This window comes from Streptomyces sp. NPDC020490, from assembly GCF_044335305.1.
Taxonomy (GTDB): domain Bacteria; phylum Actinomycetota; class Actinomycetes; order Streptomycetales; family Streptomycetaceae; genus Streptomyces.
Genome location: NZ_JBIRUY010000001.1, coordinates 417,259 through 529,405, shown reverse-complemented (window position 1 = coordinate 529,405; position 112,147 = coordinate 417,259). Strand labels below are relative to the sequence as shown.

Sequence of the window (112,147 nt, the reverse complement as noted above, 5' to 3'; positions counted from 1 at the left end):
CGTCGTGCAGACCCCGGGTCTGAGTCACTTCTTCGGCTGCACGCCCCTCGGCCCCGTTGCCTGGACCACCATCGCCGCCAGCGCCACCACAGCCACCGTCACCGCCGCTACCGCCCCCCGTCTGCTCACCCCGACCACGCCCCCACGCGCCGCCACCGCGTACTCGCACGCGGCACCGGCCTCTCCGCCGTCAGCCAGCAGGCCGAGCGGCTGAGGAATGGGTGATTCCCGTCCGAGCGGACCACACTTCCGTTCACCCTCTGTTGGCGTGGATGAAGGTGCCAAGCCATTCACGCGCCTCGGAAGCGGACTGTCCTGAGGAAAACCGGCAAAACAAGCCACCTCCGCGGCTTGATCGGCCAAAGGACACTGCCGTGCCCCTGACCATCGTCATCAGACTGCCCCGGATCTCGCTGGTCCCGCAGGTGCAGTCGCTTGCCCGCACCCTGACCCCGCTCGCCGGGCCTCTCCTCGGTATGGCCGTCGACGCGAGCGGGCTGGGACTGCCCGCGCGTCTCCTGCTGCACGCCGCGCTGCACACCGCCCTGCAACAACGACCCGCACACAGCGAGACCGGTGAGGGCACACCACCTGCGGTCCCGGTGGCTCCTCTCACCAGCTCAGGCATGCCCACCTGAAGTACCAGGTCGAGATCGGCCCCGGCGGCCTGTCTCCGCCACCATGGCCGACCCCGAGGCTGATCGGGGAGACGGCCGTCCGCAAGGCCGTCGCCCCGCTCGACGGCGGGAAGGCGGACAAGACCGCCCGGAGCCCGCTCGCCCTCATCACCGAGGACGACATCGAGGAGGCTCCTCAGTACTGCGGCGATTGCCGCGGCGGCCCAGGTCATGTCCGAGGTGCTGGGGCGGCCGGTCCGCTACCGGCAGGCCACGCTGGGCGACTACCGGGAGGCGATGATCCGGCACGGCGCGTCCGAGGCGTCGGCCCAGGGCCTCGTGGACATGGCGGTGGCCCAGAACAACGGGGCCTACGACGAGGAGCACCGCACAGCACCGCCCGCTCCCACCTCGTTCCGCCGGTGGTGCGAGGAAGTGCTCAGGTCAGCCGTCCTGTCCTGAGCGTCCGTGGTCCCACAAGCCGTCGGCCGCCCGCGACGGGCCGGTGACACGTGTAGCCATCCGAGCCACGCTGATGAAACGTTTCACGACATCCTCACGCCCGCCGCTCCCGCCGTCAAGAGCCGGCAAGGCGGAAATGCATCTCCCCCCGCACCGGGCAGCACGAGGGCCCGAACATCTTGACGGCGTCCGCACCCTGCGGCTAGTTTCCCTGAAACGATTCAAACAGTTCAGGCTGTTCAGTCCGGCACCGGCGCCCCACCTCCACGGCAGCGTCGTGGCCTGCGATATTCAGAGGTGGTCATGCCAGACCTGTCCACGGTGAAGGCGGCCCTCGCGGCCCAGCGGATCGAGACGCCGTCGTGGGCCTACGGCAACTCCGGCACGCGTTTCAAGGTGTTCGCCCAGCCGGGCGTCCCCCGCGACCCCTGGGAGAAGCTGCAGGACGCGGCGAAGGTGCACGAGTTCACCGGCGTGGCTCCCACCGTCTCCCTGCACATCCCGTGGGACAAGGTCGACGACTACGCCAAGCTCGCCGCGTTCGCCCGTGACCACGGAGTCGTGCTCGGCGCGATCAACTCCAACACCTTCCAGGACGACGACTACAAGCTCGGCAGCATCTGCCACGCCGACCCCGCGATCCGCCGCAAGGCACTCGACCACCTCCTGGAATGCGTCGACATCATGGACGCCACCGGCTCCCGCGACCTCAAACTCTGGTTCGCCGACGGCACCAACTACCCCGGCCAGGACGACATCCGCACCCGCCAGGACCGCCTCGCCGAAGGACTCGCCCAGGTCTACGACCGCCTCGGCGAGGACCAGCGCATGCTGCTGGAGTACAAATTCTTCGAGCCCGCCTTCTACACCACCGACGTCCCCGACTGGGGCACCGCCTACGCCCACTGCCTCAAACTCGGCGACAAGGCCCAGGTCGTCGTCGACACCGGCCACCACGCCCCCGGCACCAACATCGAATTCATCGTCGCCACCCTGCTCAGGGAAGGAAAACTCGGCGGATTCGACTTCAACTCCCGCTTCTACGCCGACGACGACCTCATGGCCGGCGCCGCCGACCCCTTCCAACTGTTCCGCATCATGTACGAGGTCGTCCGCGGCGGCGGCTACACCCCCGACATCGCCTTCATGCTCGACCAGTGCCACAACATCGAGGCCAAGATCCCCGCGATCATCCGGTCCGTGATGAACGTCCAGGAAGCCACCGCCAAGGCCCTGCTCGTCGACCGGGAGGCGCTGGCCGCCGCGCAGCACGAGGGCGACGTCCTCGGCGCCAACGCCGTCCTCATGGACGCCTACAACACCGACGTACGCCCACTGCTCGCCGAACTCCGCGAAGAGGCGGGCCTCGACGCCGACCCGATCGCCGCCTACCGCCGGTCCGGCCGGCAGGAGCGCATCGCCGCCGAGCGGGTCGGCGGCTCCCAGGCCGGCTGGGGCGCCTGACCCCCGGCCCCCGGCCCCCGCCTCCCGCACACCCGCACCGCCCCGACGACGCAAGGAAGAGACCGACCATGGCACCCCACCCCGAAGCCGCCGCCCTGCTGGCGCGTTCCCACCGGCTCGGCGCGGATCCGCGCAACACCAACTACGCCGGGGGCAACGCCTCCGCGAAGGGCACCGAGACCGACCCCGTCACCGGCGGCGACGTCGAACTGATGTGGGTCAAGGGCTCGGGCGGTGACCTCGGCACGCTGACCGAGGCCGGCCTGGCCGTGCTGCGCCTGGACCGGCTGCGGGCGCTGCAGGACGTCTACCCGGGCGTCGAGCGCGAGGACGAGATGGTCGCCGCCTTCGACTACTGCCTGCACGGCAAGGGCGGCGCGGCCCCCTCCATCGACACCGCGATGCACGGTCTGGTGGACGCGGCGCACGTCGACCACCTGCACCCCGACTCCGGGATCGCGCTCGCCTGCGCCGCCGACGGCGAGAAGCTGACCGCCGAGTGTTTCGGCGACACGGTGGTGTGGGTGCCGTGGCGGCGGCCCGGTTTCCAGCTCGGTCTCGACATCGCGGCGGTGAAGGCGGCCAACCCGCAGGCGATCGGCTGCGTGCTGGGCGGTCACGGCATCACCGCCTGGGGCGACACCTCCGAGGAGTGCGAGCGCAACTCGCTGCACATCATCCGCACGGCGGAGGCGTTCCTCGCCGAGCGCGGGAAGCCGGAGCCGTTCGGCCTGGTGATCGAGGGCTACGGGGCGCTGCCCGAGGCCGAGCGCCGGGAGCGGGCGGCGGCCCTGGCGCCGTACGTGCGGGCCGTCGCCTCCCAGGACCGCCCGCAGGTCGGGCACTTCACCGACTCCGACGTCGTCCTCGACTTCGTCTCCCGCGCCGAGCACCCGCGGCTGGCCGCGCTGGGCACCTCCTGCCCGGACCACTTCCTGCGCACCAAGGTCAGGCCGCTCGTCCTCGACCTGCCGCCCACCGCTCCGCTCGACGAGGCGATCGCCCGTCTGAAGGAGCTGCACACGGAGTACCGCGAGGAGTACGCCGCCTACTACCGGCGGCACGCCCTGCCCGACTCCCCCGCGATGCGCGGCGCCGACCCGGCGATCGTGCTGGTGCCGGGCGTCGGCATGTTCTCCTTCGGCAAGGACAAGCAGACCGCGCGGGTGGCCGGCGAGTTCTACGTCAACGCGATCAACGTGATGCGCGGGGCGGAGGCGGTGTCGACGTACGCCCCGATCGAGGAGTCGGAGAAGTTCCGCATCGAGTACTGGGCCCTTGAGGAGGCCAAGCTCCAGCGGATGCCGAAGCCCAAGCCGCTGGCGACCCGGGTGGCGCTGGTGACGGGCGCGGGCAGCGGCATCGGCAAGGCGATCGCGGAGCGGCTGGCGGCCGAGGGCGCGTGCGTCGTCGTCGCCGACCTCAACGGGGACAACGCGGCCGAGGTGGCCGAGGGCCTGGGCGGCCCGGACAAGGCGGTCGCCGTGACCGTCGACGTGACGGACGAGGAGCAGATCGCCGCGGCGTTCAAGGCGGCGGTGCTGGCCTTCGGCGGTGTCGACCTGGTGGTCAACAACGCGGGCATCTCCATCTCCAAGCCGCTGCTGGAGACGTCGGCGAAGGACTGGGACCTGCAGCACGACATCATGGCCCGCGGGTCCTTCCTGGTCTCCCGCGAGGCGGCCCGGGTGATGATCCAGCAGGGTCTGGGCGGCGACATCGTCTACATCGCCTCCAAGAACGCCGTCTTCGCCGGCCCCAACAACATCGCCTATTCCGCCACCAAGGCCGACCAGGCCCACCAGGTGCGGCTGCTGGCGGCCGAGCTGGGCGAGCACGGCATCCGTGTCAACGGCGTCAACCCGGACGGGGTCGTGCGCGGCTCCGGCATCTTCGCGGGCGGCTGGGGCGCGCAGCGGGCGGCGGTGTACGGCGTACCGGAGGAGAAGCTCGGCGAGTTCTACGCCCAGCGCACCCTGCTGAAGCGGGAGGTGCTGCCCGAGCACGTCGCGAACGCCGTCTTCGCGCTGACCGGCGGCGACCTGACCCACACCACGGGACTGCACGTCCCGGTCGACGCCGGCGTCGCGGCCGCCTTCCTGCGGTGAGCGCGTCCGTGAAGTCGTACGCCGCGGTCGACCTCGGCGCGTCCAGCGGACGCGTCATGGTCGGCCGCGTCGGCCCCGAGAGTCTGGAACTGGCCGAGGCGCACCGCTTCCCCAACCGGCCCGTCCGCGTGCCCGAGGGGCTGCGCTGGGACGTCCTCGGCCTGTACGCGGGCGTGCTGCACGGGCTGCGTCTGGCGGGCCCGGTGGACTCCGTCGGCATCGACAGCTGGGCGGTGGACTACGGGCTGCTGGACGCGGACGGGGCGCTGCTCGGCAATCCCGTGCACTACCGGGACAGCCGCACGGAGGGCGTCGCGGAGAAGGTGTGGGCGACCCTGCCGGCCAACCGCCTGTACGCGGCGACCGGGCTGCAGTACGCGCCGTTCAACACCCTGTACCAGTTGGTCGCGGCCCGTGAGACGCACCAACTGGCGCAGGCTGAGCGGCTGTTGCTCATCCCGGACCTGCTGGCCTACTGGCTCACCGGCGAGCAGGGCACCGAGCTGACCAACGCCTCCACCACCCAGCTCATCGACCCGCGCACCCGCGACTGGTCGCACGACGTCGCCGGCCGGCTCGGCATCGACCTCGGTCTGTTCGCTCCGCTGCGGCAGCCGGGCGACCCGGCCGGCAGCTTGCGTCCCGAGGTGCTGGAGGAGACCGGGCTGACCGGCCCGGTGCGGGTGACGACGGTCGGTTCGCACGACACGGCCTCCGCCGTGGCGGCCGTTCCGGCCACCGGGGGCGAGCGGTTCGCCTACATCTGCACCGGCACCTGGTCGCTGGCCGGGCTGGAACTGGCCGCGCCCGTGCTCACCGAGGAGAGCCGGGCCGCCAACTTCACCAATGAGCTGGGGCTGGACGGCACGGTCCGCTACCTGCGCAACATCATGGGGCTGTGGCTGCTGCAGGAGTGCGTGCGGGCCTGGGGCGACCCGGACCTGGGCGAGCTGCTGCGGCAGGCGGCCGAGGTGCCGGCGCTGCGGTCGGTGGTGGACGCGGGCGACGCGGCGTTCCTCGCGCCGGGCCGGATGCCGGAGCGGATCGCCGGGGCGTGCCGTGCCTCGGGGCAGCCGGTGCCCGAGTCGCCCGCCGAGATCACGCGCTGCATCCTCGACTCCCTCGCGCTGGCCCACCGGCGGGCCGTCGAGGACGCGCAGCGCCTGGCCGGCCACCCGGTCGACGTGGTGCACGTCGTCGGCGGCGGCACCCGCAACTCCCTGCTGTGCCAGCTGACCGCCGACGCCTGCGGACTGCCGGTGGTGGCGGGCCCGACGGAGGCGGCCGCGCTCGGCAACGTGCTCGTCCAGGCCCGCGCCCACGGTCTGGTCGGCGATCTCGCCGGGATGCGGCACCTGCTCACCCGGACGCAGCCGCTCACCCGCTACGAACCCCGCGGCGACACCCGGCGGTGGCGGGAGGCGCAGGCCCGGCTGGCCGAGAAGTGACCCGGTGTCGCCGGGAGCGCTTTGCGCAGCTACCCTGCCCTCATCCGATGTTCGATCACGAGGAGCCGCGATGCGTGTCGCTCTGTTCCTGACCTGTGTCAACGACACGCTGTATCCGGACACCGGCCGCGCGGTGGTGAAACTGCTGACCAGGCTGGGTGTCGACGTCGATTTCCCGATGGCCCAGACCTGCTGCGGGCAGGCCCACTACAACACCGGCTACCGGCACGAGGCGGAGCCGATGGCCCGGCATTTCTCCGATGTCTTCGGGGAGTACGAGGCGATCGTCACACCGTCGGGCTCGTGCGGGGCGATGGTTCGGGAGCTGTATCCGCGCATGGGTGAGCGGGCGCGGGCCGAGGGGCGCGGGGACGGTCTCGCGGCCACGCTGGCGCCCGTGGTGCCCAAGACGTACGAGCTGACGGAGTTCCTGGTGGACGTGCTGGGGGTGACGGACGTCGGGGCGTACTACCCGCACAAGGTGACGTACCACCCGACCTGTCACGGGCTGCGCGGGCTGGGGCTCGGCGACCGGCCGCGCCGGCTGCTGGAGGCGGTCAGGGGCCTGGAGCTGGTGGAGCTGCCGGGCGCCGAGGAGTGCTGCGGCTTCGGCGGCACCTTCGCGCTGAAGAACTCGGACGTGTCGGCCGCGATGGGCCTGGACAAGGTCCGCAACGCCGAGTCGACCGGCGCGGAGGTGCTGTGCGCCGCCGACAACTCGTGCCTGATGCACATCGGCGGCACCATGGCACGGCTGAGCACCGGCATGCGGCCGGTGCACATCGCGGAGATCCTGGCCAGCACGGAAGAGGAGCCGGCGGCATGAGCGGAACGTTCGTGGGGATGCCGGCGTTTCCCCGGGCGGCCCACGAGGCCGTGCACAACCAGACCCTGCGCGGCAATCTGCGGCACGCCACGCACACCATCCGCGCCAAGCGGGCGAACGCCGTCGCCGAGGTGTCGGACTGGGCCGCGCTGCGGGAGGCCGGCAAGCGGATCAAGGACCACACGCTGCGTCACCTGGACCGCTACCTGGTGCAGTTGGAGGAGGCCGTCACGGCGGCGGGCGGCATCGTCCACTGGGCCGCGGACGCCGACGAGGCCAACCGCATCGTCGCCGGCCTGGTCAAGGAGACCGGGGAGACGGAGGTCGTCAAGGTCAAGTCGATGGCGACACAGGAGATCGGGCTCAACGAGGCCCTGGAGGCCGAGGGCATCCGCGCCTACGAGACCGATCTCGCCGAGCTGATCGTGCAGTTGGGCAAGGACCGGCCCTCGCACATCCTGGTGCCCGCCATCCACCGCAACCGCGGCGAGATCCGGGACATCTTCCGCTCGGAGATGAGCGAGTGGGGCCGCCCGGCGCCGGAGGGCCTGACCGACTCGCCCGCCGAACTCGCCGAGGCCGCCCGGCTGCACCTGCGGGAGAAGTTCCTGCGCGCCAAGGTCGGCATCTCCGGCGCCAACTTCATGGTGGCGGAGACCGGCACGCTGGTGGTCGTGGAGTCCGAGGGCAACGGGCGCATGTGCCTGACCCTGCCCGAGACGCTGATCTCGGTCGTGGGCATCGAGAAGATCGTGCCGACCTGGCGCGACCTGGAGGTGTTCCTGCAGACCCTGCCCCGGTCCTCCACCGCGGAGCGGATGAACCCGTACACGTCGACCTGGACGGGCACCACGGACTCCGAGACGGCCGACGGCCCGCGGGTGTTCCATCTGGTGCTGCTCGACAACGGCCGCACCGACACCCTCGCCGACGAGGTCGGCCGCCAGGCCCTGCGCTGCATCCGCTGCTCGGCCTGCCTGAACGTCTGCCCGGTCTACGAGCGGGCCGGCGGGCACGCGTACGGCTCGGTCTACCCGGGCCCGATCGGCGCCATCCTCAGCCCGCAACTGCGGGGCACCGCCAGCGAGATCGACGCCTCGCTGCCGTACGCGTCGTCGCTGTGCGGCGCCTGCTACGAGGTGTGCCCGGTCGCGATCGACATCCCGGAGGTGCTGGTGCACCTGCGGGAGCGGGTCGTGGAGGGCGGGCCGGTGACGCGTGAGGGCAACAAGGTGGTGCTGCGGCCGGCGAAGGGGCACGCGGCCGAGCGTGCGGCCATGCGCGCGGCCCGCTGGGCGTTCACGCGCCCCGGCGCGCTGCGCACCGGCCAGCGGCTGGCCTCGCGCACCCGCCGCCTGCATCCGCGGACGCTGCCCGGTCCGGGCCGGGCGTGGAGCGGCACCCGGGATCTGCCGCCGGTGCCGGCGGAACCGTTCCGCGACTGGTGGCAGCGTACGCACGGCGGAAAGGACGCGAAGTGAGCAGCAGGGAACGGGTCCTGGGGCGGGTGCGGCGCGCGCTCACCGCCGCGGGGCAGGACGAGACGCCGTACGAGCAGGCCGTCCCCCGGGACTACCTGCGCGAGCACGGCGACCGGAGCGTCGGGCAGACGGTGGAGCTGCTGGCCGAGAACCTGGCGGACTACCGGGCGGTCGTGCACCGCTGCGCGGCGGACGAACTGGCGGCGACGATCGGCCGGCTGCTCTCCGCGCACGGTTCCCGGACGGTGCTGGTGCCGCCGGGCCTGGATCCGCGGTGGCTCGCGGCGACGGAGGCCGAGCGGGTGCCGGACCGGGCGGAGAGCACCGCGCACGAGCTGGACCGCGTCGACAGCGTGGTCACGGGCTGCGCGGTGGCCGTCGCCGAGACCGGGACGATCGTGCTGGACGGCGGCCCGGAGCAGGGCCGCCGCCGGATCACGCTCGTCCCCGACCACCATGTCTGCGTCGTCCGCGTCCCCGACCAGGTCGTCGGCTCGGTGCCCCAGGCGCTCGACCGCCTCGACCCGGCGCGGCCGCTCACCTGGATCTCCGGCCCGTCGGCGACCAGCGACATCGAACTGGACCGCGTCGAGGGAGTGCACGGCCCACGCACCCTGGAAGTGGTGCTGGTCACCGGCCCGACGGACTGAGCACGGCCGCCGGAACAACCCCGGAGGGGCGGCCGCTCAGGCGGCTGCCCCGCTGCCCCGCCTCCGCCCCCACCCCGGCCACGACCGCCCGCCAAGTCGGGCCCCCGCGCCTCGGCCCGGGCCGCCACCGGCCCCACGTCGGCCACGACCCGCAGCACCGCCGTCACCGGCCCCCGGTGCGGCCTGCCGCGTCTCGGCCCGGCCCCACGCCCTGCCCCACGCCCGGCCCCGCATCGGCCACGACCGGCAGCACCGTCGCCGTCACCGGCCGCCGAGGCGACCCCGCCGTACCGTCACCGCGACCAGCAGCGCCACCGCCGTGACCGACCCCCTGGAGCGGCCTGCCGCGCCTCGCCACCAGGCCCGCGCCCGGCCCCGCATCGGCCGCCACCGGCAGCGCCGTCGCCGCGACCCGACATGACCCACCCGCCGCTGCGGTGGCCCGCTGTGTCTCGGCGCGGGCCCGTGACCGGCGCTCGCCCCGTCGGGGACGGCGCGGTGGCCTCGACCGCCGCGTCGGCAGGGCAGACGGCGCGTACCGTCGCGCCCGGGCACCGGCCCGCCGCAGGCGTTCCATCCGGCATTCCCTGGTGACACGCGCTATGAACAAGCGCTTAGATAGTCCCCGCGACACCAGCACCGACCGGGAGGCCCCGTTGTTCACATCCGTCGACGACGTCTCCGCACGTCTTGCCGAGACCGGCTACCTCGCCTCGCCCGCGGTCGCCACGACCGTCTTCCTGGCCGACCGGCTCGGCAAGCCGCTGCTCGTCGAAGGCCCCGCCGGGGTCGGCAAGACGGCACTCGCCAAGGCCGTCGCCCAGGTCGCCGGGGCACGCCTGGTCCGCCTGCAGTGCTACGAGGGCGTCGACGAGTCCCGGGCCCTGTACGAGTGGAACCACGCCAAGCAGCTGCTGCGCATCAGCGCCGGCCGCGACGAGACGTGGGACGAGGCGCGCACGGACATCTTCAGCGAGGAGTTCCTGCTCACCCGCCCCCTGCTGACCGCCATCCGCGGTGACGACCCCAAGGTGCTGCTGATCGACGAGACGGACAAGGCGGACGTCGAGATCGAGGGGCTGCTCCTGGAGGTCCTCAGCGACTTCCAGGTCACCGTCCCCGAGCTGGGCACGATCACCGCGGCCCGCCGCCCCTTCGTCGTCCTCACCTCCAACGCGAGCCGCGAACTGTCCGAGGCGCTGCGCCGCCGCTGCCTCTTCCTGCACATCGGGTTCCCCGACCCGGAGCTGGAGCGCCGGATCGTACGGCTGAAGGTGCCGGAGCTGGACGAGGCGCTGGCCGCGTCCGTCGTCCGGGTGGTCGGGGCGCTGCGCGCCATGGACCTGCGCAAGGTCCCGTCGGTCGCGGAGACCGTGGACTGGGCGCGCACCCTGCTCGCGCTCGGCGCCGGCACGCTCGACGAGAGCGTCGTACAGGCCACCCTGGGCGTGCTGCTCAAGCACCAGGACGACGTGCTCAAGGCGGCCGCCAAGCTCGACCTGGACGCCGGGTGACCGCCCCAGGCGTCGCCGAGCGGCTGACCTCCCTGGTCGACGCGCTGCGCGCGCACGGCATGCGCGTCGGCACCGGCGAGACGGTGGACGCGGCCCGGGCGGTCGCGGCGCTGGGGCTGGACGACCGTGAGCTGCTGCGGGAGGGGCTGGCGGCGACGCTGCTGCACGACCCGGCCGGCCGGAAGGTGTTCGACCCGGTCTTCGACCTGTATTTCCCGCGCGGTGTCGGCGGACCGCTGGACGAGCCGGCCGACCGGGACGACCTGCGCGACCGGCTGGCGGCCGCGCTCGCCGCGGACGACCGGGCGCTGATGGAGCGGCTGGCGGCGGAGGCGGTGGAGGGTTTCGGCGCATACGGCTCCTCGTCGGCGTCGGACGGCTGGTCGGCGCACCAGACGCTGGACCGGCTGCGCCCGCAGACGCTGCTGGCGCGCGTCCGGGACGGGGTCCGCGCGCAGGGCTCCGGGTCCGGCTTCACCGACCGGTTGCTGGAGGACGAGATCCGGTGGCGCATCGAGACGTTCCGCGCCATGGTGGCGGCGGAGGCGCGGCGCCGGGTCGCGGAGCGGCGGGACCGGGACGAGATCGCCCGGCGCGCGGTGGCGACGACCCCCGACCGGGTCGACTTCCTCTACGCGGGCCGGCTCCAGCTGGCCGAGCTGCGCAGGACGGTGCAGCCGCTGGCCCGCAAGCTCGCCACCCGGCTGGCGGCCCGCCGGCGCCGGGCCTCCCGGGGCAGCATCGACCTGCGGCGCACCCTGCGCGGATCGCTGTCGACCGGCGGGGTGCCGATGAAGCCGGTGCTGCGCAGGCGCCGTCCCGCGCGGCCCGAACTGGTGCTGCTGTGCGACGTCTCGGGGTCGGTGTCCGGCTTCTCGGACTTCACGATGCTGCTGGTGCAGGCGCTGCACGAGCAGTTCAGCAAGGTGCGGGTGTTCGCCTTCGTCAACCGGATCGACGAGGTGACCGGGCTGCTGGTGCGCGGCACGGCCGATCCGGAGGGGCTCGGTGCCCGCATCTGCTCGGAGGCGACGCTCACCGGCTGGCACGGCAGCAGCGACTACGGCGTCGCACTGGGCGAGTTCGCGCAGCGGTACGGCGACGCGGTCGGCCCGCGCACTACGGTGTTCGTGCTCGGCGACGCCCGGACGAACATGAGCGACCCGAACCTGGCGGCCGTCCGGCAGATCGCCGGACGGGCCCGCCGCCTCTACTGGCTGAACCCCGAGCCGCGCGCCCAGTGGGGCACGGGCGACTCCGCCGCGCCCGAATACGCGGGGCTGGTGGAGATGCACGAGTGCCGCAACGCCCGGCAACTCGGCACGATCGTCGCCCGCCTGCTGCCGGTCTGATCCGCTGCTGCCGGTCTGGCCCGGCGCGCCGGACGCCGGCCTTCGTGCCGCCGCGCGGCTTGGAGCAAGGACTCACGGAGCCGTGCCGCCGGGCGGCTTGGAGCCCGGACGCACTGAGCCGCGCTGCGGCGGGTCTCAGTCCCGCGCCTGCGCCTTCGCGTATTCCTTCGCCATGGTGCCGGCGAAGTCGTACAGGACGACCGGTTCGTCGCCGACCACCCAGGCGTCGTGGCCGGGCGGGAGGACGAACACGTCGCCCGGTCCGACCTCGCCCTCGGCGCCGTCGTCCATGCGCAGGCGCATCCGCCCCTGGACGACGTACCCGTTGTGGTGGACCGTGCAGCTCTCCGTCCCGGCGATGGGCGCCACGGACTCGGACCAGCGCCAGCCCGGTTCGAACGTGCCCACGGCGAAGTCGAGTCCGGTGAGATGGACCGCTTCGAGGTGTCCACGTGGGAAATCGCGCCGCTCGTCCGGGTTGTCGACAGTCTTGATCTCGAACATGACGGCTCCCTCCGTTGCGAGCCTGGAACCACACCATCGTCGACCGCGCAACCCGGCACCGCCATTCGGGGGACCCGCGCGGTGCCGTGACACACGGTGCCATGGAGGGGAGCCGTCCGGTCTCAGGCGCTGCCGCCGCCGCACAGCTGGGCGAAGCGGTCCGCGGCGATGTTGCCGCCGGAGAGGATCAGCCCGACCCGGCGCGGCAGGGGGTTGGTGCGACCGGTCAGCAGGGCGGCCAGCGGGGTGGCGCCGCTGGGTTCGAGGACGATCTTCAGTCGTTCGAACGCGAACCGCATCGCGTCCCGGATCTCGTCGTCGGACACCAGGACGACGGCGTCGACGAGGCGCCGGTTCACCGAGAACGTCAGCTCGCCGGGGGTGTCGAGGGCCTGCCCGTCGGCGATCGTGCGGGGCACCGGGATACGGACGCGCCGGCCCGCCTCCAGGGACCGCCTGGTGTCGTCCCCGGCCTCCGGTTCGACGCCGACGACACGGATGCCGGGATATCTGCCCTTGGCCGCCGTGGCACTCCCGGCGATCAGTCCCCCGCCGCCCACGGGCACGATCAGCTCGTCCAACTCCCCTGATTCGTCGAGGAGTTCCAGCGCCGCCGTGCCCTGTCCCGCCATCACGTGCGGGTGGTCGTAGGGCGGGACGAGGGCGAGGCCCCGCTCGGCGGCCAGCGCCTCGGCGACGGCGGCGCGGTCCTCGGTGTACCGGTCGTAGGTCACGATCTCCGCGCCGTAGCCCTCGGTGGCGTCCCGCTTCGAGCGCGGCGCGTCCTCGGGCATGACGATGACGGCGGTGGTGCCGAGTTCGCGGGCGGCCAGGGCGACGGCCTGGGCGTGGTTGCCCGAGGAGTACGCGGCGATGCCCCGGGCCAGTTGCTCGGGGGTGAGCCGGGAGGCGGCGTTGTAGGCACCGCGGAACTTGAAGGCGCCCACCCGCTGGAAGTTCTCGCACTTGAGGTGGACCTCGGCGCCGACGAGCGCGTCTAGGGTGCGCGAGCGCAGCACGGGGGTGCGGTGGGCGACGCCGCTGAGCCGGGCGGCGGCTTCGCGGACGTCGTCGAAGGTGACCGGCGGGGTGGTGGTCGTCACGCGTGTCCTCCATCGGTGGTCGGGGCGTGGGCGGCGCGCGCCTGGGAGAGGTAGCTGTAGGCGGACGCGCGGGAGATGCCGAGGCGGGTGGCGACCTGTTCGACCGAGTGGCGCACGGCGAAGACGCCGTGCTCGTCGAGGCTGTGGAAGAGGTCGAGGCGCCCGGCGCGGTCGAGGCCCGCCCAGGCGCCGCCGCCGACGGGGCGGTGGGCGTCGAGGACGGCGTCCACGACGGAGTCGATGTCGCCCGCGAAGGTGGTGACCGGTGTGTCCGGCGCGCCGCCGCCCGCACCGGCCAGCGCGCCGAGCAGTGCGTGGGCCTGCCGCACGGCGGTGATGTCGACGTTGAGGCACAGGGCGCCGAAGACGGCCCGGGTGGAGTCGCGCAGCAGGATCGTGGACGACTTGACCAGTGCTCCGGTCCGGGTGCGGGTGACGTAGTTCAGTTCGTCCCGCGCGTCGTCGCCGCGTGCGATCATGCGCAGCCCGATCTCGCTCATCGCGCCGCCCACCCGGCGTCCGGTCACCTCGCCGGCCAGCGCGACGACCGACCGCTCCGGCCGCCGGTAGTCGTGCAGGACCGCCTCGCACACCGGCCCGAACGTCGCCGCCAGCCCGGCGACGACCGGGCGCAGCGCGGCGAGGATCGCGTCACGCTCCGCTTCGAGTGCCTCGCCGGCCGCCATGAGCGCTCCCCCGTCCGTCGATGCTCCGGCCGGTTCCTCCACCGCCCTGACGCATCTTCAGACTACACGTCCAGCGATTGGACCAAAAGTCCAAGTTCCGCCTCGCCCATCCCCGCCCGTAGTGATCACGGGCGTCGCGGGTACGCCATGCCGGTCACGCCCCGCTTCCCCGACGACCCCGGGGACGACGCGCTCGATCTGCACTTCATCGGCAACGCGACCGTCCTGATGCGGTACGGCGGGCTCACCCTGCTCACCGACCCCGACTTCCTGCACCGCGGGCAGTGCGCCTACCTCGGTCACGGCCTGGTCAGCCACCGTCCGACGGAACCGGCCGTCGACGTCGGCGACCTGCCCCGCCTCGACGGGATCGTCCTGTCGCATCTGCACGGCGACCGCTGGGACCGCCGCGGGCGCAGGCACCTGGACCGCTCCGTGCCGGTGCCGACCACCCCGCACGCGGCACGCCGTCTCAGGGTCGTGCACCGTTTTCCCCGCACCGCGGGGCTGCGCACCTGGCAGGGGTTCACGCTCCGGCACGGCGACGTACAGGTCCGGGTGACGGCGCTGCCGGGCCGGCACGCCGGGCACCCCCTGCCGCGCGGGCCGCTGCCGCCGGTGATGGGCAGCATGCTGGAGTCCGGTCCGGTGCGGGGCCCGGCCAGGACCCGGCTGTACGTCTCGGGCGACACCCTGGTGTACGACGGTCTCGACGAGATCGCCCGGCGCTTTCCCGCCGCGGACCCGGCCGTGCTGCACCTCGGGGGTACCCGCCTGCCCGGCGGCTTCGTGGTGACCATGGACGGCGCGCGGGGAGCGGAACTGGCCCGGCGCCTGGCCCCCCGGGCGATCCTGCCGGTCCACTACGGCGCCCACCCGGTGATGCGCTCCCCGCTGGAGGCGTTCCTCGCCGAGATCGACGCCGCCGGTCTGAGCGACCGCCTGGTCCGCTGCCGGCACGGACAGCGTGCGCGGATCACCGCGAGCGCCGGGACGGCACCGTCGGTCCCCTGAGCCCACCCGGGCCCGCCCGGCGGGGCCGGGGCCGCCGCGGACGCGCCCGGCCGGGGACCTCCGGGTACCCGGCAGGGGCCCATGGACCCTGTGTGACGAGCGGCCCCAGGGGAAATTGAGATCCTTGAGGGGAGGGCCCGCCCGCGACCCGGCGAGACGGTGGTGAGCGTCGTGACAGCAAGCGACGGAACCCTGCACGAATCCGCCGCCCCGTGCGTCGATCCACTGGGAGATCCGTTTCTGCGGACACGGTTCGCCCTGCCCGCGCGGCCCGCGACGTTCCTGCGACGGGAGCGGCTGGTCAGGCACCTCGGGCAAGCACTGCTGACACCGCTGACGATGGTCAACGGTTCCGCCGGAGCCGGCAAGACGCTGTCGGTCGCGGACTGGGCCTCGGGCCTCGGGCAGCCGGTCGCCTGGCTGACCCTCGACCCGGCCGTCCAGAGCCCCGGGATGTTCTGGGCGCATCTGCTCCAGGCGCTGCGCACGGCCGGTGTGCCGGTGCCCGGTGAGATCGGCTTTCCCGCCGACGCGGGTCAGGTGAACCACACGCTGCTGACCCGGCTGGCCGCGGAACTCGGCGCCCGGGACCGGCCGGTGACCGTGGTGCTCGACGAGTTCGACCGGGTGACCGCGCCGGAGATCTCGCAGCAGCTGGAGTTCGTCCTGCGCCATGCCGGGCCGGGGCTGCGTCTGGTCCTCGTCACCCGGACCGAGCCGCTGCTGCCGCTGCACCGCTACCGGGCGGCCGGTGAGATGACCGAGATCCGGGACGCCGAGCTGGCCTTCACGCCCGAGGAGGCGGCCGCGTTGCTGGAGCTGCACGGTCTGCGTCTGTCCGTGCGGGCGGCACGCGATCTGGTGGAGCGCACGCGGGGGTGGGCGGCCGGTGTGCGGCTGTGTGCCCTGGCCGCGCAGCGGAGCCCGGACCCGGAGGCCTATCTCAAGGAGTTCGAGGCCGGCCACAGCACGGTCGCCGACTTCCTGCTGGCCGAGGTGCTCAAGCGGCAGCCGGCCCAGACCCAGGACCTCCTGCTGCGCGTCAGTGTCCTGGACCGCTTCCGCGCCGATCTGGCGAACGCCCTGACCGGGCGGGACGACGCCGAGCCGATTCTCGCCGGACTGCACCGCGAGAACGCGTTCGTCGAGGACCTCGGGCACGGGTGGTACCGGCTGCATCCGCTGTTTCGGGAGATCCTCGGGGCCCATCTCCGGGAGCGCTCGCCGGGACTGGAGCCGGAGCTGCACCGGCGGGCCGCGCACTGGCTGCGGCGGTCCGGTTCGCTTCCGGAGATGCTGTCCCACGGCGCCGCCGCCGGGGACTGGGAGTTCACCTCCCGTGCCCTGGTCGACGATCTGGCGATCGGGCAGTTGTTCACCGGCCTGCGCTCCGAGGACCTGGCCGCGCTGTTCGCCGGGCTGGAGCCCGGGACGACGAGCCTCGCGACGGACCTGGTCCGCGCGGCCCGTGACCTGTCCCGGTGCGACCTCGACCGGGGTCTGGTCCACCTCCGGCATGCCGAGCGGCAGCTGCCCGCCGGGGCGTCCGAGCCCGCGCCGGCCCGGCTGAGCTGCGCCCTGCTGGAGGCGCTGGCGGCGCGGCTGGCCGGTGCTCCGGACCGGGCCGAGCAGGCCGCCGACGCGGCCCGGGAGCTGCAGCGGGAGGTCCCCGCCGATCTGCTGGACAGACACCCGGAACTTCCCGCTCTGCTGCTGACCCACCTGGGCTCCACGCGGCTGTGGGCCGGACGTTTCGCCGAGGCACGGGCCGCCCTCACCACCGCGGCCCGCAGTCCGGGCGGCGCCGCCACGGCACTCGCGCGCAAGGAGTCGCTGGAGCACCTCGCGCTCATGGACTACCTCGACGGGTGGCCTAGCAGGGCGGAACGCAAGGTCTTCACGGCGATGACCGAGACGGAGCGGTTCGGCCTGCCCCAGCCGTCCGGCTGCGGCCTCGGACAGCTCGTGCTGGCCGCGGTGGCCGTCGACCGGAACGATCTGGGCCAGGCCGAGGCCCTCCTCGGGCAGGCGTCCGACGCGGCGACGCCGGACCCCGTCACGGCCGCGGGCCGGTCCATCGCGACGGCCCGCCTGCTGCTCGCCCGGGGCCGGGCGCGCGCCGCGCTGGCCGCCACGGACGCGGCCGTGCCCGCCGACGTGGACTCGCCCTGGGCGAGGAGCCAGGCCGCGCTGATCGCCTCGTCCGTCCAACTGGCCGAAGGACGACCGCAGGCGGCCGCCGAGACACTGGAACAGGTGGCCGCCGAGCAGCCGACGTGCGCCGTGGGCGCGGCGCGGGCCCGCCTCGCCGCGGGCGACCGGCGCGCGGCCCTCCGCCTTCTCGACGACGTCACCGCCCGCGGGAGCAGCGGACCGGCGGTGCTCGTCCGCGCCACGCTGGTGCGGGCTCAGGCCGCGAACGCGGCGGGCGACGTCGCCACCGCCCGCCGGCTTGTGGCCCGGGCGCTCACGGAAGCCCGGCGTGAGAAGCTGCGGCGTCCCTTCGTGGAGGCCGGAGCCTGGGCCAGGCCGTTCCTCGCCGGTCCTCCGCTGCAGTCCCTGGCCGCGGGCTGGCTCCTGCCGGCAGCCGCCGGGAGCGACCGGTCGCTCCCGGCGGAGACCGGAGCCGCTCCGGTGCTGGTGGAGCAGCTGAGCGCACGTGAGCGCGATGTCCTCCAGCGGCTCGCTCAGACGATGTCGGCCGAGGAGATCGCCGCCGACCTGTACGTCTCGGTGAACACGGTCAAGACGCACCTCAAGAGCGTCTACCGGAAGCTGTCGGTGAACCGGCGCGGCGACGCCGTACGGCGGGCGCGCGAGCTGCGGCTGCTGTGACCGTCCCCGGCCGGGACGCCGGCGGCCCGGGCGTTCGGCTCACCTCCGCAGGGTGAGGCCGCGGAGCGCCCCCGCGGCGGACCATCGGGACGTAGGCGGTTGGCCTGGCGGAAAGTCGCCCGCGGGAGAGCAGCCCATGCAGTACGAGATCCGCGTCGACGGGCATATGTCGGAGACGTTGACCAGCGCTTTTCCCGAGCTGGAGCACGTGGTGATCTCCGGCCAGACGGTGCTGTTCGGTCCGCTCGTGGACGAGGCGCACCTGTACGGTCTGCTGGCCCGTTTCCAGTCGCTGGGGCTGCATGTGGTGGAACTGCGGCGGCTGCCGGAGTGACCGCGGGTGCGGAGCGGGCCCGCACGGCGGAACGCCGGTGCCACGAGGTCTGCTCGTGGCACCGGCGCGGTGCTCGGCCGTCGGGACGGTCACGCCCCGGGCGACGGCCCCGCCGCGTGTCGGATCAGGAACCGCTCCGGCTCTGGGCCTCGGCTCGTGCGATGGTCTCGGCCTCGCCCTCGGCCAGCCCGATCGCGACACCGTACGCCCGGGCGATGTGGCCCGCGGCCGACATGACGCGCGCGGTCCCCACCACAGGCGCGATCGCGACGAGCAGGTCCTGCAGCTGCTCCACCGTGAAATCCGCCTTGTACGCGGGGTCGACGTGGGCCAGGTACGAGATGGCCGGCGCGTCCATGGCGACCAGGGCGGCGATGCGGGCGAGGACGACCGACCGCTCGTCCATGTTGCAGCGCTCCATGGAGTCGATGGTCATGGCGGCGAGCGTGTCGAGAACGGGGGCGTCGGATGCAGTGGCCATGGTGAACCGCCTCTCGGTGCTGTCGGGGAGGGCGAACCGCCACCCGACTGACGCGGGTCCCCACTGCCAGGCGATCCGGTCTCAGCCTAGGCGCACCCGTCGGACCGCGCGCGCGGAGCCGGCCGGCGCCGGCCCCGGACGCCGTTCACCCGCAGGGGGTGACCCGCCCCGGAACGGGGCGCGGGACGCTGGTCCGGTGTGGTCCTTGGCCCGGCGGGCCGGACTCCCCTGCGGACCCCGGCGGTTCCGGCCACCAGCGACCGAGGAGACTCCATGGGGACGACGAACTCTTCCGCATCCCCGGGCCCCGGCGGGGACGAAGGCGGCCGGTACGTCATGACCGGCGACGAACACGCCGAATACGAACGGCTCCGCCGTGCCGCCGGCGCACGCCACCGCGTGGCGCGCCGGGCCGGAGCCTCGGTCCTGCTCCTGCTGGCCCTGTTACTGGCCCCCGTGGCGGTCGTCGCGGCCTGGCTGCACGACGAGGTCACCGACACCGACCGGTATGTGCAGACCGTCGCACCACTGGCGTCCGATCCGGCCGTGCAGAAGGCGGTCACCGACCGGCTGACCGAACGTGTGGTCGCCAATGTGGACGTGGAGGCGGTGACCGCGTCGCTGAGCAACGCGCTGGCCGACGCCGGGGCCCCGCCGGCCGTGGTGGACCGTTCGAAGGCCCTGGCCGGGCCGCTGCGCGCCGCCGTCACCGACGTCGTGCACCGCACCGTCAGCCGCGTCGTCACCAGCGACGCCTTCCAGCAGGCGTGGGAGGGCGCCAACCGGCGCGCCCACGCGGCGGTGGTGAACATGCTCACCGGCGAAGGCGAGGGAGCCCTCCGCGCCCAGGGCGACACGGTCACGCTCGACCTCGGCACGGTGGTCGACCAGGTCAAACAGCGGCTCGTCGACGCGGGCTTCGAGAAGGCCACCGCCATCCCCGCGCCCGACCGGCAGATCGCCCTCTTCCGGACCGACAAACTGTCCGAGGCGCAGGACGCCATGCGGCTGCTGGACGTCGTCGGCTCCTGGCTGCCCGTGGTCACCGTCGTGCTCGCCGCCCTCGCCGTCTGGACCGCCCCCGGCCACCGGCTGATGCTGCTGGTGACCGCGACGGGTGTCGGCGTCATGATGGTCCTGCTGCTCGTCGCGCTGGCCGTCTTCCGCCGCGTCTACCTGGACGCCGTACCGCCTACGGCGCTTCCCCCCGACGCGGCGGCGACGATCTACGACACCTTCGTCCGCTTCCTGCGCGACAGCACCCGCACGCTGCTGGTCGTCGCCGTGATCACGGCGGTGGCCGCCTACCTGTACGGTCCGGGGCGCGCGGCCCGTGGTGTGCGCACCCTGGCGGGGCGCGGCACCACCGCCGTCGGCCGTGCGCTGCGACGCACCGGATTGCGGACCGGCCCGGCCGGGCGGTGGCTGGAGGCCCACCGGGCGTGGACCACCGGCGCGGTCATCGCGGCCGGAGTCCTGGCGCTGGTCCTGTGGAACCACCCCACCGTCGGGGCCGTGGTCCTGGTCCTCTGCCTGGTCCTGGTGGCCATGACCGTCCTGGCCGTGCTCGCCGCCATGGCGGAGACGGCTCCGGGCGCGCCGTCGCCGGCCGGTGGACCGGGCCGGGCCGGGCCGTGAGCCGGCACGTCCCGGCAGCACGCTCACCCGTCCCGGGTGAGGTCCCCCCGGGCTGGCGTGCGCACGCTGAAGGTGAAAAGGGAACGGCTTGGGGCATACGGGGCAACCGAGCCCGGGACGGAGCAGAGAAATGGGCACAACGACGTATCTCGCCTACGACTATCCGCTGCTGAGCGCGTTCTGGACCCTCCTGTGGTTCTTCCTGTGGATCATGTGGTTCGTCCTGCTCTTCCGGATCATCGTCGACATCTTCCGCGACGACACCCTCGGCGGCTGGGGCAAGGCCGGCTGGCTGGTGTTCGCCATCGTGCTGCCGTTCCTCGGCGTGCTGGTGTACGTCATCGCCCGCGGGAAGACCATGGGCCGCCGGGAGATCGAGCACGTCCAGAAGCAGCAGGAGGCCTTCAACGCCTACGTCCGTGAGACCGCGGCCGGCGGCCAGCCGAGCAAGGCCGACGAACTCGCCAAGCTCTCCGAGATACGGGCTCGCGGTGACATCTCCGACGAGGAGTTCCGCCGGGCCAAGGATCTCGTACTGACCGGGCACAGCTCCTGACGCCTTCCGGCACCGCTGCGTCCCGTCACCGAGCACAGTCAAGGAAACGAGGCAGTACGATGACCGCCACTCATGCGCCGCAGGCGCACAGCACGAAATACGCGTGGGCCGCGGGCCTGATGGTGTTCGCGGCCGTGATGCTCACGATCCTGGGCGTACTCGATGTCTTCCGCGGCATCATGGCGATCGCCCAGGACGAGGTCTTCCTCGCCACCCGCAACTACGTCTTCGAGTTCGACCTCACCGGCTGGGGCTGGATCCATCTGGTCCTGGGAGCGGTCGCCGTGATCGTCAGCATCGGGCTGTACCAGGCGGCGACCTGGGCGAGGGTGGCCGGCGTGGCCATCGCCGGGCTGGTCATCATCTCCAACTTCCTGTCCCTGCCGTACTACCCGGTGTGGTCGGTCATCATGATCGCGATGTCCGGGTTCATCATCTGGGCCCTGTGCGTGGCACGGAAGGAAGACCTCGCCTGATCCCTTCGACCGCGCGCCGCGCGGCGACAGGCGACACGGCGCCGGGGGCGGGTCCTCACCCGCCCCCGGCGCCGTGTCCGGCGACCGCGCCCGGAAAGCGTCCGGCGCGCGGCCCTGACGGCAGGGCGGAGGTCACGCCTGGCCTGTTCGGGTGAACGCCGGGCCCGTGCTCCCTGCCCGGCGTGCGGGTGGGCGGCAGACGCCTTTGACTGAGCGTACTTCCGGTTTTCGCGGACTCTCTGGAGGCGGCATGGCAGGGCGGCGCTGGGCACGCAACGCGGCGGGAGCGGCTCTGGCGGCGCTGACGCTGGCGACGACGGCGGCCTGCTCGGACGACTCCGGGACATCCTCGTCCACGCCGAGCGGCGCGGTCTCGGCCGCCTCCTCCCTCGCTTCCGAGGCGTCCGGCGTGCTCTCCTCGGCCACCGCGGAGGCGAAGCGGCAACTGAACGAGGTCAAGAACGGTGTCGACGCGCGGGACGACGTCAAGATCGGCCGCGCCACCACCGACAGCGAGGGGCGCGCGACGGCGACCGTGACCGCGCACAACACCGCCGACGCCACCAAGTCCTTCGCCGTACAGGTCAACTTCCGAGACTCCGGCGGCAACCTGCTCGACACGGTCGTGCTGACCATCGACGACGTGGCGGCCGGCAAGTCCGCCGAGGGCACCGCACGCAGCAACCGGAAACTCTCCGGTCAGCTCCGGGCCGAGATCGCGGTGGCACTCCGCTACTAGAGGCCGGACAGCACCCGGGTCAGCGCACCCTTCCGCGCGGCTTGAGCGGCGTCGCCGGCAGTTGCGGGGCCGGCAGCGGGTCGCCGTCGTAGCCCTTGACCACACCGAATCTCGAGCCTTCCATCCAGTCCCGGCGGGCCTGTGCGATCTCCTCCTGGGACCGTCCGATCCAGTTCCAGAACATGATCAGCTCCTCCTCGAACGGCTCTCCGCCCAGCAGCATCAGGCCGGCCTCCGACTCGGCGCGCAGCGGGAGTTCGGTGCGGCCGCAGCCGAGGTAGAGCATCGAGCCCGGCAGGACCGGCACGCCGTCGACGTGCGCCTCGCCGGACATGGACAGCACGGCGTACTCGAAGTCGGGCTCCAGCGGGAGGCGCACCTGTGCGCCGCGGGCGAGGGCCAGGTCCGCGCCGACGATCGGGGTGTACGTCGTGCCGGGCGAGGTCGCGCCGTCGAGGTCGCCGAGGATCAGCGTGGCCGTCAGGCCGGGCGCGGTCACGACCGGCAGGTCCGCGTGGTGTTCGAAGTGGGGGTCGGTGTGGCGGTGGCCGTCCGGCAGGGCGACCCACAACTGCGCGCCGTGCAGGAAGCGGGCGTGCGCCTTGGGGCTCTCCTCGGAGTGACTGATGGCCCGGCCGGAGGTCATCAGCCCCAGCTCGCGCGGGCGGATGGTCTGCAGGCTGCCGGTCGAGTCGCGGTGCAGCACCTCGCCCTCGTGCAGCCAGCTGACGGTCTGCAGGCCCATGTGCGGGTGCGGCGGCACCTGCATGCCGGGTTCGTCGGCGATGTCGTCGGGACCGTAGTGATCGACGAAGCACCAGGCGCCGACCATGCGACGGCCCAGGTTGGGCAGCAGGCGGCGGACCTCGGAGGACTCACCGAGCTTGACACGGCGAGGGCTGAGGAGTTCGCGCACCGGCTCCGCCACGACGAAACCCCGGCCACCGCACGGGGCGGGAACCGCCTCGCGATCAAGATTGCTCATGCGGCCAACCTAACCCCGCACGGAGGCGCGCGTCAGTCCCCCACCGGGGGTGATCCGCGCCGGACCGGCGAGGCGCGGCCGCCGGGCCGGATAGTGGAATATTCAACCACCGGGTGCCGTTGTCGGCGGCGTCGAAGGAGGTCTCGAGTGGAGACGACGTACTACGGCCACGGAACACCCGCGGAGCGCTGGGAGCGCGCCCGGATGTTCTTCGACGCCAGGGACTACGCCGCCGCGGCGCGCGTGCTGGCCGCACTGGTCGAGGAGGTGCCGGAGCAGACCGGGCCGCGGCTGCTGCTGGCGCGGGCCTATTACCACTCTGCCCAGCTCAGGCGCGCGGAGGCCGAGTTGCGCGTCATCGTCGAGCGCGACCCGGTGGAGCACTACGCCCGGCTGATGCTCGGCCGGACGCTGCAGCGGCAGGGGCGGCACGAGGAGGCGGCGTCGCACCTGCGCGTCGCCGCGGCGCTCGCGGGGGACTTCGCAGAGGTCTGAGCCGCGGACCGCGCAGGGCGGGGCGGGGGCCGGTTCCCGGGGAACCGGCCCCCGCCCGTGTCAGGCGGGCGCGCCGCGCCGCCGCGCCCTGCGGTGGGCCGTCTCGCCGAGCAGCACGTCGACGGCGAGGAAGGCGATCAACGGAAGCCCGAGCAGCGGTACGAACCAGCCGGGCACGGCCACGGCCGCCACCAGCGGGACGAGGAGCCGCGGCGGCACCCGCTGCCAGGCGCCGCGCGGGACCGGCCGTCCGAAGGCCGGTCCGCGGCCGCGCTGCCACCACATGCGGTAGCCCCAGACGATCAGCAGGACCAGCGCGAGCGCGAGCAGCATCAGGGCGATCTGGTTGGCCGGGCCGAAGAGGGTGCCGGTGTGCAGGTCGATGCCCCAGCGGGTCAGCTTCGCCAGCAGCGGGTAGTCGGCGAACCGCAGCACGTCGGTGACCTCGCCGGTGACCGGGTCGACCGCGACCGAGTCCTGCTTCTCGGGCCAGCTGCGCTGCACCTGCTTGACAACGTAGGCGGAGTCCGCGTCGGCAGGCGGCACGATCTCCACCGGGTCGGTCAGCCCCTTCGCCCGGGCCGCCGCGAGCACCTCGTCGAGGCCGGCGCCGCGCTCCGCTCCCCCGGCCGGGGCGGCGGCGCCGTGGCCCGCGTGCTCGCCGCCGGCCGTCGCCGAGACGGACGGGGTGGCCTGGCCGAGCGAGGTGCGCAGCTCGGCGATGTTCGCCCCGGCGTACGTAGACCAGGTCAGGCCGGTCGCGGAGAGGAAGAGGAAACCGGCCGCCACCCAGACGCCGACCGTGCCGTGCAGGCCCAGCGTGCGGCGCCGTCCGGTGGTGCCGCGCACCGTGCGCAGGGCGCGGCGCCGGGAGAACCACAGCACCAGTCCGCCGCCCGCGATCACCCACAGCCAGCTCGCCGCGAACTCGCTGTAGAGGCGGCCGGTCTCGCCCAGGTGCAGGTCGCGGTGGAGTTCGTCGATCCAGGTCCGCAGCGGCAGCGCGCCGGTCGAGCCGTACTGTTCCAGCGCGCCGCGCACCTCCCCGGTGTACGGGTCGACGAACACGGCGAGGGTGTGGCCGGCGGCGACGCCCTCGACGCCGGACAGCAGCACCCTGGTGGTGGCGTCGGCGGCCGGGGAGGGGCGCACGGCGGAGACCGTGCCCTCGGGGTGGGCCTTGCGCGCGGCGGCCACCTGCCGGGAGACGGGCAGCTTGGTCTCTCCCACGTCGGCGACGGTCAACTCGTGCGAGTACACGAGCTTTTCGGCCTGGAAGGCGCCGGCGTACAGGAAGCCGGTGACGGCGGCGACGAGCAGGAAGGGCGCCACGACGACGCCGGCGTAGAAGTGCAGACGCAGGATCAGCGGCCGTAACGGCGCGAGGGAGTCGGAGGACGGCGGCGCGGAGGCGGGGTGCCGCGGGGCCTCGTCGGTGGCGGTCGGGGAAGCGGTGGGCATCGGCGGGCTCTCCGGGGCGGGGGGCAGGGGCAGGAGGGCAAGTGCGGCGGTGGCCGCGGTGATTCAGGAGACGGGGGGTCGTGTTTCAGTCGTCGGGCGCGGACGGCGCCCGGTTCCCGGCGGGCGCGTGTGCCCTGCGTCACAGGGCGGAACGTCCGTACGCGGCCGCCGTGGCATGCTTGCCGGATGGCAACTCCCCGTGACCGAGCGCCCCTTGCCGAACTGGTCGAGGAACTCCTCGCCACGGACGGCCCGCTGCCGATCGTCGCGGCGGGCGATCCGGTGCTGCGGCGCGCCGCCGAGCCCTTCGACGGCCAGCTGGACTCCGCCCTGTTGGCCCGCTTCGTGGCCGCCCTGCGCGTCACCATGCGCACCGCGCCGGGCGTCGGCCTGGCCGCGCCGCAGGTCGGGGTGGCCCTGCGGATCGCGGTGATCGAGGACCCGGCGCCCGTGCCCCGGGAGGTGCGGCTGGCCCGCGGCCGGGTGCCGCAGCCGTTCCGGGTCCTGGTCAACCCGTCCTACGAGCCCGTCGGGCCGGCCCGTGCCGCGTTCTTCGAGGGCTGCCTGAGCGTGCCCGGCTGGCAGGCGGTGGTCGCCCGGGCGGCCGAGGTCCGGCTGCGCTGCCAGGACGAGGCCGGCCGCCCGGTGGACGAGGTGTTCACCGGCTGGCCGGCCCGGATCGTGCAGCACGAGACGGACCATCTCGACGGTGTGCTCTACCTCGACCGTGCCGAGCTGCGCTCGCTGTCGTCGAACCAGGCGATGGCGCGGCGCTGGACGCAGCCCACACCGGTCGAGGCGGCCCGGTCCCTCGGCTTCGACCTGCCGTGAGGGACCGGCCGGAACGGGCCCTGCCCGAGGGTCAGTTGTCGCGGTAGGCCTCCAGCAGCCGCAGCCACACCTCGCTGAGCGTCGGGTAGGACGGCACCGCGTGCCAGAGGCGGCCGACCGGGACCTGGCCGACGACGGCGACCGTCGCCGAGTGGATCAGTTCGCCGACGCCCGGCCCGACGAAGGTGACGCCGAGCAGGATCTCGCGTTCGAGGTCGACGACCATGCGGGCCCGGCCGCGGTAGCCGTCGGCGTACAGGCCGGCGCCGGCGACGGAGGAGAACTCGACGTCGACGGCGCGGACCCGGTGGCCGGCCCGTTCGGCGTCCGCCAGCGACAGGCCGACGGCCGCCGCCTCCGGGTCGGTGAAGACGACCTGGGGGACGGCGGCGTGGTCGGCGGTGGCCGCGTGGGCGCCCCACGGGTCGGACTCCGGGACCGGCGTCCCGGAGGCGCGGGCCGCGATGGCGGCGCCGGCGATGCGGGCCTGGTACTTGCCCTGATGCGTGAGCAGGGCGCGGTGGTTGACGTCGCCGACGGCGTAGAGCCAGTCGGTGCCGGTGACCCGCAGGCTGTCGTCGACGGTCAGCCAGGAGCCGGGTTCCAGGCCGACGGTGTCCAGGCCGATGTCGTCGGTGCGCGGGGCGCGGCCGGTGGCGAAGAGGATCTCGTCGGCCTCGATGCGTTCGCCGCCGTCGGTGACGACCACGACCGTGCCGTCCTGGCGGGACACAGCCCGCACCGAGGTGCCGGTGCGCACGTCGACGCCGGCCTCGGTGAGGGCGTCGGCGACCAGTTCGCCGGCGAACGGCTCCATGCGGCCCAGCAGGCCCTTGCCGCGTACCAGGAGCGTGACGCGGGAGCCGAGGGCCTGCCAGGCGGTGGCCATCTCGGTGGCGACGACCCCGCCGCCGACCACGACGAGCCGGCCGGGCGCCGCCTTGGCGCTGGTGGCCTCCCGGCTGGTCCAGGGCGCCACCTCGTCGAGGCCGGGCAGGTCGGGCAGGAGGGCCCGGCTGCCGGTGCAGACGGCGACGGCCTGACGGGCGGTGAGGACCTTGCCGCCGACGGTCACGGTGCGCGGGCCGGTCAGGCGGCCGTGGCCGCGGTAGAGGTCGGCTCCGATGCCGTCGAGCCACTGGAGCTGGCCGTCGTCCTTCCACTGGGAGGTGTACTCGTCCCGGCGGGCGAGCACCGCGGACGCGTCGAGGGGGCCCTGGACCGCCTGGCTCAGCCCCGGCAGGCGGCGGGCGTCGGCCCGCGCGATGACCGGGCGCAGCAACGCCTTGCTGGGCATGCACGCCCAGTACGAACACTCGCCGCCGACCAGTTCGCTCTCCACGACCGCGGTGGAGAGGCCTGCCGCACGGGTGCGGTCGGCGACGTTCTCCCCCACGGGCCCGGCTCCGAGCACCACGACGTCGTACACGAAGGTTTCCGTTTCCGTCATGGGGTCAGTCTGGTGGGTGGTGTGCCCCGTGGCCACACGGGTAGGGGCGCGGAATACGTGACCGGCCGGCCGTGTTGTGCGGACGGCCTCGACCCGACCCCAGGAAGCAGGGATTCACGTCATGAGCAGCACCGTGGAGCTCACCAAGGAGAACTTCGACCGGACGGTCACGGACAACGAGTTCGTCCTGATCGACTTCTGGGCGTCCTGGTGCGGGCCGTGCCGTCAGTTCGCCCCGGTGTACGAGAAGGCGGCCGAGGAGAACCCGGACCTGGTGTTCGGCAAGGTCGACACCGAGGCCCAGCCGGAGCTGGCGGCCGCCTTCGGCATCCAGTCGATCCCGACGCTGATGATCGTGCGTGACCAGGTCGCCGTGTTCGCACAGCCCGGCGCCCTGCCGGAGGCCGCCCTGACGGACGTCATCGGGCAGGCCCGCCGGCTGGACATGGACGAGGTCCGCAAGGCCGTCGCCGCGCAGCAGGCGCAGGCCGGGGAGAACGGGGAGTAGGACTTCCCGTTCCGGGGGCACCGTGTCATCCGGGGCACCGTGTCAGAAGGGACACGGCGCCCCGTTTTCGTGCACCGTCCACGGCCGACGGTCCTGACGGGCGGCGGCGCATCGGACTCTCGGCCTACTCCCGGCTCACGGCTCCGGGCTCCCGGACTCCGCGACGACGCGGTCGACGCCAACGCGATGCGCGGCCGGGCGTTCAACTGGAGTCGCGGTGCACCACCGCGGCTCCCAGCACCTTGTGCGTCTCGGGCGCGGCGCCGGGGTCGCGCACCGCGCGGTCGACCAGTTCGGCGAGGTCGCGGCCGGACGGCAGCTCGATGTGGACGGTGCTCAGGCGGGGCCGCAGCAGCCGGCCGAGCATCAGGTCGTCGGCGCCGATGACGGCCGTGTCCTCCGGGACGCGGACGCCCTCGTCCTGCAGGGCGCGCATCAGCAGCATCGCGTACTCGTCGTTGTACGCGAACACCGCGTCCAGGCCGAGGCCGCGCCAGCGGGCGGCGAGCCGGGCGGCGCTCTCCTCCGTGTGGGCGAGGGGCAGTTCGGTGACGGCGGCGCCGGTGCCGTGCAGGGCGCCGCGCACGCCGTTCAGGCGGGGCAGCGAGAAGGTCTCCAGTCCCTCCTCCTCGGGCACGACGACGCCGACGCGGCGCCGGCCGCGGTCGTACAGGTGGCGGGCCGCGCAGTGGCCGACGGCCTCGTGGTCCATGAGCAGGGCGTGGGCGCCCTCGACGGACTCCGGCCCGAGGGTGACGACGGCGCGGGCGCCGGAGCGCTTGAGCACGGCCACGCCCTGCGGCCCGATCCCGGCGCCGGGCACGAGGACGGCGACGGGGCGCAGTTCCGCCCAGGCGCGGGCGGCCTCGTCGCCGTGCAGGCCGACGGTGCCGTACTGCACGACCGTGTAGTCGAGGCGGCCGAGCTCCCACTGGAGCTCGTTGAGGAAGCGGCCGTACAGCGGGCCGACCGGGACGGCCGGGGCGGGCATCAGGACCATGCGGCTGTGTCCGGCGCGCAGGCTGCGGGCGGCCGCGTGCGGCACGTACCCCAGTTCCTTCGCGGCCTCGCGGACACGGCGGCGGGTGGGCTCGCTGATGCGCACGGCGCTGGTGTTGTTCAGGACGTAGGAGACGGTCGCGCGCGAGACGCCGGCCAGGCGGGCCACGTCGGCGCTCGTGGGCACGGAACGCGGCGTGGGTGACGGGGGCGCGGGCGTGTTCGGTATCTGCACCATGACGTACCGCATCTTGGCAGAAGCGCGGCCCGGCACTCCGAGGGGGTGAACGCGGAACCGGCCGGCCTCGGGAAACGATCGAAGCCGTATGGAGCGGCGCGAAGTCGTATGGAGCGGCGCGAAGCCGTATGGAGCCGTGCCGAGCACTGACGAACATGTTCGTGACGAACTTGTTCTTCACGAACATGTTCGTTACGGTGCTCGCATGACCAACCGCCCCGACACCCCCCGCAGCCGCCGTGAGCGCCCGGCCAAGCCCGCACTGAGCAGGGCGGGCATCGTGGCCACGGCCGTCGCCGTGCTGCGCGCCGAGGGTCTGCAGAAGGTGACCATGCGACGTCTGGCGCAGGAGCTCGACACCGGCCCGGCCTCGCTGTACGTCTACGTCCGCAACACCGCGGAGCTGCACGCGGCCGTCCTGGACGAACTCCTCGGGACGGTCGGCCCGGCGCCGGCGGGGGGTTCGTGGCGGGAGCGGCTGCGGGGTGTGCTCACCGCGTACACCGCGATGCTCCTCGAGCATCCGAGCCTCGCCCGGTCCGCGCTCACCGCCCGGCCCAGCGGGCCGAACTACCTGGACCTGATCGAGACGTTGCTGGCCCTGCTCGACGAGGGCGGCGTGCCGCCCGCGCAGGCCGCGTGGGGCGTGGACCTGCTGCTGCAGCTCGCCACCGCGACGGCCGCCGAGCACGCCGACGAGGCGTCCGAGGAGGACTGGGACGCCCTGCGCACCGCACTGCACAGCGCGTCCGAGCGGGACCGCCCGCACATCGCGGCCCTCGCCGGCCACCTGCTGTCCGGCGCCGGCCCCGAGGACCGCATGGCGTGGGGGTTCGAGGTGCTGATCGCCGGCATCGCGCGGACCGCCGTGCCCGTCTCACCGCAGCACCCGACCGACTCCGAGGAGTCTCAATGACGAAGTCAAGCCGCCTGCGTGACCGGCGGGGCGGAGGTGAAGGCTCGGTTGTCACGCAGCAGCGCCCACAGCACCCCGGCTCGTCGGCGGGCCAGTGCGATGACTGCCTGGACGTGCTTGCACCCCTCGCTGCGCTTCTTGAGGGAGAAGTCCCGGTTCGGGCCCTCGCGGATGATGCTGGTCTGCGCGGACATGTAGAACACCCACCCCGCTGTCATCTCCGTAATCAGCGACCGCACGAAGCGCGCACATCTCAATCAGCAGCCAGGGCGCCCCGGAGGACCGGGCGGCCACTCCTCGGAAGCCACTGAGGCAAGAACGCATGAGCCACACCCGGCCCTCCCGGGCCGCCTGACAACTTACGGAGAACTCATGACCGCCCACCACCCGATCGCGATCGTCGGCGCCGGACTCGGCGGCCTCACCCTCGCCCGCGTCCTGCACCTGCGCGGTGTCGAGGCCGCCGTGTTCGACCTGGAGGCCTCCCCCGACACGCGCACCCAGGGCGGCATGCTCGACATCCACGACGACTCCGGCCAGGAGGCGCTGCGGGCGGCGGGCCTGCACGAGGAGTTCCGCGCACTCGTCCACCGGGGCGGCGAGGCCATGCGGATCCTCGACAAGGACGCGGTGGTCCGCATGGACGAGCCGGACGACGGGGACGGCGAGCGCCCCGAGATCGACCGCGGCGACCTGCGCGATCTGCTGCTCGGCTCGCTGCCCGAGGGCACGGTGCGCTGGGGCGCGAAGGTCACCGGCGCGCGCCCGCTCGGGGACGGCCGGCACGAGGTGACGCTCGCCGACGGCGCCGCCTTCACCACGGACCTGCTGGTGGGCGCCGACGGGGCCTGGTCGCGGATCCGGACGCTGGTCTCCGACGCGGTGCCCGTCTACTCCGGCGTGTCCTTCGTGGAGGCCGACCTGCGGGAGGCGGACGTACGCCATCCGGTCAGCGCCGAGGTCGTCGGCGGCGGCCTGCTGTTCGCCCTCGGAGCCGGCAAGGGCTTCCTCGCGCACCGGGAGACCGACGGCAGCCTGCACGTGTACGCGGCGCTGCGGGTCGCCGAGGACTGGCTCGACTCGGTCGACTTCACCGACACCGCGGCCGCCAAGGCAGCCGTGCTGGAGCACTTCGCCGACTGGCACGAGAGCCTGCGGGCGCTGGTCGGCGACGCCGACGGCGCCCTGGTCCCGCGGCGGATCCACGCCCTGCCGGTCGGGCACCGCTGGGAGCGCGTCCCCGGCGTCACCCTGCTCGGCGACGCCGCGCACCTGATGTCCCCGTTCGCCGGGGAGGGCGCGAACCTGGCCATGCTCGACGGCGCGGAGCTGGGCCTGGCGCTCGCCGCGGCCCCCGGCGAGCCCGAGGCCGCGCTCGCGGCGTACGAGGAGAGGCTGTTCCCCCGCAGCGAGAAGTCGGCCGCCGAATCGGCCGCCAACGCCGTGCTGCTGTTCCGCGACGACGCGCCGCAGGGGCTGCTGGACGCGTTCGCCGTCTGGCGCTGAGCCGCCGCCGGGTCAGGCGGGCGGGCTGCCGGGTCGGACGGGCGGGCTGCCGGGTCGGACGGGCGGGCTGCCGGGTCGGACGGGCGGATCAGGCAGGCGACCGGGTCTGCGTCACCCGGGCCACCAGGTCGACCCAGCCCGCCTCGAGCCGTTCCATCGGCATCCCGCGCTCCCGGGTCAGATAGTGGATCAGACCGGGGTCGAGGTACCCCATCAGCACCTGGGCGAGCACTTCGCAGTCGGCGTCCGGCACGATCTGCCGCAGCAGGACGGTGACGTGCAGGGCGAGCGCCTGGACCGACGCGTGCGCGTACCGCCGGTTCGGCCCCGCCTGGGCGGCCAGCCGCAGATCCAGCTGCTCGGCCGAGCGGTACAGCACCGCCACGCCGAACGCCCGCAGCCGGTCCAGGGGCGGCGCGCCGGGGCCGAGCGGCGGCGGTCCGCCGAGGAAGTCGGCCTGCAGCTTCTTCGCCGAGTGGTCGAGCAGCGCCATCAGCAGTCCGGTGCGGTCGCCGAACCGGCGGAAGACGGTGCCCTTGCCCACGTCGGCCGCCACGGCCACCGCCTCCATCGTGACCCCGTCCACACCGTGCTCGGCGATCAGGCGGGCGGCCGCCTCCAGCAGCCGGGCACGGTTGCGCGCGGCGTCGGCCCGCAGACACGGCTCGTCCTCGAGGGAGCTGAGCTGAAGCAACTGGGGCTCACCGGACGGCTGGACCGACTCGGAGAAAGGCGGCAGGGCGCTCGACATGAGGACAGCGTAAAGCATGGGAACAAAACTGGACCGCGGTCCGCTTAGCGTGTACAACAGTTAAGCGGACCTCGGTCCGCATTGCACGACCATGACTCGCACCCCCCTTGGAGTTCCCATGTCTGTTCGCATCCTTGCCCTCGTCGGCAGCCTTCGCTCCGGTTCGCACAACCGCCAGCTCGCCGAGGCGGCCGCCAAGCTGGCCCCCGAGGGCGCCGACGTCGTACTGTTCGAGGGCCTCGGCGACATCCCCTTCTACAACCAGGACATCGACGTCGAGGGCAGCGTCCCGGCCGCCGCCGCGGAGCTGCGCGAGGCCGCCAAGGCCGCAGACGCCTTCCTGCTCTTCTCCCCCGAGTACAACGGCTCCATCCCGGCCGTCCTGAAGAACGCCATCGACTGGCTGTCGCGTCCGTACGGCGCCGGCGCCTTCGGCGGCAAGCCGGTCGCCGTGATCGGCACCGCCTTCGGCCAGTACGGCGGCGTGTGGGCGCAGGACGAGACCCGCAAGTCCGTGGGCATCGCCGGCGGCAAGGTGATCGAGGACATCAAGCTGTCCATCCCCAACTCCCTCACCCGCTTCGCCGAGACCCACCCGGCCGACGACGCCGAGGTCGCCGCCCAGGTCACCGAGGTCGTCGCCCGCCTGCGGGGCCACGCGGGCGAGGCCGTCGCCGCCTGATCCCAGCCTGGTCCCGGCCTGATCCCAGCCGGATCGCGGTAAGGCGCGGACACGGCGGGCCGCCCCCGAGGCCCGACCGGTACCGCGCACCCCGAGAGGCCGGAGCCACGCGCTCCGGCCCCTTCCGCGCAGCCCCTTCCGCGCAGCCCCTTCCGCGCAGCCCCTTCCGCACGGCCGCCGTCGCCGTCGGTGCCGGAACCGCGCAGGCCGGCTCTCGGCGTGCCGCCCGCAGCGGGCCCGCCGACGCTCAGTCCAGCTCGGCCAGGCGCTGGACCGCCGGGGCCGCGAAGCTCTCGATCCAACCGGCCGGCCGCCCTGTGCGCGGGGCGAGGATCACGGTGTCGAGGCCCAGCTTCGTGTAGCCCTCCATGTCCCTGAGGAAGGCGTCGAGGTCGCCCGTGGTGGCCGGTTCCCCCGTGTAGGTGACGGTCCTGCGGATCGCGTCGTGGTCGCGCCGCTCGGCGTCGCAGTGGCCGCGCAGCACGTCGAGCTTGTGCCGGACCTCCTCCGGCGAGGTCGCGAACAGATTGCAGGCGTCGGCGTACCGGGCGACCAGACGGAGCGTCTTCTTCTCCCCGCCACCGCCGATCATGATCTCGGGCCGGGGACTGCTGACCGGCGCCGGGACGCACAGGGTCTCGGCCAGCCGGTAGTGGCGCCCCTCGAACGGGCCGTTGTCGTCCGGATCCCACATCCGCAGGCAGATGCGCAGGGTTTCCTCCAGCCGCTCGAACCGCTCGGCGAGCGGCGGGAAGGGCACCCCGAGACCCTCGTGCTCACGGCCGTACCAGGCCGCCCCGATGCCGAGGGTGGCACGGCCGCCGGAGAGCACGTCCAGCGTGGTGGCGATCTTGGCGAGCAGTCCGGGACGCCGGTAGGTCACGCCGGTCACCAGCGCGCCGAGCCGGACCGTGGAGGTGTGCCCCGCCAGGTAGCCGAGTGTCGTGTACGCCTCCAGCATGGGGTCCTCGGCGCCGCCGTTGAACTCCATCTGGAAATAGTGGTCCATCACCGACAGCCAGCTCACCCCGGCGGCCTCGGCCGCGGCGCCCGCCGCCGCCAGTTCGGCGGCGAGGGCCGGTCCGCCGCCGGGGTGGTCGAACCGATTGATGTGCACGCCCACGCGCATGTCCGTCTCCGTCCTCACAGGCCTTCGCCGTCCCTGTCGACGCTAGGTCTTCGAGAGTTCTCGAAGTCAAGCGCCGCCGGCCCGGGGGGCCCGGTCGATGTACGCGGGTACGCGCACGGACGACGCCACGCCCCGGAAAGTTGCATGCGCGCCATACACGCAAACGCTGACATTTTCAACGGTGCACTATCCTTGAGAGCAGCCAGCCATCCCGGGACGGAGGACCCCAGGCCCATGACCGCGACGGATCCGGCGCTCACCGCCCTTGCCCAGGGCTGGTGCGCCCTCTCGCTGCTGCACGGCAGGATCGAGGCCCACATCGAGCGCGCCCTGCAGGCCGGGCACGACCTGAGCGTGCGCGAGTACTCCCTGCTGGACGTGCTGAGCCGGCAGCACGACGGCGAGGGCGGCCATCTGCAGATGAAGCAGGTCGCGGACGCGGTCGTGCTCAGCCAGAGCGCGACGACCCGGCTGGTCACGCGCCTGGAGGACCGCGGGCTGCTCACCCGCTACCTCTGCCCGACCGACCGGCGCGGCATCTACACGAACGTCACCGAGGCGGGCCTCGAACTGCTGGAGCGGGCCCGCCCCACCAACGAGGCGGCGCTGCGCGAAGCCCTGGACGAGGCCGCGCGGAACCCGGAACTCGCCCCGCTCGTCACGGCGGTCGAGACGCTCCACACGCCCGCCTGAGATCCGGCCCCGAACAGCCCCCGCCCCACACCGAAGCAGCGGGGGCTTTCGCCTGCCCACTTACTTGCAGACGACCACTACCCGCTCCAGCCACCACAGGCTGACGCTGATCGGCGCCCTGGGCTTCGCCACCGTGCCCCCGCTGCAGAAATGGGTGCTCGACCAGGCCGCGGCCGCTCCGACGCTGGCCTCCGCCGCCAACATCGGCGCCTTCAACCTCGGCAACGCGCTGGCCGCCTGGCTGGGCGGCGTCGTCATCGCGGCCGGCCTCGGCTACACCGCCCCCAACTGGGTCGGCGCCCTCCTGTCCGGCGCGGCGCTGCTGCTGTCCGTCCTCGCCGCCTTCCTCGACCGGCGAACCCGGTCCGCCGGGCGAATCGTGGCCGCGTCCCCGCAGGCCGACACCGTGCCGGCGGCCACGGCCCGGCCCTGACACCGGGTGACGATTCCTGGCCGGGCGACGGCTCTCCTTGGGGCGCGGGGGCCGGGGCGGGCGGGCGTGCGTGGACGGGCGGCGGTCGCGGCGCCATTGTTGCGTACAAAGTGCCGGCATTGCACGGGGTCCGCACGAGCGGGCGGCCCGGGCACGGCGAAGGGACGCTGGTCACAGCGGCGCAGGACCCGTTGACACGCCCGCGCATTTGGCCGTACAAATCTGTGCGTGCAGCAACTTCCCCTGTCGGGTATTACCGTGATCAGCCTGGAGCAGGCGGTGGCCGCCCCGTACGCCACCCGGCAGCTCGCCGACCTCGGCGCCCGGGTGATCAAGGTGGAACGGCCGGGCGAGGGCGACTTCGCCCGCCGCTACGACACGACCGTGCACGGCCACTCCAGTTACTTCGTGTGGCTCAACCGCTCCAAGGAATCCCTCACGCTGAACCTGAAGGACCCGCGCGGCCTGGACATCCTGCACCAACTCCTGGACGGCGCCGACGTGCTGGTGCAGAACCTCGCGCCGGGTGCCGCCGCCCGGCTGGGCCTCGGCGCCGACTCGCTCGCCGAGCGCCGGCCGCGGCTGATCCCGTGCACGATCTCCGGCTACGGCACGTCGGGACCGTGGGCCGACCGCAAGTCGTACGACCTGCTGGTGCAGTGCCAGACCGGCCTGGTGTCGCTGACCGGAACCGCCGAGGAGACGGCACGGGTCGGGATCTCCGTCGCGGACATCGCCGCCGGGATGTACGCCTACACCGGCATCCTCACCGCGCTGTACACGCGGGCCACCACCGGGCGGGCGCACCCCGTGGAGGTGTCCCTGTTCGAGGCGCTGGCCGAGTGGATGGGCCAGCCCGCCTACTACACGCGCTACGGCGGCGGCCAGCCCGCCCGCCTCGGCACCCAGCACCCCACCATCGCCCCGTACGGCGCGTTCACGGCCGCCGACGGCGGACAGGTGCTGTTCTCCATCCAGAACGAGCGCGAATGGGCGGCCCTGTGTTCGGAGTTCCTCGGGCGGCCCGCCCTGACGGACGACCCGCGCTTCGCCACCGGCTCCGACCGCGTGGCGCACCGCGACGAAATCAACGCGATCGTCGCCGAGCGCTTCGCCCGCTCGAGCGCCGAGGAGATCCTCGCGGTCCTGGAGGAGATCGGCATCGCCTGCGCCGGGGTCAACGACGTCGCCGCCTTCCTCGACCACCCGGTGCTGGCGGCCCGCGGCCGCTGGCAGGATGTCGCCGTGCCCGGCGCCACGGTACCGGCGTTGCTGCCGCCGGCCGACCTCGCCGGGCTGCCCGCGCGCATGGACCCCGTCCCGGACGTGGGCGAGCACACCGACGCGATCCTCGCCGAACTCGGCCGTACCCGCGACGACATCGAGGCGCTGCGCGCCGACGCTGTCATCTGACCGATGTGGACCGGGAGTTGTGTGCGATGAGCGTGCTGGACATCTGCGCCGACGGCGAGCGGCTCGTCGTGCGGACGGTGCGCGGCACGAACGAGATCCAGCGTGACGTGATCGCCTCGCAGCCGGTGGCCAGGGGTGGTCTGGATGGCTGAGCAGCCGCAGCGGGAGAGCACCTACTTCCGGCTGGCGCGCACCTTGCGGGCGGCGATCCTGCGCCACGACTACCCCGACGGCGTCCGGCTGCCCACCGAGGCCGAGCTGGCACGCACGCACGGGGTGAGCCGGCAGACCGTGCGCCGGGCGTTCCAGGACCTCGTGGCGGAGGGCCTGGTGTACCGGGTGCCCGGGCGCGGTACCTTCGCCACCCCGCGCGAGGAGCAGTACCTGCGTCAGTTCGGCTCGGTGGACGATCTGATGGGCCTGTCCATCGACACCCGCATGGACGTCGTCACGCCCCTGCACCGACGGGTGGACGTGGACGCGGCGGGCCGGCTCGGCCTGCGCACCGACCGGGTGCACAGCCTGGCCTTCCTCCGGCTGCACGACGACGTCGCCTTCTGCCACACCTCCGTGTGGCTGCCGCCTTCCGTCGGCCGGCTGCTGGAGTCGGTACCGGAGCTGACACTGCCGGGCACCCCGCACGCCGTCACCGTCATCGGCCTGCTCGACCAGCGGCTGCCCGAGCCGATCGCCGAGGCCGAGCAGAGCATCACCGTCGCCGAGGCCACCCCGGAGATCGCCGGGCACCTGGGCTGCGCACCGGGCCGCCCCCTGCTGCGCATCGACCGCGTCTACCACACGGTCGCCGGACAACTCGTCGAGCTGTCCATCAGTCACTTCCTGCCCGAGCACTACTCGTACCGCGTACGTCTGCGGCGCAGCGGCCAGTGAGGCCCTGCGGACATCCGAACGGAGAGATCGTCGTGAGCTTGAGGATCGTTGTCACTGTGAAGTACGTGCCCGACGCCACTGGCGACCGGCACTTCGCCGATGACCTGACCGTCGACCGGGACGACGTGGACGGTCTGCTCTCCGAGCTGGACGAGTACGCGGTCGAGCAGGCGCTGCAGATCAAGGAGAACGCGGACGACGACGTGGAGGTCACCGTCCTGACGGTGGGTCCGGAGGACGCGAAGGACGCGCTGCGCAAGGCGCTGTCGATGGGTGCGGACAAGGCGGTCCACGTCGAGGACGACGATCTGCACGGCACGGACGCGATCGGCACCTCGCTGGTGCTGGCGAAGGCGATCGAGAAGGCCGGCTACGACCTGGTGGTCTCCGGCATGGCCTCCACCGACGGCACCATGGGCGTCGTCCCGGCGCTGGTGGCGGAGCGGCTGGGCGTGCCGCAGGTCACCCTGCTGTCGGAGGTGTCGGTCGAGGACGGCGTGGTGAAGGGCCGCCGGGACGGTGACACGGCCTCGGAGCAGCTTCAGGCGTCGCTGCCGGCGGTGGTGTCGGTGACCGACCAGTCCGGCGAGGCGCGTTACCCGTCGTTCAAGGGCATCATGGCGGCCAAGAAGAAGCCGGTTCAGTCGTGGGACCTGTCCGACCTGGACATCGAGGCCGAGGAGGTCGGCCTGGAGGGCGCCTGGACCAAGGTCGAGTCGGCCGCGCAGCGTCCGGCCCGCAGCGCGGGCACGATCGTCAAGGACGAGGGCGAGGGCGGCAAGCAGCTGGCCGAGTTCCTTGCGGAGCGCAAGTTCATCTGATGCGGTCTCGCGGCCCAGAAGTTCATCTGAGCCCGGCTCGCTGACCACCCTCAATCCTTCGTTATCGCAGGAGAGCATTCCCATGGCTGAAGTTCTCGTCTACGTCGACCACGTGGACGGTGCCGTCCGCAAGCCCACGCTGGAGCTGTTGACGCTGGCCCGCCGGATCGGCGAGCCGGTCGCCGTCGCCCTCGGCAACGGTGCCGCCGGCACCGCCGCCGTGCTCGGCGAGCACGGCGCGACCCGCGTGCTGACGCACGAGGCGTCCGAGTACGCCGACTACCTCGTCGTGCCGAAGGTGGACGCCCTCCAGGCCGCCGTCGCCGCCGTCTCCCCGGCCGCCGTACTCGTGCCGTCCTCCGCGGAGGGCAAGGAGATCGCCGCGCGTCTGGCGCTGCGCACCGGCTCCGGCATCATCACCGACGCCGTGGACCTGGAGGCCGGCGAGGACGGCCCGGTGGCCACCCAGTCGGTGTTCGCCGCGTCGTTCACCACCACCTCCCGTGTCGCCAAGGGCATCCCGGTCATCACCGTCAAGCCCAACAGTGCCGCCGTCGAGGCCGCCCCGGCCGCCGGCAGCGTGGAGGCGCTGGAGGTGTCCTTCTCCGCACTGGCGACCGGTACGAAGGTGACCGGCCGCACGCCGCGGGAGTCGACCGGGCGTCCGGAGCTGACCGAGGCGGCGATCGTGGTCTCCGGCGGCCGCGGCGTGAACGGCGCGGAGAACTTCGCGCTCGTCGAGGCGCTCGCCGACTCCCTCGGCGCCGCCGTCGGCGCCTCCCGCGCCGCGGTCGACGCGGGCTGGTACCCGCACACCAACCAGGTCGGCCAGACCGGCAAGTCCGTCTCCCCGCAGCTGTACATCGCCAACGGCATCTCCGGCGCCATCCAGCACCGGGCCGGCATGCAGACCTCGAAGACCATCGTGGCCGTCAACAAGGACCCCGAGGCCCCGATCTTCGACCTGGTCGACTACGGCGTCGTCGGCGACCTCTTCGACGTCGTCCCCCAGCTCACCGAGGAGATCAACGCCCGCAAGGGCTGAGCCGGCCGGTTCGGGGGCGGCTCACCAGGGCAGCGTGCCCTCGGCGTCGAAGTAGCCCCCGGTCGGGCCGTCCGGTCCGATCCGCGCCATGCGGACGATGATCTCGGCGCCCTGCTCCACGGTCTGCGTGCCGGTGCGGCCGTTCAGGTCCGTGGCCGTGAAGCCGGGCTCCACGGCGTTGATCCGGATGTCGGGCAGCGCCTTCGCGAACTGCACGGTGACCATGTTGACGGCCGCCTTGGAGGACGGGTAGGCCACGCCCGGGTAGAAGTACGCCGGGGAGGCGGGGTCGGTGGCCTTGGCCGGCGAGGCCAGGCCGCTGCTGACGTTGACCACGACCGGCGCGGCCGAGTGGCGCAGCAGGGGCAGGAAGGCGTGGGTGACGCGGACCACGCCGAAGACGTTCGTCTCGAACACCCGGCGCATGTCGTCGGCGGTGACGTCCGCGGCCCCGGGCACGGAGTTGTCCGGGCCCCGGGACTCGATGCCGGCGTTGTTGACCAGCACGTCGAGCCCGCCGCCGGCCCCGACGGTCTCGGCCGCGGCGGCGACGGAGGCGTCGTCGGTGACGTCGAGGAGGACGAACCGCGCGCCGAGTTCGTCGGCGGCCCGGCGGCCGCGCTCGGCATCCCGGCTGCCGACGTAGACGGTGTGGCCCGCCGCACGGAGTCGGCGGGCGGTCTCGAAGCCGAGGCCCTTGTTGGCTCCGGTGATCAGTGTTGTCGTCATGCGGCCAGCCTCCGGCGCGGAGCCGCGGGCAGCCAGAAGACCCCTCTTCCTGGGACTACGGGTACCAGGCACCGGCGCCGTCGGCGGTGTTGACTGGGGGGCATGACGTCGACGGAGCTCGGGAAGGCGCTGCGGCGCTGGCGCGACCGGGTCGCCCCGCAGACCGCCGGGCTGGCGGCCGGCGGGCGCCGGCGCGCGGCCGGGCTGCGGCGCGAGGAGCTGGCGATGCTGGCCGGGATCTCGGTCGACTACGTCGTCCGCCTCGAACAGGGCCGGTCGGCCAACCCGTCCGGGCAGGTCGTCGAGGCGCTGGCCCGCGCGCTGCGGCTGTCGGGCGACGAGCGGGCTTACCTGTTCCGGCTGGCGGGGCTCGTGCCGCCGGGCCCGGAGACGGTGCCCGGGTACCTCACGCCCAGTGTCCAGCGGCTGCTGGACCGGCTCGTGGACACGCCCGTCGGCGTCACGGACGCGGCCGCGACGCTGCTGCTGGCCAATCCGATGTACGCGGCGCTGATGGGGGATCCGTCCGGCCTGCGGGGCTTCGAACGCAACGGCGTGTGGCGCAACTTCCTCGGCGCGCCGACCCGGGTCCGGCACACGCCGCAGGAGAAGCGGGCGTTGCTGGTCTCCATGGTCGCCGAACTGCGCGCGACCGCCGCACGGTATCCCGCCGACCGCCGACTGCGCCGTCTGATAGAGGAGTTGCGGGAGAAGAGCGAGCTGTTCGGCGAGCTGTGGGACGCGGGGGTGGTCGGCCGGCTCGAGTCCTCGCGCAAGACGATCGAGCACCCGCAGGTCGGTGTGCTGACGCTGGACTGCGATGTGCTGAGTGTGGCGGGCAGCGATCTGCGGCTGCTCGTGTACACGGCCGAGCCGGGCACCGAGGCGGCCGAGAAGCTGGCGCTGCTGGCGGTCCTCGGCACCCAGAGCATGGTCGACTAGGACGTCCGGGCAGCACATCGGGGGGAGCCGCCGACACCCCGGCATCGGGGGGCGGGGCGGACTCAGCGCAGTGCGGAGGCCCGCTGTTCGAGGCGGCGCAGGGCGGTGCGCGCCCACTCGACGTTGGCCCGTTCGAGGGCGAGGCCGCCCAGCAGGGTGAGGTAGGGGCCGATGCGTTCGGCGGTGGCGAAGTAGTCGTCCTCGTCGCGTCCGGCGAGGAGGCGTTCCCGCAGGCGCTCGTAGCGGGCGAGCTTGGCGGCGGACCGCTCCATGCGCTCGACGACGGCGGCCCGTACGGCCTCGATGTCACCGGTGTCGCCGATGTCGACGCACTGGACCTTGACCATCAGCTCGTCCCGGATGGCCGTCGGCCGGGCGGGGACGTCGGCCACGTAGTCGCGGAGCACCGCGAGACCGGCGTCGGTGAGCGAGTAGAGCCGCTTGTTGGGGCGCCGTTGCTGCTGCACGACCCGCGCGGAGACCAGTCCCTCGCTCTCCATGCGCTCCAGCTCGCGGTAGAGCTGCTGTGGGGTGGCCATCCAGAAGTTGGCGACCGAGGCCTCGAAGCCCTTCGCGAGGTCGTACCCGGATGCCTCGCCCTCCAGGAGCGCGGCCATCACAGCGTTGCGCAATGCCATTGCCCCAAATTAACACTGCGTTGATCAGCGCAGGGGTGGTCGTCGGGGGCCTGTGGGGCCCCGGCCGGTCCTCGGCGGACCGGGCAGGGCCCCGGCGGGTCAGCTGACGTTCAACGCGGTGTCGTCGATGACGAACGACGTCTGGAGGGTCGAGCCCTCGGTACCGGTGAACTTCAGGGTGACGGTCTGGCCGGCGTAGCTCGCCAGGCTGAAGCTGCGCTGCGTGTAACCGCCGGCGGCGTTGAGGTTGGAGTAGGTCGCCAGGGTGCCCAGGACCGTTCCGGAGCTGTTGAGGACCTGGACCTTGAGCGTGTCGTAGGCCGTGCTGGTGGTGGTCTCCGCCGTGTCGACGTGCAGGTAGAAGCTCAGGGTGGCGGTGGTGCAGCCGGACGGGATGGTCACCGACTGGGAGAGGGTGTCGGTGTTGGCGGAGCCGTAGCCGTTCAGCCATGCGTAGTAGGAGCCCGTACGGGCCGACTCGCCGGTGGAGTTGGTGATGACGCCGCTGGTGGCGCTCCACGTGGTGGCGCCCGACTCGAAGCCGTTGTTGCCGAGCAGCTGGGCGGCGGTGCAGGTGCCGGAGCCGCCGCCACCGCCGCTGCTGGTGCCCGCGCCGGCCAGCCACGCGGTGGCGTTCAGGGCGAGCGCGGCGTTGGTCGCGCCGGAGTCGTTCCAGCCGTCGTAGAGGGTGTTGCCGGACTGGCCGGTGCCGTCGTCGATGGGCGAGCTGTCGCCCCAGAAGGCGACCCGGCCGCTGCCGAAGGTGCTGGTGGCGAAGAACGCGCCGGTGTTGCCGGAGTAACCGGTGCGGTACAGCAACCCCTTGACGGAGGAGTTGTCCGACGGCTTCAGGGTGGCGGTGGTGCCGCTGGCGATCAGGCTCTTGGTGACGGTGCCGAACGAGCCGTGCAGCACGGGGTCGGTGCTGTCGCTGATGGCCGTCGGGTAGTCGGAGCTGATGCTGAGCGAGTCGACGGAGAAGCCGAACGGGTCGGTGGAGTCGACGCTGTTGTTGGTCATCAGGTCGTTGAAGATCTCGACCGCGTCGTAGCCGTCGTTGTTGCGGTCGGCGCCGGTGTGGTCGGAGATCATGAACAGCCCGCCGCCGTTCTTGACGAAGTTCATGATCGCCGTCTTCTCGGCGGTGGTGAAGAGGGTGTTGGGCTCCGGCAGGACCAGCGTGTCGAAGTTCGACAGGTCGGTGGTGGAGGAGCCGCCGTAGCTGAGGCTGGAACCCGACGGCAGGGTCTTCTGGCTGTAGCTGCCGGTCTTCTGCAGGGCGACGCCCCAGGAGGACAGCGCGCCGGTCCAGTCGGTCTCGGCGGACGGGGAGGAGTTCTGGCCGAGCGGGTCGGGCTGGCTGGTGGAGATGATCCAGTCGGCGTTGCCGGCCGTCTCGGCGTGGGCGTTGTCGAACAGGATGCGGTGGGTGGTGGCCGCGTGGGCGGGCGTGGCGGTGGCCGTGGCCTGCACGGCGGCGCCCGCGGTGAGGAGGCCGAGTGCGGCGAGGGCCGTGGTGAGTCTGTGGCGGAACCTGGTGTGTCCGAGCATCCGGCATACCTCCGTGGGGAGTCGGGGACGAAGCGGTGCGGGGGCCGGAACTACGCGCGTAGAAGCAGCGCATCCGCGCGCGTAGACATCCGGTCGCACGACACCCGTGCGACCGATCGGTTGAACCGTACATGGCAAGACGTTGGCTGAACAGGCGTCTTCGGAATGCTGCGCCCCAAGATTGACCCAGCGTTGGCCAGTGGTTGAACTCGAGCGGACTGTACGGGGTGCGAGGGGGCATGAGCACTGTGCGGGGACCTTGAAGAAATGGGGTGGAGAATGGAGATCTCCGGCATCATCAGCGCCATCGTGATCGGCATCGTCATCGGCGTTCTGGGCCGCCTCGTGCTGCCCGGCCGCCAGCGCATCGGCATCCTGCTGACGATCGTCGTCGGTATCGTCGCCGCGCTGATCGGGTCCGCGATCGCGAACGCGCTCGGCGTCGCCGACACGAAGGGCGTGGACTGGATCGAGTGGCTCATTCAGATCGCCCTGGCCGCGCTGGGCATCGCCGCGCTGGACCGGTCGCGGGTGCACCGCTGACGGCCTCGGGCACGCGGCAGACCGCTGCGGGCGTGCCGCGGACACGCCGGCGGACGGGCGGGCGGGCCCGATCGGACGGGCCGCCGCCCGGCCGCGGGCCGGGGGCCCGCCGACGGCCGGCCCCCGGCTGACCGCCGTCCGGCCGCCGACCAGCCGCCGTTCGGACCCCGTCGGCCGCTCAGCCGGCCTGGGCCAGGGCCGCCAGACCCTCGCGCGGAGACGGGTGGGCAGGGCTCCAGCCCAGTTCCCGCTCCGCCTTGGCCGTGCGGACCCGCAGGTTCGTCGACATCACGGCGTGCGCGTACGACATCGGGCGCATCAGCCACAGCGGCACCTTCATCGGCCTCGGCAGCCCGAACCGCTCCGCCACGCACAGGAGATGGGCGCGGAACCCGAGCGGGGTGCGGTCCGCGACGTGGTAGGCCTGACCGGGGCGGCCGCGTTCCACCGCCGCCACCACCGCGCGCGCCGCGTCGGTGAGCTCCACCCACGGCAGGACCCGGCCTTCGTCGTCGGGAACGGGCAGTTGCCGCCTGCGCAGCATCGGCAGGAGGGCGTCGGTGCCGCCGGGCCCGTAGAACAGGCCGAAGCGGAGGGCGACGCCCTCCAGACCGGCTGCCGAGAAGGTGAGTTGTTCCTTGACGCGCATGCCCTCCAGGTGCCGTTCCAGTTCCGGCGTGGTGCCGTGCGGTCCGAAGACGTCGTCCTCGGTGAGGGGACGGTCGCCGAAGTCCCCGTAACCGTGGCCGAAGACCATGGACTCGCTCACGAAACGGCGGGCGCCCGTGGCCTGCGCGGCCTCGACGAGATGGGCGGTGCCCTCGGTGCGCAGCGCGTCGGTGGCGTACATGTCGCGGTGCCGCACGGGCGCCTTGCGCAGGGCTGTCGCCGCGTGGATCACGGTGTCGAAGCGCCGTCCGGCGACCGCGCGCAGCAGGGCTTCGCGGTCCAGCAGGTCGGCGCGGACGTCGTTCGCGGGCCCCCGCCCGAGCCCGGTCACCTCGTGGCCCGCCTCGGTCAGGGCGCGGGTGATGTGCCGGCCGAGGACGCCGCTCGCGCCGGCGAGGAGGACGCGCTGGTTCTCGCTGTTCGTAGTCATGCCCCTGCGACGGACCGAACGGCCGCGGATGTGACATCGCCCCCCGCGGTGGGCGACCTGCGTCAGGCGGCAGGCGGTGTGTACGTGTACGGGGTGGTCGTGGTCAGTGACTGGAAGCCGAGGCGCTCCAGGATGGGGCGGCTCCGGGCGGAGGCGTCGACCTGGAGGTAGCGGTATCCGCGCTCGACGGCGGCCCGGGCCCGGTGGGCGACCAGGGCCCGGTAGACACCGCGGCCGCGCCACGCCTCGACGGTGCCGCCGCCCCACAGGCCGGCGAAGCCGGTGCCGGGCACCAACTCCATGCGGGCGGCGCTCACCGGCTCGTCACCGGCGAGCGCCACGACGGCGACGATCGTGTCGGGACCGGCCGTGAGCCGGGCGAGCAACTGGTCGCGCATCCGGGAGGCGTCGCCGCCGAAGGCCTTCTCGTGCACGTCCGCCGCGAGACCGACGCCCGCCGCGTCGGTGACGGGCAGCAGCCGGATCCCCGCGGGCGGCTCGGCGTCGAGGTCGAGGTCCGCCGCCTCGGCGATCATCAGCGTCTCCTCGGGCAGGGGCACGAACCCGGCGCCCCTCAGCCGCCGGCCGAGGTCCACCGGCAGGTCGTGCCCGTACAGCTTCCACTCGAACGCGCGTCCCAGACCGGTGAAGTACGCGATCTGCCCGGCGATCGCCGCGTCCGCGCCCGCGGTGTCCAGTCCGGACCAGAGGACGCCGTTCCAGCCCTGTGCCGTGGCGACCTGGCGGACGACGGCGCCGACCCGCTCCACGCGGGCGTCCGGGCCGTCCGGCCGGGCCCCTTCGCGCATGCGGCGGTCGTAGAGCGCGAGTACCGGGGAACGATCCATGCGGTCACTCCAGCATCGGGCGGTGTCCGGCGGCAACGGCTTTACGCGGGGGCCGCGGCGCCCTCGCCGTGGCCCCACCGGCCCGCGGCGAGACGAGCGCGCACCGCCGATCGCGGTCGCGGGCGCCGGTCGCGGGCGCCGGTCGCGGTCGCTGGCGCCGGTCGCGGGCGCCGGCGCCGGTCGCGGTCGCGGGCGCTGGCGCGGCAGTCGATGCGGGCCGGGATGCGGCCGATGCGGCTCTTCGGGAGGTCTGGGGCACCCCGGCCGGGGCCACCCGGTCACCCGGCGACGTGTGGCGCGCCGGGGCGGCGGGGAGGCTCCTCGGGGTGGCCGGAGCCGGGGCGCTCGTCCGGAGGCGGGGCCCGTGGCGTCCGCTTATCGTGAGCGAGGGGCGCCGTTCCACCGGTCCGCGACGGTTCCCTGGAGGCATGGATGGTGGCCAAGCTGTCGAGGCGGTCCGCCGTCCCGCGCTGCGCTCTCACCGGCGCCGTCGGCCTGGCCCTGCTCGGCGCGGGACTGCCCGCGGCGGCCTCCGAAGGCGCCGGCCCCGACCTGACCCGGTTCTACGCCCAGAAGGTCGCCTGGTCCAGGTGTGACGGGCCGGACATGCCCGCGGACCTGCAGTGCGGCAAGGTCACCGTGCCCCTCGACTACGCCAGGCCCGGGGCGGGGACGCTGGACCTGGCCCTCGCCCGCTACCGGGCGACGGGGAGGAAGCGGGGCTCGGTCGTGCTGAACTTCGGCGGCCCGGGCGGCGCGGGCGTCAATGAACTCGCTTCCGGAGCGCAGGAGTTCATGGGGCTGACGAACGGTTACGACGTGGTGTCCTTCGACCCGCGCGGCGTCGGCAGGTCCTCACCGGTCAGCTGCGGCGACGGCTCCGAGGAAGCCGCGGCCGCACTCGACGCGGACACGGACGTCAGCGATCCGAAAGCCGGGCTGGCGCTGCTGCGGAAGGCCGCCGCCGCATGCGCGCGCAACTCGGGGCCCGTGCTGCGCCACATCGGCACCGTGAACGCCTCGCGCGACCTGGACGTGATACGCCAGGCCGTCGGCGACGAGAAGCTCAACTACCTCGGTTTCTCCTACGGGACCCGGCTCGGCGCGGTGTACGCCGCGCAGTTCCCCGGCAAGGTGGGGCGGTTGGTGCTCGACGGAGTCGACACGCTGACCGAGCCGCTGGCCGAGCAGGGGCTGGCGGGCGCCGAGGGGCAGCAGAGGGCGCTGGAGGACTTCATCACCTGGTGCACGAAGGACGTCGCCTGCCCCTTCGGACAGGATCCGCGCGCCGCCCGTGAGCAGGTGGTGCGGCTCGTCCGGTCGCTGGACGAGAACCCGGTGCCGATGGGCCTCGGCGGCGGCTTCACCGGGCAGGATCTCGCGGGCGCCATCGGTCAGGCCCTCTACAGCAGGCGGTTGTGGCCCTCCCTGGAGCGCGCGCTCGCCGATCTGCTGGAGGACGGGGACACGCGCGTGGTCATGGGCTTCGCATCCGCCGGGACGGCCGTTCCCGCCCGGCGGGCTCACCACAGCGGGCTGGTCGACGAGGAGGACGTGCCGGTGGACAACCTCCCGGCGGCGCTGATGGCGGTCAACTGCGCGGACGACCCCGACCGTCCGACCGCCGGCCGCATCACCCGGGACCTCGGCCGGCTGCGCGCCCGGTACGAGGAGGCGTCGCCGGTGTTCGGCCGCTACCGGCTCACCGAGGTGCTGATGTGCTACGGCCGCCCCAGGGGCACCGACTTCATCCGCGACGAGGTGCACGACGTGCGGACCCCGAAGATGCTCCTGGTCGGCACGCGGGGCGACCCGGCGACGCCGTACCGGTGGACGGTGGAGACGGCGCAGCGGCTCGGCTCCTCGGCCGTCGTGCTGGACAACAGGGGCGAGGGGCACACCGGTTACGCCTCCGCCCAGTGCGTGCACCGCAAGGTCGACGCGTTCCTGCTGTACGGCTCCCTGCCGGCCGACGGCAGTTCCTGCGGATCGGAGCACGACGACTGAGGAACCGCGGTCACTCGCAGAGCGGGTGGGGGTCAGGGCTCCCAGTGCGCGAGGCGGTCCAGGGCGCCGGTGGTCTTGAGGAAACCGTCGTCACCGAGCAGGCCCCGCAGTTCGGCGTTGAAACGGTCGATCTCCGGTTGCGCGGCCCGCAGGGCGGCATGCCCACGGTCGCTCAACTCCAGTACCACCGCCCGGTGTTCGCGGGGATGCGCCCGCTTGTGCAGCAGGCCAGCCGTGGTGAGCCGCCCGACGAGTCCGGTGACGGCGGATTCGCGAAGGCCGAGGGTGCGGGCGAGTTCCTGCTGGGTGGTGCCGGGCCGGTCGTGGACCGCGAACAGCGCGCCGAGCTGGGCGGTGGTGACCCCGGCGGCCGCGAGGCAGCGCCGGTCCGCCGTGGTGCGCAGCCGGTGGGCCGCCCGCTGCAACAGGAAGAACAGGCGCTGGTCGGGCTCGGACATGGGCCGATCTTGACAGACCCGACCGGTCCGCGCCACCCTCACTTCACTGATGAAGTGAGGAGAGCCCGTGCCTGGAACCCTCGGTCTGGAGCCGGCCCGCGAGACGCTCGCGGCCCAGCCCTTCAGCACGCTGCTCGGCGCCCGCCTGACGGCGTTCGGCCAGGGCGAGGCGACGCTCGAACTGGACATCCGCGAGGAGCTGTTGCAGCAGTACGGCTTCGTCCACGGCGGAGTGCTCGCGTACGCGGCCGACAACGCGCTGACCTTCGCCGCGGGGTCGGTCGCCGGCAGCGGACTGATCACCGCCGGGTTCACCATCGACTACCTGCGGCCGGCCACGGGCGAGACGCTGCGCGCCCACGCCCGGGTGGTACGGGCCGGGCGGACCCGCGTCGTGTGCCGGTGCGACCTGGTCACGACCGACGCGGCGGGCGTCGAGACGCTGTGCGCCGTGGCCCAGGGGACCGTCTCGGTGACCGGCCCCGCGACCCCGGCCCGCGGCGGACCGGCTTGAGACGGACCGGCCCGCCAGGGACCGGTTTGAGACGGACCGGCGCTCCGCAGACCGGCCCGCCGCAGGCCGACCCGAGGAGGACCGGCCGGGAGCATCGTGGGGTGGAGCGACCGGCCGTCGAGCGACCCGCCGTCGAGCGACCCGCCGCGAGGCGGCCCGCCGCGAGGCGGCCCGCCGCGAGGCGGCCGGGTCGCCGGGGCGCCGGGGCGCCGGGACACCGGGGCGCCGGGAGCCGAACCCTTCGCCCGTTTAGCCCCTAACTCTCCCTGATGCCCGATTCGCGAAACGGACCTATCGTGCTGTCATGGAGCACGACCTGAGCCCCGCGTCCCTGTCCGAGCTGCGACGTCCCCGCCCCTATCCGGCCGTGTCGGTGCTGACGCCCACGCATCGCCGCCGCGGGCCGGTGGACGCGCAGGACCGGGTCCGGCTGCGCAACGCCGTGGCCGAGGCCAGGAGGCAGCTGGAATCCGATCCCGCGGTCACCCGGGAACGGCGCACCGACGTGACGCACCAGCTGGACCTGGCGCTGTCCGAGGTGGACCTGTCGCGCGCCGAGGACGGTCTGGCGATCTTCGCCGCCCCGGGCGAGCACCAGGTGTGGGCGCTCGCCCGCTCCGTGCCGGAGCGCGTGGTGCTGTCGGACACCTTCCTGACCCGCAACCTCGTCTCCGCGCACGCCGCGGCACGCCCGTTCTGGGTGCTGGCGGTCTCCGCCGACCGCGTCACGCTGTGGAGCGGCGGCGCGAACCGCGTCGTGGAGCACCGGGACGACGTCTTCCCCCTGACCAGGCGCCCGGAGAACTTCGACGCCGAGCGGCAGGAGCGGATCGGCGACATGCCGAGCACCTACCGCGACGAGGACACCCGCCACTTCCTGCGCGAGGCCGACGCCGCCATGGGCAGGCTGCTGCGCGAACAGCCGCGACCGCTGTACGTCACCGGCGAACCGGCCGCTCTGGCGGTCCTGGACGAGGCCGGCGGCGTGGTCAAGGAGGCCGTGCACGCCCCCCACGGGGGTCTCGCGCACGGCAGCCCGGACGCCGTGTGGCAGGCGGTGCAGCCGATCGTCGCGGACAACGAGCGCAGGAGCACCGACGCCCTGTCCCGGGAGCTGGTGACGGCGAAGGGCCGCAAGGCGTTCGCGGCCGGTGTCGACGAGGTCTGGCAGAACGCGCGTGAGGGCCGGGTACGCCTGCTCGTCGTCGAGGAGGACTACCGCGTGACCGTGCGCGACACCGACGGCGACCATCTGGTCCCCGCCGCGAGCGGCGACCTGGACGCCCGTGAGGACATCGTGGACGAGATCGTCGAGCAGTGCCTGGAGACCGGCGCGGAGGTCCGCTTCGTGCCGGACGGCACCCTGGGCGACGCCGCGGGGATCGCCGGGGTGCTGCGGTACTGAGGCCGCGCCCGGGCGCGGCCGGCCCGGCCTCAGACGTTGCCGAACAAGGCGCTCAGCCCCCGGTCGACGGCCTGGCCGACGTCCTCCTGGCCGGCCGCCACGACGGCGTACGTGCGCAGCAGGAACCGGCTCAGGGCGGGCGTGTCGAACTGCAGCAGGGCCAGACCGTACGGCGAGTGGAGCTCCAGCACCGTGCGGGCCCGGCCGCACGGCCACAGGTGCACGTCTCCGCCGCCCGCCGGCCCGTACAGCCCCTCCTCCAGGAGGCTGCGGGCGAAGGTCCAGGTCACCCCCGTGCCGTCGAGGGAGACCTCGGGCGGGAAGTCGACGTGGACCGCCAGCGGGTCCCCGGAGGTGTAGCGGAGGGTGGCCGGGACGGGGAGTTCCTGCTCGTCCGCGGTGATCAGGCGACCGCGGGCGGGCTGCTCGAGGGTGATGTCCATGGGTCGGTCTCCCCTGCGGGTCGGAGGTCGGCCGGATTGCCGTGTGGTGTTACGACCTCGCAGGTGCCGTTTGCATTACACCGGAGCACCCACCAATTGATGTGACCTCCGTCACTTCCGATTCGGCCGACCCGCCCGCGAAGACGGTGGCATATGCCAGAAGCACCACCGGATCGGGTGTTGCCAAATCCCTTACAGCGCGTCGCGGGCTGTGCAACAGTCGTAACGGTCCCTCCGTCCGTCCTGGCCGTACCGTCCCCGCATCGGAGTGCGTCATGCCGTCCCACCTCTCCGCGGACCGCCCCGCCGCCCAGCCGCCGGGACGCGGCTCGGTGGACGCGCTCATATCGCAGACGCGGCGGCTCAAGGGAGACGTGGACGCCGTACGGCGGGACACCCACGGCGACGGATCGGACCCGCAGGACCGCTGGCAGCGGGCGCTGTGCGACCTCGCGCTGCACCAACTGGACGATCTCGGCGTCCACTTGGCGCAACTGCGGGACGGCCACCCGGCCGCCTCGCCCGCGCCCGAGCCGCCGGCCGCCGCGCCACCCCCGCCCGACGGCGGCTCGCTGCTCAGCAGGGTGGGCAGCGCGGAGTGGAACCTGCTGACGGACGAGGCCAGTTGGTCCGCGGAGCTGTACCGGATCCTGGGCCGCGACCCCGCCGCTCCCCCGCTCACCCTCGACGAGCTGCCCTCCCTGGTACTCGACGAGGACCGGCCGAAGCTGACCGCGATGGTGACCGAGTGCCTCGTCGACGCCAAGCCGATCGACGGCGAGTTCCGCGTGGTGCGCCCGGACGGCGAGGTACGCACCGTGCACATGATGGGCGAGCCGGTGCTCGACACCGACGGCGGCACGGCCTCGATGTGGGCCGTCCTGCGCGACGTCAGTGAACTGCGCCGCCACCGGCGTGCGGTGAGCGAGACCCGTGACTCGCTCCGGCACCACCGGCAGCGCGAGCAGACCGAGCACCGGCTTGCGGTCGAGCTGCAGGAGGCCGTGCTGCCGCCGTGGCGCGGCTCCCTGCGGCTCCCGCACCGCGGTCCCGAGACCCTGGACCTGGCCGCCCGGTACCTGCCGTCCGCGGTCGGCGCCGCGATCGGCGGAGACTGGTACGACGCGCTGGAACTGCCCGGCGGAGAGACCCTGTTGAGCGTCGGCGAACTGACCGGGCACGGCGTCGCCGCGACCTCGGGCATGGCCACGCTGCTCGGCGCGGTACGCGGGATGGCCGTGGTCGGCACCGCGCCCGGCCGGCTGATGTCCTGCCTCAACCAGTTGCTCGACGCCACCGTCCAGCCCGCCCTGGGCAGCGCCGTCTGCTGCCGCTACCGGCCGGAGACCCGCACCCTGACCTGGGCGCAGGCAGGACACCCCGCCCCGCTGCTGTACCGCGGCGGGACGGGGCGCGGGCTGCCGGCACCGCACGGGGTCCCGCTCGGCGCGACCTCGGGTGCCGTCTACGGGCAGGCCGAGGAGACCCTCGACGCGGGCGACGTGCTCCTGCTGTACACCGGCGGCCTGGTGCCCGGGCACGGCGGGTCCCCCCGCGCGGGCGAAGCCGACAGCGGAGGAGCAACGGCGGCCCGGAACCCGCTGCTCGACCTGGCCCCCCGGTTCGCCGAGGCACGCACCGCACAGGACTGCGTGCGGCTGGTCGTGGAGGAGTTCGGCGAGAGCGAGCGCGAGGACGACGCCTGCGTGCTCGTGGCCAGGGTGATCGGGTGACCGGAGACGGCACCGGTCCCCCTACGCCTGGGCGCTGTCACCCCCCTTCGCCGGCTTCGGCAGCGCCAGCCGGATCTCCTCCCGCAGCTCGCTGATCTTCGGGTAGCCGGAGTACTCGGCGGTGAGCCGGTACATCTGACGCAGCCGGTCCCAGGTGCGGTGGGAGGAGTTGGACCCCATCGACATCAGGGCCAGGCGCGCGTACCGGTCCGCCTGTTCGGGGTCGTCCGCGATGAAGCAGGCGGAGGCCATCGACAGGAAGTCGAAGATCTTCGACCGCTGCCGCCCGTCCACCCGCAGGGCCAGGGCCTTCTCCGCGTAGTGCTGCGCGTGCACGGCCGCCGACGGCTCGAACTCCGCCAGCGTGCGGTAGGCCAGGGCCTGCATGCCGTACAGGTCCTCCTCCTTGAACATCTGCATCCAGCTCGGCGGCGGCACGTCGCCCTTGTCGGAGACGAAGAGGTCCTCCGCCTGCCCGAGGGTGCGGCGCATCGCCTGGCCCTTGCCCATCGAGGCCTGTGCCCAGGCCTCGATGGTGAAGAGCATCGCCTTGGTACGGGGCAGCACCTCGTCGCCGGAGCCGGACTTGGCGAGCTTCATCAGATCCAGTGCGTCGTCGGGCCGGCCCAGGTGCACCATCTGGCGGGCCGCCCGGGACAGCGCCTCCCCGGCGCGCGGCCGGTCACCGCCCTCCCTCGCCGCATGGGCGGCGATGACGAAGTACTTCTGGGCCGTGGGCTCCAGGCCGACGTCGTGCGACATCCAGCCCGCGAGGACGGCGAGGTTGGCGGCGACGCCCCACAGGCGCCGCTGGAGATGGTCGGGGTGACGGTAGGCGAGCATGCCGCCCACCTCGTTGAGCTGGCCCACGACCGCCTTGCGTTGCAGCCCGCCGCCGCGAGCCGCGTCCCAGGCCCGGAACACCTCGACCGAGCTTTCCAGTTCCTCGATCTCCTGCGACCCGATGGGGGCGGCCTCGTAGCGGTCGAACCCAGCGGGGTCGGCGTGCAGGGGATGGTCGGATCGGGGGGCGTCGGCCCTGAGGGCCGGATCGGTGCGGAGCCAGTCGTGCATGGCGTTGCTGAGCGATGATCCCGCGGCGAGCGCGGCACCCGCGCCCACCAAGCCGCGTCGGTTGAGCATGAGGTCCATTCCCGTGAATTCGGTGAGGACCTCGGCGGTCCGTTCGGGCGCCCACGGCATACCGTCGGGATGTTCCGCGCTCCCGCCGTGCTGCCGTTTCCCCGCACGCCCGTGCCGGACCAGACCGAGGTCCTCGATGGTCACGACACGGCCGAGACGCTCGGTGAACAGAGCCGCCAGCACCCGCGGCACCGGATCGCGCGGGATCTCTCCCGTGTCGATCCAACGCCGCACCCGGGAGGTGTCGGTCGCCAGCTGGGGGTGGCCCATGGCCGCCGCCTGCCGGTTGACCAGCCTCGCGAGTTCGCCCTTGGACCAGCCGGCCAGGCCGAACAGGTCCGCCAGACGGGTGTTGGGTTGTCCGCTCACGTCAAGCCCCCAGGTTCTCGGCTGAGTTGACAGTAGCCCCGGGAGACATGCCGGGCGACTATTCGCCAGGGTTCGCCAGGGTGCGCCAGATGGTGTGCCACTGCGCATCGGGTGTCAGGTAGGAACGCGCCATCCCGACCCGGCAGCCATCGGTCGTACGGACCCATTCCCCAGGTGTGTCCGGGCCGCCGGGCCGGGCGGCGCACAGAAGTCGCAGGCACACGAAGGGATCTGTCCAGCACATGTACGCAGCATCGTCCTCCGTGTCCGCCCCGCCCCGGCCGTTACTCCCCCGCCCGGGGACCGGCGGCCCCTACCTCGCCCCCGCCGCGCGCCAGCCGGCTCCCGCGCTCGGCGCGGGCCGGACGCGGCGCGCCCCGGGAATCGGCACCCAACCGCTCAGCGGGAGACTCGACTTGTCCGGCCCCCAGGGCGGCCAGCTGCGCTCGGCGATCGCGTCGGTGCACCGGATCTGCCCGGAGTTCGCCCCGGTCCAGGTACTGCGCCGCAGCGGGCGGTCCGTGCTCCTGGTCGGCACGACCGGACGCAGCACGGCGGTCGCCAAGTGCTTACTGGACCACTCCCCCGCCCGGGCGGAGCGGATCCGCCACGAAATAGCCGCATACCGCTCGTTCGTCCGGAACCGCCCGCCGGTGCGCGTACCGAGACTGATCGCGGCGGATCCGGAGAACTGCACCCTGGTGATCGAGCGGATGCCGGGGCGGGCGGCGGCGCTCCAGCGGCACCCGGCAGAGGCCCCCCCGCGCGCGGACATCAGGGCCGCACTCGGCGCGATCTGCCGGCTGAACGCCTGGAGGCCCCCGGCGGGCACCTTCGACGCCCCGCTCGACTACGCGGCCCGCATCGCCCGGTACCACGAGCTGGGCCTGCTGACCGACCGGGACATGGGCGACCTGCAGAAGCTGCTGCACGGCATCGCGCACGCGGCGGGCCGGCAGGGCATGGGCCAGTTCTGCCACGGGGACGCCCTGCTGTCGAACATCCTGCTCTCCCCGGCCGGCCCGGTGCTGGTGGACTGGGAGCACGCGGGCTGGTACCTGCCGGGCTACGACCTGGCGACGCTGTGGTCCGTCCTCGGCGACGCCCCGGTGGCCCGCCGCCAGATCAGCCAGCTCGCGCAGTCCGCGGGGCCCGCCTCCCGCGACGCGTTCCTGGTGAACCTGATGCTCGTGCTGACCCGCGAGATCCGGACCTACGAGACGGCCGTGCAGCGGTCGATGCACGACGCGGCACCGGCAGCGGCCCACCCCGGCGCCATGCCGTCCGGCGAGGAACAGCGGCTGGTCCTCCGGCGGCTGCACGACGACTGCCAGCTGGCCCGGCGGGCCGTACGCGCGGCGGTCGGCACCCGCTGAAACGGGGCGAAGGCCCGTGGCGCACCCCTGGAGACCGCCGAGGGGTGCGCCACGGGCCTTCGCGCGCACAGGGCTCCCCACACCGGCCACATTGGTCTACGCCACTGACGCCCCACAGGCCCGGGCGCCACCGCCGCGAAACCTTCCCATCCTCGTGTCGACACGCGAATTCTCCTGGCTCTGGGCATGATTGACGGATAGTCGGACAGCGGGTACCACTGACGGATCGCTGGGCCCGCACGCCCCGCCACGCTCGTCCTTCCCAGGAGGCCGCATTGCGAGGATCCGCCCCCGCCCCCACGCCCGCGCCCGGTCACAGACGCGGCCGCACCACCGCCGGCGCGCTCGCCTGCGCGGCGCTGCTGCTCCCGTTACTGGGCGCGGCCCCGTCCCAGGCGCAGCCCTCCGCGGACCGGCTGCAACAGGCGTTCGCGTCCGCGTCCGCCGAGTACCACGTCCCGCAGAGCGTGCTGCTGGCCGTCTCCTACCTGCAGTCGCGCTGGGACGCCCACGACGGGGCGCCGAGCGTGACCGGCGGCTACGGTCCCATGCACCTCACCGACGCCCGCACCGCCCTCGCCGCGACCCCGCACCACAGCGAGGGCACCGAGGACGCCCGCGGCGACAGCGCCCGCCCGGCCCTGCACCCCGGCACCGAGGTGCCCGCGGACTCCGAACTCCCGGCCCGCCTCAAGACGTTGCCCAGGGCGGCCGAGCTGACCGGCATCCCGGCGGAGAGGCTGCGCACCGACGAGGAGGCCAACGTGGCCGGCGGCGCCGCGCTGCTGGCCGCCGCGCAGCGGGATCTCGGCGAGCCGCTCAGCGACGACCCGGCCGACTGGTACGGGGCGGTGGCCCGCTTCTCGGGCGCGGACGACACGGCGACGGCGGCCGCCTACGCCGACGACGTCTACGACGTGCTGCGCACCGGCGAGGAACGCACCACCGACGCCGGGCAGCAGGTCGTGCTCGCCGCCCGGCCCGGCGTGGCCCCCGACACCGCGCAGCTCGGCGAGACGGGTCTGCGCACGGTGTCCGCCGCCGGCACCGAGTGCCCGAAGTCGGTGTCCTGCGAGTGGATCCCGGCGCCGTACGAGGAGTTCGGGGACGGCGACTACGGCAACCACGACCTGGGCGACCGGCCCGCCTCCCAGAGCATCAGGTACATCGTCATCCACGACACCGAGGGCGGCTGGGACGGCGTCCTGAACCTGGTGCAGGACCCGACGTACGTGTCGTGGAACTACACGCTGCGTTCCACGGACGGTCACATCGCCCAGCACGTGAAGGCGAAGGACGTGGCCTGGCACGCGGGCAACTGGTACGTCAACGCCAAGTCGATCGGCCTGGAGCACGAGGGCTTCCTCGCCTCGCCGGACGCCTGGTACACGGAGGCGATGTACCGGTCGTCGGCGCGGCTGGTGAGGTACCTCGCGGCGAAGTACGGCATCCCCCTGGACCGGCAGCACATCCTCGGCCACGACAACGTGCCCGGCCCGACCACCTCGACCGTCCCCGGCATGCACACCGACCCGGGCCCGTACTGGGACTGGCGGCACTACTTCGCACTGCTCGGGCACCCCTTCAGGCCCACCGCCGGCAAGGACGGCGGCCTGGTGACGATCCTGCCCGACTACACGGCCAACCAGCCCGTGTACACCGGCTGCGTCACCAAGGGCGCGCCCTGCGCGGCGCACGGCTCCAGCGAGGTGCGGCTGTACTCCGACCACGACGAGAACTCCGCGCTGATCAAGGACGTGGGGCTGCACAAGGGCGCCGACTCCACCATCGACGTCAACGACGTGGGCTCTCGGGTCTCCACCGGCCAGCAGTACGCGGTCGCGGACCGCTACGGCGACTGGACGGCGATCTGGTACCTCGGCCAGAAGGCCTGGTTCAAGAACCCGCGGCAGAACCCGACGGCGGTGCCGGCCTCGGGGCTGGTCGTCACGCCCAAGGACGGCGTGGACAGCGTCCCGGTGTACGGGCGTGCCTACCCGGAGGCGTCGGCGTACCCGGCGGGAGTGCCCGCACAGGCGGTCGCGCCGCTGCCGTACACCCTGCCGCAGGGGCAGCGGTACGTGGTCGGTGACAAGGTGCCGGGCGAGTACTACTACGCCGTCACCTACACCACCGACTCCCACCGGGTGGTGGTCGGCCAGGACCTGTACTACGAGATCCAGTTCGGTCACCGGGTGGCGTTCGTGCGCGCCGCCGACGTGCGGGTCGTGCCGGCCGGTTCGTAGCCCGTCTCAGCCCTGCTGGAAAAGCTCCGCCGGGAGCGGCTTCAGCAGGGCGTACAGGTCGTCGGTGATCGGGCGGTCCCAGGCGGCGATGGTCACCAGGACGTTGTCGCTGCGGTCGAACTGCACGCAGGAGATGCGGCTCTCGGAGAGCTTCAGGCGGCGCACGATCAGCAGGTTGTCGCCCTGCATGACGGGGACGTCCTCGACGCCGACGACGGTCACCTCCTCGTCGTTCTCCAGGGCGAGGAGCAGCTGGGCCACCTCGAAGGGGACCTCTCCCTCGGCCACCTCGCGGGCCGGGGAGCCCTCGGGCAGGTTGCCGATGATCATGGCGGGGCCGCGGCCGCCGAACAGGTCGTAGCGCAGGAAGACGCCCTGGCAGGTGCCGTCGGGGGCGGGCAGCAGCCCGGCGCCGAGATTGCCGGGCCAGTCGCCCGGGTCCATGGCCAGAACGTCGAAGTCGGGCCCGGCGGGAGTGGCGCTGCGGCGGCGGAGGAACGACATGCCGCCCATGGTACGGCCACGGAGCCGCTCGGTGACGCGTGGCCTGCGACGTCACCGGCGCACACCCCGCGGCGCCCCTGCCGGACCGTGCCGGACAAGTTCCACCGGCGGCGGACGGACCGGTGCTCCGGCCCCGGCGGAGGGGTCAGGAGGAAGACGGACGGGCGCTCACGGACCGCACGGACGAGCGTCCCGGCCCGGCCTGGGCGGCGCCGGGCCAGCTGGCCCGGCCGGCCATACGGTCGTAGGGGGCAGGCCGGGCGGACTTGCGGGCCGAGGGCCCGTGACAGACGGACGAGTCACAGCCGACGCACACCGACCGGCCGCGACCGGCCGACGGACAGGGTGGCCGTCGGGGACGGCAGGCCGGGCGGGCCTACGGGCCGAGGGCCTGTGACGGACGGACGGGACGCAGCAGACCGTCGCACATCGACCGGCCGTCACGGCCCGACGGACAGGTCGGCCGTCGCGGACGGCGGACCGGGCGAACCTACGGGCCGGAAAACCGTGGCGGACGGACGAGTCACAGCCGACCGACGCACACCGACCGACGCACACCGACCGGCCGACGGACAGGGCGGACCACCGGACGCTGCTGATCAGCCGGTCGTGGCGGACCGGCGGCCGGTCGTGGCCGGGGCGGGCCCTCGGTCAGGGGGTCGGGCGGACCGCCGGATGTCACGCCGGATGGTGTCGGAGCGTCGGTGTCAGGTCGGTTGGAGGGCTGCTGCCAGGCCCGTGCTTTCGGTGCCGATCTTCCGGTAGACCGCGGACAGCAGGCGGACCACCTCCGCCTCCGCGACGCCCAGTTCCCGCGCGATCTCCGGCTCGGTGCGGCCCCGGGCCGCGAGGTCGGCGGCGGCGCGTTCGCGGGCGGTGAGGGTGTAGACGGTGTCCGTACCGGTCGCGTGCGGCCCGCGCGGGCGCAGCCCGGCCGCGGCGAGTTCGGCGCGGGCCGCCTCGGCGAGACCGTCGGCGCCGCACTGCAGGGCGGTGTCGAGCCCGCGGCAGAGGTGCTCGGCGGCGTCCGCGGGGCGGCCGGCGCGGCGCAGTTCGGTGCCGAGGGCGACGAGCGCGCGGGCCAGTTCGTAGGCGGCCGGGGAGCGCTCCAGGTGGGCGACGGACTCCTCCAGGTACTTCACGCGCATCGCGCCCGGGGACACCTCGGCGGCGGTGCGCAGGGCCTGTCCGACGGCGGACGGGGTGCCGAACTGGCGGGCGCGGGCGAGCGCTTCCAGGGCGGTGGCGACCGCGCGCTCGGGGTCGTGGTGGCTCTCGGCGCGGGCGAGGTGGAGCTGCCAGGGGCACCAGGCGGGGTTGCGGATGCCGCGCGGGTCCAGGCGGCGGCCGGCGGCGGCCAGTTCGGCGGCGGCCTCCTCGCTCCGGCCGCGGGCGAGCAGCAGTTCGCCGTAGACGGTCTGGACGTCGGGGAAGACCACCGCGGACGGGAAGGGCTTGGCGAAGCCGTAGTCGTCGGCGGTGCGCGCGGCCTCGTCGACGCGGCCGCGGGCGAGGAGCACCTCGACGAGGATGCCGACGGCGTACCAGTGGGCGGGGGTGCCGGGGCCGACGCGTTCGGCGAGCCGGAGCCCGTCGCGCACGAAGTCCTCGGCCTCGGCGAGCCGGCCGCGCCGGTAGCGGACGTAGGCGAGCAGCGTGTAGGCGAAGGACATGTGGCCGCCGCGCCAGCCGCGGCGTTCGTAGTCGGCGATGCCGGTCTCGAAGAGTTCCTCGGTGCGGCCGGGGCGGTCGGCGTACATGAAGGCCAGGGCGACCAGGACGGGCACCTCGAAGCCGCGGTCGGGCTCGGCCCAGCAGAGTCCGCCGGCGAGGGCGCGTTCGGCGTGGTGCACGGCGGTCTGGGCGCGCTCCCCGCGCAGGATCGCGTCCCAGGCGCGCAGGCCGATGATGTAGCGCTCGGTGAGGTCGCGGCCGTGCAGGCGGTCGGCGAGCCGGGCGAGCCGGCGGGAGCGGGAGGGGTGGTCGGGTTCGTCGGCGCGGAAGGCGTCCCACATGAACTGCTCGGCGACCATGCGGAGTCTGACCCGGGCGTCGCCGGTGGTGCGGATCTCGCGGGCGAGGGTCTCGGACGCCTCGGCGAGGCGGTCGCTGTGGGCGAGGACCTGGGAGAGCCGGTAGACGATGTTCTGCCGCAGGCGGGCGTCGGCGATGGGCTGTTCGAGGGCGGCCCGCAGGTGGTTGACGGTGGTGGCCGGCTCGGTGAGCAGAGAGGCGCTGCCCAGTTCGTACAGCACGGCGGCCCGCTCCCCGGGGGGCGGGGGTTCGCTCAGGGCTCGGGCCAGGTAGCTGCGGGCGGCGTCGGGGGCGCCGGCGCGGAGCGTCTCGACGGCGGCGGCGCGCAGTTGCCGCACGACCCAGGGGTCGCCCTCGGGGTGGGTCTCCAGGAGGTGGCGGGCGGCGGCGGAGGGGCCCTGCCCGTCGTCGATGACGCACCAGGCGGCCTGGCCGTGCAGGGCGACGCGGACGCCGGGCGGGATGGCCCGGTAGACGGCGGTGGCGATCAGCGGGTGGACGAACTCGAGGGTCTCGACGCCGGTGAGTATGCGGGCGCCGCGCAGCGCGTCGGCGGCGTCGGCGGCCTCCTCGTGCCCGAGTCCGGCGACGGCGGCGGCCAGCCGGGGGCGTATCTCGGTGCCGAGGACGGCGCAGGCCCAGGCGAAGCGGACGGTGGAGGAGCCGAGGCGGTCGAGGCGGTCGACGAGACCGCTGCCCTTGACGGCGGCGGCGAGGTCGCGCAGCAGGTGGGCGCCGGTCCCGGTCGGGCTGAGGCCGCGGTCGCGGACCTTGGCGACGAGTTCTACGGTCTCGAACGGGCTGCCGCCGGTGACGGCCCAGCACTCGCGGCAGAACGCGTCGTCGGCGTGCGCGCCGAGCGTCTCCCGGACGAGGCGGGCGACGGCGGCGGCGCTGAGCGGCTCCAGGCCGATGGGCCGGCCGCCCGCGCGTCCCGGCAGGCCGCGGAACGACTCGGCGTGGTCGGGGAGTTCGTCGGGCCGGTAGGCGACGACGAGCAGCAGCGGCAGTTGCTCGGCGCGCGGCGCGAACCCGGCGAGCCAGCGCAGGGACTCCGGGTCGGCCCAGTGGGCGTCGTCGAGGACGACGGCCATGGGGGCGCGCTGCACCGCGAGGTGGGTGAGCACCCAGTCGAGGCCGTCGCGCAGGCCCTGCTGGTCGGGCGGGGCGCCGTCGGTGGGGGCGCACAGGCCGAGTGCGGGGCCGACGATGTCGTACCAACTGCCCAGCGAGGCACGCAGTTCGGATTCCGACGCCCCGGCGAGCTGCGGTTGCAGGAGCTGGCGGGCGACGTGGAAGGCGACGCGCTGCTCCTGGTCGCCGCCGCGGGCGGAGAGCACGGTGCAGCCCTTCGCGGCGGCGCGGCGGCGGATCTCGGCGAGGAGGGTCGTCTTGCCGAGGCCGGCGCGTCCGGCGAAGGCGAGCAGGCCGCCGACGGGCCGGCCGACGGGCTCGGCGCCGTCCGGGCGCAGGCCGGCGAGTTCGCCCAACGCCTCGTCGACGGCAGCGAGTTCGCTGTCCCGTTCGAACAGGGTCCTGCTGTTCCGCGCAGCGTGCCGCACCATGATGTACCCCCTGTCACGGTGGTGCGCCAGCGCGGGGAGCGGGCGCGTACCGTGATCCACAGGCACCTCAGCGTACGCCTCGCGGGTGCCCGGCGTCCCGCCGCGACCGTTACTGACTAAGTGGGACCGGGACGTTCCGCCGCGGTACCGGCGAGGGCCCCGTCTCACTCCTCCGGGGGCGCCGGGGGCACCACCGCGACCGGGCTCGCCGCGTGCAGCAGGACGGCCTGGGTGACCGAGCCCATCATGCGGGCGGGGGCGAGCAGGCGGCGCCGGTGGCGGCCCACGACGACGAGGTCGGCGTCCCTGGAGGCGGCGACCAGATGGCCGGCCGCGTCCCCGGCCGGCACATGGGGCACGGCGCGGACGTCGGGGTGCCGGGTGCGGTGCGGGGCGAGGAAGCCCTCGGCGAGGCTGCGGGTCTCGGCCTCGACCGCTTCCTGGCCGACCACCGGGGGCAGCAGCTCACCGGGGGCCACCAGGGTCTGCACCGGCCAGGCGTAGGCGGCGATCACCTGGAGCACGGCGCCGCGCAGGGCGGCCTCGGTGAAGGCGAAGGCGAGGGTGGCCTCGTCGGGGCCGTCGACCTGGAGGCCGACGACGACCCGGGGGCCCGGCTCGGGCGGGCCGTCGCCGTGCACCACGCGTCCGGGCCGGGGCACCACGACGACGGGGCACTCGGCGTCGCGGGCGGCTGCCATGCCGTTGGAGCCGAGCAGCAGGCCGGCGAAGCCGCCGCGGCCCCGGGAACCGAGCACCAGCAGTTGCGCGCCGGAGCCCAGTCCGGGCAGCAGGACGCCGGTGGGACCGTCGAGCCCGACGTACTCGACGTCCGGCCCGCCGGTCCGTCCCGCCAGGCGGGTGCGGACCTGGTCGAGCACGGGATCCTGCTCCGCGTCCGGCGGACCGGCGGCCAGGAGGTCGGGCTGGGCCCAGGCGGCGTACTGCCGCACATGGGCCACCCGCAGCGGCGCCCCACGCCTGCGGGCGGCGTCCAGGGCCCAGTCCAGGGCGCGCAGGCTGTCGTCGGAACCGTCGACCGCCGCGATGACCGGCAGGGTGTTCATGAGTTCCTCGTCTCCGGGTTGCGGCCTTCCTCCCGGAACCAGCCTCGCTCAGGCACGGCCCCGGGAGAGTACTGAAGGTCGCGTGTCCGGAAATAAGGGCGGAACACCGTCCCCCGGTTCACGTGAGGTCGAACTCACCCTCCCTCGCGCCCGACACGAAGGCGCCCCACTCCGCGGGGGTGAAGATCAAGGAAGGGCTCTCCGGGCGGCCGCTGTTGCGCATCGCGATGAATCCCTCGACGAAGGCGATCTGGACATCTCCCAGGCCACGGCTGCTCGAGTGCCACTCGGCGTTGCTGAGGTCAAGCTCCGGCTTGTCCCAGCCCGCCAGCGGCGACTGCTGCTGGATGGTGCTCTCGGCCACGTCCGTGCTCCTCCCGATGTGCGTCGTCCGCGGCCAGCCTAGCGATCGGCTCCGGCCACCGACAGGCCATGCGAGGGGGTGCTTCGCCCGGCCCGTCAGGAGTCGGGCGGCTCGGAGCCGACCAGCCACATCGAGAAGAACTGCGACCCGCCGCCGTAGGCGTGCCCGAGTGCCCGCCTGGCCCCCGGCACCTGGTGTTCCCCGGCCTGTCCGCGCACCTGGAGGGCCGCCTCCGCGAAGCGGATCATGCCGGAGGCGCCGATGGGATTGCTGGAGAGCACGCCGCCCGACATGTTGACCGGCAGGTCGCCGTCCAGTTCGGTCACCCCCGACTCGGTGAGTTTCCAGCCCTCGCCCTCGTCGGCGAAGCCGAGGTTCTCCAGCCACATGGGCTCGTACCAGGAGAACGGCACGTACATCTCGACGGCGTCGATGTCCCGGCGCGGGTCGGCGACGCCGGCCTGCCGGTAGACGTCGGCGGCGCAGTCCCGGCCGGCCCGCGGCGACACGGCGTCCTTGCCGGCGAAGAGGGTGGGCTCGCTGCGCATCGCGCCGCCGTGCACCCAGGCGGCGGGGCGCGGCGCGCGGGCCGCTCCCGCACGGTCGGTGAGCACCATCGCGCAGGCGCCGTCGGAGGACGGGCAGGTCTCGGAGTAGCGGATGGGGTCCCACAGCATGGGCGACGCCTGGACCTTCTCCAGGGTGATGTCGTGTTCGTGCAGGTGCGCGTAGGGGTTCTTCAGCGCGTTGCGCCGGTCCTTGTACGCCACCAGCGAGCCGACCGTGTCGGGGGCGCCGCTGCGCCGGATGTACGCGCGCACGTGCGGGGCGAAGAAGCCGCCCGCGCCCGCCAGCAGGGGCTGCTGGAACGGGATGGGCAGCGACAGGCCCCACATGGCGTTCGACTCGGACTGTTTTTCGAAGGCCAGGGTCAGCACGGTGCGGTGGACCCGGGCGGCGACGAGGCCCGCGGCGACGAGGGCGGTGGAGCCGCCGACCGAGCCCGCGGTGTGCACCCGCATGATCGGCTTGCCGACCGCGCCGAGGGCGTCGGCGAGGTACAGCTCGGGCATCATCACGCCCTCGAAGAAGTCGGGCGCCTTGCCGATGACGACGGCGTCGACGTCGGCCCAGGCCAGCTCGGCGTCGTCCAGGGCCCGCCGGGCCGCCTCCCGGACCAGTCCGGCGATCGACACGTCGCGGCGCGCCGCCGCGTGCCGGGTCTGGCCGACGCCCACGACGGCCACGGGCTCCTTGCTCATCGGGGCTCCCCTTCGAGTACGGCGACCAGGTTCTGCTGCAGACAGGGTCCGGACGTGGCGTGGGCCAGGGCCCGGTCGGACTCGCCGCGGTGGACGGCGGCTGCGGCCTCGCCGATGCGGATCAGCCCGGCGGCCATGACCGGGTTGGCCGCGAGGGCGCCCCCGGACGGGTTGACGCGTACGCCGTCGCCGAGCCGCAGCGCCTTGCGCAGGACGACCTCCTGGGAGGTGAACGGCGCGTGCAGTTCGGCGGTGTCGACGGGCCGTTCGAAGGCGCCGGCGTGCTCGGCCGCCAGCCGGGTGGAGGGCGAGTCGGTCAGGTCGCGCACGCCGAGGGCGTGCGCCTCGACGCGGTGGTCGATGCCGCGGATCCAGGCCGGCCGCGGGCACAGTTCCCGGGCCCGCTCCCCCGCGGCGAGGATCACCGCGGCCGCGCCGTCGCCGATGGGCGGGCAGTCGCCGGTGCGCAGCGGACGTACGAGGTGGTCCCCCTGCGGCACCGGGCCGCGCAGCTGGGCGTGCGGGTTGGCGGCCGCGTCCGCCCGGCTGCGGGCGGCGACGGCGGCGAGCGCGGGCTCGTCGGTGTGTCCGGCGTCGATGAGCGCCTGTGCCTGGAGGGCGGCCAGGGCGACGGAGTCGGGCCAGAGGGGGGCCACGTAGTAGGGGTCGAGCTGCCGGGTCAGGACGTCGCGCAGCGGGCCGGGCGAGGACTTGCCGTAGGAGTAGACGAGGGCGGTGTCGGCGTCGCCGGTGAGCAGTTTCGTCCAGGCCTCGTACAGGGCCCAGGCGCCGTCCGTCTCGACGTGCGACTCGGAGATCGGCGGCCAGGCGCCGACGCCGTCGAGGGCGAGGGTGAAGGAGAAGGCGCGGCCGGCGAGGTAGTCGCTGGAGCCGGAGCAGGTGAAGCCGATGTCGGCGGTCTTGAGGCCGGTCTGTCCGAGGACGTCGTGCAGCACCGGCATGAGCATCTCGACCTCGGAGAGGTCGTCGGTGGTGCGGCGGTGGCCGGTCTGCGCGAAGGCGACGACCGCGATGTCCCGCGTCACAGCAGCTCCTTGTACGTCTCGTAGTCCGCGTCGGGCTCACCGGTGGGCCGGTAGTGGTCGGGGTAGCGGGCCCCGTCGGTCCACACCGGTTCCACCCGCAGCCCCATCCGCACCTGGTCGTACGGGATGCCGCCGATGCGGCCGTGCAGCGCGAGGTCGGCGCCGTCGAGGGCGATGTGCCCGTAGACGTAGGGCACCTCGATGTCGAGGTTCTTCGCCTTGATGTTGACGATGCAGAAGGTGGTGACGGTGCCGCGCGGGCCGACCTCCACCTGTTCCGCCGTGGCGACGCCGCAGGTGGGGCAGGCGCCCCTGGGCGGGACGTACACCTTGCGGCAGGACGGGCAGCGCTCGCCGACGGTCCGCCGTCCGGCCAGCGCGGTGATGTAGGCGGTCTGGGCGCGGCCGGGCGAGTAGGTGTAGTCGAGGCGGGCGGGGGCCACGATGCCGGTGACCGGGTCGGCGAACTCGCCGGTGTGGCCGCCGGGCGGTGCCGCCGTGCCGTCGTACGGCTCGAAGCAGGCGATGTCGGTGATGGCGCCGGAGCGCTCCCGGGCCCAGCGGACGCGGACGCGCATGCCGGTGCGTACGGCGTCGGGGCCGGGGGCGTCGAGGGCGTGCAGGAGGGCGGTGTCGGCGCCGTCCAGGCGGACCAGGACCCAGGCGAAGGGGGTGTCCAGGGGCTGTCCGCGGCGGGGCCGGTGGTTCCAGGCCCAGGTGGTGACCGTGCCGGTGGGGGCGACCTCGACCAGGTCGCGGATCTCCTCGGCGGTGACGGGGTCGTACTCGACGGGCGGGACGAGGGTGCGGCCGTCGCCGGTGCGGACGCCGAGGACGACGCGTTCGCGCAGTCCGGTGAGGAAGGCGCTCTGGACCGGGCCGAGGGAGCGGGTGAAGGGGAATTCGAGGGTGAGGGGGGCCTTGAGGACTTCGGGCATGCCCGGTCTCCTTCAACGGGTCGGGCGCGCGGGGGACGGCGCGGACCGGGCGCGCGAGGGGACGGGCGTCGCCCGTCGGCGCGCGCGGGGTCGCCGGTCGTCAGGCGCGTTTGTAGACGGGAGGCCGCTTCTCCGCGAAGGCGCGGGCGCCCTCCTTGGCGTCGGCGGTGTCGAAGACCGGCCAGCCGCAGGCGAGTTCGGCCGCGAGGCCGTCGGTCTCGGTCATGTCCGCGGTCTCGTACACCGACGCCTTGACCGCCTCGACGGCCAGCGGGGCGCAGGCGTTGATCTGCTCGGCGATCTCCAGCGCCTTGTCGAGGGCGGCGCCGTCGGGGACGACATGCCCGATCAGGCCGATGGCGGCGGCCTCGCGGGCGGTGTAGGGGCGGCCGGTGAGCAGCATCTCCAGGGCGTGGGTGCGCGGGATCTGGCGCTGCAGGCGGACCGTGGAGCCGCCGATCGGGAACAGTCCGCGGCGGACCTCGAACAGGCCGAACGTCGCCGACTCGCCCGCGACCCGGATGTCGGTGCCCTGGAGGATCTCGGTGCCGCCCGCCACGCAGTACCCCTCGACGGCGGCGATCACCGGTTTGCGGGGGCGATGGTGGCGCAGCATCGCCTTCCAGTGCAGGTCGGGGTCGGCCTTGAGGCGCTCGCGGTGGTGCTCGCCCGTCATGCCCTGGCCGGCCAGCGCCTTGAGGTCCATGCCGGCGCAGAAGGTGCCGCCGGCGCCGGTGAGCACGATCGAGCGGACCGTGTCGTCCTCGTCCGCCTCCACCCAGCCGTCGTACAGGCCGACGAGCAGGGGCAGCGAGAGCGCGTTCCTCGCCTCGGGCCTGTTGAGCGTGAGCACCAGTGTGGCGCCTTCGCGCCGCACGGTGAGGTGTTCGGTGCCGCCCATTGCCGTCCTCCCGTCTGCGGAACGAGAACAGGTTGCAGGAGTCGGGCGGCCAGTACAAGAGTTTTCTGACACGCAGTCAGATTTCTGCTGCGGGAGCCCTTCACAGTTGCTCCGCCCTTTGCTCTGATGACCGGCGAAGCGATGGACGCGCCTTTCTTCGTCATGCCTGCCGGGGTCAGGAGGAGCGGTGGAGTTCAACCTTGCCGACCTGTTCGAGTCGGTCGTCGACGCGGTCCCCGACCGCGAGGCGCTCGTGTACGTCGACCACCCCGGCACGGGCGCCGAGCGCCGGCTGACCTACGCGGAGCTGGACGCGGCGGCCAACCGGGTCGGCCACCATCTGATCGACAGCGGGATACGTCCCGGCGAGCACCTCGGGCTGCACCTGTACAACGGGGTGGAGTACCTGCAGACGGTGCTGGGCTGCCTCAAGGCGCGCGTCGTACCGGTCAACGTCAACTACCGCTACGTCGAGGAGGAGTTGGCGTACCTCTACCGGGACGCGGATCTGACGGCGCTGGTCTTCGACGCCGAGTTCGAGCACCGGGTGGCCGCGGTCCGGCCGCGGACGGGCGGGCTGCGGCACCTGGTGCGGGTGGGCACCCCGGCGGCCGAGGAGGTGGACGCGGTGCCGTTCACCGGCGCCGAGGCGGCCGGATCGTCGGGCCGGGGCTTTCCGCCGCGCTCCGGCGACGACCAGTTCATCATCTACACCGGCGGCACCACCGGTATGCCCAAGGGGGTGATGTGGCGTCAGGAGGATCTGTTCTTCGCGGGCCTCGGCGGGGGCGCGCCGACCGGTGAGCCGGTGGCGAGGCCGGAGGAGCTGGCCGAACGGGTCGCGGCCGGCGGCAGCGGCATCACCTTCTTCCCGGCGCCCCCGCTGATGCACGGCACGTCCACCCTCACCTCCTTCATCGGCTTCAACTTCGGGCAACGGGTCGTGATCCACCGCAAGTTCGTGCCCGAGGAGGTGCTGCGGACGATCGAGCGGGAGAAGGTCACCAGCGTGTCGCTGGTGGGCGACGCGATGCTGCGGCCGCTGATCGACGCACTGGAGGGGCCCCTGAAGGGCACGGACTGCTCGTCGCTGTTCAGCGTGTCGTCGTCCGGGGCGGTCCTGTCGGACACCGTGCGGCGGCAGTTCCGCGCGCTGGTGCCGAACGCCGTGCTGCTGAACAACTTCGGCTCCTCGGAGTCCGGCTTCAACGGCACGGCGACCGACGACTCCGGCCCGGGCCGCGGCTTCAGGGTCCGCGTCAACTCCCGTACCCAGGTGGTCGATCCGGCGACCCGCGAACCGGTCGCCGTCGGGCAGGTGGGCCGCGTCGCCCAGTGCGGCCACGTACCGCTCGGCTACTACAACGACCCGCGGAAAACCGCCGAGACGTTCTTCGAGAAGGACGGCAGGCGGTGGGTGCTGCTCGGCGACATGGCCACCGTCGACGAGGAGGGCGTCGTCACCGTCCTCGGGCGGGGCTCGCCGTGCATCAACACCGGCGGGGAGAAGGTGTACCCGGAGGAGGTGGAGGAGGCGCTCAAGTCGCATCCGGACGTCTACGACGCGCTGGTGGCCGGGGTGCCGGACGCGCAGTGGGGCAGCCACGTGGCAGCCGTCGTCCAGTTGCGGGCGGGGGCGCGGCGGCCGTCCCTGGAGGACATCCAGACGCACTGCCGCTCCCACCTCGCCGGGTACAAGATCCCGCGCCAGTTGGTGATCACGGAGGCGATACGGCGGTCGCCCAGCGGCAAGGCGGACTACCGGTGGGCCCGGGAGGTGGCGGTGGCGGCGGACCGGTAGGCCGGCCACGGGCGCCGCGGCGGGGCAGGCCGGAGGCCGGGACGGGCGTACTCTTTGCGCGCGGTTGACCCGGGTGTTTGAACGGCGGGTTGCGCGGGGCCGTACGGAGGTTGGCGGCGGCCCGGCCCTGCGGGCCCGGTTCGCCGCGCAGTTCTCGGGCTCCAGCACGGAAGGACCAACGGGTGTCGCACCTCACGCCCCCTCGTCAGCTCCCGCACGCCGACTCCGGCTCCGACACCGACGCCGCCCCGGATCCCGGGACACCGGCGGGCGGCACGGAGGCGGACGCGGAAACCGGCGCCGGCACGGACGCGGACGCGGAAACCGGGGCGCGGGCGGCCGAGCCCGCCGCCGACACGGCGCCCGCCGACAAGGACGTACCGCCCGAGGCCGTCGCACCCGAGGCGGACCCGGCCGCCGCAGACACGGTCACCGAGACCGACCCGGCCGCCGAAGCCGACACGGTCACCGAGACCGAGCCGGCCGCCGGGGCCGGAGCGGCCGCCGAGGCAGCCGGTCCCCGTTCCGTCGCCGGTGACCGCGCCGGGCTGTTCGGGTGGCGGCGCAGGTACCCCCGTACCGCGCGCGGCGTGACCGTCGGGATCACCGTCCTGGCCGCCGTGCTGGTGCTGTCCGCGCTCCTCGTGCCGAACCGGCTCGACCGCCTCACCGTCGAGGCGTTCCTGCGCATCCCCGCCGAGGGCGTCCTCCTGGCCGGTCTGCTGCTGGCGCTGCCGCCGCGGTTCCGGCGTGCCGCGGCGGTCGTCTCGGGGGTGCTGCTCGGCCTGGTCACGGTGGTGAAGTTCATCGACATGGGGTTCTACTCCGTGCTGTCGCGCCCCTTCGACCTGGTCCTCGACTGGATCCTGCTCGACGACGCCGCCGAATGGGTGAAGGAGTCGTTCGGCGGGACCGGCGAGGTGCTGGCGGTCGTCGCGGTGATCGTCCTCGTCGCCGCCGTGCTGGCGCTGACGACGCTCGCCGTCGTACGGCTGACCGACCTGATGGTCCGTCACCGCCCGGCGGCCGCCCGGACCACACTGGTCCTGGGCACGGCGTGGATCACCTGCGTCACCCTCGGCGTGCAGTTCACGGGCGTGCCGGTCGCCTCGAAGATCGACGCCGATCTGGTCGGCAACCGCGTCGAGCAGGTGCGGGCGGGGCTCGCGGACGCGCGGGTCTTCGAGAAGCAGGCCGCCGCCGACGCCTTCGCCGACACCCCGCCCGACCAGCTGCTGACCGGACTGCGGGGCAAGGACGTCCTGTTCACCTTCATCGAGAGCTACGGCCGTACGGCGATCGAGGACCCGGCGATGGCGCCGGACGTCGACGCGGTCCTCGACCGGGGCAGCGCCGACCTGAAGGCGGCCGGGTTCGCCTCGCGCAGCGCCTGGCTGAGGTCACCGGTGTCGGGCGCCGGCAGCTGGCTCGCCCACTCGACGTTCCTGTCCGGTCTGTGGATCAAGAACCAGCAGCGTTACCGCAGCCTGACGACCAGCGACCGCGCGACGCTGACCAGTTACTTCCGCAAGACCGGCGCCTGGCGCACGGTCGGCATCGTGCCGGGGGTGCGCAGGGCGTGGCCGGAGGGGAAGTTCTTCGGGCTCGACCACATCTACGACTCCGAGCACCTCGGCTACCACGGCCCGTACTTCAGCTGGACGCCCGTGCCGGACCAGTTCAGCCTGGAGGCCTTCCAGCGTCTGGAGCACGGGAAGAAGGACCGGGGCCCGATCATGGCGGAGATCATCCTGGCCTCCAGCCACAACCCGTGGGCCCCGATCGCCCACATGATCGACTGGAACGACCTCGGCGACGGCTCGGTCTTCCACCGCATCAAGAAGGAGGGCAAGGATCCCAAGGAGGTCTGGAAGAACCCGGAGAGCGTGCGCACCGAGTACAAGAACGCCATCGAGTACTCGCTGCACAGCCTGACGGAGTGGGTCCAGCGCTACGGCGACGACGACACTGTCCTCGTCTTCCTCGGCGACCACCAGCCCGTCCCGACGGTGACCGCGGGCAACACCAGCAAGGACGTGCCGGTCACCCTGGTCGCCCGCGACCGGAAGGTCCTGGACCGCATCTCCGACTGGGGCTGGACGGACGGACTCCGGCCGGCCCGCGACGCCCCGGAGTGGGGCATGGACACCTTCCGCGACCGATTCCTGACCGCATACGGACCGCACCAGGGGTGAGCCGCGTGCGTCCGGACGGCGGGCGCACACAAGCTTTGGCCAGAACGGAACGGAGAGCAAGATGAGCCGTTTCGGTCCGCCGACGCGCGTCGCGCGCGTAGCGTGGCCGCTGGATCATTCGAGCTGTAAGGATGCGAAATCCGAGTGAATGCTGGATCACACGGTGACCCCCGTGTACAGGCGATTCCCCGCACCGTCTCCGCCATCAATGACGCCCTGCCCGCCGTGCGGCGCGAAGAGTTCCACGCCGCCGTCAGGCGCGCCGGACAAGGCGACGCACTGGATGCGGTGATGACCACATGGTGGCTCGAGGCCATGTTCGAGGCGGTGCCCGAACGGGACCAGCGCCTCGACGACACCGTCGCCGCGGTAGGGCTCGTCGAACTCCCTGAGGCGGAGGACTGATGCGCCCGGTTTCGAAAGGCTGGACCGCGGTCACCCAGGTGACCGCCTCCAAGGTGCTCAGCCAGATGCGTGACGCGGGCTACGTCGACCTCCACGACAACATCGTCCGCTTTCTCCGGGCCCTGGCGCTGGAGGTCGGCAGCGCGGTGGAATCCGCCAACCCGCCTCCGGGCCTGCCCATGACCATTCGCGGAGTCACCTGGTACAGCCTCCCCGTCCCCAACGACCCCGTCTTCTTCAACTACAGCATCTATCCGGAGGAACACCAGATCAGGATCTGTGACCTGATCTGGGTCGCGTCTTTGTGAACGCCTTCGCCGACTTTTCGGCGGCCCGCGCGGGACGCCCCGCGCGGGCGGGCCGGGCGCGTCCAGAAAGTCGTGCCGCACCTCTTGCCCTGGGCCACGGCGTCCTGGATTACTGATCCCGGACAGCGCGACCGAATGATCGGTCGTCCGGAATGGTGCGGTTGGCGAGGGAGAATTCCCCATGGTGGACGCGACGGAGCCGCTGGACGCGGGAGAACGGCTCGACGCTCAGGCGCTGCGCGCGCTGCAACTCCAGCGGCTGCGGGCCTCGCTCCGGCACGCGTACGACCACGTGCCGTTCTACCGGAACTCCTTCGAGAAGGCCGGCGTCCATCCGGACGACTGCCGCTCGCTCGCCGACCTGTCCCGCTTCCCGTTCACCACCAAGGCCGACCTGCGCGAGAACTACCCGTACGGGATGTTCGCCGTCCCCCAGGACCGCATCCGCCGCATCCACGCCTCCAGCGGCACCACCGGACGCCCCACGGTCGTCGGGTACACCGACGGCGACCTGTCCCTGTGGTCGGACATGGTGGCCCGCTCCATCAGGGCGGCCGGCGGGCGGCCCGGCGACAAGGTGCACGTGGCCTACGGGTACGGGCTGTTCACCGGCGGTCTCGGCGCCCACTACGGCGCCGAGCGGCTGGGCTGTACGGTCATCCCCGCGTCCGGCGGCATGACAGCCCGTCAGGTGCAGCTGATCCGGGACCTCGAACCGCAGATCATCATGGTGACGCCCTCGTACATGCTGACCATCCTGGACGAGTTCGAGCGGCAGGGCGTCGATCCGCGGACCACCTCCCTGCGGGTGGGGATCTTCGGCGCGGAGCCGTGGACGGAGCGGATGCGCCAGGAGATCGAGGAGCGGTTCGCGATCGACGCCGTCGACATATACGGGCTGTCGGAGGTCATGGGGCCGGGCGTGGCGCAGGAGTGCCTGGAGACCAAGGACGGCCTGCACATCTGGGAGGACCACTTCTATCCGGAGATCGTCGACCCGATCACCGGGGAGGTGCTCGAGGACGGCGAGGAGGGCGAGCTGGTCTTCACCTCGCTCACCAAGGAGGCGATGCCGGTCGTCCGCTACCGGACGAGGGACCTGACGCGCCTGCTGCCCGGCACCGCCCGGGTGTTCCGGCGGATGGAGAAGGTCACCGGGCGCAGCGACGACATGGTGATCCTGCGTGGGGTGAACCTGTTCCCCACGCAGATCGAGGAGATCGTGCTGCGCACGCCCGGCGTCGCGCCCCACTTCCAGCTGCGGCTGACCCGCGAGGGCCGCCTGGACGCCCTGACGGTACGGGCGGAGGCCCGGCCCGAGGCGGGCCCGGAGTCCCGGGAGGCCGCGGCCGGGGCCATCGCGGCGGCCGTGAAGGACGGCATCGGGGTGTCGGTCGCCGTGGAGATCGTCGAACCGGAGTCGCTGGAGCGGTCGGTGGGCAAGATCCGGCGGATCGTGGACCTGCGGCCGCGGTAGCGCTCCGCTTCGGGGGCCACGAACCGCCGTCGGTCGTCTGCAGGCGGCCGTCCGCCGCCTGCCGTCCGCCGCCTGCCGCGCCGTGGTGGCCGGTCGCGCAGTTCCCCGCGCCCCTCCGGGGCGCTAACCGGCGAAGCGGTCCCGCAGTTCGCGCTTGAGGATCTTGCCGCTGGCGTTGCGGGGCAGCTCCTCCACGAACAGCACCCGCTTGGGCGCCTTGAAGTGGGCGAGTTTCTCCCGGGTGTGGGCGATCAGTTCGTCCTCGGTGGCCTCGGCGCGCGGCACGACGAACGCGGTGACCGCCTCGATCCACGTGTCGTCGGGGAGGCCGACCACGGCCACCTCGGCGACCGCCGGGTGCGTGTACAGGGCGTCCTCGACCTGCCGTGAGGCGACCAGCACCCCGCCGGAGTTGATGACGTCCTTCACCCGGTCGACGATCGTGTAGTAGCCGTGCGCGTCGCGGACCGCCAGGTCCCCGGAGTGGAACCAGCCGTCGCGGAAGGCGGCGGCCGTCTCCTCGGGCTTGTCCCAGTAGCCCTCGCACAGCTGCGGGGAGCGGTAGACGATCTCCCCTGGCGTGCCGTCGGGGACGTCCTTGCCGTCCTCGTCGACCACGCGGGCGTCGACGAACAGCACGGGCCGGCCGCAGGAGTCCATGCGGCCCTTGTGCTCGTCGGGGGCGAGCACGGTGGCCAGCGGGCCGATCTCGCTCTGCCCGAAGCAGTTGTAGAAGGCCAGGCCCGGCAGCCGCTCCCGGAGCCGCTCCAGGACCGGCACCGGCATGATCGAGGCGCCGTAGTACGCCTTGCGCAGGCCGCTGAGGTCGCGGGTGGCGAAGTCGGGGCGGTTGGACAGCCCGATCCACACGGTGGGCGGGGCGAACAGGCTGTCCACGCGGCCCGCCTCGATCAGGTCGAACAGCCGGTCGCCGTCGGGCGCGTCGAGGACGGTGCTGGTGGCGCCGACCGCGAGGTAGGGCAGCAGGAAGACGTGCATCTGCGCCGAGTGGTAGAGCGGGAGCGCGTGCGCGGGACGGTCCCCGGCGCTCAGGTCGAGGGCGGTGATCGCGCTCAGGTACTCGTGCACCAGGGCGCGGTGGGTCATCATCGCGCCCTTGGGCAGGGCGGTCGTCCCCGAGGTGTACAGCAGCTGCACCAGGTCCTCGCTGCGCGGTTCGGGACCGTCGTGGGCGCCGGCCGTGGCCAGCCGGGTCAGCAGGGAGTCGTCGGAGTCGCGCAGGGGCAGCGTGCGGACGTCGCCGCCGAGCCGCGCCGCGAGCCCGGGATCGGTGAGGACCAGGGAGCTGCCGGACTGGCCGAGGAGGTACGCGAGGTCGTCGCCGGTGAGGTTGTGGTTGACCGGCACGTGCACCAGGCCCGCCCGGGCGCAGGCCAGGAAGCCGATGAGGTAGGCGTCGGAGTTGTGGCCGTAGGCGGCGACCCGGTCGCCGGGGGTGAGTCCCTCGCCGAGCAGGACGGTCGCCGCGTGGGAGACGGCGTCGTCGAGTTCGCCGTACGTCCAGGTGCGCTCGCCGTACTCGATCGCGATGCGCGCGGGCGTGCGCCGGGCGCTGCGCCGCAGCACTCCGTCGACCGTGCTGCCGTGTCCCTGAGTCATGGCACATGATCCTCAGGCCGCCGCGGGACGCGGTCAAGACACGCGACCGTGGCCGCGGCGGACGGCGCCGCGTGTCACACCTGGCGGGTGCGTCCCTTCCAGTACGGCTCCCGCAGCCGCCGCTTGTACAGCTTGCCGTTGGGGTCGCGCGGCATCTCGGGGACGAAGTCGACGCTCCTGGGCCGCTTGTAGCCGGCCAGCCGCCCGGCGCAGTGGTCGAGGATCGCGGCGGCGAGGTCCGGGCCGGGCGCGTGTCCGGGGGCCGCTTCCACGACCGCCTTGACCTCCTCGCCCCAGTCGTCGTGCGGGACGCCGAAGACGGCCGCGTCGGCGACGGCGGGGTGGGACAGCAGGACGGACTCGATCTCGGCCGGGTAGATGTTGACCCCGCCCGAGATGATCATGTCGATCTTGCGGTCGCGCAGGAACAGGTAGCCGTCCTCGTCGAGGAGGCCGAGGTCGCCGACGGTGAAGAAGTCGCCGATGCGGCTCCTGCGGGTCTTGTCCTCGTCCTTGTGGTACGAGAAGCCGCCGGTCGTCATCTTCATGTAGACGGTGCCGAGTTCGCCGGGCGGCAGCCGGTTGCCGTCCTCGTCGAAGACCGCGAGTTCGCTGATGGGCCAGGCCCTGCCGACGGCGCCGGGCTTCTTCAGCCAGTCCGCCGCCGTGGCGAAGGCCCCGCCGCCCTCGCTCGCCGCGTAGTACTCCTCCACGCAGGGGCCCCACCAGTCGATCATCGCCCGCTTCACATGGTCGGGGCAGGGCGCGGCGCCGTGGATGGCGTGCCGCATCGACGACACGTCGTAGGAGCGCCGGACCTCCTCCGGGAGCGCGAGCAGGCGGTGGAACTGGGTCGGGACCATGTGGGTGTGGGTGCACCGGTGGGTCTGGATCAGCCGCAGCATCTCCTCCGGCGTCCACTTGTCCATCAGGACGATGCGGTGGCCGATGTGCAGGGACGCGCCGGCGAACTGGAGCACGGCGGTGTGGTAGAGCGGCGAGCAGACCGGGTGGACGTTGCCGTCGAACGGCTTGATGCCGAAGATGCCGAGGAAGCCGCCGAGGTAGGCCTCCTCGGGGGGCTTGCCGGGCAGCGGGCGGCGGATGCCGCGCGGGCGGCCCGTGGTGCCGGAGGTGTAGTTCATGACCCAGCCCATGGTGCGGCCGGCGGGCGGTGACTCCGGCCGTCCGTCGAGGAGTTCGCGGTACGGCCGGAAGCCCTCGGCCTCGCCGACGGCGTACCGGTGCGTGGCCGCGAGTCCCGCCTCGTCGGCGGCGTGGCGGGCGGGGTCCGCGTACCGTTCGTGGGCGATCAGCACCTTGGCGCCGGAGTCGGCGACGATCCAGGCGATCTCGGGGCCGACGAAGTGGTGGTTGACCGGCACCAGGTAGAAGCCGGCCTGGGTGGCGGCCAGGTAGGCGGTGAGGAACTCGACGCCGTTGGGCAGCACGACGGCGAAGGCGTCGCCGCGTTCCAGGCCGGCCTCGCGCAGGCCGTGGACGAGCCGGTTGGCGGCGGCGTGCAGGCGTCCGGCGCTCCACTCCTCGCCGTCGGGGGCGACGAGGACCGTGCGGCCCGGGTCGGCGGCGGCCTGGACCCAGAAACCGGCGGGGGGCGTGCCCTTGGGGGTGCTCCCGGGGCTGCTCTTGGGCGTGCTCGTCATGTGCCGCTCCTTCCGGCGATGCGGTTGACGCGGTCGACGGCCTCCTCGAAGCCGCGGGTGAGGTCGTCGAAGACGGCCTGGACGCTGCGTTCGCTGGTCATCCGGCCGACGATCTGGCCGACGGGCGTGCCCAGCAGCGGCTCGACCTCGTACCTCTGGATGCGGGAGACCGCGTCGGCGACGAGCAGTCCCTGCAGGGGCATCGGCAGGGCGCCGGGCCCTTCGGGGTCGTCCCAGGCGTCGGTCCAGGCGGTGCGGAGCTGACGGGCGGGCTTGCCGGTGAGGGCGCGGGAGCGGACGGTGTCGCCGGAACCGGCGGCGAGCAGCTTCCGGGTGAGTCCGGGCGAGGTGAGGTCGGCCTCGGTGGTGGTCAGCCAGACGGAGCCCAGCCACACGCCCTGGGCGCCGAGGGCGAGGGCGGCGGCCGCCTGCCGTCCGCTGCCGATGCCTCCGGCGGCCAGTACGGGCAGCGGGTCGACGGCGTCCACGACCTCGGGCGTGAGCACCATGGTGGCGATCTCGCCGGTGTGGCCGCCGGCCTCGTAGCCCTGCGCGACGACGACGTCGATGCCGGCCGCCTTGTGCTTGCGGGCGTGCCGGGCGCTGCCCGCGAGCGCGGCGACCAGCACGCCCCGCTCGTGCGCGCGGGCCACGACGTCGGCGGGCGGGGAGCCGAGGGCGTTGGCGAGCAGCCGGATCGGATAGTCGAAGGCGACGTCGAGCTGGGTGCGGGCGACCTGCTCCATCCAGCCCGTGATGCGCCAGCCGGACGCCTCGCCCTCGGGGAACTCGGGGACGCCGTACTTGGCGAGGGTGTCCTCGACGAACTGCCGGTGCGTGTCGGGGATCATCGCCTCGACGTCGGCCTCGGTGACGCCCTCGACCTTCTTCGCGGGCATGACGACGTCCAGCCCGTAGGGCCTGCCGCCGACGTGCGCCTCGATCCAGTCGAGGTCGCGCTTGAGGTCGTCGGGGGCCGTGTAGCGGACCGCCCCGAGCACCCCGAAGCCGCCGGCCCGGCTGATGGCCGCGGCGACGGCGGGGAACGGCGTGAAGCCGAAGACGGCGTGCTCGACTCCCAGTTGGTTGCTCAGCTCCGTCTGCATGAGGCGCAGGATGCCGCAGTCCTCCGGACGACGGAAGACCTTTTCTGATGCTCCGTCAGATTTCTTGCCCCGGAAGCGCCGGAACCTCCGGAACCGCCGGAACTGCCGGAGCCGCCGGTGCCGCCCGGCCCTCCGGCACGGATCGGCCGCTTCGGGCCCGCCTCCCGGCGGCGCCTCCTGCGCGGCGTCCGGGACGGCCCGGGCCCGCGCGTGCGCACATGGACCTGCGGGGCCGTCCCGGCCCGGGAGTGGAGAGCGGGAGTCGCCGTCTCTCAGCGCGGCGAGGACGTCATCGGCTGAAGGGCTCAGTCCTCTCCCGCCTCCAGCACCGCCATGGCCGCGTTGTGCCCCGGTACCCCGCTCACCCCTCCGCCGCGGACCGCGCCCGCGCCGCACAGCAGCACGTTGGCGTGCTGGGTCTCCACGCCCCAGCGACCGGTGTCCTGGTGGGCGTAGGGCCAGGAGAGCTCGCGGTGGAAGATGTTGCCGCCGGGCAGGCGAAGGTCGCGCTCCAGGTCGAGCGGGGTCTTGGCCTCGATGCAGGGACGGCCGTCGGCGTCGGTGGCCAGGCAGTCGGCCAGCGGCTCGGCGAGGTGGGCGTCGAGCTGGGCGAGCGTCGCGCTCAGCAGTTCCTCGCGGACGGCGTCGTTGTCGCGTTCGAACAGCCGCGCCGGGGTGTGCAGGCCGAAGAGGGTGAGGGTCTGCCAGCCCCGTTCGGCGAGGTCCGGGCCGAGGATGGTCGGGTCGGTCAGGGAGTGGCAGTAGATCTCGGAGGGCGGGGCGGCGGGGAGCACGCCGGAGGCGGCCTGGGCGTGGGCGGCGGCGAGCTGCTCGTAGCCCTCGGCGATGTGGAAGGTGCCGGAGAACGCCTCGCGCGGGTCGACGGAGCTGTCGCGCAGTCTCGGCAGCCGCTCCAGCAGCATGTTCACCTTCAGCTGGGCGCCCTCGGCGGGGGCCGGCGGGGTGTCGCCGGTGAGAGCGGCCAGTTCCCGCGGGGAGGCGCCCACGAGGACGTGGCGGGCGGCGGTGACGCCCTCGCCGTCGGCGGTCCGGTGGGTGATCTCCGCCGTGCGGCCGTCCGTGTCGATGCGGACCGCCTCGTGGCCGGTGGCGAGGACGGCGCCCGCCTCGCGCGCCGCGGCGGCCAGGGCGTCGGTCAGGGCGCCCATGCCGCCGACGGGGACGTCCCAGGCGCCGGTGCCGCCGCCGATCACGTGGTAGAGGAAGCAGCGGTTCTGCTTCAGGGAGGGGTCGTGGGCGTCGGCGAAGGTGCCGATGAGGGCGTCGGTGAGGACGACGCCGCGGACCAGGTCGTCGTCGAAGCGGTCCTCGATCGCCACGCCGACGGGCTCCTCGAACAGGGTCCGCCAGGCCTCCTCGTCGTCGACGCGGCGGCGCAGCTCCTCGCGGGTGGGGAGCGGCTCGGTGAGCGTGGGGAAGACCCGTTCGGCGACGCGGCCGGTCATGCCGTAGAAGCGCTGCCAGGCCAGGTACTCGCGGTCGGAGCCGGTGAGCCGGGCGAAGGCCTCCCGGGTGCGCTGCTCGCCGCCGCCCACGAGCAGCCCGGTGGGCCGCCCGTCGCGCTCGGCGGGGGTGTACGACGAGACGGTGCGGGCGCGGACCCGGAAGTCCAGGCCGAGGTCGCGCACGATCTTCCGTGGGAGCAGGCTGACCAGGTAGGAGTAGCGCGACAGCCGGGCGTCGACGCCGGCGAAGGGCCGTGTGGAGACCGCCGCGCCGCCGGTGCTCGCCAGCCGCTCCAGCACCAGGACGGACCGTCCCGCGCGGGCCAGGTAGGCGGCGGCGACCAGGCCGTTGTGTCCGCCGCCGACGATCACGACGTCGTAGGCGCGTTGCTCGTGTGCGGTCATGGTCCTTGGTAGCACGCGGTGATCCGGATCGGCCAGGGCGCGCCCCGGGCTCACCGGCCCGGGGCGGCCCCCCGCTGCCGCAGCGCCGCCGCCCTGCGGTACAGCTCGGCCGCCTCCGCGCCCCGGCCGAGCTGTTGCAGGCAGTGGGCCTCGTCGTGGCGGCTGGCGAGCGTGTCGGGGTGGTCGGCGCCCAGGACGCGTTCGCGGGCCGCGGCCACCCGGCGGTACTCGCCCAGCGCGTCCGCCCAGCGGCCCAGCCAGCCCAGCCCCACGGCGACCTCCCGGCGGCTGACCAGGGTGTCCGGGTGGTCGGGGCCCAGCACCCGCTCGCGGACGGCGGCCACGTCGCGGGCCTCGGCGAGGGCCTCCTCCCAGCGGCCCAGGCGGCCGAGGTTGACGCCCAGGCCGTGGCGGGCGCGCAGGGTCTCGGGGTGGGCGGGGCCCTGGACACGGGCGCGGTCGGCGATCAGGGCGCGGTAGAGCGTCAGCGCCTCGGCGGCGCGGCCGAGGCCGATGCCGGCCTCGTGGCGGGCGGCGAGGGTGTCCGGGTGGTCCGGGCCCAGGATGCGGGCGCGGGCGGCGGCGACCTCGCGGTAGGTCCACACGGCCTCCGTCCAGCGGCCCAGTCGGCCGAGCGCGTAGGCGACCTCGTAACGGGTGACGAGGGTGTCGGGGTGGTCGGGGCCGAGCACGCGGGCGCGGGCGGCGGCCACGTCGAGAGCCGTGCGGTAGGAGTCCCGGAGGCGGCCGAGCCGGCTGAGGTTGACGGCGAGGTTGTGGCGGCAGCGCAGGGTGTCCGGGTGGTCGGCGCCCAGCACCCGTTCGCGGGCGGCGAGCACCGACAGGTACACCTGGTGGGCGTCGCTGTGACGAGCCAACTGGCCCAGCACGTACGCCATTTCCTGACGGACGGCGAGGGTGTCGGGGTGGTCGGGGCCCAGCGCCCGGGTCCGGGCGGCGGCGACGTGTTTGTAGGCGCGCAGGGCCTCGGCGGCGCGGCCGAGGCGGCTGAGGGCGAAGGCGGCCTGGTAGCGGCTGGCGAGCGTGTCGGGGTGGTCGGGGCCCAGCAGGCGGGCGCGCTCGGCGGCCACCGCCCGGTGCAGCTCGCCCGCCTCCTCCCACCGGCCGAGCCGCCCGAGGACCAGCCCGGCGTCGTGCCGTCCGGCCAGCTCGGTGAGCACGCGCGCGGACGATGCCGGCGGGAGCACGCGCGCGGACGGCGCCGGCGGGAGCGTGCGCCCGGACGACGCCCGCGGGAGCTGCGGCGGGGGTCCGCCGGCGCCGGCCGCGGCGGGCCGGGGGATCCACTCGCCGGTGAGGGCGGCCCCGGCGTCCGGCGGGGCGGTGCGCGGTCCGGCGCCGACGGCCTTGTGGCCGCCTGTCATGGAGCGGGTCCAGGACGGCAGGCGCGGCTCGCGGGAGGGGACCGGCCCGGGCGGGCGGAGCACCGGATGCGGGGTCACCACGGTCGGCGGGTACGCCGGGGCGGTGCGCCCCAGGGTGATGCGGCGGCCCACCTCGCGGGCGTCGGCCGGGCGTTGCTCGGGGCGCTTGGCCAGCAGGTCCAGGATGATCGTCTCGAGGTAGGCGGGGAGTTCGGCACGCGTGCTGCGGGGCGGGCGGGGCGGGGTGTCGCGGTGGCCGATGAGGATGCCCCACGCGTCGTCGAGGTCGAACGGCGGCGCCCCGGTGGCGATCTCGTACAGGACGCAGCCCAGCGAGTACAGGTCGCTGCGCCGGTCGACCTCGGTGCCGCCGATCTGCTCCGGCGACATGTAGTGCGGCGTGCCCATGGCGACGCCCGTGCCGGTGAGCCGGGCGGTGAAGCCGATGTCATGGCCCAGGCGGGCGATGCCGAAGTCGCAGATCTTCACCGTGCCGTCGGTGAGCCGCATGATGTTCGCGGGTTTCAGGTCGCGGTGCACGATGTCCTGCTCGTGGGTGTAGGCGAGGGCCGCGGCGACCTGCTCGGCGATGTCGACGACGTCGGGCACGGCCAGCGGGTGGTGCCCGTTGTCCTCGAGGAGCTGGCAGAGGTTGCGGCCGTGCAGGAGTTCCATGACCAGGAACAGGACGCCGTCGGCCTCGCCGAAGTCGTGGACGACGGTCACCCCGCGGTGCTGGAGGGCGGCGGCCACCCGGGCCTCGCGGCGGAAGCGCTCGCGCAGCATGCGGGTGAAGGAGCGGTCGCGGTGCGGCCCGAGCGGCTTGAGGCACTTGACGGCGACCTGCCGGCCGAGCGACTCGTCCCGCGCGCGCCACACCTCGCCCATGCCGCCCCGCCCGATCAGCTCGAGCAGCCGGTACCGGCCCTGGATGAGTCTGCTGTCCCCCATCGCCCGCGATCGCCCCCGTCGCTGGTCGCCCCGCCCTCCCCCGGCCCGTCCAGTATGACGATTTATGGGCCGACTTTGTACGGTGCGGGACGGGAGCCGGGACCGAGCCGTGACATGGCGCGGACGATGTGTTTGGGCGGGAGTTGCCAGCGCAGTCCTGCGGGAACCGAGCGCAGCAGGGTGCCCGTGGCGCGCAGCCGGCGGGTCACGGTGGCGGGCGCGGGGGCCTTTCTGCCGTACAGCTCGTGGGCGTACGGGGGCAGGGATGCGTACGCCAGGTGCGCCACGCGCCGCCACAGCACCTCGCGCGCCGGGACGAGGAGGGGGTGCGTCGGCGGGCGGAGCAGGAAGTCGTCCACCGCGCGGGCGTCGGCTCCGGCCGCGAGGTGCGGGCGCGCCCGCTCGAAGTAGGCGGCCAGCTCCGCGCGGCTCGCGGGCACGGCGTCGGGGTCGAGGCCCACCAGGCGGGCGCTGGTGCGCTGTTCGGCGAGGTAGCGGTCGGCGGCGCGGTCGCCCATCGGGTAGCCGGAACGGCGCACCACGTGCAGATAGGAGTCGATCTCGGCGCAGTGCACCCACAGCAGCAGGTCGGGGTCGTCGACGCCGTAGCGCTCACCGGTCTCGGGGTCGGTCGCCTTCAGCAGGCTGTGGATCTTCCGCACCCGGGCGCCCGCGCGTTCGGCCTCCTCGGTGGTGCCGTAGGTGGTGGTGCCGACGAAGTCGGCGGTGCGCAGCAGGCGCCCCCAGGCGTCCTGGCGGAAGTCGGAGTTCTCCATGACGCCGCGGACGGCGCGCGGGTGCAGCGCCTGGAGGTAGAGGGCGCGGATGCCGGCGACCCACATCATGGGGTCGCCGTGCATCTGCCAGGTGACGGATGCCGGACCGAACAGCCCCGGGTCGGGTGACATACCGTCAGGCTAACGCCGGACGCGCGGCATCCCCAGACCGAGCCAGGAGATGATCTCCCGCTGGATCTCGTTGTTGCCGCCGCCGAAGGTGAAGATGACCGCGGAGCGGTAGCCGCGTTCCAGTTCGCCCCGGAGCACCGCGCCCGCCGAGCCCTCCTTCAGGGCGCCCGCCGCGCCGACGATCTCCAGCAGCCAGGCGTAGGCGTCCCGGCGGGCCTCGGTGCCGTAGACCTTGACCGCGGAGGCGTCCTGCGGGGTGAGGCTGCCGTCCTGCACGGCGCCGACCATCCGCCAGTTCAGCAGCTTCAGTGCCTCCAGCCTGGTGTGGGTCTGCGCGAGCTTGCGGCGGACCCAGGCCAGGTCGATCACCCGGCGGCCGTCGGCGAGTCTGGTCTCCGTCGCCCAGCGCTGGACGTCGTGCAGGGCGCGGACGGCCATGGTGCCGTGCGCGGCCAGGGTGACCCGTTCGTGGTTGAGCTGGTTGGTGATCAGCCGCCAGCCCTGGTTCTCGGCGCCGACGCGGCGGGAGACGGGCACCCGGACGTTCTCGTAGTGGCTCGCCGTGGTGTCGTGCCCGGCGAGGGTGTGGATGAGGGTGCAGGAGTAGCCGGGGTCGGTGGTCGGCACCAGCAGCATGGTGATGCCCTTGTGCGGCGGGGCGTCCGGGTCGGTGCGGGTGGCCAGCCACACCCAGTCCGCGGTGTCGCCGTTGGTGGTCCAGATCTTCTGGCCGTCGACGACGTACTCTCCCCCGTCGCGCACCGCGCGGGTCCGGAGGGAGGCCAGGTCGGTGCCGGCGCCGGGCTCGCTGTAGCCGATCGCGAAGTCGATCTCGCCGGACAGGATCCGGGGCAGGAAGTAGGCCTTCTGCTCGTCCGTGCCGAACTGCATGATCGTCGGGCCGACCGTGTTGAGCGCCATCAGCGGCAGCGGCACGCCCGCCTGGGCCGCCTCGTCGAAGAAGATGAACTGCTCCATCGCCGTCAGCCCGCGCCCGCCGTACTCCTCCGGCCAGCCCACGCCGAGCCAGCCGTCCGCGCCCAGGCGCCGGACGGTGTCGCGGTAGAAGCGCTTCTGGGCGGCGGCGTCACCGTGGCGCGCGGAGGCGTCGTCCGGCATCAGGCCGGCGAAGTAGGCGCGCAGTTCGGTGCGCAGCCGCTGCTGCTCGGGCGTGTATGCGAGGTGCACGGCGCCTCCAGGCTTCCCAGGCCGGTACTGACGGCGCACACCGTAGAACGTGTTCCAGAAATTGGGAATGGCGGTGCCGCTCCGGGCGGGGTCAGTTCAGCACCGTGAGGAACTCGGTGCACGCCCGGGCGCAGTCCCGGCAGGCCTGCGCGCTCTCCTCGGCGCCCGGGACGACGTCGAAGACGTGGGCGCACTCCAGGCACACCGTGCGGCACCACTCCACCTGGATGCGCATGCCGGCCTCGTCCAGGCCGTTCTGCTCGGACAGCGCGCGGCAGGTGGCGTCGCACACCTCCGCGCACAGGATGCCCTTGCGGCGTACTTTCTCCTGCTCCTCCGTTCCGTCCGGATCCACCAGGCCGGCGCGCAGCGCGCAGGCCCGCGCGCACTCGGTGCACGCCTGGGCGCAGGCGAAGCGGTCCTCCAGGAACCGGAAGAGCTCCTGCTGGGATGTCGTCGAAGTCACGCGGTCCGGGTAGCCGGTGCGGATGCCGTCAAACCGGCGTGGTGCGGGCCCGCGCGGGTTCTTCCGGTCCGCCGCAGGGCACTCGTGTCCCCTGGGCGGACCTCGGCTCGACGGAGCGGACCTTGGCTCGACGGAGGTGGAAGCGATGCCGGGTGGTTCACGGCGCGCTGAAGCACATGTACCCGTCGGGCGAGGTGAGCAGGTTCATGCCGGGGACCGGGGGTACCCGCGCGCCATGAACAGCGCATCGATGGACATCGCCGCGGGCAGCGGCGCACTGGCGGCCGGGCTGGTCGTGGCGGCGGTGGCTCTCGTCGCCCTGCTGATCGGCGCCTTCTGGATGGGGAGCCGCATTCGGCGCCGTGAGCCGGGGCCCCCTCATCCCGCCGAGCAGCCGCGGATCCCCGAGGAGGGGCCGGTCCGCGAGGTGCGGGAGCACCGGGAGCCCGACGAGGTGCCCCGCGGCGACCGCCGGCTCACCCCGCACGAGATGCCGGGCCACGGCAACTCCCCGACGCGGACCGGTACAGCGCGGGAGCGGCCCCGCTGGAGCGGGGGGAGCAGCGGCTCCTTCGGCAGCGGGGGGCCTGGCGGCGGCTGACCATCGGGTGCGGCGGCGTTGGGGCTGGTCGCGCAGTTCCCCGCGCCCCTTCAGGGGGCTGCCGGACCACGGCCGACAAGTCCCGGCGCGGGATGCCGGCCATCGGGTGCGGCAGCGTTGGGGCTGGTCGCGCAGTTCCCCGCGCCCCTTCAGGGGGCTGCCGGACCACGGCCGACAAGTCTCGGCGCGGGATGCCGGCCATCGGGTGCGGCAGCGTTGGGGCTGGTCGCGCAGTTCCCCGCGCCCCCTTGGGGCGCTGCCGCAGCCGGGGAGTAGTTCCTGGGGCCCTACTGGGCGCGAGGGTGGCCTCGCGCCCAGTGTGTTGCCGGTGGGTGGTTCTCAGCGGGTGTCGCTGGTCTTGGTGGTTTCGGTCAGGGTCGCGCGTCCCGCTTCCAGGCGGGCGGCCGGGATGCGGAACGGGGAGCAGGAGACGTAGTCCAGACCCGCACGGTGGAAGAAGTGGATGGAGTCCGGGTCTCCGCCGTGCTCACCGCACACGCCCGTCTGCAGGCCGGGGTTGACCGCCCGGCCGGCCTCGACGGCGATCTCGACGAGCCGTCCGACGCCCTCCTGGTCGATCGTCTCGAACGGCGACACCTCGAAGACGCCCTTCTCCAGGTACAGCGGGAAGAAGGAGGCCTCCGCGTCGTCCCGGGACAGGCCCCAGGTCGTCTGGGTGAGGTCGTTGGTGCCGAAGGAGAAGAAGTCGGCGGTCGCGGCGATCTTCCCGGCGGTGAGCGCCGCCCTGGGCAGCTCGATCATCGTGCCGATCGGGCAGTCCAGCTCGGTGCCGGTCTCGGCGGCGACCTCGGCGAGGACGCGCTCCGCCTCGGCGCGGGCCAGCCGCAGTTCCTCGACCGTCCCGACCAGCGGGATCATGATCTCGGCCTTCGGGTCACCGCCCGCGCGCAGCCGCGCGGTCGCGGCCTCGGCGACGGCCCGCACCTGCATGGCCATCAGGCCCGGCACCACCAGCCCCAGCCGCACGCCGCGCAGGCCCAGCATCGGGTTCTGCTCGTGCATGCGCTCGACGGCGGCGAGCAGCTCGCGGTCGCGCGGGTCGGGGTGCTCGGCCTCGGCCAGGCGGACGGCCAGTTCCATGCGGTCGGGCAGGAACTCGTGCAGCGGCGGGTCGAGCAGCCGGATCGTCACCGGCAGCCCGTCCATCGCCTCGAGGATCTTCGTGAAGTCCTCGCGCTGCAGCGGCAGCAGCGCCGCGAGGGCCTCCTCGCGGGCGGTGTCCTCACGGGCCAGGATCATCGCCTCGACCAGTGCCCGGCGCTCGCCGAGGAACATGTGCTCGGTGCGGCACAGCCCGATGCCCTGCGCGCCGAGGCTGCGGGCGCGTACGGCGTCCTCGGGGGTGTCGGCGTTGGCCCGCACCTGGAGGCGGCGCACCGAGTCGGCGTGCGCGAGCGCGCCGAGCACCGCTTCGGTCAGCGGGCCCTCGGCCGCCTCGGTCTCCAGCGCGCGGCCGACCTCGGACGCGGTGAGCGGCAGTTCGCCGAGGTGCACGGTGCCCGCGGTGCCGTCGACGGAGACGACGTCGCCCTCGTCGACGACGGTGCCGGTCTCGGTGGTGAAGCGGCGTGCGACCGTGTCGACGGCGAGGGCCTCGGCGCCGCACACGCACACCTTGCCCATGCCGCGCGCGACGACGGCGGCGTGGCTGGTCTTGCCGCCCCGGCTGGTGAGCACCGCCTGCGCGGCGATCATGCCGGGCAGGTCGTCGGGCGTGGTCTCCCGGCGGACCAGCACCACCTGCTCGCCGGCCGCGGCACGGCGTACCGCCTCGGCGGAGTCGAAGACGACGGCTCCCACCGCGGCGCCCGGCGAGGCGGGCACGCCGTGGGCGAGGGGCACGTCGTCCGACGTGGTGCGGAAGCGGGGGAACATCAGCCGGGTCAGTTCGGCGCCGCTGACGCGGACCAGTGCCTCGTCCTCGGTGACGGTGCCCTCCTCGCGCAGGTCGTGCGCGATGCGGAAGGCGGCCTCGGCGGTGCGCTTGCCGACGCGGGTCTGCAGGATCCACAGCTTGCCGCGCTCGACGGTGAACTCGACGTCGCACAGGTCGCGGTAGTGGTTCTCCAGGGTGCGCAGGTGGTCGACGAGCTCGTCGTAGACGCGCCCGTTCAGCTTCTTCAGCTCGCTCAGCGGCAGGGCGTCGCGCACGCCGGCGACGACGTCCTCGCCCTGCGCGTCGGGCAGGTAGTCGCCGTACACCCCGCGTTCGCCGGTGGCGGGGTCGCGGGTGAAGGCGACGCCGGTGCCGGAGTCGGCACCGAGGTTGCCGAACACCATCGCCTGGACGTTGACGGCGGTGCCGAGGTCCTCGGAGATGTGCTCGCGCTGGCGGTAGACGCGGGCGCGCTCGGTGTTCCAGGAGTCGAAGACGGCGCGGATGGCGCGGGAGAGCTGCTCGGCCGGGTCCTGCGGGAAGTCCTCGCCGGTCTCCTTGCGGATGATCGCCTTGAACTCCTCGGTGAGTTCGGCGAGCTCACCGGCGTCCAGCAGGTGGTCGTCGGCGACCGCGCGCCGGGTCTTGTGCGCGGTGAGGGCCTGTTCGAACAGGTCGCCGTCCACACCCATCACGGTGTGGCCGAACATCTGCACGAGCCGGCGGTAGGAGTCCCAGGCGAAGCGCTCCTGGCCGGACGCCTTGGCGATCCCGGCGACGGACTCGTCGTTGAGGCCGATGTCGAGGATGGTCTCCATCATGCCGGGCATCGAGAAGCGGGCGCCCGAGCGCACGGACACCAGGAGGGGGTCGTCGGGTGCGCCGAGGGTGCGCCCCATGGCCTGCTCCAGGCCGGCCAGCGCCTGGGCGGCCTCGACCGTGAGTTCGGGCGGCTCCTCGCCGGTCTTCAGGTAGACCGTGCAGGCGTCGGTGGTGACGGTGAATCCGGGCGGGACGGGCAGTCCGATCCGCGTCATCTCGGCGAGTCCGGCGCCCTTGCCACCGAGCAGGGCGGCCATGTCGCGACCGCCCTCGGCGAATGCGTACACGTACTTCATCGGCTTGCTCATGGAGCCCTCTCAGAAATGGGGCACGACGGCCACGGGGCAGCCGACGTGGTGGATGGCGGCGTGGGCGACGGGGCCGGTCCGCGGACCCGTCGGGCGTTCGGTGGCGTGGTGGCCGACGACGAGCAGGCTCGCGCCGGAGGCGGCCCGCACCAGCACGGACTGCGCGCGGCCCTCGGTCACGGTCTCGACGACCTCGACATCGGGGTACTTCTCGCGCCAGACCTGCAGGACGGCGGTCAGGAAGCCGAGCCATTCCGCCGCCTGCTGCACCCCGCCCAGCAGGCCCGTCTCCGCCGGGCCCAGCCCGATCGGGGAGGGCTGCTGCCAGGCGTGCACGACCCTGAGGCGCGCGGCGCGCGACCGGGCCGCCTCGAAGGCGAACTCGATCACCTCGTCGCAGGCGTCGCCGAGGTCGACGCCCAGCACGACGTCCCGGTAGCCGGTCCGGGTGGACGGGCCCCCGTCGTCGTCGGGAAGGTGCTCGTCGGCGGCGTCCTCGCCGGCCCGGACGAGGACGACGGGCGTCTCGGACCGCGCCACCACGCCCAGGGCGACGGAGCCGACCAGGAACCCGGTGAAGCCGCTCAGCCCGCGCGAGCCCAGCACGATCAGCTCGGCCTCCTGGGACGCCTTCAGCAGGGCGGCGGTCGCGGGGCCCTCCGTCTGCTCCTCCTCCACCCGCAGGCCGGGGCAGGCGGGGCGGATCCGGTCCTCCGCCTCCCGCAGGACACGGCGGGCCAGATGCCGCTGCGCGGCGCCGGCGGGATCGCCGCCGTCCGGGCGGGGGCGCCAGTTCCTTGCGTGCACCAGGCGCAGCGGCCGGCCCCGGCGTACGGCCTCGCGGGCCGCCCACTCGGCGGCGGCGAGGCTCTCGGCCGATCCGTCGACTCCGGCGATCACGGGGGGAAGCATGTGCGCACCTCCTGCGCTCGGCGAGCTCCTCCATGCCAGCGTCGGCCCGCGGCCGGGCGTCAGGTATGGGCCGCCAGGGCTCGAAGCGGGACCGTTCGGCCCCTGAGGGGCACGGCCGGTCAGCGGCCAATGTGGAATTCCGAACTCCCCTTCGCGGAAAGGCGGGAAGCCATGGAGCGGATGATCGTCGCCGGTGCGGACGCGTCGGCGGCCGGCTGTGCGGCGGCCTACTGGGCCGTGCGGGAGGCCGAGCTGCGCGGGGTGCCGCTGCACGTGGTGCCGGTGGCGCCGGCCGACGGCCCGGACGCCGTGCGCACCCTGGGCGACGGCGCGGAACTGGTCGTGGTGGGCCTTCCGCCCGCCGCGGACACCACCGCCACGGCGCTGGTGGAGCGGGCGACGCGCCCGGTGGTGCTGGTGCCCGGGACGCCGTCGAAGCCCGGCCGCGTGACCGTCGGTCTCGACGCCCGCGACCCCGCGGACGTCGTGCTCGCGTTCGCCTTCGAGGCGGCCCGGCTGCGCCGTGCGACCCTGCACGCGGTGCACGCCTGGACGCTGCCCGAAGAGGCCACCGACTGGCTGTTCACCCTCGCGCACGACGAGCGGGCCACCTGGGAGGACCAGGAGGTGCAGCGGCTGTCCGACGCCCTGCGGCCGTGGCGCACCCGGTACCCGGACGTCGACGTGCTGCAGGACGTCGTGCTGCTCGCCCCCGAGGAGGCCCTCAGCCACGCCTCCGGCAACGCCGGGCTGGTGGTCCTCGGCCGCCGCTCGGGCGGTACCGCCCTCGCCCTGCTGCGCAGCGCCCGCTGCCCGGTCGCCGTGGTCCCGGCGTAGGAACCGGTGATACGAGCGGCCCTGCGGGCACCGCTGCGCGCGGGCCCCTGGCCCCGGCCCTGGTCCCGGCCCTGGTCCCGGCCCTGGTCCCGGCCCTGGTCCCGGTCCCGGTCCCGGTCCTGGTCCTGGTCCTGGTCCTGGTCCTGGCCCTGGTCCTGGCCCTGGTCCTGGCCCTGGTCCTGGCCCTGGCCCTGGCAAGGAGGATCGGCCCCGGCGGAGGGTCGTTCGGCCCCTGTGGGTCCGCGGCCGTTCGGCACACGGTGAAGGGCATGAGGACGCACAGGGGCACCGCGGTCATCGGCGTCGGCAACGACTTCCGGCGCGACGACGGCGTGGGCTGGGCCGTGGTCGCGCGGCTGCGGGAGCGGGCCGCCGGGCGTCCCGACGTACCGGACACCGTCTTCGCCACCTGCGACGGCGACCCGGGCCGGCTGATCGGGCTGTGGGAGGGCGCCGGCCTCGCGGTGGTCGTGGACGCGGCGCACGCCCACCCGGGCACCCCCGGCCGCGTGCACCGCCTCGAAGTGGACGGCGGGCACCTCGCGCCGCCGTCGGCCACCAGCACCCACGGGCTGGGCCTGGGCGAGGCCGTCGAGCTCGCCCGCGTCCTCGGCCTGCTGCCGGAGCGACTCGTCGTCTACGCCGTCGAGGGCGCCGACTGCGACTTCGGCGCCGGCCTGTCCCCCGCCGTCGCGGCCGCCGTGGAACCGTTGGCCGACGCGGTCGAGGACGAGCTCGCGCACCGCGCGGACGGGGCGGCGGGGAGGCGGGCATGACCGTACGGCGCTTCCACGTCGAGGGCATCGTCCAGGGCGTCGGGTTCCGGCCGTTCGTGTACCGCACCGCGGCCCTGCTCGGTCTGGACGGCTGGGTGGCCAACGTCGACGGGCACGTGGAGGGCGAGGTCGCCGGGCCCGAACGGGCCGTCGAGGAGTTCGCGGTCCGGCTGCGGACCAGGGCCCCGGCGCTGGCCCGGGTGCGCCGGGTCCGGCTGACCGACGGTCCCCGCGAACCGGCCCTCCGCCCGGGTTTCCGGGTGCGCGACAGCGCGCCGGCCGCCGCGGCCCCGGCGACGCGGGAGATCCCACCCGACGCCGCGATCTGCGACGCCTGTCTGCGCGAGCTGCGCGACCCCCGTGACCGCCGGCACCGCTATCCGTTCATCAACTGCACCGACTGCGGGCCGCGCGCCACGATCATCGAGGAGCTGCCGTACGACCGCGTCCGCACCACCATGCGCCGCTTCCCGCTGTGCCGGGCCTGCGCCGCCGAGTACGCCGACCCGGCCGACCGCCGCTTCCACGCCGAGCCCGTCGCCTGCCCGGCCTGCGGGCCCAGGCTGGCCTGGGAGGAACTGCGCGGCGAGGACGCGCTGCGGGCGGCGGTGAAGACGGTCGCCGACGGCGGGATCGTCGCGCTGAAGGGTCTCGGCGGCTACCAGCTGGTGTGCGACGCGGGCGACCCGGCGGCCGTGGCGGAGTTGCGGCGGCGCAAGCACCGCCCGGCGAAGCCGTTCGCCGTGATGGTCCCCGACGTCGCCGCGGCGCGCCGGCTGGCCCTGGTCGGCGCGGGCGAGCTGGAGGCCCTGACGGCCCCGGAGCGGCCCGTGGTGCTGCTGGCCCGGCGCCGGTGGCGGGGCACGCCCGCGCTGGCGCGCGAGGTGCATCCGGGGCTGAACCGGGTGGGCCTGTTCCTGCCCACCACCGGCCTGCACCATCTGCTGCTGGACGGACTCAGACGACCGCTCGTGGTCACCAGCGGCAACCTGAGCGACGAGCCCATAGCGGTCGACGACGCCGACGCCCGCCGCACGCTGGCCGGCGTCGCCGACGGCTTCCTCACCCACGACCGGCCCATCCGCTCCCGGTACGACGACTCGGTGGTGCAGTTCGCCGGACGCACCCGGATCACCGTCCGGCGGGCCCGCGGGCTGGCCCCGGCGCCGCTGCCGCTGCCGCCGGCCGTGCGGGAGCCGGTAGCGGGGGCCGGCGCCCAGCTCAAGCACACGTTCACGCTGGCCGCGGACGGCCGGGCCCACCTCGGTCCGCACACCGGCGACCTGGCCGACCCGGCGGTCCATGACGCCTTCCTGGCGTCGTACGAGCAGCTCAGGCGGCTCACCGGTATCGAGCCCACGGTGCTCGCCCACGACCTGCACCCGGGCTATCTGTCCACCCAGTGGGCCATGGCACAGCCTGTGCGGCGGATCGCCGTGCAGCACCACCACGCGCACGTGGCGGCCTGCGCGGCCGAGCACGGGGTGCGCGGCCGGTTCCTCGGGGTGGCCTACGACGGCCTCGGTCTGGGGGACGACGGCACCCTGTGGGGCGGCGAGATCCTCCTGGCCGACCTGACCGGTTACCGGCGCGTGGGCCGGTTCGCGACCGCGCCGCTGCCCGGCGGCGACGCCGCGGTACGGCGTCCGGTGCGCACGGCCCTCGGCCGGCTGCTCGGCGGGGAGGCGCTCGGGGCGCCGGCGCCGGGCCCCCCGCTGACCCGGCACTTCACCGGCCGGCTCGACCCGGCCGAGGTGGCCGGCGTACGCGCCATGGTCGGCCGGGACGTCAACTGCCCGCGCGCGTCCAGCGCCGGGCGGCTGTTCGACACGGTCGCCGCCCTGCTGGGCCTGTGCGACCGGGCCGGTTACGAGGGCGAGGCGGCCGTCCTGCTGGAGGCCGCGGCGGGCGCCGAGCACGCCGTACCGCTCGCCCACCGCGTCGTGCGGGTGCGGGACCTGTGGGTGTACGACCCCGCGCCCACCCTCACCGACCTGCTGGAGCGGCAGCTCGCCGGTGAGCCGGTGGCGCGGCTGGCGGCCGCCTTCCATCTCACGCTCGGGATCGTCACGGCCGAACTCGTCGGCCGGGCCGTGGCCGACGGCGCGCCGCGCACGGTGTGCCTGGGCGGCGGCTGCTTCGTCAACCGGCGGCTGCTGACCGAGGTCAAGCGCCGGCTGCACGCGCAGGGGCTGCGGGTACTCGTCGGCGGCCAGGTCCCCGTCGGGGACGGCGGCATCAGCTACGGCCAGGCGGCGGTCGCGGCCGCGCGGATGGCCGGGGAGAGGTGAACGCGCATGTGTCTGGGCATCCCGGGCCGGGTCGTGGAGGTCCACGACGACATGGGCCTGCGCATGGCCACGGTCGACTTCGGCGGGGTGCGGCGCGAGGTCTGCCTCAGCTGCACCCCCGACGCGGACGTCGGCTCGTACGTCATCGTGCACGTCGGTTTCGCCATCACCCGGGTCGACGAGGCGGAGGCCCGCCGGACGCTGGAGGTGCTGCGGTCGATGGCGGGAGCGGTGGAGAGCGAACTGGGCGAACCACTGCCGTAGCGGGTCCCCGCCGCACCGGACGTCGCGGACCCCGCCCGCACCGGTCGTGGGCGCGACCCGCCCCACCGGCCGTGGCCCGGGGACCCGCCCGCACCGGTCGTCGGCGAGACCCGCGCCGGCAGCCGGCCGGCGCCTCCGGGTGCACGGGCGCCGGTCGGTGCCTCCGGGTGCACGGGCGCCGGTCGGCGCCTTTGGGTGCACGGGCGCCGGCAGGCACGGGGAGCAGTGCGAACCGTCGACGCTGATACCGCCGCCAACGCCCGCATGCGGGCAGGAGACCGGCCCGCATGCGGGACAGCGCGCTTCGGCGCACGTCGGCGGTCCGGATCCGGTGGGCACGGGCAGCAGACCCAAGCGGCCCCGACACCGGTCGGTACCTCCGTGTGCGCGGGCGCCGGTCGGCACCGGGAGCGGCGCGCACCGCCGACGCGGTGTCCCGCCGTCGAGCCCCCCGCAGCCAGGAAACCGACCCGCACGAAGAAACCAGCGCCCGTCCCCGCCGCCGGACGCCCGGCGGCGGGGATCCAGCCGGCACCGGGAGCGGCGCGCACCGGCGACGCGGTGTCCCGCCGTCGACGCCCCGGGCGCCCGCGGGCGGGAGACCGGCGCGCACGAGGGACAGCGGCCGCCGGCGCGCGCCGGTGGCGGGGATCCGGTCGGCACGGGGAGCAGGGCCGGTCGGCCCCTGTCGCGGGTGGCCCCGCCGCCGGAACCTGACGGTGGAGGTCCACGACCACCGGGACGAGGAGGACCGTCATGACCGTCACCGCAGCCCCGGCCGTGCTCGACCGGGACGGCCTGGGCGCCCTGGTCGCGGCGCTGGTGGCCCGGGGACGAACCGTCGTGGGGCCGACCGTCCGCGACGGCGCGATCGTGCTGGCCGAGCTGACGTCGGCGGACGCGCTGCCCTACGGCTGGGGCGTGGAGCTGGAGGCCGGCCACTACCGGCTGGTGCGGCGCGCGGACGGGGCGGCCTTCGCCAACAGCGCCGGCCCGCAGTCGTGGAAGGCGTTCCTGCATCCCGCGCGGGAGCGGCTGTGGAGCGCCGACCGCACACCCGAGGGCGACATCTCCTTCACCGCGGACGAGCCCGAGCCGCCGTCGTACGCGTTCCTCGGCGTCCGCCCCTGCGACCTGCGGGCCATCGCGATCCAGGACCGGGTGCTGGCCGGTGGCCGGTACGCGGACACCGGCTACGCCGCGCGCCGCTCCGGGGCGCTGCTGATCACCGCCGAGTGCACCGAGCCCGGCGCGACCTGTTTCTGCGTCTCCACGGGCGGCGGGCCCGCCGCCGGCCCCGGCTACGACCTCGCGCTCACCGAGGTGATCGACGAGCAGGGCCACCGCTTCCTGGTGCGCGTCGGCAGCGAGGAGGGCGCCCGGCTGCTGGCGGAGGTGCCGCACCGCGCGGCCGACCCGCCCACCGAGACCGCCGCGCGGGACTCGGTGGAGGCGGCCCGCGACCGCATGGGCCGCGCCCTGCCCGAGGTCGACCTGCGCGCCCTGCTGGGCGCCAGCCTGGACGCCGAGCGCTGGAACGACGTCGCCGCCCGCTGCCTGACCTGCGGGAACTGCACGATGGTGTGCCCGACCTGCTTCTGCACCACCACGGAGGAGGTGACCGACCTCACCGGTGACCACACCGAGCGCTGGCAGCGCTGGGACTCCTGCTACGACCTGGACTTCTCCTACCTGCACGGCGGCCCGGTGCGCTCCTCCGGGCGCAGCCGCTACCGGCAGTGGCTCACCCACAAACTCGGCACCTGGCACGACCAGTTCGGCACGACGGGCTGCGTGGGCTGCGGGCGCTGCATCGTCTGGTGCCCGGTCGGCATCGACATCACCGAGGAAGTGGCCGCGCTGAAGGCCGAGAAGGAAACGGAGACGGACTGATGCCCCCCTCGATCGCCCTGCGCATGAACCACGCCCTGCCCGTCGAGCACCGTGAGCGGCTGCTGCGCGTCGGCCGGGAGGTCACCTTCCCGCAGGGCGCGCGCCTGTTCGAAGAGGGCGGGCACGCCGACCGGTTCTGGATCGTCCGGAGCGGCACGGCCGCGCTCGACATGCACGTGCCCGGCCGCCGGCCGCCGGTCGTGGAGACGCTCGGCGTCGGCGACCTGGTCGGCTGGTCCTGGCTGTACGAGCCGTTCGTCTGGCAGCTCGGCGCCGAGGCCGTCACCCGGCTGGAGGCGTACGAGTTCGACGCCGTCGCCGTCCGGCTGATGTGCCTGAACGACGCCGAGTTCGGGCGCGCCGTGGAGCACTGGGTCGGCCGGGTGCTGGCCCACCGGCTGAACGCGGCCCGGGCCCGGCTGGTCGACCTGTACGGGATCTACGAGACCAGGGAACCGCGATGACCGCCGTACCGGTGCCGCATCGGGTGGTCGGCCGCCGGGAGGAGACGCCGGACACGGTCACGCTGCGCCTGGAGCCGGTCGATGCGGCGCTCGGGGAGTTCCTGCCCGGCCAGTTCGCGATGGTGCACTCCTTCGGCCGCGGCGAGATCCCGGTCTCCGCGAGCTCGGTGCAGTCCACGGGCGGTCTCGCGCACACGATCCGCTCGGTCGGCGCGGTCTCCGGCGGGCTGTGCGCGGCCCGGGTGGATGATGTCGTCGGCGTCCGCGGTCCCTACGGCACCGGGTGGGAGCTCGAGCGGGCGCGCGGGCGGGACGTGGTGGTCGTGGCGGGCGGCATCGGCTTCGCCCCGGTGCGGCCGCTGGTCCTCGGCGCGCTGGCCGAGCCGGCAGCCTACGGCCGCGTCAACGTCCTGATCGGGGCCCGCACCCCGGGCGACCTGATCGCCCGCGAGGAGGTGGCGGGCTGGGCCACGGCGTACACCGGGGTCACCGTCGACCAGCCCGACGGGCACTGGCGCGGCGACGTCGGTGTGGTCACCCAGCTGCTGGGGCGGGCGCTCTTCGATCCGGCGGACACCTGGGCGTTCGTCTGCGGTCCCGAGCCGATGATCCGGGCCGCCGCCCGCGAACTGGCGCAGCGCGGCGTGCCCCGCGAACGGATCCGGGTCTCGCTGGAGCGCAACATGCGGTGCGCGACCGGGACGTGCGGGCACTGCCAGCTCGGCCCGCTGCTGATGTGCCGGGACGGCGCCGTCGTGGACTGGGCCCTCGCCGAACCCCTGCTCGCGGTGAGGGAGTTGTGAGATGGCGCCGAAACTCGCCGTGTTCAAGCTGGCCTCCTGCGACGGCTGCCAGCTCACCCTGCTGGACTGCGAGGACGAACTCCTCGCGCTGGCGGGCGAGGTGGAGATCGCGCACTTCCTGGAGGCGTCCAGCGCGGTGGAGCCGGGCCCCTACGACCTGTCGCTGGTCGAGGGTTCCGTCACCACGGCGGAGGACGCCGAGCGGATCCGGCAGATCCGCGTCGCCTCCCGCCGCCTGGTCACCATCGGCGCGTGCGCGACCGCCGGCGGCGTCCAGGCGCTGCGCAACTTCGCGGACGTCGACGAGTACCGGCGCACGGTCTACGCGCGCCCCGAGTACATCTCCACGCTCGCCGACTCCACCCCCGTCTCCGCCCATGTGGCCGTCGACTTCGAGCTGCGCGGCTGCCCCATCGACCGCCGTCAGCTCATCGAGGTGATCACCGCGTTCCTCGCCGGACGCAAGCCCGACGTGCCCGACCACAGCGTGTGCTTCGAGTGCAAGCGGCGCGGCAACGTCTGCGTCACCGTCGCCCACGGCACCCCCTGCCTCGGCCCGGTCACGCACGCCGGGTGCGGGGCCCTGTGCCCGGCCTACCACCGCGGCTGCTACGGCTGCTTCGGGCCGTCGGGGTCGGTGAACCTGCCCGCCCTGATCCCGTTGCTGCGCCGCGACGGCATGGACGACGAGGCCGTGCTGCGGTTCCTGCACACCTTCAACGCCGCCGCGTTCCAGAAGGAGTTGGACCAGTGACACACCGCGGATCCCGTGTCCTGCACGTCGGCTCGCTGTCCCGGGTCGAGGGCGAGGGCGCGCTGCGCCTGCACGTGCACGACGGCACGGTCACCGAGGCCCGGCTGGAGATCTACGAACCGCCGCGGTTCTTCGAGGCGTTCCTGCGCGGCCGGGCCCACACCGAGCCGCCCGACCTGACGTCCCGGGTGTGCGGCATCTGCCCGGTGGCGTACCAGATGAGCGCCTGCGCGGCGGTCGAGGACGCCTGCGGTGTGACGGTCGACCCGGCGGTCCGGGCGCTGCGCCGGCTGCTGTACTGCGGGGAGTGGATCGAGAGCCAGGCCCTGCACGTCTACCTGCTGCACGCCCCGGACTTCCTGGGCCGGTCCGGCGCGATCGAGCTGGCGCGCACCCACCGGGCCGAGGTGGAGCGGGGGCTGCGGCTGAAGAAGGCCGGCAACGACCTGATGGAGCTCCTCGGCGGGCGGGCGGTGCACCCGGTCAACGTACGTCTCGGCGGCTTCCACCGGACCCCGTTGCGCGAGGAACTGCGGCCGATCGCGGAGCAGTTGAGGCGGGCGCTGGACGACGCTTGGGCGACCGTGCGCTGGGTGGCCGGCTTCGAGTTCCCGGACGCCCGCACCGACGCCGCCCTGCTGGCGCTGGCCGAGCCGGACACGTACGCCATCGAGGGCGGCGCCCCGAGCGTCCTGTGGCCCGACGGCTCCACCGAGTCCTTCCCCGTCGCGGACTTCACCGACCACGTCACCGAGACCCAGGTGCCGCACTCCACGGCGCTGCACTCGCGGCTCGACGGGCGCCTCCATCTCACCGGGTCCCTCGCCCGGTTCGCGATCAGCGGCCGGCTGCTGTCCCCGGTGGCGCTGCAGGCGTGCGCCGAAGCGGGGCTGGGCGATCCGCGCGAGGGCGCCGTGTGCCGCAACCCGTTCCGCTCCATCCTGGTGCGGGCGGTGGAGACGGTGTACGCCGTCGACGAGGCGCTGCGCATCATCGGCTGCTACGAGCCGCCCGAGCGCCCGTACACGGACGTCCCGCCGGTCGCGGGCGTCGGACACGGCGCGACCGAGGCGCCCCGCGGTCTGCTGTACCACCGCTACGAGATCGACGCCGAGGGCCTCGTCACCGCCGCGCTGCTCGTGCCGCCGACCGCGCAGAACCAGGGCGCGATCGAGGAGGACCTGCTGCGCCTCGTCCAGCGGGCGATCCGCGAAGGAGACCCGGGAGACGCCGAGTTGACGGCCCTGTGCGAGCGGGTGATCCGCAACCACGACCCGTGCATCTCGTGCTCCACCCATTTCCTCGACCTGACGGTCGTCCGTACCTCCGGCACTACACCGGCAGAACCAGCGGGAGGCTGCGATGCCTGAGACTCCGTACACCGTGAGCGATGTGATGACGCAGACCGTCATCGCCGTCGGGCGTGACGCGCCCTTCAAGGAGGTGGTCGGCCTGATCGACCAGTGGAAGGTGAGCGCCCTGCCCGTCCTGGTGGGCGAGGGCCGGGTCATCGGCGTGGTCTCCGAGGCCGACCTGCTGGCGAAGGAGGAGTTCCGCGACGGGGGCGAGGAGGACGCCGAGCGGGACGAGCGGCGCAAGGCCGCCGCGCTGACCGCGGGCGAGCTGATGAGCAGCCCGGCGGTGACCGTGCACGCGAACGCCTCGGTCGCCGAGGCCGCCCGCATCATGGCGCGCCGGCACGTCAAGCGGCTGCCCGTGGTGGACGGGGTCGGCCTGCTGCAGGGCGTGGTGAGCCGCAGCGACCTGCTGAAGGTCTTCCTGCGCGAGGACGAGGAGATCGCCGAGGAGATCCGGCACGACGTGCTGGGCCGGCTCCCGATCACCACCGAGCTGACGGTCACCGTGCGGGACGGCGTGGTCGTGCTGAGCGGCCCGCTGCCCGACCGCACCCTCGTCCCGATCGTCGCCAGGGCGGTGCGGGCCGTCGAGGGGGTCGTCGACATCCGTCTGGATCTCAGTCACCGATGAAGTACCTCGACGAGTACCGCGACCCCGTGCTCGCCCGGCGGCTGCTGGGAGAGCTGCGGCAGACCGCCACGCGGCCCTGGCGGATCATGGAGGTGTGCGGCGGCCAGACCCACACCCTCGTCCGCCAGGGCATCGACGAGCTGCTGCCGGCCGGGATGCGGATGATCCACGGACCGGGCTGCCCGGTGTGCGTGACGCCGCTGGAGACGCTGGACCGGGCCATGGCCGTGGCCGCCCGGCCCGGCGTGCTGTTCACCAGCTTCGGCGACATGCTGCGGGTGCCCGGCTCCCGCTCCGACCTGCTCTCGCTGCGGGCGCGGGGCGCGGACGTGCGGGTGGTGTACGCGCCGATGGACGCCGTACGCCTGGCGGCCGCCCACCCCGACCGGGAGGTGGTCTTCCTCGCGGTCGGCTTCGAGACGACCGCGCCCGCGAACGCGACGGCCGTGCTGCACGCGGCCCGGCTGGGGCTGACGAACTTCTCGATGCTGGTCAGCCACGTCCTGGTGCCGCCCGCCATGACGGCGCTGCTCGACGACCCGGACTGCGAGGTGCAGGCGTTCCTGGCGGCCGGGCACGTGTGCGCGGTGATGGGCTGGCGCGAGTACGAGCCGATCGCCGCCCGCTACCGGGTACCGATCGTGGTCACCGGATTCGAGCCGCTGGACCTGCTGGAGGGCGTGCTGATGGCCGTGCGGCAGCTGGAGTCCGGACGGCACGAGGTGGAGAACCAGTACGTGCGGGCCGTACGGCGCTCGGGCAACACCGACGCGCAGGACGCCGTCCGCAAGGTGTTCCGGGTCACCGACCGGTCCTGGCGCGGCATCGGCTCGCTGCCCGACAGCGGTCTGGAACTCGCCGAGGAGTACGCGCGGTTCGACGCGGCCCGCCGCTTCGACGTGGGCGGGCTGTCCCCGGTGGAGGACCCCGAGTGCATCGCGGGCGCGATCCTCACCGGCGCGCGGCTGCCCACCGACTGCCCCGCGTACGGCACCCGTTGCACGCCCCGTCATCCGCTCGGCGCGCCCATGGTGTCCTCGGAGGGCACGTGCGCCGCCTTCCACGCGGCCGGCCGCATCGCCCCCAGGAGCACGGCATGACCATCGAATGCCCCACCCCGCACCACGAGGACGAGATCGTCCTGCTCGGCCACGGCGCCGGCGGGCGCCTCTCCGCGGAACTCCTCGACAGCCTGATCCTGCCCTCGTTCGGCGAGGCCGGCGGGCCGCTGGAGGACGCGGCGCTGCTGCCGGGCCGCCCCGACCTGGTGATGAGCACCGACAGCTTCGTCGTCAGCCCGCTGTTCTTCCCCGGCGGGGACATCGGCTCGCTCGCCGTCCACGGCACGGTCAACGACCTCGCCATGCGGGGCGCGTGGCCGCTGGCGCTGTCGGTCTCCCTGATCGTCGAGGAGGGCCTGCCGCTGTCCGAACTCCGGGCCGTGGCGGCGTCGTTGGGCAAGGCAGCGCAGGACGCCGGGGTTCCCGTGGTCACCGGCGACACCAAGGTGGTGGGGCGCGGCGCGGCCGACCGGCTGTTCGTGAACACCACCGGCGTGGGGCAGCGGCAGGCGCCGCTGTGCCCGTCGGCGGCGTCGGCCCGCGCCGGTGACGCCGTCCTGCTGTCCGGGCCGATCGGGCTGCACGGCACGACCGTGCTCAGCACCCGCGAGGGCCTCGGCTTCGAGAGCGACATCGCCTCCGACAGCCGTCCGCTGCACCGGCTGGTGCGCGCGCTGGCGCCGCTGGGCACCGCCGTGCACGTGCTGCGCGACCCGACGCGGGGCGGACTGGCCGCCGCGCTCAACGAGATCGCGCGGGACTCGTCCGTCGCGGTGGAGATCGAGGAGTACGCCGTCCCCGTGCCCGAGGCGGTCGCCTCCGCCTGCGACCTGCTCGGCCTCGACCCGCTGGTGGTCGCCAACGAGGGCTGTCTGGTCGCCTTCGTCGACCCGGCCGTCGCCGGGGACGCGCTGGCCGCGATGCGGTCGATGCCCGAGGGCGCGCAGGCGGCCCGCATCGGCGAGGTCGTGCCCGACGGCCCCCGGGGCCGGGTGACCCTGCGGACCCTGGTGGGCGCCCGCCGCATCGTGGACATGCCGCTGGGGGAACAGCTTCCGCGGATCTGCTGAGGACGCCGAGCTGCGGGGCGACGCGGAGTTGCTGGGGACGCGGAGTTGCTGGGGACGCGGAGTTGCTGAGGACGTGGACTTGCTGGGCGACGCGCCGCTGCTGAGGCACGCCGAGCGCCGGGGGCGTCGGCGCGTCAGCCCGTCCTGCCCCGCCACTGCGGGCTGACCACGGCCCACTCCGCGTCCCAGCGGTTCAACCGGCGGCGGTCGATCCGGGCGCACACGCCCCAGCCGGCGAGCAGCACCAGGCTGCCGCCGATCACCGCGGCCGCCGCGCCCAGTGCCGCGCCCTGGGCGCGCGCCTCGTCGGCGGTGGCGGGCGCGGAGACGAGGTTGCCCTCACGGTCCAGCCAGATCCGGGTGGTGCCGCCGGCCCGGCTTCCGGGCTCGACGGCGGTGATGCCCTGGCGGGTGGTGCCGTCCGTCAGGGTCCAGCGCACGGTGGCCCACGCCCGGGAGCCGCCGCCCGCGTCCACCGAGGACTCGCCGCGCGCCGCGTCCTTGAGCAGCACGGCCGCCACGGCGTGCCGGGCGGCCCGCAGTTGGCCGATGCTCCGCTCGACCGCGCCCGCCGTCGCCACGCCCGAGGCGACGGCGGCGAGCAGGGCCAGGATCCAGGTGGCGATCAGCAGCCAGCCCTCGACCAGGTAGCTGCGGGGCCGGAGCGGGTTGCGGCGCAGCCGCCACCAGCGTGTTCCGGCCGCTCGTGGGCGGGTGACGCGGGCCATCGTCACCACCGCGCCGGCGCGTTGTCGCGGACGAGGACCCGGGTGGCGGGACGACGGGAGGTGGCCCACCGCTGTCCGGTGCGGCCGAGCCGCAGGACCACCTGCGGGAAGTGGCCGGCGGTGAGGTGCCGACGCATCTGCGCCCGCAGCTCCGGCAGTTCGAGGGGCTGGGTGTGGAAGGCGGCCATCACGCCCCGGGCGGCGGCGGACAGCAGCACGCGCTGCAGTGCCTGCCCCGAGCGCAGCCAGTCCTGGCGTCCGTCGCGCGCGGTGGACAGTACGGCGACGGTGCCGGTGCCGGCGGCCCGCCTGCGGGCCGGGACGACGTACCGGCGGGAGAGGTAGAGGTAGTCGCGGCCGGCGAGGAGCGTGCAGTCCGGGTGGTAGCGGCACGCCTCGGCGGGCACCCGGTCGGGCCCGACGCAGCGGGCCACCTCCGCCGCGTGCACCGGGTCCGCGCGGTGGCAGTCCTCCGCGGTGCGCACCAGCCGGGCGAGCAGCTCGAGTTCCTCCGGTCCGTCGATGACCTGGAAGACGGCTCCCTCGGCCCGTGCGTGCTCGCTCAGCTCGTCGAGGAACTCGCGGGGCAGCGACTCGGAGGCGAACGGTCCGCGGTGGGTGTGCCGCAGCACCATCGCGCCGGCCAGCGCGGCCTCGTCGGCGGAGACGGGGGCGTGGGCGGCGAAGCCGACGTGCGCCAGGAAGGCGGGGTCGGCCGGGTCGGGCAGCAGCTCGACGGCGGGTTTGAAGCCGAGGTGCCGTACCGCCATCCGCGCGTTGAACAGGGCCGCCCCGCAGGCGACGGTCATCTCCCTGCCGTCGGGGTCGGACAGGAGCATGCGCCGGGCGGCGTCGGCGTGCACCTCGAAACCGTGGTCGTAGCCCTCCTCGACGAAGAACCACGGCTGGCTGTTGTGCGGCGAGGGCGCGAGGGAGGCGGCGCGGGCCAGGTGCACGGCGGCGTGGCCGGGCTTGTCGTACGACACGGACATGGGTTTCCCGCCTTTCGCGAACCGTCCACCCGCCTTTCGCGAACCGTCCACCCGTCGTGAACCGTCCACACCCAGGGTCCCGGCCGGACGTCTGCCGGGGCATGGGCCGACGGTCCCGGCAGTCGGCCTGTGCGGCCCACCCGCGGCCCGGTCACGCCCGGTCGCGCGCGCCGCGGCCCTCCGCCTCCGGCCTGGCGGACGCGGACGGCCCGCCGCCCCCGGGTTGCCCGGCCGTTCGGCCCGCGGCCGGGGCCGTACAGCACTGGGTGAGGGGCGCGCCGGGGGAGTTGTCTGGAAGCGTCGGAGGAGGATGCCATGTTCACCAAAACGCCGTCCGCCTGCCGCGCCCGCCGCCACCGGTCCCGTGTGCTCACCGCGGCGCTCGCGCTTCCCCTGGTCACGGTCGCCGCCTGCGGCACGGGCACGTCCGGCGGGACCACGCCCGCCCCGTCGTCCCCCATGGACACCGGCTCGTCCGGCGGCACGACGGGCGCTCCTCGCCCGTCCGCGTCCGCCACCACCCCCGGCACCACCGCACCGGGCCCGACGGCGTCGAAGCCCTCGGCCGGCGGCTCCGGCGGCTCCGGCGGCTCTGGCGGCACGGCGGCGAAGAAGGTCCGTACGGCGGTGTACTTCCTGCACGGCGAGAAGGTCTCCGCCGCCCCGCGCACGGTGACCGCGCCGGGCACCGCCACCGCCGCGGTGCGCGCCCTGCTGGCCGGCCCGGACGCCTACGAGGCCCGTCACTCCCGCACCACCGCCATCCCGTCCGGCACCCGGCTGCGTTCCGTCGTCGTCCGCGACCACATCGCAACGATCGACCTGTCCGGCCGCTACGACGACGGTGGCGGCAGCCTGTCGATGCGGGAGCGGCTCGCGCAGGTGGTGTTCACCGCGACCCGCTTCCCGGCGGTGCGCAAGGTCGCCTTCGAGATCGACGGCAAGCCGGTGAAGGCCTTCGGCGGCGAGGGCATCGTGCTCAACGGCCCGGTCGGCCGGGCCGACTTCGAGGACGTCTCCCCCGCCGTGCTGGTCGAGTCCCCGCTGATCGGCGACACCGTGCGCAGCCCGCTGCGGGTATGGGGCAGCGCCGACACCTTCGAGGCGGTGTTCCGGCTGAAGGTCACCGACGCCTCCGGGCACAAGGCCGCCGACGTGCAGGTCCGGGCGACGTCCGGGACCGGCACCCGCGGCACCTTCGACGTCACCTTCCCCTACCGGGCCGTCGGCACCGGGCAGGGCCTGCTGACGGCGTACTACCTGTCGCCCGAGGACGGCCACGCGGTGACCGTCGACACCGTGCCGCTGACCGTGCACCACTGACTCCGGTCCCCGGCGACTCCGGTCCCCGGCACGGACGGACCCCGGCGCGCGGCTCGCGCCGGGGTCCGTCACACGCCGCCTCCCTCACCCGGTCTCCTCGGCTTCCCGCTGCGCCTTCACCAGCGTGTCGGCGACGCGCGCCGCCCACGCCTCGATCGCGGGGAAGTCGCGGAAGTCCCCGCCCTTGCCGCTGCGCAGGATCATCCGCGCGATGCGCCCCTCGGCGCCCTCCTCCAGACGGCCGCCGAAGGTGACGTGCTCCCGGGCGTCGAGCCGGTCCATGGCACGCAGCACGCCGGTGACGGGCGGGATGTCCCGCTCCGAGGCGGTCGCGTCGAGGGGGCCGCTGCTGAACAGCCACAGCGGGCGTCCGGCCAGCTTCCGGCCGTGCCGGCGCAGCAGGCGGCGGGCGTCCTTGTGCCAGCGTCCGGCGTACAGGGCGCCGCCGACCACGACGGCGTCGTACGGGGTGACGTCGGTGACCGCCGAGGCGGGTGCCGTGTCGGCCGTGAGCCCCTCCTTGCGCAGCACGTCGGCCACCGCCTCCGCGATCTGCGCGGTCGATCCGTTCTTCGTTCCGTAGGCGACCAGCACGCGCGTCGGCATGGCGATCCGCCTCCTCTCACCTCACGTCACGTCAGATCACGTCACAGCCTGCGCAGCCAGTCGTCGGCGACGCCGTGCAGCGCCTGCTCCTCGGGCTGGATGTGGGAGTCGTCGAGCCGGTGGGTCAGCTTGCTGACGACGGCGACCACCCCGTCGATCTGCCGGGTCATGGACACGGCGATCTCGGTCTCGCTCTTGCGCTCCATGTGCCCGGAGAGCGTGACCACGCCCTCGGTCACCGAGACGTCGATGCTGCGCGGGGCCAGCCACAGGGCGCGGACCAGGACCTCGTCGACGACCTCGTCGTGGATGTCGGCGTCGGGCCGCAGGAACACCTGCAGCAGGTCACGGCGGGTGACGATGCCGACGAGGCGCTGTTCCTCGTCCAGGACGGGCAGCCGTTCCACCCGGTGCTGCGCCATGATGCGGGCGGCCTCGACGATGGTCTCGTCGGCGTGCACGGTGACGGCGGGCTCGGTCATCAGCTGGCCGGCGGTGCGGGCCCGGCTCTTGGCGGCGCGGATCCGCCCCTCGTGGGTGAGGTCGGCGAGCCGGAAGCGCTTCCTCGGCTCGGCCGGGTCCGGGCTCTCGGCCTGCCGCATCAGCAGGTCCGTCTCGGAGATGACGCCGATGACCTTCTCGTCGTCGTCCACCACCGGCAGTCCGCTGATGCGGTGCTCGCCGAGCAGCCGGGCCACTTCCTTGAAGGGCGTGCCGTACTCGGCGCGGACGACCTCCGTGGTCATGACGGAGCCGACCTTGTTGTGCCTCATGACTGTTCCTCCTCAGCGGAGCCGGCGCAGATAGGGGTCCTGGGGCCTGCGGGGCAGCAGGCGCACCCGGGCGTCGAGCACACGGACTCCGTCCGGTGTCGCGAGAACGGGGTTGAAGTCGGCCTCGGCCAGCTGCGGCAGGTCGCTCGCCATGCGGGACAGCCTCAGCAGCAGTTGTTCGAGGCCCTGGAGATCGACCGGCCGGGCACCGCCCTCGCCCAGCAGCAGCGGGGCGCAGCGCGGGGCCGTGATCAGGTCGTGGACGTCCAGGTCGGTGAGCGGGGCGAGCCGGGCGGCGTGGTCGGCGAGGACCTCGGTCGCGGTGCCGCCGAGCCCGAACAGGACCAGCGGGCCGAAGACCTCGTCCTGGACGACGCCCGCGAACAGTTCCGTGCCGCGGTCGGCGAGCGGCTGCAGCACGACGCCGGTCAGCAGTCCGGCGAACCGGGTCCGAAGGTCGCGGAAGGCGGCGCGCACCTGCTGGTCGCCGCGCAGGTCCAGGTGGACGGCGTGCTCGGCGGTCTTGTGCAGCAGGCCCGGCCAGTGGCCCTTCATGACGACCCGGCCGTCGGCGCCGCGCAGCCGGTCGGCGGCGAGGACGGCCTCGTCCTCGGTCTCCGCCCAGGCCCACGGCGACTGCGGGACGCCGTAGCAGTCGAGGAGTCCGGCGCACTCGCGCGGGTGCAGCCAGCCTCCCTCGGGGTGGGCGTCGAGGAAGTCCTCGACGACGGCGTGGGCGCGTGCGCCGTCGACGCCGTCGAGGAGGGGGACGGTGCCGGCGGGACGGGCGAGCCAGGCGGCGCGGCGGGCCGCGTGGGCCAGGGCCCGTGCCGCGGACTGGGGTTCGGCGTACGCGGGCACGGTGCCGCCGTCGGCCGCGGGCAGCAGTTCGACGGGCAGGGCCTGTTCCAGCCGGAGCACGGCGACCGGCTTCGGCTGCCGTGCCGGGCCGCCGGTGAGGGCCCGGACCAGGTCGTCGCCGGTCGCCGCGGCGACCGCCGTGGGGACGAGGACGACGAGCACGGCGTCGACGGCGGGAGACCGCATGACCAGGTCCACGCACCGGGTGAGCTGTTCCTCCGTGACGGCGGCGGTGACGTCGACGGGGTTGCCGGCCGTGGCGCCGTCGGGCAGGACCGTGCGCAGGGCGTCGACGAGGCCGGGGGACGGCGGCTGAAGGGTCAGCCCGGCCTCGGCGCAGGCGTCGGCGGCGAGCACGCCGGCGCCGCCGGCGTTGGTGACGATGGTGACGCGGGGGCCGGCGGGCAGCGGCTGGGAGTGCATCAGGGCGGCGGCTTCGAGGAGTTCGCCGCAGGAGCGGGTGGCGGTGATGCCGGCCTGGGTGAACAGCGCGGCGCGGGTCATGGTGCGGGTGGCGGCGGCCGCGGTGTGCGAGGCGGCGGCGCGCCGGCCGGCGTCGGTGCGGCCGGCGTCGACGGTCAGCACCGGCATCCGGCGGGTGACGCGCCGGGCGGTGCGGGAGAAGGCGCGCGGGTTGCCGAAGGACTCCAGGTGCAGCAGGGCGAGGTCGGTGCGGCCGTCGCTCTCCCACCACTGGAGCATGTCGTTGCCGCTGACGTCGTACTTGTCGCCGAGGGAGGCGAAGGTGGAGACGCCGATGCCGAGCCGGGACAGCCCGTCGAGGAGGGCGATGCCCACTCCCCCGGACTGCACGGCGACGCCCGCGGTGCCGGGGCGGGGGTGGTCGGCGGCGAAGGTGGCGTCAAGCCGCAGGTCCGGTTCGGTGTTGCCGACGCCGAGGCAGTTGGGGCCGACCAGCCGCATGCCGCCCGCCCGGCACGCCGTCAGCAGGGCGCGCGCCTGGTCGGCGTCGAGTCCGGCGGTGACCACGAGGAGGGCCCGCGCGCCCGCCTTGCCGCACTCCTCGGCGGTGCCGGGGACGGCGGCGGCGGGTACGGCGAGGACGGCGAGGTCGGGTGTCACGGGCAGGGCGGAGACCGACGGGTAGGACGGCACGCCGAGGATCGCGTCGGCGGCCGGGTTCACGGCGAACAGGCGCCCGGCGTAGCGGCCGGCGCGCAGGTGGTGCAGGACCGCCCGGCCCACCGAGCCCGGCTTGCGGCCGGCGCCGACGACGGCGACCACGTGCGGCCGCAGCAGCGGCTGGAGGCTGGCCACGTCGGCGGCCCGCCCGCGTTCCTCCACGGCCGTGAGGTAGCTGTCGGACTCGTCGAGCGCGATGGTGCAGCGCACCTCGGGTCCGTCGAAGTGGCGCGCCGTGTGCAGGCCGAGGTCGGCGAACAGGCGCAGCACCTCGTGGTTCTCGCTGAGCGCCTCCGCGGTGAAGCCGGTGATGCCCTCGGCCCGGGCGGCGGAGACCAGGTGCTCGGTCAGCAGGGTGCCCACGCCCCGGTGGTGCACGGAGTCGGAGACGGCGATGGAGATCTCGGCCTCCTCGCCGTCGCCGCCGGCCGTGTCGTACTCGGCGAGGCCGATGATCCGGCCCTGGGTCTCGGCGACGAGGGCGCGGTGTCCCGGACGCGGCGAGGCGCACGCCCGGTCGGCGGCCAGCTCGGCGGAGCGCCGGCTCGCGGAGAAGAACCTGAGCCGCAGGTTCTCCGGGGACATCTCCTCGTAGAACCCCCGCAGCTGGTCGTGGTCGTCCGGGCGCACGCCGCGGATGCACACCGTGCTGCCGTCCGCGAGGAGAGCGTGGACCATGGGCCTGCCCGGCGCGTCGTGCGTCATCGCGGATCCCTCCAGGTCTGTTGACACTCCGAGGGTCCAGCGGAACGGTCCCCGCTCCCATGGGCTGTCGGGGCACGGATCGGGGGCCGGTCGGCCCCCGATCGGGACCTGATCTCAGGCGTCGAAGGTCCACTCCGCGACCTCGGGCAGGTCGGTGCCGTGCTCGCGGATCCATGCGTGGTGGCGGGTGCGGACGTCGGCCATCCGCTGGCGTACGGCGGCGGCGCGGACGGCGAGGCCGGGCACCCGGTCGATGACGTCCATGACCAGCCGGTAGCGGTCGAGGTCGTTGCGGACCACCATGTCGAACGGGGTGGTCGTGGTGCCGGCCTCCTTGTAGCCGCGCACGTGCAGGTTGCGGTGCCCGGTGCGCCGGTAGGCGAGCCGGTGGATCAGCCACGGGTAGCCGTGGTAGGCGAAGATCACCGGCTTGTCCGTGGTGAACAGGCCGTCGTACTCGAAGTCGCTCATGCCGTGCGGGTGCTCCTCGCGGGGCATCAGGCGGGCCATGTCGACGACGTTGACCACGCGGACGGCGAGGCCGGGCAGGTGCCGGCGCAGCAGCTGCGCGGCGGCCAGCACCTCCTGGGTGGGCACGTCGCCGGCGCAGGCGAGGACGACGTCCGGCTCGCCGCCGTTCTCCGTGCCCGCCCACTCCCAGATGCCGGCGCCGCGGGCGCAGTGGACGCGGGCGGCGTCGATGGACAGCCAGTCGAAGCAGGGCTGCTTGCCGGCCACGATCACGTTCACGTGGTCGCGGCTGTGCAGCGCGTGGTCGGCCACCGACAGCAGGGTGTTGGCGTCCGGCGGGAGGTAGACGCGCACGACCTCGGGGCTCTTGTTGAGGACGTGGTCGACGAAGCCGGGGTCCTGGTGGGAGAAGCCGTTGTGGTCCTGGCGCCACACGTGCGAGGTGAGCAGGTAGTTGAGGGAGGCGATGGGGGCGCGCCAGGGCAGCCCCCGGGAGGTGCGCAGCCATTTGATGTGCTGGTTGACCATCGAGTCGACGATGTGCACGAACGCCTCGTAGCAGGAGAACAGGCCGTGCCGGCCGGTGAGGAGGTAGCCCTCCAGCCAGCCCTGGCAGGTGTGTTCGGACAGGATCTCCAGGACCCGCCCGTGCCGGTCGAGGTGCTCGTCGACGGGGAGGGTGCGCGCCTGCCAGGCCTTGCCGCTGGCGCCGAAGACGGCCTGCAGCCGGTTGGAGGCGGTCTCGTCGGGGCCGACGAGCCGGAAGTCGCGGCGGGCCGCGGTCTGTTTCATGACCTCTTCGAGGAGGCCGCCGAGGACGCGGGTCGGTTCGTGCAGGGTGGTGCCCGGCTTGTCGACCTCCACCGCGTGGCGCTCCAGGGGTACGGCGGGCAGCTCGCGCAGCAGCAGACCGCCGTTGGCGTGCGGGGTGGCGCCCAGGCGCCGGTCGCCGCCGGGGACGCAGGCGAGGACGTCGGCGGCCGGCCGGCCGTCGGCGTCGAAGAGTTCCGCCGGGCGGTAGGAGCGCAGCCAGCTCTCCAGCTGCCGCAGGTGCCCCGGGTTCTCCCGGACGCCGGACAGCGGCACCTGGTGGGCCCGCCAGGTGCCCTCCACCGGCAGGCCGTCGACCTCGGCGGGGCCGGTCCAGCCCTTCGGCGTGCGCAGGACGATCACGGGCCAGCGGGGCCGTTCGGTGACGCCCTCCTCGCGGGCCGTGCGCTGCAGCAGGGCGATGCGGTCGAGCGCCTCGTCGAGGGCGCCGGCCATCGCCCGGTGGACGGCGGCCGGGTCGTCGCCGGTGACGTGGAGGGGGGCGTGGCCGTAGCCGCGCAGCAGGTCGTCGAGTTCCGGCTCGGGCAGGCGGGCCAGCACGGCCGGGTTGGCGATCTTGTAGCCGTTGAGGTGCAGGATCGGCAGGACGGCGCCGTCGCGCACCGGGTCGAGGAACTTGTTCGAGTGCCAGGAGGCGGCCAGCGGCCCGGTCTCCGCCTCGCCGTCGCCGATCACGCAGGCGACCACCAGGCCGGGGTTGTCGAAGGCCGCGCCGTAGGCGTGGGAGAGCGAGTAGCCGAGCTCGCCGCCCTCGTGGATCGAGCCGGGTGTCTCCGGCGCCACGTGGCTGGGGACGCCGCCGGGGAAGGAGAACTGCCGGAACAGCCGCTCCATGCCCGCCTCGTCGCGGGTGACGTCCGGGTAGGTGTCGCTGTAGGTGCCCTCCAGCCAGGAGTTGGCGACCACGGAGGGGCCGCCGTGGCCGGGGCCCCAGATGCACAGGGCGTCCAGGCCGCGTGCCTTGATGACCCGGTTGAGGTGGGTGTACACGAGGTTCAGCCCGGGCGAGGTGCCCCAGTGCCCGAGCAGCCGCGGCTTGATGTGCTCCGGCTTCAGCGGCTCGCGCAGCAGCGGGTTGGCGAGCAGGTAGATCTGCCCGGCGGCCAGGTAGTTGGCGGCCCGCCAGTGGGCGTCCAGGGTGCGTACTTCGTCGTCGGTCAGTACGGTGGCGTCCTGGTGTTCGACCTTGGGCATCAGTGGCTCCATGTGTCAGCGGCACGGGTCATCGAGCGGTGGAGGCGGCGGCAATGGCCGGCAAGGACGCGGCGGCGCTGCCGCGCAAGACCTACGAGAAGGAACTGCTCCGGCTGCAGGCGGAGTTGGTGAGGCTGCAGGAGTGGGTGCGGGCCGAGGGCGCTCGTCTGGTGGTCGTCTTCGAGGGCCGGGACGCGGCGGGCAAGGGCGGCACCATCAAGCGTGTCGCGGAACATCTCAATCCGCGAGTCGCCCGCATCGCGGCGCTGCCGAAGCCGACCGAGCGGGAGCGCACCCAGTGGTACTTCCAGCGGTACGTCGAGCATCTGCCGGCCGCCGGGGAGATCGTGCTGTTCGACCGGTCCTGGTACAACCGGGCCGGGGTCGAGCACGTGATGGGTTTCTGCACCAGGGAGGAGTACCAGCTCTTCCTCAGGCAGTGCCCCATCTTCGAGCGGATGCTGGTGGAGGACGGGATCCTGCTGCGCAAGTACTGGTTCTCGGTGAGCGACGCGGTGCAGCAGGAGCGGTTCCGGCGCCGTCTGGACGACCCGCTGCGGCGCTGGAAGCTGTCGCCGATGGACCTGGAGTCGATCACGCGCTGGGAGGCCTACTCGCGGGCCAAGGACGAGATGCTGGTGCACACCGACATCAGCGAGGCCCCATGGTACGTCGTGGAGAGCGACGACAAGCGCCGGGCCCGGCTGAACATGATCGCCCACCTGCTGAGCACGGTGCCCTACCGTGACGTGCCGCCGCCGGTGCTGGAGCTGCCGCCGCGGCCGCCGTCGACCGGGTACGAGCGCCCGCCGCGCGATCTGCAGACCTACGTCCCGGATCACGCGGCGAGCCTGTAAGCCACTCACGGGCCCCGTCACGGGCCCCGTCCTGGGCCTCACACCCGGTGCGGTACCACGGCCACCGGGCAGGCGGAGTGGTGCAGCACGGCGTGCGTGACCCGGCCGAGCTGCAGTCCGACGTGTCCGGGGCGCCGCTTGGCCCCGACGACCAGCAGGTCGGCGCCCTGCGAGGCGGCCACCAGCACCCGGCGGGCGTGGCCCTCCACGGTGCGCCGGCGCACCTCCAGGTCCGGCGGGGCGTCACGCAGGGCCGCCTCCAGCGCCTCGGCGGCGCGTTCCTCGTGCGCCCGGGCGGGTTCGCCGGCCAGCAGTG

At 73.8% G+C, this 112,147-nt stretch carries 100 protein-coding genes and 2 pseudogenes (2 of these 102 running past the window's edge); 58 read left to right on the top strand and 44 right to left on the bottom strand.

Features of this window, described 5'->3' with window-relative positions; all coding sequences use genetic code 11:
* From ACH4ZX_RS02390 to ACH4ZX_RS02340, 11 genes are all read left to right on the top strand, one after another.
* Window positions 1-214, top strand: the final stretch of a protein-coding gene (locus ACH4ZX_RS02390) for an HAD-IC family P-type ATPase (protein WP_398266165.1). It extends 4,484 nt beyond the left edge of the window; the window shows 214 of its 4,698 coding nt (coding positions 4,485-4,698); the start codon falls outside the window, past its left edge; the stop codon is at window positions 212-214.
* Between the two features lie 160 nt (window positions 215-374).
* A complete protein-coding gene (locus ACH4ZX_RS02385; RefSeq protein WP_398266162.1) occupies window positions 375-638 on the top strand; it encodes a hypothetical protein in 264 nt (87 codons plus the stop codon).
* Window positions 639-848: 210 nt separating this feature from the next.
* Window positions 849-1,079 carry a hypothetical protein gene (locus ACH4ZX_RS02380; RefSeq protein WP_398266159.1) on the top strand — a complete coding sequence of 77 codons (231 nt, stop codon included), beginning with the start codon at window positions 849-851 and terminating at the stop codon, window positions 1,077-1,079.
* A gap of 303 nt (window positions 1,080-1,382) precedes the next feature.
* Window positions 1,383-2,543 (top strand): L-rhamnose isomerase, encoded by a 1,161-nt coding sequence (gene rhaI, locus ACH4ZX_RS02375; protein ID WP_398266156.1) that lies wholly within the window; start codon window positions 1,383-1,385, stop codon window positions 2,541-2,543.
* Between the two features lie 68 nt (window positions 2,544-2,611).
* Window positions 2,612-4,651 (top strand): bifunctional aldolase/short-chain dehydrogenase, encoded by a 2,040-nt coding sequence (locus tag ACH4ZX_RS02370; RefSeq protein WP_398266153.1) that lies wholly within the window; start codon window positions 2,612-2,614, stop codon window positions 4,649-4,651.
* A complete protein-coding gene (locus ACH4ZX_RS02365; RefSeq protein WP_398266150.1) occupies window positions 4,648-6,099 on the top strand; it encodes a rhamnulokinase family protein in 1,452 nt (483 codons plus the stop codon). The genes ACH4ZX_RS02370 and ACH4ZX_RS02365 overlap by 4 nt, the downstream gene beginning before the upstream one ends.
* A 70-nt stretch (window positions 6,100-6,169) precedes the next feature.
* Window positions 6,170-6,925: a (Fe-S)-binding protein gene (locus ACH4ZX_RS02360; RefSeq protein ID WP_398266147.1), complete on the top strand. Its 756-nt coding sequence runs from the start codon at window positions 6,170-6,172 to the stop codon at window positions 6,923-6,925.
* Window positions 6,922-8,406, top strand: coding sequence for a LutB/LldF family L-lactate oxidation iron-sulfur protein (locus tag ACH4ZX_RS02355; protein ID WP_398266144.1), 1,485 nt, complete (start codon window positions 6,922-6,924; stop codon window positions 8,404-8,406). The genes ACH4ZX_RS02360 and ACH4ZX_RS02355 overlap by 4 nt, the downstream gene beginning before the upstream one ends.
* Window positions 8,403-9,056, top strand: coding sequence for a lactate utilization protein C (locus ACH4ZX_RS02350; RefSeq protein ID WP_398266141.1), 654 nt, complete (start codon window positions 8,403-8,405; stop codon window positions 9,054-9,056). Before ACH4ZX_RS02355 ends, ACH4ZX_RS02350 begins: the two co-directional genes overlap by 4 nt.
* A gap of 656 nt (window positions 9,057-9,712) precedes the next feature.
* Window positions 9,713-10,570 carry an AAA family ATPase gene (locus ACH4ZX_RS02345; protein ID WP_398266676.1) on the top strand — a complete coding sequence of 286 codons (858 nt, stop codon included), beginning with the start codon at window positions 9,713-9,715 and terminating at the stop codon, window positions 10,568-10,570.
* 59 nt (window positions 10,571-10,629) lie between these two features.
* Window positions 10,630-11,922, top strand: a complete 1,293-nt coding sequence (locus tag ACH4ZX_RS02340; protein WP_398266673.1) for a VWA domain-containing protein — start codon at window positions 10,630-10,632, stop codon at window positions 11,920-11,922.
* A 135-nt stretch (window positions 11,923-12,057) separates the two neighbouring features.
* Here ACH4ZX_RS02340 and ACH4ZX_RS02335 read toward each other — a convergent pair whose 3' ends face one another.
* The 3 genes from ACH4ZX_RS02335 to ACH4ZX_RS02325 all read right to left on the bottom strand — a co-directional run bounded on the left by ACH4ZX_RS02335 (window position 12,058) and on the right by ACH4ZX_RS02325 (window position 14,215).
* Window positions 12,058-12,426 (bottom strand): cupin domain-containing protein, encoded by a 369-nt coding sequence (locus tag ACH4ZX_RS02335; protein ID WP_398266138.1) that lies wholly within the window; start codon window positions 12,424-12,426, stop codon window positions 12,058-12,060.
* Between the two features lie 122 nt (window positions 12,427-12,548).
* Complete coding sequence (locus tag ACH4ZX_RS02330) at window positions 12,549-13,529, bottom strand: threo-3-hydroxy-L-aspartate ammonia-lyase (RefSeq protein ID WP_398266135.1); 981 nt, start codon at window positions 13,527-13,529, stop codon at window positions 12,549-12,551.
* Entirely contained in the window at window positions 13,526-14,215 is a 690-nt protein-coding gene (locus tag ACH4ZX_RS02325; RefSeq protein WP_398266132.1) for a transcriptional regulator, read from the bottom strand. Before ACH4ZX_RS02325 ends, ACH4ZX_RS02330 begins: the two co-directional genes overlap by 4 nt.
* 147 nt (window positions 14,216-14,362) lie before the next feature.
* On the opposite strand from ACH4ZX_RS02325, the gene ACH4ZX_RS02320 reads away from it, so the two are divergent.
* From ACH4ZX_RS02320 to ACH4ZX_RS02310, 3 genes are all read left to right on the top strand, one after another.
* Entirely contained in the window at window positions 14,363-15,229 is an 867-nt protein-coding gene (locus ACH4ZX_RS02320) for an MBL fold metallo-hydrolase (protein ID WP_398266129.1), read from the top strand.
* Window positions 15,230-15,400: 171 nt separating this feature from the next.
* Complete coding sequence (locus ACH4ZX_RS02315) at window positions 15,401-18,064, top strand: LuxR C-terminal-related transcriptional regulator (protein ID WP_398266126.1); 2,664 nt, start codon at window positions 15,401-15,403, stop codon at window positions 18,062-18,064.
* 136 nt (window positions 18,065-18,200) lie between these two features.
* A complete protein-coding gene (locus ACH4ZX_RS02310) occupies window positions 18,201-18,398 on the top strand; it encodes a hypothetical protein (RefSeq protein WP_324788126.1) in 198 nt (65 codons plus the stop codon).
* 124 nt (window positions 18,399-18,522) lie between these two features.
* Here ACH4ZX_RS02310 and ACH4ZX_RS02305 read toward each other — a convergent pair whose 3' ends face one another.
* The gene (locus ACH4ZX_RS02305; RefSeq protein ID WP_398266123.1) at window positions 18,523-18,879 is read right to left on the bottom strand and encodes a carboxymuconolactone decarboxylase; all 357 of its coding nucleotides are present in this window, start codon (window positions 18,877-18,879) and stop codon (window positions 18,523-18,525) included.
* Between the two features lie 273 nt (window positions 18,880-19,152).
* Between ACH4ZX_RS02305 and ACH4ZX_RS02300 the strand changes: the two genes are divergently transcribed.
* The 4 genes from ACH4ZX_RS02300 (at window position 19,153) to ACH4ZX_RS02285 (ending at window position 22,288) form a co-directional block, all read left to right on the top strand.
* Complete coding sequence (locus ACH4ZX_RS02300) at window positions 19,153-20,517, top strand: hypothetical protein (RefSeq protein ID WP_398266120.1); 1,365 nt, start codon at window positions 19,153-19,155, stop codon at window positions 20,515-20,517.
* A 130-nt stretch (window positions 20,518-20,647) separates the two neighbouring features.
* Window positions 20,648-21,073 (top strand): SHOCT domain-containing protein, encoded by a 426-nt coding sequence (locus ACH4ZX_RS02295; RefSeq protein WP_324788123.1) that lies wholly within the window; start codon window positions 20,648-20,650, stop codon window positions 21,071-21,073.
* A 59-nt stretch (window positions 21,074-21,132) separates the two neighbouring features.
* Window positions 21,133-21,549: a hypothetical protein gene (locus ACH4ZX_RS02290; protein ID WP_398266117.1), complete on the top strand. Its 417-nt coding sequence runs from the start codon at window positions 21,133-21,135 to the stop codon at window positions 21,547-21,549.
* A 250-nt stretch (window positions 21,550-21,799) separates the two neighbouring features.
* Window positions 21,800-22,288 (top strand): hypothetical protein, encoded by a 489-nt coding sequence (locus ACH4ZX_RS02285; protein ID WP_398266114.1) that lies wholly within the window; start codon window positions 21,800-21,802, stop codon window positions 22,286-22,288.
* A 19-nt stretch (window positions 22,289-22,307) separates the two neighbouring features.
* On the opposite strand, the gene ACH4ZX_RS02280 is transcribed toward ACH4ZX_RS02285, so the two are convergent.
* Window positions 22,308-23,273, bottom strand: a complete 966-nt coding sequence (locus ACH4ZX_RS02280; RefSeq protein ID WP_360758397.1) for a pirin family protein — start codon at window positions 23,271-23,273, stop codon at window positions 22,308-22,310.
* 147 nt (window positions 23,274-23,420) lie between these two features.
* Between ACH4ZX_RS02280 and ACH4ZX_RS02275 the strand changes: the two genes are divergently transcribed.
* On the top strand, window positions 23,421-23,768 hold the full coding sequence (locus ACH4ZX_RS02275) for a tetratricopeptide repeat protein (RefSeq protein ID WP_398266111.1): 348 nt from the start codon (window positions 23,421-23,423) through the stop codon (window positions 23,766-23,768).
* A 60-nt stretch (window positions 23,769-23,828) separates the two neighbouring features.
* Here ACH4ZX_RS02275 and ACH4ZX_RS02270 read toward each other — a convergent pair whose 3' ends face one another.
* Window positions 23,829-25,229 carry a PepSY-associated TM helix domain-containing protein gene (locus tag ACH4ZX_RS02270; protein ID WP_398266108.1) on the bottom strand — a complete coding sequence of 467 codons (1,401 nt, stop codon included), beginning with the start codon at window positions 25,227-25,229 and terminating at the stop codon, window positions 23,829-23,831.
* 186 nt (window positions 25,230-25,415) lie between these two features.
* On the opposite strand from ACH4ZX_RS02270, the gene ACH4ZX_RS02265 reads away from it, so the two are divergent.
* Window positions 25,416-26,060, top strand: coding sequence for a peptide deformylase (locus tag ACH4ZX_RS02265; protein ID WP_398266105.1), 645 nt, complete (start codon window positions 25,416-25,418; stop codon window positions 26,058-26,060).
* A 31-nt stretch (window positions 26,061-26,091) separates the two neighbouring features.
* Here ACH4ZX_RS02265 and ACH4ZX_RS02260 read toward each other — a convergent pair whose 3' ends face one another.
* A complete protein-coding gene (locus tag ACH4ZX_RS02260) occupies window positions 26,092-27,510 on the bottom strand; it encodes a dihydrolipoyl dehydrogenase family protein (RefSeq protein ID WP_398266102.1) in 1,419 nt (472 codons plus the stop codon).
* Window positions 27,511-27,631: 121 nt separating this feature from the next.
* Here ACH4ZX_RS02260 and trxA point away from each other — a divergent pair, with 121 nt between their 5' ends.
* A complete protein-coding gene (gene trxA / locus ACH4ZX_RS02255; protein ID WP_398266099.1) occupies window positions 27,632-28,018 on the top strand; it encodes a thioredoxin in 387 nt (128 codons plus the stop codon).
* Between the two features lie 202 nt (window positions 28,019-28,220).
* Here trxA and ACH4ZX_RS02250 read toward each other — a convergent pair whose 3' ends face one another.
* Window positions 28,221-29,267 carry a LacI family DNA-binding transcriptional regulator gene (locus tag ACH4ZX_RS02250; protein ID WP_398266096.1) on the bottom strand — a complete coding sequence of 349 codons (1,047 nt, stop codon included), beginning with the start codon at window positions 29,265-29,267 and terminating at the stop codon, window positions 28,221-28,223.
* Window positions 29,268-29,460: 193 nt separating this feature from the next.
* Here ACH4ZX_RS02250 and ACH4ZX_RS02245 point away from each other — a divergent pair, with 193 nt between their 5' ends.
* Window positions 29,461-30,171: a TetR/AcrR family transcriptional regulator gene (locus ACH4ZX_RS02245; protein ID WP_398266093.1), complete on the top strand. Its 711-nt coding sequence runs from the start codon at window positions 29,461-29,463 to the stop codon at window positions 30,169-30,171.
* Window positions 30,172-30,176: 5 nt separating this feature from the next.
* Here ACH4ZX_RS02245 and ACH4ZX_RS02240 read toward each other — a convergent pair.
* Window positions 30,177-30,374: pseudogene (locus ACH4ZX_RS02240) on the bottom strand (IS110 family transposase); the annotation flags it as partial.
* A 169-nt stretch (window positions 30,375-30,543) separates the two neighbouring features.
* Here ACH4ZX_RS02240 and ACH4ZX_RS02235 point away from each other — a divergent pair.
* On the top strand, window positions 30,544-31,677 hold the full coding sequence (locus ACH4ZX_RS02235; RefSeq protein ID WP_398266091.1) for an FAD-dependent oxidoreductase: 1,134 nt from the start codon (window positions 30,544-30,546) through the stop codon (window positions 31,675-31,677).
* Window positions 31,678-31,765: 88 nt separating this feature from the next.
* Here the strand turns inward: ACH4ZX_RS02235 and ACH4ZX_RS02230 are convergent, their stop codons facing one another.
* Window positions 31,766-32,446: a TetR/AcrR family transcriptional regulator gene (locus ACH4ZX_RS02230; RefSeq protein ID WP_398266088.1), complete on the bottom strand. Its 681-nt coding sequence runs from the start codon at window positions 32,444-32,446 to the stop codon at window positions 31,766-31,768.
* Between the two features lie 100 nt (window positions 32,447-32,546).
* Here ACH4ZX_RS02230 and ACH4ZX_RS02225 point away from each other — a divergent pair, with 100 nt between their 5' ends.
* Window positions 32,547-33,110, top strand: a complete 564-nt coding sequence (locus tag ACH4ZX_RS02225; RefSeq protein WP_398266085.1) for an NAD(P)H-dependent oxidoreductase — start codon at window positions 32,547-32,549, stop codon at window positions 33,108-33,110.
* A 247-nt stretch (window positions 33,111-33,357) separates the two neighbouring features.
* On the opposite strand, the gene ACH4ZX_RS02220 is transcribed toward ACH4ZX_RS02225, so the two are convergent.
* Window positions 33,358-34,239 carry an LLM class F420-dependent oxidoreductase gene (locus ACH4ZX_RS02220; protein ID WP_398266082.1) on the bottom strand — a complete coding sequence of 294 codons (882 nt, stop codon included), beginning with the start codon at window positions 34,237-34,239 and terminating at the stop codon, window positions 33,358-33,360.
* 234 nt (window positions 34,240-34,473) lie between these two features.
* Between ACH4ZX_RS02220 and ACH4ZX_RS02215 the strand changes: the two genes are divergently transcribed.
* From ACH4ZX_RS02215 to ACH4ZX_RS02185, 7 genes and pseudogenes are all read left to right on the top strand, one after another.
* The gene (locus ACH4ZX_RS02215; RefSeq protein ID WP_398266079.1) at window positions 34,474-34,932 is read left to right on the top strand and encodes a MarR family winged helix-turn-helix transcriptional regulator; all 459 of its coding nucleotides are present in this window, start codon (window positions 34,474-34,476) and stop codon (window positions 34,930-34,932) included.
* 100 nt (window positions 34,933-35,032) lie between these two features.
* Window positions 35,033-35,365 (top strand): annotated as a pseudogene (locus ACH4ZX_RS02210) (MFS transporter); the annotation flags it as partial.
* A 222-nt stretch (window positions 35,366-35,587) separates the two neighbouring features.
* A complete protein-coding gene (locus tag ACH4ZX_RS02205; protein WP_398266670.1) occupies window positions 35,588-36,778 on the top strand; it encodes a CaiB/BaiF CoA transferase family protein in 1,191 nt (396 codons plus the stop codon).
* Between the two features lie 26 nt (window positions 36,779-36,804).
* Window positions 36,805-36,930: a hypothetical protein gene (locus ACH4ZX_RS02200; protein WP_398266076.1), complete on the top strand. Its 126-nt coding sequence runs from the start codon at window positions 36,805-36,807 to the stop codon at window positions 36,928-36,930.
* Complete coding sequence (locus tag ACH4ZX_RS02195; protein WP_360758426.1) at window positions 36,923-37,669, top strand: GntR family transcriptional regulator; 747 nt, start codon at window positions 36,923-36,925, stop codon at window positions 37,667-37,669. Before ACH4ZX_RS02200 ends, ACH4ZX_RS02195 begins: the two co-directional genes overlap by 8 nt.
* Window positions 37,670-37,701: 32 nt before the next feature.
* Complete coding sequence (locus ACH4ZX_RS02190) at window positions 37,702-38,490, top strand: electron transfer flavoprotein subunit beta/FixA family protein (RefSeq protein WP_398266072.1); 789 nt, start codon at window positions 37,702-37,704, stop codon at window positions 38,488-38,490.
* Window positions 38,491-38,572: 82 nt separating this feature from the next.
* A complete protein-coding gene (locus ACH4ZX_RS02185) occupies window positions 38,573-39,535 on the top strand; it encodes an electron transfer flavoprotein subunit alpha/FixB family protein (RefSeq protein ID WP_398266069.1) in 963 nt (320 codons plus the stop codon).
* A gap of 21 nt (window positions 39,536-39,556) precedes the next feature.
* Here ACH4ZX_RS02185 and ACH4ZX_RS02180 read toward each other — a convergent pair whose 3' ends face one another.
* The gene (locus ACH4ZX_RS02180) at window positions 39,557-40,264 is read right to left on the bottom strand and encodes an SDR family NAD(P)-dependent oxidoreductase (protein ID WP_398266066.1); all 708 of its coding nucleotides are present in this window, start codon (window positions 40,262-40,264) and stop codon (window positions 39,557-39,559) included.
* Window positions 40,265-40,366: 102 nt separating this feature from the next.
* On the opposite strand from ACH4ZX_RS02180, the gene ACH4ZX_RS02175 reads away from it, so the two are divergent.
* Complete coding sequence (locus tag ACH4ZX_RS02175; RefSeq protein ID WP_398266063.1) at window positions 40,367-41,206, top strand: helix-turn-helix transcriptional regulator; 840 nt, start codon at window positions 40,367-40,369, stop codon at window positions 41,204-41,206.
* A gap of 62 nt (window positions 41,207-41,268) precedes the next feature.
* On the opposite strand, the gene ACH4ZX_RS02170 is transcribed toward ACH4ZX_RS02175, so the two are convergent.
* Both ACH4ZX_RS02170 and ACH4ZX_RS02165 read right to left on the bottom strand, forming a co-directional pair.
* Complete coding sequence (locus tag ACH4ZX_RS02170; protein WP_398266060.1) at window positions 41,269-41,844, bottom strand: PadR family transcriptional regulator; 576 nt, start codon at window positions 41,842-41,844, stop codon at window positions 41,269-41,271.
* 99 nt (window positions 41,845-41,943) lie between these two features.
* The gene (locus ACH4ZX_RS02165) at window positions 41,944-43,395 is read right to left on the bottom strand and encodes a hydrolase (protein WP_398266057.1); all 1,452 of its coding nucleotides are present in this window, start codon (window positions 43,393-43,395) and stop codon (window positions 41,944-41,946) included.
* A gap of 279 nt (window positions 43,396-43,674) precedes the next feature.
* Here ACH4ZX_RS02165 and ACH4ZX_RS02160 point away from each other — a divergent pair, with 279 nt between their 5' ends.
* On the top strand, window positions 43,675-43,938 hold the full coding sequence (locus ACH4ZX_RS02160) for a GlsB/YeaQ/YmgE family stress response membrane protein (RefSeq protein ID WP_398266054.1): 264 nt from the start codon (window positions 43,675-43,677) through the stop codon (window positions 43,936-43,938).
* 178 nt (window positions 43,939-44,116) lie between these two features.
* On the opposite strand, the gene ACH4ZX_RS02155 is transcribed toward ACH4ZX_RS02160, so the two are convergent.
* Both ACH4ZX_RS02155 and ACH4ZX_RS02150 read right to left on the bottom strand, forming a co-directional pair.
* Window positions 44,117-45,037: an NAD-dependent epimerase/dehydratase family protein gene (locus ACH4ZX_RS02155; RefSeq protein WP_398266051.1), complete on the bottom strand. Its 921-nt coding sequence runs from the start codon at window positions 45,035-45,037 to the stop codon at window positions 44,117-44,119.
* A 62-nt stretch (window positions 45,038-45,099) separates the two neighbouring features.
* Complete coding sequence (locus ACH4ZX_RS02150) at window positions 45,100-45,885, bottom strand: GNAT family N-acetyltransferase (RefSeq protein WP_398266048.1); 786 nt, start codon at window positions 45,883-45,885, stop codon at window positions 45,100-45,102.
* A 432-nt stretch (window positions 45,886-46,317) separates the two neighbouring features.
* Between ACH4ZX_RS02150 and ACH4ZX_RS02145 the strand changes: the two genes are divergently transcribed.
* On the top strand, window positions 46,318-47,892 hold the full coding sequence (locus tag ACH4ZX_RS02145) for an alpha/beta hydrolase (RefSeq protein WP_398266045.1): 1,575 nt from the start codon (window positions 46,318-46,320) through the stop codon (window positions 47,890-47,892).
* A 32-nt stretch (window positions 47,893-47,924) separates the two neighbouring features.
* Here the strand turns inward: ACH4ZX_RS02145 and ACH4ZX_RS02140 are convergent, their stop codons facing one another.
* Window positions 47,925-48,350 (bottom strand): MarR family winged helix-turn-helix transcriptional regulator, encoded by a 426-nt coding sequence (locus ACH4ZX_RS02140; RefSeq protein ID WP_398266042.1) that lies wholly within the window; start codon window positions 48,348-48,350, stop codon window positions 47,925-47,927.
* Window positions 48,351-48,417: 67 nt separating this feature from the next.
* Between ACH4ZX_RS02140 and ACH4ZX_RS02135 the strand changes: the two genes are divergently transcribed.
* Together ACH4ZX_RS02135 and ACH4ZX_RS02130 are read left to right on the top strand one after the other, a co-directional pair.
* On the top strand, window positions 48,418-48,864 hold the full coding sequence (locus tag ACH4ZX_RS02135; protein ID WP_398266039.1) for a PaaI family thioesterase: 447 nt from the start codon (window positions 48,418-48,420) through the stop codon (window positions 48,862-48,864).
* A 304-nt stretch (window positions 48,865-49,168) separates the two neighbouring features.
* On the top strand, window positions 49,169-50,269 hold the full coding sequence (locus ACH4ZX_RS02130; protein ID WP_398266036.1) for a chemotaxis protein: 1,101 nt from the start codon (window positions 49,169-49,171) through the stop codon (window positions 50,267-50,269).
* Window positions 50,270-50,298: 29 nt separating this feature from the next.
* On the opposite strand, the gene ACH4ZX_RS02125 is transcribed toward ACH4ZX_RS02130, so the two are convergent.
* Window positions 50,299-50,712: an SsgA family sporulation/cell division regulator gene (locus ACH4ZX_RS02125; protein WP_398266034.1), complete on the bottom strand. Its 414-nt coding sequence runs from the start codon at window positions 50,710-50,712 to the stop codon at window positions 50,299-50,301.
* A gap of 275 nt (window positions 50,713-50,987) precedes the next feature.
* Between ACH4ZX_RS02125 and ACH4ZX_RS02120 the strand changes: the two genes are divergently transcribed.
* Window positions 50,988-52,445: a PP2C family protein-serine/threonine phosphatase gene (locus ACH4ZX_RS02120; RefSeq protein ID WP_398266031.1), complete on the top strand. Its 1,458-nt coding sequence runs from the start codon at window positions 50,988-50,990 to the stop codon at window positions 52,443-52,445.
* Window positions 52,446-52,466: 21 nt separating this feature from the next.
* Here the strand turns inward: ACH4ZX_RS02120 and ACH4ZX_RS02115 are convergent, their stop codons facing one another.
* Window positions 52,467-53,957 (bottom strand): hypothetical protein, encoded by a 1,491-nt coding sequence (locus ACH4ZX_RS02115; protein ID WP_398266028.1) that lies wholly within the window; start codon window positions 53,955-53,957, stop codon window positions 52,467-52,469.
* A 242-nt stretch (window positions 53,958-54,199) separates the two neighbouring features.
* Between ACH4ZX_RS02115 and ACH4ZX_RS02110 the strand changes: the two genes are divergently transcribed.
* Together ACH4ZX_RS02110 and ACH4ZX_RS02105 are read left to right on the top strand one after the other, a co-directional pair.
* Window positions 54,200-55,333, top strand: a complete 1,134-nt coding sequence (locus ACH4ZX_RS02110; RefSeq protein ID WP_398266025.1) for an aminoglycoside phosphotransferase family protein — start codon at window positions 54,200-54,202, stop codon at window positions 55,331-55,333.
* 275 nt (window positions 55,334-55,608) lie between these two features.
* Window positions 55,609-57,579 carry an N-acetylmuramoyl-L-alanine amidase gene (locus tag ACH4ZX_RS02105; protein ID WP_398266022.1) on the top strand — a complete coding sequence of 657 codons (1,971 nt, stop codon included), beginning with the start codon at window positions 55,609-55,611 and terminating at the stop codon, window positions 57,577-57,579.
* A gap of 6 nt (window positions 57,580-57,585) precedes the next feature.
* On the opposite strand, the gene ACH4ZX_RS02100 is transcribed toward ACH4ZX_RS02105, so the two are convergent.
* From ACH4ZX_RS02100 to ACH4ZX_RS02065, 8 genes are all read right to left on the bottom strand, one after another.
* Complete coding sequence (locus ACH4ZX_RS02100) at window positions 57,586-58,083, bottom strand: hypothetical protein (protein WP_360754081.1); 498 nt, start codon at window positions 58,081-58,083, stop codon at window positions 57,586-57,588.
* 707 nt (window positions 58,084-58,790) lie between these two features.
* The gene (locus ACH4ZX_RS02095) at window positions 58,791-61,682 is read right to left on the bottom strand and encodes an ATP-binding protein (RefSeq protein ID WP_398266018.1); all 2,892 of its coding nucleotides are present in this window, start codon (window positions 61,680-61,682) and stop codon (window positions 58,791-58,793) included.
* 164 nt (window positions 61,683-61,846) lie between these two features.
* Entirely contained in the window at window positions 61,847-62,749 is a 903-nt protein-coding gene (locus tag ACH4ZX_RS02090) for a universal stress protein (RefSeq protein WP_398266015.1), read from the bottom strand.
* 118 nt (window positions 62,750-62,867) lie between these two features.
* Window positions 62,868-63,113, bottom strand: a complete 246-nt coding sequence (locus ACH4ZX_RS02085; protein ID WP_360754073.1) for a DUF397 domain-containing protein — start codon at window positions 63,111-63,113, stop codon at window positions 62,868-62,870.
* A gap of 95 nt (window positions 63,114-63,208) precedes the next feature.
* Complete coding sequence (locus ACH4ZX_RS02080; RefSeq protein WP_398266011.1) at window positions 63,209-64,375, bottom strand: thiolase domain-containing protein; 1,167 nt, start codon at window positions 64,373-64,375, stop codon at window positions 63,209-63,211.
* Window positions 64,372-65,421, bottom strand: a complete 1,050-nt coding sequence (locus ACH4ZX_RS02075; protein WP_398266008.1) for a thiolase domain-containing protein — start codon at window positions 65,419-65,421, stop codon at window positions 64,372-64,374. The genes ACH4ZX_RS02080 and ACH4ZX_RS02075 overlap by 4 nt, the downstream gene beginning before the upstream one ends.
* The gene (locus tag ACH4ZX_RS02070) at window positions 65,418-66,359 is read right to left on the bottom strand and encodes a Zn-ribbon domain-containing OB-fold protein (protein WP_398266005.1); all 942 of its coding nucleotides are present in this window, start codon (window positions 66,357-66,359) and stop codon (window positions 65,418-65,420) included. Before ACH4ZX_RS02070 ends, ACH4ZX_RS02075 begins: the two co-directional genes overlap by 4 nt.
* A 100-nt stretch (window positions 66,360-66,459) precedes the next feature.
* Complete coding sequence (locus ACH4ZX_RS02065) at window positions 66,460-67,260, bottom strand: crotonase/enoyl-CoA hydratase family protein (protein WP_398266002.1); 801 nt, start codon at window positions 67,258-67,260, stop codon at window positions 66,460-66,462.
* 187 nt (window positions 67,261-67,447) lie between these two features.
* Between ACH4ZX_RS02065 and ACH4ZX_RS02060 the strand changes: the two genes are divergently transcribed.
* The 4 genes from ACH4ZX_RS02060 (at window position 67,448) to paaK (ending at window position 73,446) form a co-directional block, all read left to right on the top strand.
* Window positions 67,448-69,061, top strand: a complete 1,614-nt coding sequence (locus ACH4ZX_RS02060; protein ID WP_398265999.1) for an acyl-CoA synthetase — start codon at window positions 67,448-67,450, stop codon at window positions 69,059-69,061.
* A 182-nt stretch (window positions 69,062-69,243) separates the two neighbouring features.
* Entirely contained in the window at window positions 69,244-71,256 is a 2,013-nt protein-coding gene (locus ACH4ZX_RS02055) for a sulfatase (RefSeq protein WP_398265996.1), read from the top strand.
* A 404-nt stretch (window positions 71,257-71,660) separates the two neighbouring features.
* A complete protein-coding gene (locus ACH4ZX_RS02050; protein WP_398265993.1) occupies window positions 71,661-71,969 on the top strand; it encodes a hypothetical protein in 309 nt (102 codons plus the stop codon).
* A 181-nt stretch (window positions 71,970-72,150) separates the two neighbouring features.
* Window positions 72,151-73,446 (top strand): phenylacetate--CoA ligase PaaK, encoded by a 1,296-nt coding sequence (gene paaK / locus ACH4ZX_RS02045; RefSeq protein ID WP_398265990.1) that lies wholly within the window; start codon window positions 72,151-72,153, stop codon window positions 73,444-73,446.
* A 123-nt stretch (window positions 73,447-73,569) separates the two neighbouring features.
* On the opposite strand, the gene ACH4ZX_RS02040 is transcribed toward paaK, so the two are convergent.
* From ACH4ZX_RS02040 to ACH4ZX_RS02005, 8 genes are all read right to left on the bottom strand, one after another.
* On the bottom strand, window positions 73,570-75,066 hold the full coding sequence (locus ACH4ZX_RS02040; protein ID WP_398265987.1) for an acyl-CoA synthetase: 1,497 nt from the start codon (window positions 75,064-75,066) through the stop codon (window positions 73,570-73,572).
* A 74-nt stretch (window positions 75,067-75,140) separates the two neighbouring features.
* Window positions 75,141-76,730, bottom strand: a complete 1,590-nt coding sequence (locus tag ACH4ZX_RS02035; protein ID WP_398265984.1) for an acyl-CoA synthetase — start codon at window positions 76,728-76,730, stop codon at window positions 75,141-75,143.
* Window positions 76,727-77,836 carry an NAD(P)H-dependent flavin oxidoreductase gene (locus ACH4ZX_RS02030; RefSeq protein ID WP_398265981.1) on the bottom strand — a complete coding sequence of 370 codons (1,110 nt, stop codon included), beginning with the start codon at window positions 77,834-77,836 and terminating at the stop codon, window positions 76,727-76,729. Before ACH4ZX_RS02030 ends, ACH4ZX_RS02035 begins: the two co-directional genes overlap by 4 nt.
* 305 nt (window positions 77,837-78,141) lie before the next feature.
* Window positions 78,142-79,707, bottom strand: a complete 1,566-nt coding sequence (locus ACH4ZX_RS02025) for a phytoene desaturase family protein (protein WP_398265978.1) — start codon at window positions 79,705-79,707, stop codon at window positions 78,142-78,144.
* Between the two features lie 50 nt (window positions 79,708-79,757).
* Window positions 79,758-82,043 (bottom strand): tetratricopeptide repeat protein, encoded by a 2,286-nt coding sequence (locus ACH4ZX_RS02020; RefSeq protein ID WP_398265975.1) that lies wholly within the window; start codon window positions 82,041-82,043, stop codon window positions 79,758-79,760.
* 62 nt (window positions 82,044-82,105) lie between these two features.
* On the bottom strand, window positions 82,106-82,951 hold the full coding sequence (locus ACH4ZX_RS02015; protein WP_398265972.1) for an oxygenase MpaB family protein: 846 nt from the start codon (window positions 82,949-82,951) through the stop codon (window positions 82,106-82,108).
* Window positions 82,952-82,960: 9 nt separating this feature from the next.
* On the bottom strand, window positions 82,961-84,139 hold the full coding sequence (locus tag ACH4ZX_RS02010; RefSeq protein ID WP_398265969.1) for an acyl-CoA dehydrogenase family protein: 1,179 nt from the start codon (window positions 84,137-84,139) through the stop codon (window positions 82,961-82,963).
* A gap of 91 nt (window positions 84,140-84,230) precedes the next feature.
* Window positions 84,231-84,605 (bottom strand): four-helix bundle copper-binding protein, encoded by a 375-nt coding sequence (locus ACH4ZX_RS02005; protein ID WP_398265966.1) that lies wholly within the window; start codon window positions 84,603-84,605, stop codon window positions 84,231-84,233.
* 235 nt (window positions 84,606-84,840) lie between these two features.
* On the opposite strand from ACH4ZX_RS02005, the gene ACH4ZX_RS02000 reads away from it, so the two are divergent.
* Entirely contained in the window at window positions 84,841-85,206 is a 366-nt protein-coding gene (locus ACH4ZX_RS02000) for a DUF6479 family protein (RefSeq protein WP_398265963.1), read from the top strand.
* A 339-nt stretch (window positions 85,207-85,545) separates the two neighbouring features.
* Here ACH4ZX_RS02000 and ppdK read toward each other — a convergent pair whose 3' ends face one another.
* Together ppdK and ACH4ZX_RS01990 are read right to left on the bottom strand one after the other, a co-directional pair.
* Complete coding sequence (gene ppdK / locus ACH4ZX_RS01995; RefSeq protein WP_398265960.1) at window positions 85,546-88,233, bottom strand: pyruvate, phosphate dikinase; 2,688 nt, start codon at window positions 88,231-88,233, stop codon at window positions 85,546-85,548.
* Window positions 88,234-88,242: 9 nt separating this feature from the next.
* Entirely contained in the window at window positions 88,243-89,145 is a 903-nt protein-coding gene (locus ACH4ZX_RS01990) for a universal stress protein (RefSeq protein WP_398265957.1), read from the bottom strand.
* Window positions 89,146-89,316: 171 nt separating this feature from the next.
* Here ACH4ZX_RS01990 and ACH4ZX_RS01985 point away from each other — a divergent pair, with 171 nt between their 5' ends.
* From ACH4ZX_RS01985 to hypE, 12 genes are all read left to right on the top strand, one after another.
* The gene (locus tag ACH4ZX_RS01985) at window positions 89,317-89,982 is read left to right on the top strand and encodes a universal stress protein (protein WP_398265954.1); all 666 of its coding nucleotides are present in this window, start codon (window positions 89,317-89,319) and stop codon (window positions 89,980-89,982) included.
* Between the two features lie 269 nt (window positions 89,983-90,251).
* Window positions 90,252-90,758: a hydrogenase maturation protease gene (locus ACH4ZX_RS01980; protein ID WP_398265951.1), complete on the top strand. Its 507-nt coding sequence runs from the start codon at window positions 90,252-90,254 to the stop codon at window positions 90,756-90,758.
* On the top strand, window positions 90,755-93,049 hold the full coding sequence (gene hypF / locus ACH4ZX_RS01975) for a carbamoyltransferase HypF (protein WP_398265948.1): 2,295 nt from the start codon (window positions 90,755-90,757) through the stop codon (window positions 93,047-93,049). The genes ACH4ZX_RS01980 and hypF overlap by 4 nt, the downstream gene beginning before the upstream one ends.
* Before the next feature lie 6 nt (window positions 93,050-93,055).
* Window positions 93,056-93,313, top strand: a complete 258-nt coding sequence (locus ACH4ZX_RS01970; RefSeq protein WP_398265946.1) for a HypC/HybG/HupF family hydrogenase formation chaperone — start codon at window positions 93,056-93,058, stop codon at window positions 93,311-93,313.
* Window positions 93,314-94,069: 756 nt separating this feature from the next.
* Complete coding sequence (locus ACH4ZX_RS01965) at window positions 94,070-95,206, top strand: 4Fe-4S dicluster domain-containing protein (RefSeq protein ID WP_398265943.1); 1,137 nt, start codon at window positions 94,070-94,072, stop codon at window positions 95,204-95,206.
* Window positions 95,206-95,670 (top strand): Crp/Fnr family transcriptional regulator, encoded by a 465-nt coding sequence (locus ACH4ZX_RS01960; protein WP_398265941.1) that lies wholly within the window; start codon window positions 95,206-95,208, stop codon window positions 95,668-95,670. Before ACH4ZX_RS01965 ends, ACH4ZX_RS01960 begins: the two co-directional genes overlap by 1 nt.
* Window positions 95,667-96,473: an FAD/NAD(P)-binding protein gene (locus ACH4ZX_RS01955; protein ID WP_398265938.1), complete on the top strand. Its 807-nt coding sequence runs from the start codon at window positions 95,667-95,669 to the stop codon at window positions 96,471-96,473. The genes ACH4ZX_RS01960 and ACH4ZX_RS01955 overlap by 4 nt, the downstream gene beginning before the upstream one ends.
* Before the next feature lies 1 nt (window position 96,474).
* Entirely contained in the window at window positions 96,475-97,227 is a 753-nt protein-coding gene (locus tag ACH4ZX_RS01950; RefSeq protein WP_398265935.1) for an oxidoreductase, read from the top strand.
* A complete protein-coding gene (locus ACH4ZX_RS01945; RefSeq protein WP_398265932.1) occupies window positions 97,224-98,597 on the top strand; it encodes a Ni/Fe hydrogenase subunit alpha in 1,374 nt (457 codons plus the stop codon). The genes ACH4ZX_RS01950 and ACH4ZX_RS01945 overlap by 4 nt, the downstream gene beginning before the upstream one ends.
* Window positions 98,590-99,216, top strand: a complete 627-nt coding sequence (locus ACH4ZX_RS01940; RefSeq protein WP_398265929.1) for a CBS domain-containing protein — start codon at window positions 98,590-98,592, stop codon at window positions 99,214-99,216. The genes ACH4ZX_RS01945 and ACH4ZX_RS01940 overlap by 8 nt, the downstream gene beginning before the upstream one ends.
* Window positions 99,213-100,316, top strand: coding sequence for a hydrogenase formation protein HypD (gene hypD / locus ACH4ZX_RS01935; protein WP_398265926.1), 1,104 nt, complete (start codon window positions 99,213-99,215; stop codon window positions 100,314-100,316). The genes ACH4ZX_RS01940 and hypD overlap by 4 nt, the downstream gene beginning before the upstream one ends.
* A complete protein-coding gene (gene hypE / locus ACH4ZX_RS01930) occupies window positions 100,313-101,347 on the top strand; it encodes a hydrogenase expression/formation protein HypE (protein ID WP_398265923.1) in 1,035 nt (344 codons plus the stop codon). Before hypD ends, hypE begins: the two co-directional genes overlap by 4 nt.
* A gap of 134 nt (window positions 101,348-101,481) precedes the next feature.
* Here the strand turns inward: hypE and ACH4ZX_RS01925 are convergent, their stop codons facing one another.
* Together ACH4ZX_RS01925 and ACH4ZX_RS01920 are read right to left on the bottom strand one after the other, a co-directional pair.
* Window positions 101,482-102,075, bottom strand: coding sequence for a hypothetical protein (locus tag ACH4ZX_RS01925; RefSeq protein ID WP_398265920.1), 594 nt, complete (start codon window positions 102,073-102,075; stop codon window positions 101,482-101,484).
* Window positions 102,076-102,077: 2 nt separating this feature from the next.
* Entirely contained in the window at window positions 102,078-103,067 is a 990-nt protein-coding gene (locus tag ACH4ZX_RS01920) for an Acg family FMN-binding oxidoreductase (protein ID WP_398265917.1), read from the bottom strand.
* A 315-nt stretch (window positions 103,068-103,382) separates the two neighbouring features.
* Here ACH4ZX_RS01920 and ACH4ZX_RS01915 point away from each other — a divergent pair, with 315 nt between their 5' ends.
* Window positions 103,383-104,390, top strand: coding sequence for a GerMN domain-containing protein (locus ACH4ZX_RS01915; RefSeq protein ID WP_398265914.1), 1,008 nt, complete (start codon window positions 103,383-103,385; stop codon window positions 104,388-104,390).
* An 84-nt stretch (window positions 104,391-104,474) separates the two neighbouring features.
* On the opposite strand, the gene ACH4ZX_RS01910 is transcribed toward ACH4ZX_RS01915, so the two are convergent.
* From ACH4ZX_RS01910 to ACH4ZX_RS01895, 4 genes are all read right to left on the bottom strand, one after another.
* Complete coding sequence (locus ACH4ZX_RS01910) at window positions 104,475-104,996, bottom strand: flavodoxin domain-containing protein (protein WP_398265910.1); 522 nt, start codon at window positions 104,994-104,996, stop codon at window positions 104,475-104,477.
* Between the two features lie 41 nt (window positions 104,997-105,037).
* A complete protein-coding gene (locus tag ACH4ZX_RS01905; RefSeq protein WP_398265907.1) occupies window positions 105,038-105,769 on the bottom strand; it encodes a CBS domain-containing protein in 732 nt (243 codons plus the stop codon).
* Window positions 105,770-105,781: 12 nt separating this feature from the next.
* A complete protein-coding gene (locus ACH4ZX_RS01900; RefSeq protein WP_398265904.1) occupies window positions 105,782-108,478 on the bottom strand; it encodes a GNAT family N-acetyltransferase in 2,697 nt (898 codons plus the stop codon).
* A gap of 114 nt (window positions 108,479-108,592) precedes the next feature.
* The gene (locus ACH4ZX_RS01895) at window positions 108,593-110,974 is read right to left on the bottom strand and encodes a phosphoketolase (RefSeq protein WP_398265901.1); all 2,382 of its coding nucleotides are present in this window, start codon (window positions 110,972-110,974) and stop codon (window positions 108,593-108,595) included.
* Between the two features lie 53 nt (window positions 110,975-111,027).
* On the opposite strand from ACH4ZX_RS01895, the gene ppk2 reads away from it, so the two are divergent.
* Entirely contained in the window at window positions 111,028-111,831 is an 804-nt protein-coding gene (gene ppk2, locus ACH4ZX_RS01890; RefSeq protein ID WP_360753976.1) for a polyphosphate kinase 2, read from the top strand.
* Window positions 111,832-111,869: 38 nt separating this feature from the next.
* Here ppk2 and ACH4ZX_RS01885 read toward each other — a convergent pair whose 3' ends face one another.
* On the bottom strand, window positions 111,870-112,147 hold the 3' portion of the coding sequence (locus tag ACH4ZX_RS01885) for a universal stress protein (RefSeq protein WP_398265898.1). The gene runs 595 nt beyond the window's last position; only the last 278 of its 873 coding nucleotides appear in the window; the start codon falls outside the window, past its right edge; it ends in the stop codon at window positions 111,870-111,872.

Coding starts and splice junctions, on each gene's coding strand:
- ACH4ZX_RS02025 (WP_398265978.1), bottom strand. CDS start 79,707: ATGACCGCACACGAGCAACGCGCCTACGACGTCGTGATCGTCGGCGGC.
- ppk2 (WP_360753976.1), top strand. CDS start 111,028: ATGGCCGGCAAGGACGCGGCGGCGCTGCCGCGCAAGACCTACGAGAAG.
- ACH4ZX_RS02310 (WP_324788126.1), top strand. CDS start 18,201: ATGCAGTACGAGATCCGCGTCGACGGGCATATGTCGGAGACGTTGACC.
- ACH4ZX_RS02355 (WP_398266144.1), top strand. CDS start 6,922: ATGAGCGGAACGTTCGTGGGGATGCCGGCGTTTCCCCGGGCGGCCCAC.
- ACH4ZX_RS01965 (WP_398265943.1), top strand. CDS start 94,070: ATGACCGTCACCGCAGCCCCGGCCGTGCTCGACCGGGACGGCCTGGGC.
- ACH4ZX_RS01950 (WP_398265935.1), top strand. CDS start 96,475: ATGGCGCCGAAACTCGCCGTGTTCAAGCTGGCCTCCTGCGACGGCTGC.
- ACH4ZX_RS02195 (WP_360758426.1), top strand. CDS start 36,923: ATGGCTGAGCAGCCGCAGCGGGAGAGCACCTACTTCCGGCTGGCGCGC.
- ACH4ZX_RS02215 (WP_398266079.1), top strand. CDS start 34,474: ATGACCGCGACGGATCCGGCGCTCACCGCCCTTGCCCAGGGCTGGTGC.
- ACH4ZX_RS01940 (WP_398265929.1), top strand. CDS start 98,590: ATGCCTGAGACTCCGTACACCGTGAGCGATGTGATGACGCAGACCGTC.
- ACH4ZX_RS02225 (WP_398266085.1), top strand. CDS start 32,547: ATGTCTGTTCGCATCCTTGCCCTCGTCGGCAGCCTTCGCTCCGGTTCG.
- ACH4ZX_RS02030 (WP_398265981.1), bottom strand. CDS start 77,836: ATGCAGACGGAGCTGAGCAACCAACTGGGAGTCGAGCACGCCGTCTTC.
- ACH4ZX_RS02370 (WP_398266153.1), top strand. CDS start 2,612: ATGGCACCCCACCCCGAAGCCGCCGCCCTGCTGGCGCGTTCCCACCGG.
- ACH4ZX_RS02100 (WP_360754081.1), bottom strand. CDS start 58,083: ATGTCGTTCCTCCGCCGCCGCAGCGCCACTCCCGCCGGGCCCGACTTC.
- ACH4ZX_RS02265 (WP_398266105.1), top strand. CDS start 25,416: ATGGCAACTCCCCGTGACCGAGCGCCCCTTGCCGAACTGGTCGAGGAA.
- ACH4ZX_RS02325 (WP_398266132.1), bottom strand. CDS start 14,215: ATGGCGGCCGGCGAGGCACTCGAAGCGGAGCGTGACGCGATCCTCGCC.
- ACH4ZX_RS02290 (WP_398266117.1), top strand. CDS start 21,133: ATGACCGCCACTCATGCGCCGCAGGCGCACAGCACGAAATACGCGTGG.
- ACH4ZX_RS02175 (WP_398266063.1), top strand. CDS start 40,367: ATGACGTCGACGGAGCTCGGGAAGGCGCTGCGGCGCTGGCGCGACCGG.
- ACH4ZX_RS02015 (WP_398265972.1), bottom strand. CDS start 82,951: ATGTCACCCGACCCGGGGCTGTTCGGTCCGGCATCCGTCACCTGGCAG.
- ACH4ZX_RS02200 (WP_398266076.1), top strand. CDS start 36,805: ATGAGCGTGCTGGACATCTGCGCCGACGGCGAGCGGCTCGTCGTGCGG.
- ACH4ZX_RS02235 (WP_398266091.1), top strand. CDS start 30,544: ATGACCGCCCACCACCCGATCGCGATCGTCGGCGCCGGACTCGGCGGC.
- ACH4ZX_RS02125 (WP_398266034.1), bottom strand. CDS start 50,712: ATGGACATCACCCTCGAGCAGCCCGCCCGCGGTCGCCTGATCACCGCG.
- ACH4ZX_RS02260 (WP_398266102.1), bottom strand. CDS start 27,510: ATGACGGAAACGGAAACCTTCGTGTACGACGTCGTGGTGCTCGGAGCC.
- ACH4ZX_RS01915 (WP_398265914.1), top strand. CDS start 103,383: ATGTTCACCAAAACGCCGTCCGCCTGCCGCGCCCGCCGCCACCGGTCC.
- ACH4ZX_RS02220 (WP_398266082.1), bottom strand. CDS start 34,239: ATGCGCGTGGGCGTGCACATCAATCGGTTCGACCACCCCGGCGGCGGA.
- ACH4ZX_RS01920 (WP_398265917.1), bottom strand. CDS start 103,067: ATGTCCGTGTCGTACGACAAGCCCGGCCACGCCGCCGTGCACCTGGCC.
- ACH4ZX_RS02280 (WP_360758397.1), bottom strand. CDS start 23,273: ATGAGCAATCTTGATCGCGAGGCGGTTCCCGCCCCGTGCGGTGGCCGG.
- hypD (WP_398265926.1), top strand. CDS start 99,213: ATGAAGTACCTCGACGAGTACCGCGACCCCGTGCTCGCCCGGCGGCTG.
- ACH4ZX_RS01910 (WP_398265910.1), bottom strand. CDS start 104,996: ATGCCGACGCGCGTGCTGGTCGCCTACGGAACGAAGAACGGATCGACC.
- ACH4ZX_RS02070 (WP_398266005.1), bottom strand. CDS start 66,359: ATGCCCGAAGTCCTCAAGGCCCCCCTCACCCTCGAATTCCCCTTCACC.
- ACH4ZX_RS02080 (WP_398266011.1), bottom strand. CDS start 64,375: ATGAGCAAGGAGCCCGTGGCCGTCGTGGGCGTCGGCCAGACCCGGCAC.
- ACH4ZX_RS02335 (WP_398266138.1), bottom strand. CDS start 12,426: ATGTTCGAGATCAAGACTGTCGACAACCCGGACGAGCGGCGCGATTTC.
- ACH4ZX_RS02140 (WP_398266042.1), bottom strand. CDS start 48,350: ATGTCCGAGCCCGACCAGCGCCTGTTCTTCCTGTTGCAGCGGGCGGCC.
- ACH4ZX_RS01955 (WP_398265938.1), top strand. CDS start 95,667: ATGACCGCCGTACCGGTGCCGCATCGGGTGGTCGGCCGCCGGGAGGAG.
- ACH4ZX_RS02090 (WP_398266015.1), bottom strand. CDS start 62,749: ATGAACACCCTGCCGGTCATCGCGGCGGTCGACGGTTCCGACGACAGC.
- ACH4ZX_RS02160 (WP_398266054.1), top strand. CDS start 43,675: ATGGAGATCTCCGGCATCATCAGCGCCATCGTGATCGGCATCGTCATC.
- ACH4ZX_RS02050 (WP_398265993.1), top strand. CDS start 71,661: ATGCGCCCGGTTTCGAAAGGCTGGACCGCGGTCACCCAGGTGACCGCC.
- ACH4ZX_RS02245 (WP_398266093.1), top strand. CDS start 29,461: ATGACCAACCGCCCCGACACCCCCCGCAGCCGCCGTGAGCGCCCGGCC.
- ACH4ZX_RS02155 (WP_398266051.1), bottom strand. CDS start 45,037: ATGACTACGAACAGCGAGAACCAGCGCGTCCTCCTCGCCGGCGCGAGC.
- ACH4ZX_RS02095 (WP_398266018.1), bottom strand. CDS start 61,682: ATGGTGCGGCACGCTGCGCGGAACAGCAGGACCCTGTTCGAACGGGAC.
- ACH4ZX_RS01895 (WP_398265901.1), bottom strand. CDS start 110,974: ATGCCCAAGGTCGAACACCAGGACGCCACCGTACTGACCGACGACGAA.
- ACH4ZX_RS02170 (WP_398266060.1), bottom strand. CDS start 41,844: ATGGCATTGCGCAACGCTGTGATGGCCGCGCTCCTGGAGGGCGAGGCA.
- ACH4ZX_RS02000 (WP_398265963.1), top strand. CDS start 84,841: ATGAACAGCGCATCGATGGACATCGCCGCGGGCAGCGGCGCACTGGCG.
- ACH4ZX_RS01905 (WP_398265907.1), bottom strand. CDS start 105,769: ATGAGGCACAACAAGGTCGGCTCCGTCATGACCACGGAGGTCGTCCGC.
- ACH4ZX_RS02180 (WP_398266066.1), bottom strand. CDS start 40,264: ATGACGACAACACTGATCACCGGAGCCAACAAGGGCCTCGGCTTCGAG.
- ACH4ZX_RS02360 (WP_398266147.1), top strand. CDS start 6,170: ATGCGTGTCGCTCTGTTCCTGACCTGTGTCAACGACACGCTGTATCCG.
- ACH4ZX_RS01970 (WP_398265946.1), top strand. CDS start 93,056: ATGTGTCTGGGCATCCCGGGCCGGGTCGTGGAGGTCCACGACGACATG.
- ACH4ZX_RS02295 (WP_324788123.1), top strand. CDS start 20,648: ATGGGCACAACGACGTATCTCGCCTACGACTATCCGCTGCTGAGCGCG.
- ACH4ZX_RS02270 (WP_398266108.1), bottom strand. CDS start 25,229: ATGCCCACCGCTTCCCCGACCGCCACCGACGAGGCCCCGCGGCACCCC.
- ACH4ZX_RS02300 (WP_398266120.1), top strand. CDS start 19,153: ATGGGGACGACGAACTCTTCCGCATCCCCGGGCCCCGGCGGGGACGAA.
- ACH4ZX_RS02035 (WP_398265984.1), bottom strand. CDS start 76,730: ATGACGAGCACGCCCAAGAGCAGCCCCGGGAGCACCCCCAAGGGCACG.
- ACH4ZX_RS02165 (WP_398266057.1), bottom strand. CDS start 43,395: ATGCTCGGACACACCAGGTTCCGCCACAGACTCACCACGGCCCTCGCC.
- ACH4ZX_RS02285 (WP_398266114.1), top strand. CDS start 21,800: ATGGCAGGGCGGCGCTGGGCACGCAACGCGGCGGGAGCGGCTCTGGCG.
- ACH4ZX_RS02130 (WP_398266036.1), top strand. CDS start 49,169: ATGGAGCACGACCTGAGCCCCGCGTCCCTGTCCGAGCTGCGACGTCCC.
- ACH4ZX_RS01925 (WP_398265920.1), bottom strand. CDS start 102,075: ATGGCCCGCGTCACCCGCCCACGAGCGGCCGGAACACGCTGGTGGCGG.
- ACH4ZX_RS02150 (WP_398266048.1), bottom strand. CDS start 45,885: ATGGATCGTTCCCCGGTACTCGCGCTCTACGACCGCCGCATGCGCGAA.
- ACH4ZX_RS01900 (WP_398265904.1), bottom strand. CDS start 108,478: ATGACGCACGACGCGCCGGGCAGGCCCATGGTCCACGCTCTCCTCGCG.
- paaK (WP_398265990.1), top strand. CDS start 72,151: ATGGTGGACGCGACGGAGCCGCTGGACGCGGGAGAACGGCTCGACGCT.
- ACH4ZX_RS02040 (WP_398265987.1), bottom strand. CDS start 75,066: ATGACTCAGGGACACGGCAGCACGGTCGACGGAGTGCTGCGGCGCAGC.
- ACH4ZX_RS02320 (WP_398266129.1), top strand. CDS start 14,363: ATGCCGGTCACGCCCCGCTTCCCCGACGACCCCGGGGACGACGCGCTC.
- hypF (WP_398265948.1), top strand. CDS start 90,755: ATGACCGTACGGCGCTTCCACGTCGAGGGCATCGTCCAGGGCGTCGGG.
- ppdK (WP_398265960.1), bottom strand. CDS start 88,233: ATGAGCAAGCCGATGAAGTACGTGTACGCATTCGCCGAGGGCGGTCGC.
- ACH4ZX_RS01960 (WP_398265941.1), top strand. CDS start 95,206: ATGCCCCCCTCGATCGCCCTGCGCATGAACCACGCCCTGCCCGTCGAG.
- ACH4ZX_RS02230 (WP_398266088.1), bottom strand. CDS start 32,446: ATGCTTTACGCTGTCCTCATGTCGAGCGCCCTGCCGCCTTTCTCCGAG.
- ACH4ZX_RS02110 (WP_398266025.1), top strand. CDS start 54,200: ATGTACGCAGCATCGTCCTCCGTGTCCGCCCCGCCCCGGCCGTTACTC.
- ACH4ZX_RS02020 (WP_398265975.1), bottom strand. CDS start 82,043: ATGGGGGACAGCAGACTCATCCAGGGCCGGTACCGGCTGCTCGAGCTG.
- ACH4ZX_RS02340 (WP_398266673.1), top strand. CDS start 10,630: ATGCGCGTCGGCACCGGCGAGACGGTGGACGCGGCCCGGGCGGTCGCG.
- ACH4ZX_RS02185 (WP_398266069.1), top strand. CDS start 38,573: ATGGCTGAAGTTCTCGTCTACGTCGACCACGTGGACGGTGCCGTCCGC.
- ACH4ZX_RS02250 (WP_398266096.1), bottom strand. CDS start 29,267: ATGCGGTACGTCATGGTGCAGATACCGAACACGCCCGCGCCCCCGTCA.
- trxA (WP_398266099.1), top strand. CDS start 27,632: ATGAGCAGCACCGTGGAGCTCACCAAGGAGAACTTCGACCGGACGGTC.
- rhaI (WP_398266156.1), top strand. CDS start 1,383: ATGCCAGACCTGTCCACGGTGAAGGCGGCCCTCGCGGCCCAGCGGATC.
- ACH4ZX_RS01990 (WP_398265957.1), bottom strand. CDS start 89,145: ATGCTTCCCCCCGTGATCGCCGGAGTCGACGGATCGGCCGAGAGCCTC.
- ACH4ZX_RS02380 (WP_398266159.1), top strand. CDS start 849: ATGTCCGAGGTGCTGGGGCGGCCGGTCCGCTACCGGCAGGCCACGCTG.
- ACH4ZX_RS02065 (WP_398266002.1), bottom strand. CDS start 67,260: ATGGGCGGCACCGAACACCTCACCGTGCGGCGCGAAGGCGCCACACTG.
- ACH4ZX_RS02145 (WP_398266045.1), top strand. CDS start 46,318: ATGGTGGCCAAGCTGTCGAGGCGGTCCGCCGTCCCGCGCTGCGCTCTC.
- ACH4ZX_RS02120 (WP_398266031.1), top strand. CDS start 50,988: ATGCCGTCCCACCTCTCCGCGGACCGCCCCGCCGCCCAGCCGCCGGGA.
- ACH4ZX_RS01985 (WP_398265954.1), top strand. CDS start 89,317: ATGGAGCGGATGATCGTCGCCGGTGCGGACGCGTCGGCGGCCGGCTGT.
- hypE (WP_398265923.1), top strand. CDS start 100,313: ATGACCATCGAATGCCCCACCCCGCACCACGAGGACGAGATCGTCCTG.
- ACH4ZX_RS02305 (WP_398266123.1), bottom strand. CDS start 18,879: ATGGCCACTGCATCCGACGCCCCCGTTCTCGACACGCTCGCCGCCATG.
- ACH4ZX_RS01980 (WP_398265951.1), top strand. CDS start 90,252: ATGAGGACGCACAGGGGCACCGCGGTCATCGGCGTCGGCAACGACTTC.